Genomic DNA, 115343 nt, shown 5'->3' on the forward strand with positions numbered 1-115343 from the left:
TGATACAGGAATAAGAGCAAAAACATGGAACTTAACAATACTCGGAAACTCATTTTTTGAAGTGAATAGAGAGTATTCAACAAGACTTGATTATCCACCCTTTTATGAACATCTTAAAGTAGTAGTAATTAGTGAAGCTGCTGCAAGAGAAGGTATGTATACTGCTATTGATTTTATTATGAGAGATCCTGAAATGAGACGAAGAACAAAGATTTTCATTACTCCAGGGAAAGCCTCTAAAGTTTTAGAAGTAACACCTAAAATAGAAGATTATGCAAGTCTTTATTTAAAAGCATTACCTAACAATGCAATAAGAACCTCTAGAATGCTTCATAAGACAGACCTTGGGCAAGTAATGACAAATTTACATAGTGGTAATGACTTTGTACTGCCTAGAATTGTGCCAAGTAAAACGGAGATAAGGGATGCTGGCAGCGCTATATTTAAAAAGGATAAGATGGTAGGGTGGCTTGATGAAATAAAAACGAATTATCTAAAATGGATATCAGGTTATGCATTAGGAAGTACATTAACAATAGAATCACCAGATGATCCTAAAGGTATAGTTACTCTAGAACAAAGAAGTTTAAAAACTGAGACTAAACCAGTAGTTGAGGGAGAGGAGATAACTTTTAATATTAATACTAAGGTAGTTTTTAATATTGCAGAAATTAATCATGATCATGGTAAAAGAGCCTTTGATGAAGATTTTATAAAGGAAGTAGAAAAATTAGCTGAAAAAAAGGCAGAGAAACAAATGAGGGAAACTATTGAGTATGTTCAAAAAGAGTATGGTACTGATACATTTTTCTTTTATGAGGTTATGCAAAGATATGCACCTGACACTTGGGATAAAGTAAAAGATGATTGGGACAATGTATTCCCTAAGGTAAAAACAAATATAAAGGTAAGTGTTAAAATTGAACAGGTTGGATTAATAAAATAAATTTCACCTGACCAATTTTGTGTAAGTCTCCCATACGCTCTATGAAAGCTATCATCAGTAAGAACTTGCTTCAGTATAAGATTGAAAATTATTTTTATAGCTGATATAATCGGTGAAAGTAAAGAGAAAATTAAGATTATATTGGAGATAATTATATGAATAGAGAATTTATGAAAATTGCTCTTGAAGAAGCAAGGCTTGCGGAAAAGCTCAATGAAGTACCAGTAGGAGCAGTTATAGTAAAGAATGATAAGGTTATAGCAAAGGCACACAATCTTCGGGAAATACTAAAAGATCCAACAGCTCACGCAGAAGTACTTGCAATAAAAAGAGCCTCAGAAGTTTTAAATAATTGGAGACTTAATGAATGCGAAATGTATGTTACACTTGAACCTTGCCCTATGTGTGCAGGAGCAATTATTCAGTCAAGAATAAGAAGATTGTATATAGGAACCTTTGATCCAGTTTCGGGGTGCTGTGGCTCTGTCTTAAATATGACTGAAAATGAAGCCTTAAATACTATGATTGATGTAAAGTGGGCTTATGATGAGGAATGTAGTAATATACTACAAGAATTTTTTAGAAAGAGAAGAAAATAACTCATATGATTTTTAAAGTCATATGAGTTATTTTCTTAGGCCTTTAAGGGCTATCACTATAAGTAGGGTAGCAACTGAAGTTAAAGCGATTGTGCCTCCAGGAGCACTATTTATATAGTAGGATGAAATAAGTCCAATCATTATGTCTATGAACCCAAAAAATATAGAGTAAATGAGAGTCAGTTTAAAACTCTTATTTAGTTGAAGGGCTGTAGCAACAGGCACTGCCAGCATTGAGGATAAAACAAGAACTCCTATTATTCTTATAGAAATAGATACTGTTGCACTAACTAAAAGGGCAAAAATATAATTTATAATCTTTACTTTAATTCCTGCAATTGTTGCACCTTCTTCATCAAAGGTTACATAGACTAATTTATCATATAAACATATAAGTGTTATAACAGATACTACACTTAAAATTAAAACTGTTAATAGTTCTTGAGTAGATACAGTTAAAATGCTCCCAAATAAGTAGGAGTTAATATTTGCTTTAGCATTACCTGAGCTTATAACTGTTATAGCTATACCTACACTTAAAGTGAGTACTATTACAAGAATTAATTCTGAAAATTTCTTATAGTAAGACCTTAAAAGTTCTATAAAAAAACTACAAATAGATGTAAATACAAATGAACTTATTATAGGATTTAAATTAAACATAATTCCTATAGCAACACCAGCAAGAGAGCTGTGAGCTAAAGTATCACCCATCATAGAGTGTCTTTTTAGTACTAGGAATACACCAATAAAGGGACATAGTATAGAAATAAGGACAGATATCATTAAGGCATTTTGCATAAAGCTATACTGTAACATTAGAAATAACCTCCTGATATCTTTGTTTATATTCGCCTATAGACTGTAATAGACCATTTCCAGAGTTAAGTTCTAGTATATAGTTAGAATTTATTAAAGCTGCTTTTAGGTTATGTTCAATAGATATTATGGTAATCCTCATATCTAAATTAAGTTTTTTTATGATTGAGTATATTTCTTTTTGACTTTGGACATCAATTCCAGTAGAAGGTTCATCTAGGACGATAAGCTCAGGATTCCCCATAAGAGCTCGAGCTATAAATACCTTTTGCTGTTGGCCTCCAGATAGATTTCCAATAAGAGAATTTTTATAGTTTTCCATTCCTACTTTTTCTAAACTTTTTTGTATACAGCTAGTATTTTTAATTTTAATTGCTTTTCTATGAGAGTTAAGTACTTCAGATACAGTTATAGGAAATTGTGAATTAAAACTATCTATCTTTTGTGGCACATATCCAATTTTATTAGTATTAATTGTTATATCGCCACTAGAAGGTTTTAGTATTTTAAGAATAAGTCTTATAAGTGTACTTTTACCACTTCCGTTTTCTCCGAGTATTGATATATAATCCCCTTTATTAATAATTAAGTTTAGATTACTAAGTACATATAGGGGAAGTTTATTATAAGAGAAATAGAGATTGTTAATTTGAATCATAAATTGCCTCCGTAAAATTGTTAAATAATCAAGAATATGTAAAACATATTGACAAGTGTAAAATATATGTTTATTATATACCTAAATGCAAATAGTTTGCAAGTAAAAAAGGAGAGATTATATGTATAAAAAGATTATTGCCCTAATTACAACCTTTCTAATCATAATTTCTGTGTCCGCTTGTGGAAACAAGAAGTTAAATGAAGTAGGAGCAAATACGAATGATGTAAGTAATTCCACAAATGATAAAATAGATGTAGTAGTAACATTTAATCCTTTAAGAGAATTTGCCGAAGCAGTAGGTAAAGATAAGGTAAATGTAAAGACTTTAATAAATGAAGCAATAGAACCTCACGATTTTGAACCAAAGCCTAGAGATTTAGAAAATATAAGCAAAGGTAAAGTGTTTGTTTATAATGGAGTAGAAATGGAGCCTTGGATAGATAAGGTTATAGAAACTATAAGTAATAAAAGTTTAATATTAGTAGATTCCTCAAAGGGAACTAATCTTATTAAGACAGAGAACGATGAAGAAGAGGAAGAAAATGAAGAAGACCATGAGCATGGAGAATATGATCCACACATATGGCTAAGCCTAAAAGAGGCAAAGGTTCAAGCAAATAACATAAAGGAAGCTTTGATTAAAGTAGACCCAGCAGGTAAAGATTATTATGATAAAAACTATAATGAATTTACTCAAAAGCTTGATAGTCTTTACAATGAGTATAATGAAAAAATAAGTAAATTAACTAATAGAAAATTTGTTACAGGACATGCGGCTTTTTCATATCTTTGTAGAGATTTTAATCTAGAACAAAACAGTGTTGAAGATGTATTTGCAGAAGGAGAGCCAAGTGCAAAGAGGCTTAAAGAATTAGTTGAATACGGAAAGAAAAATAATATTAAAACTATATTCTCAGAGGAAAATGCAAGTCCAAGAGTGTCAGAAACTTTGGCAAAGGAAATAGGAGCAAAAATAGAGAAAATATACTCTTTAGAAAGCAAACAAGATAATAAAAACTATATAGAGAGTATGAGAGAAAATCTAGAAAAGATATATATTAGTTTAAAATAGAACATATTTAAAGTTAAAGGCAGGTTAGGTATATCTAATCTGCCTTTAACTATTAAATTTATATGCTGTGCATTAAATCTGATGCAGATAAATATATATTAGTAATTATGTTTATAGTATTCATTTATTGAAAAGGGGGGAGAAGTTCTTTGGTAAAAAGTAATAAACCAAATGCTAATTTATTATTCATATTAAAAATAATATTATTAAATTTAATTTTTTTTATTCTAATCAGTACTGTTATTACATATAGAAATAGTTCTGTAAGCAGAAATGCAGTAGTTGAAAATTTTGCAACTATATTTTTAAGTATAATTCTTGAAGCATTACCATTTATAATAATTGGATCAATAATATCCTCATTAATACAGGTATTTATATCAGAAGAAACAATAGCTAAAATAGTTCCTAAAAATAAAATAATAGGTTTATTTATAGCATCAATAATGGGAATAGTATTTCCAGTTTGCGAATGTGCAATTGTACCTATAGTGAGAAGGCTTATAAAAAAGGGAGTTCCTTTAAATATTGCTATAACATTTATGCTTGCAGTACCTATAGTAAATCCTATAGTATTAGCCTCTACTTATTATGCATTTTATAGTATGCCTATTATGGTAGTTTTAAGAGGAGTGATGGGTTTAATTGGTGCATTAGTTATAGGGTATCTTATAGGGTGGCTAGAAGAAGGGCGCAATCCATTAAAAGAGTCAAATAAGGTAGCAAGCTTACATGTAGGCTGCAGTTGTGGACATGATCATAGTGGTCATCATCATGAACATAATCATAATCACAAGTCTAAAATCAAGGAAATAATTGAGCATACAAGCTCAGAACTATATGACATAGGTAAATTTTTAATACTTGGAGCTTTTATAGCTACAGTGTTTCAAGTATTTGTTTCAAGAAGTTATATATTACAACTAGGAACTAACAAAGTATATTCAGTATTTGCCATGATGATATTTGCATATATTATATCCTTATGTTCAGAGGCAGATGCTTTTATAGCAAGAACTTTTTTGAATCAGTTTACTACAGGATCTATAGCAGCCTTTTTAGTATTAGGACCTATGATAGATATAAAGAACACATTAATGTTAGCTTCAGGTTTTAAAAAGAGATTCATATTACAGCTTACACTTCTAATTTTTGCTGTATCTTTCCTTATGAGTGAGATTGTAAACATAATAGGTTTATAGAAGGGAGAAGACGTATTGTTAAAAAAGTTTAATATAAATGAGGCTTTATGGTTTATTATACTCCTAGGTTTTGCAAGTTACTTTTTCTATCTATTTATGTCAGGAAATATTGAAATTTTTATTCATCCAAGAATGAAAAAGTATGCTATTTTTGCTTTTTTAGTATTTTGTATTTTAGCCTATTTTCAAATAAATAAGCTTTTTAGTTATAATGAAAATAATCAAACTATTAGAAAAGGTTATCTTATATTTTTAATTCCAATTTTACTAGGATTTATAGTTAATCCTAAAGGATTAGATCCAAGTATAGCTAATAAAAAAGGCTTAAAGTTAGTAGGTCCAAGTGGTGAAAATATAAGTATATTTAAAAACAATGAGAGTGATGATAATAAGTCTAGTGAAGATGATGTAATTGAAGTTAATGAGAAAAATTATTTAAATGTAATACAAGATATGGAGAACAATATAGATAAATATAAGGGAAAGAAGATTGTAATTAGTGGATTTATTTTTAAGGAAGATAGTTTTAATGAGGATGAGTTTGTTGTAGCTAGAATGTTAGTATCCTGTTGTGCTGCAGATTCTGAATTCATAGGTTTAATGTGTAAGTGGGACGGCTCAAAGGAATTAGAAGATAACAAGTGGGTTAAAATCCAAGGTACAATTGATGTTACAAACTATAAAGATAAGGAAAATGATAGAATAATACCTGCTATACGAGTTAACAGTATAGAAAAGATAGATAAACCTAAAAATGAATATATTTATCCATAAGTGAAGTGTATGGATAAAAAAATGGAAGAGCTAATCCTCTTCCGTTTTTTTACTACAATTATTACAATAGCCATATAATTCAAGTTTATGATCGGTTACTGTAAAACCGCTGTTATTAACTTTAGAGGCAAATTCTTTTAGTGGACAGAAATCTATAGTCTCTGTCTTTCCACAGTTTTTGCATATAACATGATGATGATGATGGTCACTACAAGTAAATTCATAACTTGAAGAAGAGCCATTTATACTTGTTTTATGAACAATATCAATAGCTTCTAAAACTTCCATATTTCTATATACTGTAGATAAGTTAGTTTTCTCATATTTATTTTTAGATCTTAAATATATCTCTTCTACGGAAAGAAATTTACCGCTATTTTCAACAAGAACTTCTAGTATAGATTTTCTTTGCTTTGTAAGTTTATATCCTTTTTCCTTAAGTGCATATTCTATTTTATCCATATTAGTCATATATAACACTCCTAGTACGATTTAATCATATTTTACAATACTAATTCAAGGTATTCAATGATTAATAAATAATTATCTATAACATTTAATCATAGGATGTGTTAAAAGATACAATAATATATGATAAAACTTATCTAGTCTATTTATTATAATTTTAAAGCTAAAGAATATAATAATGTAAAAAAAGAGTATAATAATTAATAAAATGATTATCGCAATAAGGAAATAGGTAATAAATACATAAAAAATAAATAAAAAAGTTATTGATTTAATAAAAAGGTTTATGTATAATAAGAATAAATAAAATTAGTATTGTTAAAAACGATGAGAGGGAGAGTACTTATAAATGGATTTCTAGAGAGCTGAGGACGGTGGAATCTTAGCATGAAGTTTATAAAGGAAGAACACCCTTGAGGATCTAATCGAAATTTTTAAAGAAAGTAGATTTAGACGGAAGTTCACCGTTAAAGGAACTAGGTATCAATTAGATATATTTATTTAATTCGTACTTATTTAAGTGAGCAGAAATGCTAACAAGGGTGGCACCGCGAATATAATCGTCCCTATACAACTTAAGTTGTATAGGGATTTTTGTTTTTTAAATTATGACTAAGAATAATGGAGGAATTAATATGGAAAGAGTATTTATAAAAGATTTGATAAGTGAAAAACAAGATAGAGTATTAGTTAAGGGATGGATTCATAAAATCCACAGTTTAGGATCAATTAGTTTTGTGCAACTTAGAGATAGAACGGGAATAGCTCAAATTATAGTAGATAAAGAGAAGATAAATGATCTTAGAGCAGAGGCATCTGTAGAAGTTATTGGAGAAAAAGTTCTCAATGAAAAAGCACCACAAGGAATAGAAATTCAAGCAGAAGAAATTAGAATAGTAGGTAAAGCTAGTTATGACATTCTGCCTTTTGAAATCAATAAAAGAGATATTAATGCAGCTCTAGAAGTGCAGTTAGATAATAGAGTAATGAGTCTTAGAAAACCTAAAGTTAGAGCAGTATTTAAAATACAAGAGGAGATAGAAGAAGCTTTTAGAAAGTATTTAAGAGATAGAGGCTTTTCACAAATACACACACCTAAAATTATAGATTCTGGTACAGAAGGTGGAAGTGAAATGTTTACTGTAGACTACTACGGAAACAGAGCTTTTCTTGCACAAAGTCCACAGTTTTATAAACAAATGATGGTAGGAGCTGGATTTGAAAGAGTATATGAAGTGGGGCATGCATATAGAGCAGAACCGCACAATACTTGGAGACATCTAAGTGAATATGTTAGTCTAGATGTAGAAATGGGCTTTATTAAAGATGAAAATGATATTATGGATTTAGAAGAGGGGTTTTTACAGTATTTATTTAAACATCTTGCAGAAACTTGTAAAAGAGAGTTAGATATGTATGGAATAGATTTAAGTGGTATGCCAAGTATACCTAGAATAGCTTTAAGTGAAGCACAAGATATTATATTAGATAAGTATGATAAAAGATCTCCTGTAGGAAACTTAGATGCAGAAGGAGAAAAGTTATTCTCTAAATATGTAAAAGAAGTGTATAATAGTGACTTTGTATTCTTAACCAAGTATCCTATTTCAAAAAGACCAATGTATACAATGCCTTGTGAAGAAAATGTAGGGGCTACAAGAAGCTTTGATTTAATCTATAAAGGTGTTGAAATTACAACTGGAGGACAAAGAATACACGAATACGATATGTTAATAGAAAATATAAAGAAATTCGGATTAAATCCTGAGGACTTTAAGTTCTACACTGATTTCTTCAAGTACGGAATGCCACCACATGGAGGCTTTGCTATAGGGCTTGAAAGACTTACAATGAAGATATTAGATTTACAGAACATAAGAGAGGCAACACTTTTACCAAGAGATTTAAAAAGAATGACACCATAAAAGGAGTGATAAGAAATGAAGGTTAGTGTTAATGATGTTCAGTATATTGCGAAGCTTGCAAAGCTAAAATTTAGCGATGATGAACTTGAGAAGATGACTAAGGAATTTGAAAATATATTAAATCATTTTGAGGCAATAGATAATGTAAATTTAGATGATATAAACTTAAATGAATTTGATAAGGTAAATACGGAATTTAGAAAAGATGAGGTTGTAGTTTTTGAGGATAAGAAAAAATTATTTAGCAATGTAAAGTCCATGAGAGGAACAAGTATAGAGGTACCAAAGGTTATAGAATAAAGGATGGTGAAATTTATGAACATAGAAAAATTAACGGCTTTTGAAATAAAAGAAGGTATTCAAAGTGGAGAATTTTCTTGTGAAGAAGTAGTTAGAAAATTATACGTAAAAATAGATGAAGTAGATAAAGATGTTAATGCTTACTTAACTTTATGTGAAGAAGATGCTTTAATTCAAGCAAGAAAAATTGATAGTAAAGTAAAAAATGGAGAGAAATTAGGTAAACTAGCTGGAATACCTATTGCGATAAAAGATAATATCTGTACTGATGGAATTAGAACAACTTGTGCATCAAAAATGTTAGAGGATTTTATTCCTCCTTATGATGCTACTGTAATTAAAAAGCTTAAAGAAGAGGATGCAATAATTATAGGAAAAACTAATATGGATGAATTTGCGATGGGTTCTTCTACAGAAAACTCAGCTTTTAAAATTACAAAGAATCCTTTTGATTTAGATAGAGTTCCAGGTGGTTCTTCAGGAGGATCCGCCGCAGCAGTAGGTGCAGGGATTGCTCCTTTATCTCTTGGATCTGATACAGGTGGTTCTATTAGACAGCCAGCAGCCTTTTGTGGTGTTGTAGGATTAAAACCAACCTATGGATTAATATCAAGATATGGACTTATAGCTTTTGGTTCTTCTTTAGATCAGATAGGTCCAATGGCGAGAAGTGTAAAAGATTGTGCTCTTTGTCTAGATGTAATTAAGGGAGAAGACCCTATGGACAATACTAGTCTTAAGCAAGATGAGGATTTAAGTTATTTAGAAGGAATAGATGATGGAATAAAGGGCATGAGAATTGGTGTTCCAACAGAATTTCTAGGTGAAGGTCTTAATCCAGAAATAAAGAAATCAATATTAGACAGTGTTGAAAAGTTTAAAGCTTTAGGTGCAATAGTTGAGGATATATCTTTCCCTATTTCTGAATACGGACTTTCTGCCTACTATATTATTTCCTCAGCTGAAGCAAGTTCAAATTTAGCAAGATATGATGGTATAAGATATGGATATAGAACTAAGGAATATGATGATGTATATGAGATCATGGAGAAAAGCAGAAGTGAAGCCTTTGGTGAAGAAGTTAAGAGAAGAATAATGCTTGGAACTTACGCATTATCTTCAGGTTATTATGATGCGTATTATAAGAGAGCATTAAAATTAAAAAAGAAGATAAGTAAGGATTTTAAAAAGGTTTTTGAAAAATATGACCTAATTTTAACACCAGTATCTCCAGTTCTTCCTTTTAAGGTAGGAGAGAAGAAAGCAGATCCATTAGAGATGTATCTTGCAGACATATATACTGTAAATGTTAATCTATCAGGACTACCTGCTATTTCAGTACCATGTGGGCAAAGTCAAGAAGGATTACCTATAGGACTTCAGCTTATAGGAGATTATTTTAGTGAAAAGAAAATGTTAAGAGCTGCACAAGCTTTTTCAGGAGGTGCTAGTTTATGAGTTTCGAAACTATAATTGGACTTGAAATACATGCCGAATTAAAAACAAAAACAAAGATATTTTGCAACTGTTCTACAAAGTTTGGGTCAGAGCCTAATGAGAACACTTGTCCTGTATGTTTAGGAATGCCTGGAACTCTTCCAGTAATGAATGAAGAGGTTATAAGGCTTGCATCAAAAGCAGGTACTGCTGTAAATTGTACAATAAATAAGTTAAACAAGATGGATAGAAAAAATTACTTTTATCCCGATTTACCTAAAGCGTATCAAATATCACAATTTGATCTACCTATATGTAGTGGTGGATATATAGATATTAATAGTAACGGGGAAGTTAAAAGAATAAATTTAAATAGAATACATGTAGAAGAAGATGCAGGTAAACTAGTTCACGTAGAATATGAGCCATACACATTGATAGATTATAATAGAGTTGGAGTACCTCTTGTTGAAATAGTTACTGAGCCAGATTTAAGATCTGTTGATGATGCAGTAAATTTCTTAAAAACACTTAAAGAAATTTTAGAGTATGCTGATATATCTGATTGCCGTATGGAACAAGGTTCTCTAAGATGTGATGCTAATATTTCACTTAGAGAAGTAGGAAGTAACAAATTAAATACTAGAGTAGAAATTAAAAATTTAAACTCTTTTAAAGAGCTTCAAAAGGCATTAGAAAAAGAAGAAAAAAGACAAAGGGAACTATATACATTTGGACAGGAGTATAAGATAGTTCAAGAAACAAGAAGATGGGATAGTGCTAAAGGAAAGACTGTACCAATGAGAAGTAAGGAAGAAGCACATGATTATAGATACTTCCCAGAAGCAGACGTTATACCTATTGTTATAAAGGATGAAATTATTGAAGAAGTTATAAAAGATATTCCAGAGCTTCCAAAAGCCAAAAGACAAAGATTTACAGAAACATATAAGCTAGGAGAAAAGGAAGTAGAAATTTTAGTTGGAGATAAGAGTCTTTCTATGTATTATGAAGAGTTAATTCTAAAGGGATCAGATGTAAAGGTAGCTTGCAACTGGGTGCTTTCAGAAATACTAAGAGTAATAAATGAAAATAAAATTACTGTTGATGAGTTTTCTATAAAACCTGATAGAATGCATGGACTTTTAAAATTTGTTGAGAGTGGAAAGATAAACAACACTGCAGCAAAAGAAGTTTTTGAAGAAATGTTAAATAGCGATAAGATGCCAGAGGATTTAATTAAAGAAAAGGGACTGATGCAAACAAGTTCTGTAGACGATATTAAGCCTATTGTTGAAGAGATCTTAAAACAAAATTCTAAAGCAGTTGAAGAATATAAAAACGGTAAGACACAAGCTAAAGGATTTTTAGTGGGTATGGTAGTAAAAGCAACTCAGAAGAAAGCGAATCCTAAGGTTATAAATGAAATTTTAGAAGAAATGCTAAATAGTTAGAGTTATAATAATTAAAAGAGGTGCCTATCTTGAATAATATTATATATAATACTATGTCTAAAATGATAAGTTACTTTGAAGGGGACGTGAGAAGAATAAATCACGCCCTCAAAGTACATAATCTTGCTAAAAGTATAGGAGAACTTGAAAACATATCAAAAGATAAACTTTTTATACTAGAATTAGCAGCTATACTTCATGATATAGGAATAAAGGAAAGTGAGAGGAAATATAATTCTCATGCAGGTAATTATCAAGAGATTGAAGGGCCTCCAGTGGGCCGTAAATTATTAGAAGAATTCAACTTAGACCACACACTTTTGGATAGAATATGTTTTCTTATAGGAAGTCATCACACATATAGTTCTATAGATGATATAGATTTTCAAATACTTATAGAAGCAGATTTTCTAGTGAATATATTTGAGGATGGAATAAAAAGAGAAAAACTACAGAGAATAAGAGAGGCATATTTTAAAACTAAGAGTGGAACTAGATATTTAGAAAGCATGTATATGAAATCGTAACAAAGTTACTAAATTTTAAAAATATATGTTTTTGCTAAAACTAAATTATTGTTCATATAATAGAATATAGTATATTAATAACTAATAAATACTAGTTACAAATATTTATATTTGCCTTGAAATAAATATGAATAGATAGTATAATAGTTTTTACTTGGTGATGCCAAGTTAAATATTTAAATTTATGGAGAGATGTTCGAGTGGTTTAAGGAGCACGCCTGGAACGCGTGTGTAGGGGCAACTCTACCGAGGGTTCGAATCCCTCTTTCTCCGCCATAGTCGTGCTAGACGGGAAGTTAGCGGTGTCCTGCACCTGCAATCCGCTATAGCAGGGTTGAACTCCTCGTCGAGGCTTTGAAGTGGGAGGTCTGGCTTATACAAGTGGCGTTGATAACTGGGCCCCACGCAACGGAAACTTATGAACCCCGTCAGATCCGGAAGGAAGCAGCGGTAAGTAAGACCTTTCGTGTGCCGTGGGCAAACCTGGTTTGAGTTAACTGTATAAGTAACGCTCTTACTTCACTGTCGACACGAGGTGCACGACTTTACATATGATTATAAGACGCATAATGTTGCGTCTTTTTTTATTTAATTTATTAAAATTTATCCGATGACTATCTGCCGTAATACTCACATCGCACTCTGCGAAAGCGATTCACACCAAATCGCAGATTTTGGATATTTGCTTAAGTGGGATATAACGGCAGCTACGTCCCTGGATAACGATTTCTAAGATTCAGGTTGAGTGAAAAACTCCACCTGAAGTCAAGAACTCTGTTTATTTAAATATGGTATGATATAATAGTAGTAATACATAGAAAAAAGAGTAAGAGGTGTTTCAATTGGCATATACCGCTTTATATAGAGAATGGAGACCTAAAACCTTTGATGAAGTAGTTGGTCAATCACATGTAACTACTACTTTAAAGAATCAAATAAAAAATAATAGAATAGCCCATGCTTATCTCTTGTGTGGTACAAGAGGAACGGGAAAAACCTCTACTGCAAAGATATTTGCTAAAGCAGTAAATTGCCTGGATTCTAAAGATGGAGAGCCTTGCAATGAATGTGAGATGTGCAAAAAGATAACTAATGGTCTTGCTATAGATGTTTCAGAAATTGATGCTGCATCTCATAATAAGGTTGATGATATAAGAGATCTTATAGAGGAGGTTAAGTACCCCCCAAGAGAAGGAAAGCATAAGGTTTATATAATGGATGAAGCTCATATGTTAACACAAGGAGCTGTAAACGCATTTCTAAAAACCTTAGAGGAGCCACCAGAAAAGGTAATCTTTATACTGGCTACAACTGACCCTCAAAAGCTACCTATAACTATTTTATCAAGATGTCAAAGATTTGATTTTAAAAGGATAAAAAGTGATGATGTGTTTGAAAGGCTTGTTAAGATAACTAATGAGCAAGAAAGTTCTGCAGATAATAAGAGCCTGCAGCTTATTGCAAGAATGTCTGATGGGGCAATGAGAGATGCTTTAAGTATATTAGATCAAGCAATATCTATGGGAAACGGCACGGTTGATTACGAACAAGTAATTAATATGCTGGGACTTGTAACTAACGAAAACTTACTAAAATTAGCAGATAATATAATAGATAAGAATGTAGAAACTTCAATGAGAATTATTGATGATATAGTATATGGTGGAAAAGACATCAATCTTTTTATAAAGGATATGATACATCATATGAGAAACCTTATGATGGTTAAGATTAGTCAAAAACCAGAAGAAGTACTAGACATGTCAGAAGAAAATATAGAGCTAATAAAAAAACAATCGGCAAAAATAAGAATTGAAGAGATAATGAGATGTATTAGGATATTTCAAGAAAGCGAAGAGCAAGCTAAGTGGAGCAGTCAAAGCAGAATATACTTGGAGCTAGCTGTAATAAAAATGTGCAAAGTAGAGTATGATACATCTAAAGAAGTACTGCTAGCTAGAATAAATAAATTAGAAAATATGATTAAAGAAGGAAATATACAAGTAAAACTAAATAATGTAGAAAGTACAAATAATAAACCGGATGTTAAAACTGCAAAGGCTCCTATATTAAAGAGCAAAGTAAGTAAGGAATATGAACCTGTTGCAGAAATGAATACGGATTCTAAACTTACAGTAGAAGATATTAAAAAGTCTTGGAAGGATATTCTAGAGGTTTTTAAGGCTAGAAGGCTTATGGTTATATATGCATCCTTAATAACAGGTAGGATTGAATCCTGTATTAATGGCATTATAGAGATAAAATATGAGCAACAATATGCTTTTAATATTAGTAGACTTCAAAAAGATGATAATAGAAAAATAATCGAGGATGTTTTCTCAGAGGCACTAAAAGAGAGAGTAAGAATAAAATATACTGTAGATAAAAATGAAGAAAATGAAAAAACTCCAGAACAAATTTTAAAAGAAACTTTTGGAGAAGATTTAGTAGAAATAATTGATGAATAAGAATGTAAATGGTAAAATATTAAAATGATGAAGTAAAGTTTATAAAGTTAATAGTATAATTTAGGAGGTAATATTATGGCAAAAGGTGGATTCCCAGGAATGGGCGGAATGAATATAAACAATTTAATGAAACAGGCTCAAAAAATGCAACAAGACATGGAAAAGGCACAAGCTGAACTTGAAAATAAACACTTTACAGCAGCATCAGGTGGAGGAGCAGTTAAGGTTACAGTTAATGGTAAAAAGCAATTTTTAAATATAGAAATAAATCCTGATGTAGTAGATCCAGATGACGTTGAAATGTTACAAGACTTAGTATTACTTGCATGCAATCAAGCATTGCAAGCTGTAGAAGAAGTTACATCAGATCAAATGAAAAAGCTTACAGGTGGACTTAATATGCCTGGAATGTTCTAGGTGACAGTATGAGTAATTTGGATTTTTATCCTGTAGCAATAGAGAAGTTAATAGAAGAGTTTGCAAAACTACCAGGAGTAGGATATAAAACGGCACAAAGACTTACGCTTCATGTATTGAATCTTCCGGGTGAAGAGGTAAATGAATTTGCTCAAGCCTTAGTAAAGGCTAGAGGGACTATAAAATACTGTTCAGTTTGTGGAAACTACACAGAGAAGGATCCTTGTGCAATATGCTCTAATCCTAATAGAGATGATAGTATTATATGTGTAATAGAACAGCCGAAAGATATTATGTCTATAGAAAAAATAAGAGAATTCAATGGGGTATACCATGTACTGCATGGAGTAATTTCTCCTATGATGGGTAAAGGACCAGAAGACATAAAACTAAAAGAACTTATTAGAAGAGTTAATGATAATGTAAAAGAAATCATTGTAGCTACTAATCCAAATGTTGAGGGAGAAGCTACAGCAATGTATATATCAAAGATTGTAAAACCACTAGGAGTGAAGGTTACAAGAATTGCTCATGGGATTCCAGTAGGTGGAGATCTAGAATATGCAGATGAAGTAACTCTATCGAAGGCTTTAGAAGGAAGAGTAGAACTTTAGATATATTATAAATGAAATTTAGAGTAAGGATATCGTAAGATATAGCCTTACTCTTTTTTTATTTATATTTTGCATATAGTTATGGAATATATGGAAAGAATATAAAAAAAGACATTATTAAAGGAGCTAAATATGCCAAGGTTAAAATCCGGTAAACCATCTTCAAGAAGAGAAATAGCCTATCTTAGTTTATCAGGGACAACGCAACTACATATAAGAAATCCATTTGTGATTGCTGCTTGGTCATTAACTTTTCCAGGCATGGGACATCTTTTACTATCAAAGTATTCAAGAGGGTTTTTCTTATTTATATGGGAAGTAGTTATAAATTATAAAGCAAAAATTAATTTATTGATATTCTATTCTTTTATAGGTGATTTTGAAAAGGCAAAGGCAGTTACAGATATACGGTGGATGTCTCTTTATATACCTACATATATTTTTGCAATATGGGATAGTTATAGGACAACGGTTGATTTAAATAATATATATAAATTAGCAGCAAGAGAGGATGCAGAAATAAAACCCTTTAAAATAGGGGCGCTGGAGATAAATTATTTAGATAAAAGAAAACCTTGGGTTTCACTATATGGTCATTATTAATTCCAGGTTCAGGGCAATTATATATTCATAGACTTATTACAGCAGGTTTTGTTATTATGTGGTGGATTGCAATATGTTACTATTCTAAACTGTTGCCAGTATTTCATTATAGCTTTCTAGGAGACTTTGAGAAGGCGAAAGCAGTAGTAGATATGCAGTGGTTTTTAAATATACATTCTGTATATTTCTTTTCTATGTATGATGCTTATGCAAATACAGTAGAAAATAACAAATTATATGAATGGGAACAATCAAAGTTTTTTAAAAGAGAATATCAAAATTCGAATTTTGTAATGCCATTTAAAAGGAATATAAGAGGTGACAGGATGTATATTGTTTCTACCTTTGAACATTCAATATATTTAGAACTAGCTATTACAGCAATTGAGATGAAAGGAATCAAAAAAGAGAATATTATGGCTGTTCCTATGGATAAAAGAGGAGAGGATAGAATGTTATTTGACTCCATTCATAGTTCTGATGGCTTAAGTTTATTTGATTTACCTGCTATTCTTGCAGTCATTTTAGGAATATTTGGGAGTGTATACGGGATGATTTGGAAGTGGGGGCCTTTAATATGGGGGTTGATAGCTATATTAATAGGTGCTACATTAGGGTTTATTATTAAAATGATTATAACAAAAAAGCATAATAGTAATAGGCAGAGTAATAAGAGAGGAGCAGAAGTTGTTCTTATAATAGAGTGCACTGAAGGTCAGGTGGATATGGTAAAAGATATGCTTTGGGCGAACCAGGCGCTTGGAGTGAGAAAACTAGATATACACAATACTTAATTGTATTTTATTAAATTGATGTTGAAATGGAGGTATGATCTTGAGCAAAGAATATATAATTAGTATTGTTGAGATTATTTTAATAATATTTGTACTATATAAATATGTTCCAAGGGACAAAATTCGTGAAGCACATGTAGCTTATTTGTTTAAACAAGCAATAACATGGTCAGTAGGATTAATAGTTGCAGAATATAGACTCATTGAATATCCTTTTAGACTTTTTCCCTATGCTAATAAAGCAAGTTTTTTGTTTGAGTTCTTTTTCTATCCATCTATTTGTGTTATATTTATAGCTAATTATCCTGAGAAAAAAAGTTTATTTTCTCAGTTTATGTATTACTTTTATTATTGTACTATCTTAACTATTATTGAAGTGATTCAAGAAAGATATACAGATGTTTTAGAATATAGACATTGGACTTGGTATGTAACCTGGATTACATTTTTTATTACATTCTATATGTCAAAGAAGTATAATGAGTGGTTTTTTAAAAATATTACAATGAACAATAAGTAATATTATTAGACTGTTAAAAATAGATACAGGATATGAACTATAAGAAGAATAGTTTTAATATAACTCTAGCTTTATGCTTAATGAAAATAAGGCTAGAGTTTTAGCGCTTATAGAAAAATGTTCATTATAGATATGGAATAGTAATATTTATAGTAGTTATATTAATAAAATATATTAATAAGTAGGATTACGGAGGGTTAGTATGGAATATATGATATATTTTTTAGGTGGGATTATTTTATTATTTGTATTAGTAAAGCTCTTGGCTTGGCCTATAAAAATTTTATGGAAATTAGTTGTTAATGCGGTATTGGGAGCTGCTATTTTATTAATTGTAAATATAGTTGGAGGATATTTTGGGATTAACATAGGGATAAACCCTTGGACAGCACTTATAGCAGGATTCTTTGGATTGCCAGGTGCAGTATTTCTAATTATATTTAAATTGTTTCTATAGTATTTTCAGACATAGGAGTTAAAAATATATAGTAATAGTGTTAATACATATTTAGATATATTCTCATAGTTAATAATGGGTTCTAATATATTAAAATTTGTTAAATATAATAAATTAGGTGTAGTTTAAGTTATTTATATAATATATAATTTAAAACAGAAAGGTACGAAGGAGGGAGATTATATGACTAAATTTCTAAATAGAGTACTAGTAGTAGCTTTAATAGTTTCCCTAGTATTAAATGGAGTTATTATTCTTAAATTCAATAATGTAAGTGAAGATGTTGGTAGAAATTATGAGAAGTTAAATTATCTAGAAAGAAGTGTAAACAATATGTCTAGTGATTTGACAAAGCTTGCATCTAAACAAGATTGGATTAGTAGCAAAGAATATAAGATATTAGAAATAGATAAAGATTATAAGAATGTAAAAATACTTATATATGGAAATTTAAAAGAATTAGAGAATAATGCAAAGCTATACCTTTTATATGGAAAGGTGAAAAAAGATGAAAAAGAAGATATAGAATGGATTAAAACGCCTTTAAGTATTTCTTACGGATTAAAGTTTACTAAAACCTTACTTCTACCCTATAAAGAAGACTATAAATTTAAACTTTTAGCTGAAGGACCAAGTAAGCTAAGAAGTGAGGATTTGTTACATGCTTTTTTTAAAGAGGAATTAGAGAGCAGAATATACACTCATGTATTTGCTAATGAAAATTCAAAGGATAATACAACACTAGATATCAGTATAGATAATAATTTTAAAGGACAAGACAAACTTAAGATTAAAAATATTAAAGTAAATGCATATAATGATAAGGGGTCATATAGTACTACTGAAGTTTATAAAGAAGGTAAGGTTGTTGTAAGTGATAATGTAATAGATATTCCAATAGAAGTTAATGAAGATAAAGAAATTCATGAAGAAGATACTAATATACAAAGGTTAAATTATAATGTAAAAGTAAAGAAGGATTCTAAAGAGAAAGCTAAATTAAGATTTGAGGTAGTAATAGAGGACTATATGGAAGAGCAGTTTAAAGAGGAATATCAGGAGTAATATAAAAAAGTGAATGGCTTCGTAGAGAGTTTTTACTCTTTATGAAGCCATTTGTCTTTAAAAAGTAATACTTTAACTACAGTTACTATTAATACTTTGCCGGGTGTATCAATATGAGAATTAGATAGGAAATAAGAGATAAATAGAATAAATGGAGTCATATTTGGTTTAATGGTGGATTATAGGTTTTTTATGCATAGCATTTATGATAAGATATTCCTTGCCGATTCGAGAGAACGAAGAGAAATGATTGATAACAGATAATTTTTAATCTCTAGAAGTATTTTAACATAGATACAATGATTAGAGATTAGAGATTAGATAATAGATGTTAAAAAGTTCTTAAAAAAAGATAATATCAACTAAAAAAAAGTGTTGACAAAACAATTTAAAGTTGATATAATGAATAAGCTGTCGAGAGATGGTGAAAAAAACTTGGTCTTTGAAAATTAAACAGAAATTAAGGTAAATAAAATGCCAGTCAATAACTTTAAGTAATGAGTAACAGATTAAACTTTTAAATTGAGAGTTTGATCCTGGCTCAGGACGAACGCTGGCGGCGTGCCTAACACATGCAAGTCGAGCGATGAAGTTCCTTCGGGAACGGATTAGCGGCGGACGGGTGAGTAACACGTGGGTAACCTGCCTCAAAGAGGGGGATAGCCTCCCGAAAGGGAGATTAATACCGCATAACATTATCTTCTCGCATGAGAAGATAATCAAAGGAGCAATCCGCTTTGAGATGGACCCGCGGCGCATTAGCTAGTTGGTGAGGTAACGGCTCACCAAGGCGACGATGCGTAGCCGACCTGAGAGGGTGATCGGCCACATTGGAACTGAGACACGGTCCAGACTCCTACGGGAGGCAGCAGTGGGGAATATTGCGCAATGGGGGAAACCCTGACGCAGCAACGCCGCGTGAGTGATGAAGGTCTTCGGATTGTAAAGCTCTGTCTTTGGGGACGATAATGACGGTACCCAAGGAGGAAGCCACGGCTAACTACGTGCCAGCAGCCGCGGTAATACGTAGGTGGCAAGCGTTGTCCGGATTTACTGGGCGTAAAGAGTATGTAGGCGGATATTTAAGTCAGATGTGAAATTCCCGGGCTTAACCTGGGCGCTGCATTTGAAACTGGGTATCTAGAGTGCGGGAGAGGAAAGTGGAATTCCTAGTGTAGCGGTGAAATGCGTAGAGATTAGGAAGAACACCAGTGGCGAAGGCGACTTTCTGGACCGTAACTGACGCTGAGATACGAAAGCGTGGGGAGCAAACAGGATTAGATACCCTGGTAGTCCACGCCGTAAACGATGAATACTAGGTGTCGGGGGGTACCACCCTCGGTGCCGCAGCAAACGCAATAAGTATTCCGCCTGGGGAGTACGGTCGCAAGATTAAAACTCAAAGGAATTGACGGGGACCCGCACAAGCAGCGGAGCATGTGGTTTAATTCGAAGCAACGCGAAGAACCTTACCTAGACTTGACATCTCCTGAATTACTCGTAACAGAGGAAGCCCTTCGGGGCAGGAAGACAGGTGGTGCATGGTTGTCGTCAGCTCGTGTCGTGAGATGTTGGGTTAAGTCCCGCAACGAGCGCAACCCTTATCGTTAGTTGCTACCATTAAGTTGAGCACTCTAGCGAGACTGCCTGGGTTAACCAGGAGGAAGGTGGGGATGACGTCAAATCATCATGCCCCTTATGTCTAGGGCTACACACGTGCTACAATGGCCGGTACAACGAGAAGCAAACCCGTGAGGGGGAGCCAAACTAAAAAACCGGTCCCAGTTCGGATTGTAGGCTGAAACTCGCCTACATGAAGTTGGAGTTGCTAGTAATCGCGAATCAGAATGTCGCGGTGAATACGTTCCCGGGTCTTGTACACACCGCCCGTCACACCATGAGAGCCGGTAACACCCGAAGCCTGTGAGGTAACCGCAAGGAGCCAGCAGTCGAAGGTGGGATTGGTGATTGGGGTGAAGTCGTAACAAGGTAGCCGTAGGAGAACCTGCGGCTGGATCACCTCCTTTCTAGGGAGAAATGAAAGCTCACAGCTTTCATAGACTGGAAATAATTTATCCTTAATTCTGTTTAATTTTGAAAGACTAATGTCTTTCATTAATTGTTCTTTGAAAATTGCACAGTGAATATTAAGAAATCTACTATAACTAAGTAATTAGTTTTAGTAATAAATCTCACTCAGTATATCTGAGGAGTGAAGTCTTGTATAACATTTATGTTTACAAGCGTCTAACGATCAAGTTAGAAAGGGCGCACGGTGAATGCCCTGGCACTAGGAGCCGAAGAAGGACGCGATAAGCTGCGATAAGCTACGAGTAGGCGCACACAGCCTGTGATTCGTAGATTTCCGAATGGGGAAACCCACATGATAAACATCATGTACTATATACTGAATTCATAGGTATATAGAGGTACACTCTGGGAACTGAAACATCTAAGTACCAGAAGGAAGAGAAAGAAAAATCGATTCCCTCAGTAGCGGCGAGCGAAAGGGGAAGAGCCCAAACCAGAAACTTTGTTTCTGGGGTTGCGGATAGATCATAACGCTTCAATCTTTTTAGTCGAAGAGAACTGGAAAGTTCTGTCGTAGAAGGTAATAACCCTGTAGGCAAAAAGAAGAGAGAAGTAGATCTACTCCAGAGTACCACGAGACACGTGAAACCTTGTGGGAAGCTGGGAGGACCATCTCCCAAGGCTAAATACTACCTAGTGACCGATAGTGAAGCAGTACCGTGAGGGAAAGGTGAAAAGAACCCCGGAAGGGGAGTGAAATAGAACCTGAAACCGTGTGCCTACAATCGGTCGGAGCACGTTAATGTGTGACGGCGTACTTTTTGTAGAACGGGCCAGCGAGTTACGATATGTAGCAAGGTTAAGCACCTACGGTGCGGAGCCGAAGGGAAACCGAGTCTGAACAGGGCAACTAGTTGCATATCGTAGACCCGAAACCGGGTGATCTATCCATGGCCAGGATGAAGCGGAAGTAAAATTCCGTGGAGGTCCGAACCACGTTGGTGTTGAAAAACCATGGGATGAGCTGTGGATAGCGGAGAAATTCCAATCGAACTCGGAGATAGCTGGTTCTCCTCGAAATAGCTTTAGGGCTAGCGTCGGGTAATTAAGTAGTGGAGGTAGAGCACTGAATGGGCTAGGGGCTGACAACAGTTACTGAACCCTATCAAACTCCGAATGCCACATACTGGTACCCCGGCAGTCAGACTACGAATGATAAGATCCGTGGTCAAAAGGGAAACAGCCCAGACCATCAGCTAAGGTCCCAAAGTGTAAGTTAAGTGGGAAAGGATGTGGGATTTCTAAGACAACTAGGATGTTGGCTTAGAAGCAGCCACTCATTTAAAGAGTGCGTAATAGCTCACTAGTCGAGAGATCCCGCGCCGAAGATGTAACGGGGCTAAAACTTACCACCGAAGCTATGGATGTGTACTACGTACACGTGGTAGAGGAGCTTTCTGCACAGGTAGAAGCCATATCGTAAGGAGTGGTGGACAGTGCAGAAGTGAGAATGCTGGCATAAGTAGCGAGAAACAGGTGAGAATCCTGTTGGCCGAATATCTAAGGTTTCCTGGGGAAGGCTCGTCCTCCCAGGGTTAGTCGGGACCTAAGCCGAGGCCGAAAGGCGTAGGTGATGGACAACTGGTTGATATTCCAGTACCACCAAAATGCGTTTGACAAATGGGATGACGCAGGAGGATAGGATGTGCGCACTATTGGATGTGCGTCTAAGCACTTAGGATGTTGAGTAGGCAAATCCGCTCAATTTAAGTCTGAGGTGTGATGGGGAGCCCTATGGGCGAAGTATCTGATTCCACGCTGCCAAGAAAAGTCTCTATGGAGCAAATTGGTGCCCGTACCGCAAACCGACACAGGTAGATGAGGAGAGAATCCTAAGGCCGTCGGAAGAATTGCTGCTAAGGAACTCGGCAAATTAACCCCGTAACTTCGGGAGAAGGGGTGCCTCCGAGAGGAGGCCGCAGTGAACAGGCCCAAGCAACTGTTTATCAAAAACACAGGTCTCTGCTAAAGCGTAAGCTGATGTATAGGGGCTGACGCCTGCCCGGTGCTGGAAGGTTAAGGGGAATGCTTAGCGCAAGCGAAGGTATGAACTTAAGCCCCAGTAAACGGCGGCCGTAACTATAACGGTCCTAAGGTAGCGAAATTCCTTGTCGGGTAAGTTCCGACCCGCACGAATGGCGTAATGATTTGGGCACTGTCTCGGCAGCAAATCCGGTGAAATTGAAGTGCAAGTGAAGATGCTTGCTACCCGCGGTTGGACGGAAAGACCCCGTAGAGCTTTACTGTAGCTTAGCATTGCATTTCGGTATTGTCTGTACAGGATAGGTGGGAGACTAAGAAGCGAGAGCGTCAGCTTTCGTGGAGTCGTCCTTGGGATACCACCCTGACAGTACTGGAATTCTAACTGGCGGCCATGAATCTGGTCACAGGACATTGCTAGGTGGGCAGTTTGACTGGGGCGGTCGCCTCCTAAAAGGTAACGGAGGCGCTCAAAGGTTCCCTCAGCGCGGTCGGAAATCGCGCGTAGAGTGTAAAGGCAGAAGGGAGCCTGACTGCGACACATACAGGTGGAGCAGGGACGAAAGTCGGACTTAGTGATCCGGTGGTTCTGTATGGAAGGGCCATCGCTCAACGGATAAAAGCTACCTCGGGGATAACAGGCTGATCTCCCCCAAGAGTCCACATCGACGGGGAGGTTTGGCACCTCGATGTCGGCTCGTCGCATCCTGGGGCTGTAGTCGGTCCCAAGGGTTGGGCTGTTCGCCCATTAAAGCGGCACGCGAGCTGGGTTCAGAACGTCGTGAGACAGTTCGGTCCCTATCCGCCGTGGGCGTAGGAAATTTGAGAGGAGCTGTCCTTAGTACGAGAGGACCGGGATGGACTGACCTCTGGTGCACCAGTTGTTTCGCCAGAAGCACAGCTGGGTAGCTATGTCGGGAAGGGATAAACGCTGAAAGCATCTAAGCGTGAAGCCCACCTCAAGATTAGATTTCCCATAGCGTAAGCTAGTAAGATCCCTGGAAGACTACCAGGTTGATAGGTTAGGGGTGTAAGTGCAGTAATGTACTCAGCTGACTAATACTAATAGATCGAGGACTTGATCTAAATATTAAATTCACTGTGCAATTTTGAGAGAACAAAATTCTTTCAATGACACTCATTCAATTAATTTGGATGTTAGGTCATCTGGTGATTATGGCGTGAAGGATACACCCGTACCCATCCCGAACACGATGGTTAAGCTTCACAGCGCCGATGGTACTGCACTGGAGACGGTGTGGAAGAGTAGGACATCGCCAGGTCATGTGGCTCCTTGGTCAAGCGGTCAAGACACCACCCTTTCACGGTGGTAACAGGGGTTCGATTCCCCTAGGAGTCACCATTAACAACTTAAAATGTGCAGGTGTGGCGGAATTGGCAGACGCACTAGACTTAGGATCTAGCGCCTTTGGCGTGGGGGTTCGACTCCCTTCACCTGCACCAATTTTAAAAATTTTATAATAATATGCGGGTATGGTTCAATGGTAGAACGTCAGCCTTCCAAGCTGAACACAAGGGTTCGATTCCCTTTACCCGCTCCATTTTTGCGTCTTTAGCTCAGCTGGATAGAGCAACGCCCTTCTAAGGCGTGGGCCAGGAGTTCGAATCTCTTAAGACGCACCATGATATTGGGATGTCGCCAAGCGGTAAGGCATAGCACTTTGACTGCTACATGCGTAGGTTCAAATCCTGCCATCCCAGCCATGTTTTGCATTAAGAGTTCTTTTATTAAGAGAACTCTTTTGTGCAATTTAAAATGAGTATACAAATATGGCTCCTTGGTCAAGTGGTTAAGACATCGCCCTCTCAAGGCGGGGTCAGGGGTTCAATTCCCCTAGGAGCTGCCAAAACGTTTCAATATTTTATTGAAGCGTTTTTTTATTTAATAAAATATTGATTAAATTATTAAATATTAATCAACAGTTGTGGATTAATATTTAATATTTAATTTAGAGATAATTTATAAAAATATTAATGTTATGCACAAGTAAAGACAAAACTGTGTATATATCTGTGGATAATGTTGATAACAATTGTGATTATGTTGAATAAGTGGAGGAAATTAATGATATATAATAGCATTATAACAAAAGGTGAGTTTATTAGAAGGCCTAATAGATTTATAGCCCATGTAAATGTGGATAATATAGAAAATATAGTGCATGTACCTAATACAGGTAGGTGTAAAGAAATATTAGTGCCGGGAACTACTGTAATATTAAGGGAAGGAAATAATCCTAATAGAAAAACTAAATATGATTTAATAGCAGGATATAAAAATAATAATCTTATTAATATAGATTCACAAGTCCCTAATGCAGTTGTACAAGAAGCTCTAAAAAATAAAAAGATAGATATTTTAGAAGATTATTCTACAATACTAAGAGAAAAAACTTTCGGGGATAGTAGATTTGATTTCAAGCTTTTAAAAAAAAATGGTGAAGAATATTATCTTGAGGTTAAAGGAGTAACATTTGAAGAAAATGGGCACTGTATGTTTCCAGATGCACCTACAGATAGAGGGAAAAAGCATCTTTTGGAATTAATAAAAGTCAAGGAATCAGGAAAAGGTGCAGGTGTATTATTTTTAGTACAATTTAAAGGAGCAAAAAAGTTTTCACCATATGATGATATGGATAAAAATTTTGGAAATGCCCTAAGATTAGCTAGTAAAAATGGTGTAGATATTTTAGCTTATGACTGTAATGTAGGTGAAAATTATATAGAATTGGATAAAAATATAAAAGTATTTCTATAATGAAAATTTCATTAATAATTGGGTAAAATAATAATTATGTACCAATAAAGATGTTTGGGATATAATTAATAATATAGGGTTATTTTAGGAGGAAGAAATATGAAATATAAATTTTGTCCTAAATGTGGTAAAAAGTTAATTATGAGAAGTTGCTGGGATGAGGGTGAAGTTCCTTACTGTCCAGAAGATGATATTATGTACTTTAACTTACCTAAGCCATGTGTTGTAGTTGCCGTAATTAAGGATAATCAAATACTATTAATGAAACAAAGTTATATATTTAAAAATTCTAAGGTTTTGGTATCAGGGTATGTTACTAATGGCGAAATGGTAGAAGATACAGTTATAAGAGAAGTTAAAGAGGAAACAGGAATAACAATAAATAATGTAAAATACCTAGGAAGTGATATAGTTCCAGGAGCAGATTTATTAATGCTAACATTTATGGCCGATTATGTAGAAGGACAAATCTGCAAATCAGATGAAGTTGAATGGGTAGATTGGAGCAATATAGAAGATGCTCTTCACGAAATGAAAGAAGATGAAGTAGGCAAAAAGGTAGTTAGAAAAGTTATAGATGAGATAGGGTGTTCTAGACCAACGGCATATAAATAATTGTATCATTAAATGTTAAACTAAAAGTTAAGTAAGAGAAGTCACCTTGAGTCTATTAAGGCTAAGGTGGCTTTTATATAGAATATTAACATTATATGGAGGAATAATTATGATAGATATTAAGGATAATTGTAGTAAATGTATAGAGTTTATAGATAAGGAATGTGATGGAAAAGCTGAGGACTGTATATGTAAACACTGTCCTAGAAACTTAGGACAATGTATTGTTACAAAGTACTGTAGAGAGACTGAATCTATTATATATTAGTAAAATTTACAATATTAGTAAACGTACATAGTTATGAATATGAGGAATAGTGTAATCATTCAATGATTACACTATTTTTATTTTTCAAAATAAAACAATAATGAATTATGTTAGAAAAATTGAGAAAACTATATTAGAAAAATATTATAAGGTCGGTGTATTATATGATTTCTAATGAACTTAAGATGGTTGTTGCACAAAATTGTACTGAATATGAGTCTAAATATTTGATAAGTTTACTTAGTATGAGCAATTTCTCAGGAAGTTGTGATAGTTGCCAGAATTACATGAAAGGAAAATGTACCAAGGAATTATTTGATGATATCATGGGAATAATAAAAAGGAACTAAATTAGTATTAAGGAGGAAATAATATATGACAAGAAAAGACCTAACGAGTTTAAGTCGTGCTAACGATACAATAAACGGAACAGCTTTAGAAAACTCAACTATAAAAGATACTATAAATAAATGTCCTAGTCCAAGTAATGAGATGAATATGGCAGTAGCAATGAATTGCCCTGGGTATGAGCCATTAGTTAGTGGTACATTTACTAATTCTTGTACAGTTAGTTGTAACAGTTGTCACAATTTCCAAAACAATAAATGTGTAGTAAATTTATATGATAAGGTATTAGCTGGGATAGATGATAGTAAATAAAAAAACTAATTAATACTTTTTAATTAAATAGTATTAATGAAGATCATAATTATAGCGTATAAGAACAAAGATATATTTTATTATCTTTGTTCTTATATTTTTGGTATTATATTATAATTATTGAATATATATATAGTAATACAGTTATTAATTTTATGTAGGTCTATTTTATGTTGCTTTAAAACAGAGTTTAAAGGAAAAAGTTATTTTCTTATAAACATAATCTTAGAGATGCGGTTTTGGAAATATGGTTATGGAAAAGTTAGTAATTGTATAAGTCTTATATAAGTCTCCTACGAAAAAAGAATATAGGGAAAAGGTAGAGCTTATTAACTAGATTTATAACTCCTTTAATTCTGTTTTATATATTATAAAAGTTTTTTTAGTTTTAAGTTACCATGTAACAATAGTAACAAGTTTTAGGCTGTGAGATTATTCTCGCAGCTTTTATATTTTATAAATAAGTATTAATAATAATTTTTTATTACAATTATGTATCTTCATTATTTTGGTATAATAATATAGATGTTAATTTTAATTAATTGAATAAAATAATGAGGAGATTAATATATGAATCATTTCTTAACTAGGACTGAAAGAATAATAGGTACAGAAAATGTTGAAAAGATAAAAAGTAGCAAAGTAGTAATATTGGGAGTTGGAGGAGTAGGAGGATTTGCTACTGAGGCCATTGCACGTAGTGGAGTAGGAACTATAGTATTAGTAGATAAGGATGTAGTTGATATTACTAATTTAAATAGACAGATAATAGCTACTAATAAGACAATAGGAAGAGAAAAAGTTGAAGTTATGAAGGAAAGAATATTAGACATAAACCCTAGCTGCCAGGTTAAAACCCATAGAGTATTTATAAATGAAGATAATATAAATGACATTATAGAAAAAGATACAGATTATGTAATAGATGCTATAGATACAATATCTTCTAAAATATCAGTAGCGGTTTGGTGCGTGGAAAACGACATAAAGCTTATAAGTAGTATGGGAACAGGAAATAAGTTAGATCCTACAAAGCTAAAGGTTTCAGATGTATTTAAGACAAATATTTGTCCATTAGCAAAGGTTATGCGACATGAGCTTAGAAAAAGGAATGTGAAAAAGTTAAAAGTTGTGTATTCAGAAGAACAACCAATGAAGCCAATGATAAGTCCAGAAGAAGCTACTATGAGAAAGATAGCTCCAGGAAGTGTAGCCTTCGTACCATCGGTAGCTGGCCTAATAATTGGGGGAGAAGTAATTAGAGATATAATAAAGAGTTAATTAAAATAATTAGTATAAGACAATAGTAAGGTATAGTTAATTATTCTTTAAATATGGAAGTGATAACAAGGTGAGTAAAAGAAGTAGGACTATGTTGATAATATATATTTTCTTTGTAATGTTTTTATCAGCAATGTGTGATAATGTAAAAGGACCTTTTGTACCAATTATAAAACAAGAATTTTTAATAAATAATAGAGGAATAGCCACTACTCTAATAATAAGTTCCTTAGGGTATATGATATTTACATTTATAGGTGGAATACTTTGTGAAAAGATAGGTCAAAAGAAGGTTTTTATACTTGGGTTTATTCTAGTAACGGTTGCATCAACAGGATTATATTTTTCAAATAATTTTGCTATGTATTTAATAGAATTATTTCTATTAAACATGGGACAGTCGTTTATAGGTATAGCCACTAATACAATAATACCCCTACTAGCTATTGGGTTTGAAGCTATACTAATGAATCTTACTCACTTCTCCTATGGGGTAGGAGCAACATTTACCCAAAGGTTTGCAGGAATGCTACTTTATAATGGTGTGACATGGAGAGAAATATATCTTATAATAGCTATCATATCGTTTCTTATGTTAGTAGGGTTTGTATTTGTTAGAGTTCCTAAATCTCATTTATTTAAAGAAGATAGAAAAATAAATTATAAGGAGATATTTACAAATAAACTTATATATCTATATATGATGGCACTAGGATTTTATGTAGCTGCAGAACTGAATACAGGTAATTGGCTAATAAATTATTTGAATAGTAGCTATAAATATAACGAGAATAAAAGTTCTATATATGCAGCATCATTCTTTGGAATGTTTACTACTGGAAGATTGTTTGGTGGTTTTATAGTAGAAAAGGTAGGATATTTAAAGAGTGTTTTATTTTCTGTAATTACAGCATGTATTCTCCATACATTAGGTTTAATATTAGGAGAAAGCGGTGTTGTAATAATCTCAATTTCGGGATTATTTTTTGCAATTGCCTTTCCAACCATAGTACTTACTATAAGTAAAGTATTTAGAAGTAATACTTCATATATAACAGGTATAATAATAACATCAGCTTCATTTATATCTCTGTTAATAAATGTTATAATTGGCATATTAAATGATTCCATTGGAGTATATAAAGCATACTATACAATTTCAATAAGCTTAGGATTAAGTGCTATATGTATTTACATTATATACATAAATACAAAGCATACAAGTAAGAAGACAGGAGATTAATATATGATCAATGAAGAAAAAGAAAGTATAAAAATATTATCAATAAAAGAAAAAGAGTACATAATTCAAGATGCGGTGGGAATCACTTTAGGAAGAATTTTTATATTAGAATTAAATCATGAAAGTAAATACTGTTGTTTTAGAATAAAGTTCTACAAGAATGATAAGGTACATGAGGCAATACTTAAAAAAGCATTAGAATTAATAATAAGATCCTTATTTAGAAATCAGAAGCTCTATAAGTTAAACATTATAACAGATGAGGATATAATAGCAGGTCCTTTTATAGAATTAGGATTTGTTTTAGAAGGAATGCTTTGGGGAAGTCTTGTATCTAATAACGTAAGAAAAAATGAGTTCATATTTGGTATAGATGAAGATGTATTAAAAAATCGCAATAGTATTAATGTTTTAAGATTAGAAGGAGAAAACATAGAGCTAAAGATATCAACTCCAGATGATGCAGAAGCATTTCTTGAATATTATATAAAGAATAAAGAATATTTAGAGCCTTTTGAGCCTATACGTGATAAAGCCTTCTTTACTATGAATGGGCAAGTGCATGATTTAACAGAAAATTATAAGCAATTTCTTAACGGAACGGGTGTAGGATTCGGAATATATAAAGATAAAAAATTAATAGGAAAGATACGATTAAGCAACATAGTAAGAGGAGTGCTTCAAAATGCTTTTGTAGGATATTCTATAGAAGAAGAGGAGCAAGGCAAAGGGTATATGAGAGAGGCATTAAATCTTGTTTTAGATTATGCTTTTGAAGATCTGGAACTACACAGAATAGAAGCTAGCACTTTAGTAGATAATGAAAGATCTCAGCGAGTATTAAGTGGATGTGGATTTAAAGAGATTGGAATTAGTGAAAAATATCTATTTATAAACGGTAAGTGGAAAGATCATAAACTCTTTTATAGAGTAAATGACTAATAGCAGTAGTATATACTGCTATTTTTTATGTATACTTGTCCAGGAGTGTCAATATATGATAAAAACAGGATTTAAGAGATATTTCGACTAAATGTGATATAATTTGATTTAATATTGTATAACAGTATAATATAATATATTTTATTTTGATAAGATATTCCTTGTCGCTTCGAGAGAGTAGAAAAAACAACAGCTAATCATCAGTAAATAGTTGCTAAACAGTAACTTAATAAAATTGTGATTAGAGAGGAAAAAGCTCTTAAGAAAGATGATATCAACTTAAAAAAAGTTGTTGACAAAACAACCTAAAGTTGATACAATGAATAAGCTGTCGAGAGATGGCGAAGAAAACTTGGTCTTTGAAAATTAAACAGAATTAAGGTAAACAAAATGCCAGTCAATAACTTTAAGTAATGAGTAACAGATTAAACTTTTAAATTGAGAGTTTGATCCTGGCTCAGGACGAACGCTGGCGGCGTGCCTAACACATGCAAGTCGAGCGATGAAGTTCCTTCGGGAACGGATTAGCGGCGGACGGGTGAGTAACACGTGGGTAACCTGCCTCAAAGAGGGGGATAGCCTCCCGAAAGGGAGATTAATACCGCATAACATTATCTTCTCGCATGAGAAGATAATCAAAGGAGCAATCCGCTTTGAGATGGACCCGCGGCGCATTAGCTAGTTGGTGAGGTAACGGCTCACCAAGGCGACGATGCGTAGCCGACCTGAGAGGGTGATCGGCCACATTGGAACTGAGACACGGTCCAGACTCCTACGGGAGGCAGCAGTGGGGAATATTGCGCAATGGGGGAAACCCTGACGCAGCAACGCCGCGTGAGTGATGAAGGTCTTCGGATTGTAAAGCTCTGTCTTTGGGGACGATAATGACGGTACCCAAGGAGGAAGCCACGGCTAACTACGTGCCAGCAGCCGCGGTAATACGTAGGTGGCAAGCGTTGTCCGGATTTACTGGGCGTAAAGAGTATGTAGGCGGATATTTAAGTCAGATGTGAAATTCCCGGGCTTAACCTGGGCGCTGCATTTGAAACTGGGTATCTAGAGTGCGGGAGAGGAAAGTGGAATTCCTAGTGTAGCGGTGAAATGCGTAGAGATTAGGAAGAACACCAGTGGCGAAGGCGACTTTCTGGACCGTAACTGACGCTGAGATACGAAAGCGTGGGGAGCAAACAGGATTAGATACCCTGGTAGTCCACGCCGTAAACGATGAATACTAGGTGTCGGGGGGTACCACCCTCGGTGCCGCAGCAAACGCAATAAGTATTCCGCCTGGGGAGTACGGTCGCAAGATTAAAACTCAAAGGAATTGACGGGGACCCGCACAAGCAGCGGAGCATGTGGTTTAATTCGAAGCAACGCGAAGAACCTTACCTAGACTTGACATCTCCTGAATTACTCGTAACAGAGGAAGCCCTTCGGGGCAGGAAGACAGGTGGTGCATGGTTGTCGTCAGCTCGTGTCGTGAGATGTTGGGTTAAGTCCCGCAACGAGCGCAACCCTTATCGTTAGTTGCTACCATTAAGTTGAGCACTCTAGCGAGACTGCCTGGGTTAACCAGGAGGAAGGTGGGGATGACGTCAAATCATCATGCCCCTTATGTCTAGGGCTACACACGTGCTACAATGGCCGGTACAACGAGAAGCAAACCCGTGAGGGGGAGCCAAACTAAAAAACCGGTCCCAGTTCGGATTGTAGGCTGAAACTCGCCTACATGAAGTTGGAGTTGCTAGTAATCGCGAATCAGAATGTCGCGGTGAATACGTTCCCGGGTCTTGTACACACCGCCCGTCACACCATGAGAGCCGGTAACACCCGAAGCCTGTGAGGTAACCGCAAGGAGCCAGCAGTCGAAGGTGGGATTGGTGATTGGGGTGAAGTCGTAACAAGGTAGCCGTAGGAGAACCTGCGGCTGGATCACCTCCTTTCTAGGGAGAAATGAAAGCTCACAGCTTTCATAGACTGGAAATAATTTATCCTTAATTCTGTTTAATTTTGAAAGACTAATGTCTTTCTAGGAAGCTAAACACTACGTGTTTGGCAAAGCGACCATCACAAATCGAAGATTTGGATGTCTGCTTTTGTTCTTTGAAAATTGCACAGTGAATATTAAGAAATCTACTATAACTAAGTAATTAGTTTTAGTAATATTGAAACTCACTCAGCCAAGCTGAGGAGTACTGACTTGTTACGAAAATCGAAGATTTTGACAAGTCATGTATCTAACGATCAAGTTAGAAAGGGCGCACGGTGAATGCCCTGGCACTAGGAGCCGAAGAAGGACGCGATAAGCTGCGATAAGCTACGAGTAGGCGCACACAGCCTGTGATTCGTAGATTTCCGAATGGGGAAACCCACATGATAAACATCATGTACTATATACTGAATTCATAGGTATATAGAGGTACACTCTGGGAACTGAAACATCTAAGTACCAGAAGGAAGAGAAAGAAAAATCGATTCCCTCAGTAGCGGCGAGCGAAAGGGGAAGAGCCCAAACCAGAAACTTTGTTTCTGGGGTTGCGGATAGATCATAACGCTTCAATCTTTTTAGTCGAAGAGAACTGGAAAGTTCTGTCGTAGAAGGTAATAACCCTGTAGGCAAAAAGAAGAGAGAAGTAGATCTACTCCAGAGTACCACGAGACACGTGAAACCTTGTGGGAAGCTGGGAGGACCATCTCCCAAGGCTAAATACTACCTAGTGACCGATAGTGAAGCAGTACCGTGAGGGAAAGGTGAAAAGAACCCCGGAAGGGGAGTGAAATAGAACCTGAAACCGTGTGCCTACAATCGGTCGGAGCACGTTAATGTGTGACGGCGTACTTTTTGTAGAACGGGCCAGCGAGTTACGATATGTAGCAAGGTTAAGCACCTACGGTGCGGAGCCGAAGGGAAACCGAGTCTGAACAGGGCAACTAGTTGCATATCGTAGACCCGAAACCGGGTGATCTATCCATGGCCAGGATGAAGCGGAAGTAAAATTCCGTGGAGGTCCGAACCACGTTGGTGTTGAAAAACCATGGGATGAGCTGTGGATAGCGGAGAAATTCCAATCGAACTCGGAGATAGCTGGTTCTCCTCGAAATAGCTTTAGGGCTAGCGTCGGGTAATTAAGTAGTGGAGGTAGAGCACTGAATGGGCTAGGGGCTGACAACAGTTACTGAACCCTATCAAACTCCGAATGCCACATACTGGTACCCCGGCAGTCAGACTACGAATGATAAGATCCGTGGTCAAAAGGGAAACAGCCCAGACCATCAGCTAAGGTCCCAAAGTGTAAGTTAAGTGGGAAAGGATGTGGGATTTCTAAGACAACTAGGATGTTGGCTTAGAAGCAGCCACTCATTTAAAGAGTGCGTAATAGCTCACTAGTCGAGAGATCCCGCGCCGAAGATGTAACGGGGCTAAAACTTACCACCGAAGCTATGGATGTGTACTACGTACACGTGGTAGAGGAGCTTTCTGCACAGGTAGAAGCCATATCGTAAGGAGTGGTGGACAGTGCAGAAGTGAGAATGCTGGCATAAGTAGCGAGAAACAGGTGAGAATCCTGTTGGCCGAATATCTAAGGTTTCCTGGGGAAGGCTCGTCCTCCCAGGGTTAGTCGGGACCTAAGCCGAGGCCGAAAGGCGTAGGTGATGGACAACTGGTTGATATTCCAGTACCACCAAAATGCGTTTGACAAATGGGATGACGCAGGAGGATAGGATGTGCGCACTATTGGATGTGCGTCTAAGCACTTAGGATGTTGAGTAGGCAAATCCGCTCAATTTAAGTCTGAGGTGTGATGGGGAGCCCTATGGGCGAAGTATCTGATTCCACGCTGCCAAGAAAAGTCTCTATGGAGCAAATTGGTGCCCGTACCGCAAACCGACACAGGTAGATGAGGAGAGAATCCTAAGGCCGTCGGAAGAATTGCTGCTAAGGAACTCGGCAAATTAACCCCGTAACTTCGGGAGAAGGGGTGCCTCCGAGAGGAGGCCGCAGTGAACAGGCCCAAGCAACTGTTTATCAAAAACACAGGTCTCTGCTAAAGCGTAAGCTGATGTATAGGGGCTGACGCCTGCCCGGTGCTGGAAGGTTAAGGGGAATGCTTAGCGCAAGCGAAGGTATGAACTTAAGCCCCAGTAAACGGCGGCCGTAACTATAACGGTCCTAAGGTAGCGAAATTCCTTGTCGGGTAAGTTCCGACCCGCACGAATGGCGTAATGATTTGGGCACTGTCTCGGCAGCAAATCCGGTGAAATTGAAGTGCAAGTGAAGATGCTTGCTACCCGCGGTTGGACGGAAAGACCCCGTAGAGCTTTACTGTAGCTTAGCATTGCATTTCGGTATTGTCTGTACAGGATAGGTGGGAGACTAAGAAGCGAGAGCGTCAGCTTTCGTGGAGTCGTCCTTGGGATACCACCCTGACAGTACTGGAATTCTAACTGGCGGCCATGAATCTGGTCACAGGACATTGCTAGGTGGGCAGTTTGACTGGGGCGGTCGCCTCCTAAAAGGTAACGGAGGCGCTCAAAGGTTCCCTCAGCGCGGTCGGAAATCGCGCGTAGAGTGTAAAGGCAGAAGGGAGCCTGACTGCGACACATACAGGTGGAGCAGGGACGAAAGTCGGACTTAGTGATCCGGTGGTTCTGTATGGAAGGGCCATCGCTCAACGGATAAAAGCTACCTCGGGGATAACAGGCTGATCTCCCCCAAGAGTCCACATCGACGGGGAGGTTTGGCACCTCGATGTCGGCTCGTCGCATCCTGGGGCTGTAGTCGGTCCCAAGGGTTGGGCTGTTCGCCCATTAAAGCGGCACGCGAGCTGGGTTCAGAACGTCGTGAGACAGTTCGGTCCCTATCCGCCGTGGGCGTAGGAAATTTGAGAGGAGCTGTCCTTAGTACGAGAGGACCGGGATGGACTGACCTCTGGTGCACCAGTTGTTTCGCCAGAAGCACAGCTGGGTAGCTATGTCGGGAAGGGATAAACGCTGAAAGCATCTAAGCGTGAAGCCCACCTCAAGATTAGATTTCCCATAGCGTAAGCTAGTAAGATCCCTGGAAGACTACCAGGTTGATAGGTTAGGGGTGTAAGTGCAGTAATGTACTCAGCTGACTAATACTAATAGATCGAGGACTTGATCTAAATATTAAATTCACTGTGCAATTTTGAGAGAACAAAATTCTTTCAATGACACTCATTCAATTAATTTGGATGTTAGGTCATCTGGTGATTATGGCGTGAAGGATACACCCGTACCCATCCCGAACACGATGGTTAAGCTTCACAGCGCCGATGGTACTGCACTGGAGACGGTGTGGAAGAGTAGGACATCGCCAGGTTACATGATCCACTAGCTCAGTCGGTAGAGCACTTGACTTTTAATCAAGTTGTCCGGAGTTCGATTCTCCGGTGGATCACCAAAACGCACTTCATATGAAGTGCGTTTTTGATTTTTTGATTAAATATGAATATAAGTTAATAAGAAGTACATATTTTATTAAACATTTCATGGTTGAGTAAGCATTAGAAGTCTATTAGAATAGAATATGAGACATTATATTGGGAGGGATCATAGATGAATGAAGCGCAAGCAGTTTTTCAAGATACTATTGAAACAGTACATTTTTTAGGAAATAAAGTAAATGAAAATACTTTAAAATACATAGGAATAGCAGTAGCGATATTTTTAATATTTTTATTTCTTAGAAATATATTCACAAAATGTATTTTATCCTTCTTATTGAAGCTTTCGGGAAAAGGTAAAACGGAAATAGGTACAAAAATTATAGAAGCTTTTCAAGGTCCTATAAGAGCTATTTTTATTGTTTTTGGTATTTACTTTGCAATAATATTTCTAGGAAAAGCCTTTACATATAATCTTTTAAGAGAGCCTTTTTTAAATCATATGTTTAAGTCTTTAAATATTATATTTATTTCATGGGGGCTTTATAATTTAACGGGAGAACAATCCCTATTGTATGAGGAACTATCTGAGAAGTTTAATTTTAAGTTGGATAAGATTATTTTCCCTTTTCTATCTAGAATACTTAGAATTGTTATTATTGGATTAACAATATGTGTTGTACTAGGGGAGTGGGGATATAATGTAAATGGATTTGTAGCTGGACTTGGAATTGGAGGATTAGCTTTTGCTCTTGCAGCACAAGAAACATTAGCTAATATTTTTGGTGGATTAGTGATTATATTAGATAAACCATTTTCTATAGGAGACTATATAAAGACTCCTAATGTTGAAGGTATAGTTGAAGATATAAATTTTAGGAGCACTAGAATTAGAGCTTTAGATAAAGGATTAGTTACAGAACCTAATTCTATTATAGCAAAATCAACTATTACAAATTGGACAAAGAGAGATATCAGAAGAATCAACTTTACAATAGGATTAACCTATGGGACGACAAAAGAGGAAATACAGAAATGTATTAATAAAATTAAAGATATGTTAGTAGAAAATGAAAACATAATAGAAGAAGGAATAATAGTAAGTTTCAGCAACTTTGGAGCAAGTAGCTTAGATATACTTATAAATTGTTTTGCAAATACGGCTGACTTTGCTAGTTTTATGAACATAAGAGAAGATATAAACTTTAAAATTATAGACATACTTGATCAAGAAGGAGTATCTATAGCCTTCCCAAGTACTAGCCTATATTTTGAAACTCCATTAATAAGAAAATAATATTTATAGATACATTACAAAAAGCATGCAGAGATTATACAGCATGCTTTTTCTATTAAAAAATTAATATTTATGATAGAATTATCCTAATGTATACTACGTTAGGGGGATAATTATGAATAAACTTAAGATAGCTCTAGGTATTCTTTGCATTTCTATGTTAATTCCAGCATGTAGTAAGAATGATATACAGAAACGAAATATAAAATTAGTTGGAACACCTAAAACTGTGGAAACTTCAGATAAAGAAAAAACAAATCCTAATAACAAGGATAATTCCACGAAAGAAATAAAGTCTACTAGCTTAGAGAATAAAGATCAAAAGCCTAAGGAATTAAAAGATAATAAAAATAATGTAGTTGAGGCAAGTAAAAAGGTAGAAAATAAAAGTACAAGCACAGTAACTCCTAAAAAAGAACTACCTAAAATAAATTATAAGATTAAAAGTAAAATAATAGTTATTGACCCAGGACACGCAAATAAAGCTGACACAGATAAGGAACCAGTATCCCCTAATTCATATATTCTTAAATATAAACAAACAGGTGGAGCACAAGGGGTATCTACAAAAACACCGGAATATAAAATAAATATGGATGTTGCTTTAAAGTTAAAAAGCGAATTAGAAGCTAAAGGATTCGTTGTGATAATGACTAAAATAGATAATAGTAAGACTATGAGCAATATAGAAAGAGCTAAGCTTGGAAATAAGGCTAATGCAGCTCTTGTAATAAGAATACATGCAGATTCTGCTGATAATAAATCTGCAAAAGGAGCATCTATGCTAGTTCCTGCAAATAATGAATATACAAAAGGCTTTTATAACGAAAGTAAATCTTTTGGACAAGTAATACTAAATACAGTGATAAATAACGTTGGAATGAAGAATAGAGGCGTAATTGAGAGGAACGATATGACAGGATTTAACTGGTCTACTGTGCCTGTTGTTTTAATTGAGATGGGGTTCTTATCTAATTCGGAGGAAGATAGGAATTTAAGTAATGCTACTTATCAAGAGAAAATAGCTAAATCTATTTCAGAGGGTGTAATGCTATTAAGTAATATGTAGTATTAATAGCAAGATCACAATAGAGATAATATCTTTAAATAAAAAAGAAGCCGCGCGTAATTCAGGGGGGAGTTAGCACCGCAGCTTCTTTTTTATTTAGTTTCATTTTAATTATGCCCGGCAAAAAAGAAAATATACATATTTAGTAAATAATTATTGAAGTTTTTTGGAATAATTTTATAGTACACATATATGATAAAAGAATTAATGTATAATAACTAATGTGGAATATAACTAAATAGGAGGAGAAGATGGAGAATAAGGATTTATTAAAAAGCTTGTGCTTAGCGCATGCTCCAAGTGGAAGAGAGCATATGATTTATTCATTGATAAAAGAGATTTTTAGTCCTTTTGGAGAAGTTAATATAGATCACATGAATAATATAATTGTTCATAAGAAGGGAAAAGGGAATAATAGTATAATGCTAATGGCTCATGCAGATGAGATATTTTTAATAGTGACAGACATTTATGAAGATGGATTTATTAAGTTTAGGGCGGTAGGAGTGGATCCAAAAGCATTAGTATCTCAAGAAGTTATTATACATGGTAAGCAAAGCATATTAGGGATTATAGGAATAAAAACCTTGTATTTACAAGATGATAATGAGAGAAGCAATACTGTAAATACAGAAAATTTGCTTATTGATACTGGATACAGTAAAGAATCTCTAGAGAATATAGTTAAAGTAGGGGATTTTATAACATTAAAAGGAGAGTTTGTAGAACTGTTAAACAATAATGTTTCTTGTAAGACTATAGATAATAGAGCGGGGATTGCAGCTATGTATCAATGTGCCAAAGAGCTAGAGAATATCGAACATGATTTAGATGTGTATTTTATATGCTCTTGTCAGGAGGAAGTCGGCCATAGAGGTGCAAAAATGATTAGTTATAATTTAAATGCTAATATAGGAATTGCAATAGATACAACTTTTGATAGTGGGCCAATTGGAGATACTGAAAGAGAAAATATATTAGGAAATGGTCCTATTGTATGTATTGGGCCTAATCTACATCCAAAACTAAATAAAAAGCTTATGAATTTAGCTAGAGAATATAAGATTCCCTATGGGGCAGAAGTAGAACCAGGAAATACGGGTACAGATGCGTGGGATATACAAACTACACGATCAGGAATACCAAGTCTATTAATATCTATTCCAATTAAATATATGCATACAAGAGTTGAACTTGTTAATATGGATGATATTAAAAATACGGGGAGACTAATAGCAAGCCTTATAAAAAATTTAAAGGATGAGGAGTTGGATGAAACTTTATGCTTCTAGAAGAACTATGTAATGCTTCCGCTCCAGTTGGTTATGAAGGGGAAGTTAGAGAAATAATTAAGAATGAAGTAAAAAATTATGTTGATGAACTTACAATAGATAGAATGGGAAATATAGTAGTTCACAAAAAAGGAAAGGGAAAAAAAGTAGTATTAGATGCCCATATGGATGAAGTAGGATTTATTATTACAGGTTATAATGAAGATGGAACACTAAAGTTTAAAATACTTGGCAATATAGATAATAAAACTATACCTTGTAAAGTTGTAAGTATAGGTGAAAAGAATATTTCCGGGGTAATAGGCTTAAAGCCAATTCATCTTCAAAGTAATCAGGATGATGATAATTCAAGTAAATTATGTATAGATATTGGAGCAAAATCTAAAGAAGAGGCTAAAGAAACTGTAGCATTAGGAGAATGTGCAGTTTTCACAACAAAATTTGAAGTTTTCGGAGAAAACTTCTTTAAAGGAAAAGCTTTTGACGATAGGCTTGGATGTGCTATTTTAATAGATCTGCTAAAGAATAATTATGATTGTGATTTATATGGAGTTTTTTCTGTTCAGGAGGAAGTGTCTGCAAGAGGAGCTTATATAGCAGCTTATGATATTAACCCAGATATAGCAATAATATTAGAAGGAACTGTATGTGGAGATATGCCAAATAATTCGGAAGCTAGAAAAGCTACAGAGATTCAAAAAGGACCTGCAGTTTCTGTAATGGATACAATGAGTATATTTGATCATACAGTAATAGAAGAGATTAAGAAAGTTGCTATAAAACAAAATATACCTTATCAGATAAGAAACTCAGCAGTAGGTTATAATGATGGCGGTGCTTATATGATGACTGGAAAGGGTACAAAAGTTGTAACTATCTCAGTACCATGCAGGTATATTCATTCTCCAATATCAATATGTAGTCAGGAAGATTATAAGAATGTAATTAGACTAACAAGAGAATACTTAAAAACTCTATAACTTTATTTGTTATATTTAAATTTTTAAATAAGTTTAATGAGAGGGTTAGTTAAACATGGTTATGAAAGGATGATAAATCTAATGAATAAATTATTAGAAAAGCTGTTTAATGCTTTTGGGGCAAGTAGCAGAGAAGATGAAATACGTGGCATTATAAAAAGTGAAATAGAAGCCATTAAAGATAGTACTAAAGCTAATATTAATATTGAAAAAGATAATATAGGAAATCTAATTGTAAAAATTGGTGAGGGTATAGAGAAGCTCATGGTATGTACTCATATGGATAAGCTAGGCATTATGGCAACTTTAATAGAAAATAGCGGATTTATAAGATTTTCTCCTATCGGCAATATAAAACCAGAAAAGATGGTAGGGATGCTTATTAAGTTTCAAAATAACGTTGTTGGAAGGATAGACTCAGTTAAAAGTAATCCTTTAGTAGAAGATTTGTTTATAGATATAGGAGTTAATAGTAAAGAAGATGCTAAAAAGCAAATTAAAGAAGGAGATATAGCTGAGCTTATAGGGAGTAAGTTTGAGATGAATGGAAGAATTATTGCACCTAATTTGCACAGTAATCTCTCCTCTTATATATTACTTCAGATTATAAGAGAAATTAGTAGTTTGAATAATTTAAGTAAAGAAATTTACTTTGTATTTTCTGCTCAATCTTATATGGGGTTTTTGGGATCAAGAGTAGCTGCTTTTGAGATAAAACCGAATGTAGCAATAGTTTTAGATGCATTAGAAGCTAAAGACTACACTGGTGGAAAAGGTGACATAAAGTTAGATGGTGGGCCTATTATAAATATATTTGATAAGAGCCTAGTTATACACCATGAAGTTAAAGAACTTATAGAAAGTTCAGCTGAAAATCTTAATATAAAAGTTCAATATTATATAGGATCTGGAAAAAATGAAGGAGGATTAATACATAAAGAAGTTGGTGGTATTAAAACTGGCATGATTGGGATTCCATGTAGATATATAGATACTCCAGAGGAAATGATGTCATTAAAGGATGTTGAGGATACAAGAAACTTAATAATTGAATTTATTAAGAATATTAATAGTGAAGAATTATATTCTGAGCTTTAGCACCAATGAAAGTATAATATGAAAAAAGCTTTGAAAACTAAAGGGTTTTCAAAGCTTCTTTTAGTTTTAGCCAGTCTTCTTCATAGGTACCCTTAAAAGAGCCATCTCGATTATAAGTTAAAGAAGATGGATGATACATGGGGAATATATGCCGTTTTAGTTCTTCATTAAAAAATAGTTTACCGTGGCATTCACCAATAGTGGAGAAGTTAGTCAATCGCTTCAAAGGAACATTTCCTAAGGTTATTATAATTTTTGGATTTACAAGAGATATCTCATCATCTAAAACTTCTTTAAATAACTTAACTTCAGAGGTCTTTGGAGGTCTATTACTTATTGTTGTTCTACCAGTTTTACCTATTTTCTTTTTTATAGGTCGGAAAAAACAAGTATTAGTAATTCGTATCATGCTTCTGTTTAACCCTATGGAATTTAAATAAGTCTCAAAGGTTTCTCCAGCCATACCTACAAAAGGTTTTCCTGTTTCAACTTCTGTTTTACCTGGAGCTTCACCTACAAATAAAATATTACAAGGTATAGGGCCATCCCCGGTAATCCACCCACCAATTTCATCAGAACTATAATTTTCTACTATTTCTTTTATTCTTAAGCGTAAACTTTCTAAATTATTTATATTAAAAACCCCCTTAGTAACACTATTAAGTATATTATATACTTTTTTATGAAAAGTTACTTATGCACTATAGAAATGTTATATGATAAAGTTTCTATAGTGTATCCATACACTAGTATAAAAGTTTTATCTGGTGCTATAATTCTAAGATGATAAATAAATTAAGAGCGGGGGTAAAAAGATGAAAATTCCTTATGTTATGACTCCTGGACCAACTGAGGTTAGGGAAAATGTTAGATTGGCAAGGGCTATGGAGACTACTAATCCAGATTTAGATTTTCAATTTTATGACTTTTATAAAGAAACCTGTGAAAATATAGGTAAGGTAATGGGTACTAAAAATGAAGTAAGAATTTTATGTGGAGAAGGTATATTAGGGCTAGAAGCAGCTTGTGCATCGCTTACTGAGCAAGGGGATAGAGTTCTTATAATAGATAATGGTATATTTGGAGAAGGTTTTGGCGATTTTGTAAAAATGTATGGGGGAGAAGCTGTATATTTTAAAGGAGATAGGCAAAATGAAATAGATATAAAAGATCTTCAAGACTTTTTAGAGAAGGATAGCAATTTTAAATATGCTACAATAGTACATTGTGATACCCCTTCCGGTGTATTAAATAATATAGAAAAGATATGCCCTCTCCTAAAGAGTAAAGGAATACTTACTGTAGTTGATACAGTTGCTGCTATGGTAGGGGAAGAGTTAGAAGTAGATGAGTGGAAAATTGATATTGCCTTAGGTGGTTCTCAAAAAGCTATATCAGCGCCACCAGGATTAACTTTATTAAGTATTAGCAAAGATGCTTTTAAGGCAATGAAAAATAGAAGGACTCCTATTGCAGGATTTTATTGCAATCTATTAATATGGGAGGATTATTATGAGAAGAAATGGTTTCCTTATACAATGCCAATTAGTGATATAGTAGGTTTAAGTAGAGCCATTGACAATATATTAGAAGAGGGCATAAAAAATGTAATTGAAAGACATAAAAGAGTAGCAAATGCTACAAGAGATTCTGTAGAAGAGGGAGGACTTAGTCTTTATATAAAAAGAGGATGTGCAAATACTGTAACTGTATTTGAAGTTCCAGAGAGTGTAAGGAGTGAAGAATTATTAGTATATTTAAAAAAGAAGTATAATCTACTTATATCAGGCTCCTTTGGATATCTTCAAGGAAAAGTTATTAGAATCGGACATATGGGGGAAAATGCTAGAGAAGAAAAGATAGTATATGTACTTAAGGCGCTTCAAGATTCACTAGAAGCGTTAGGGTTTAGCGTCAAGGTAGATATGACCCATGTATTTTTAAATAAAGTAAATAATTAAAGGAAGCCTCGGAGTAGTTTACTATTTTGAGGCTTTAAACTTATATACATTAATGATAATTAATTTAAAAAATTTCAAAATACATATATTTATCTAGTTTTACAAAGTATGATAATGAGGTAGAATAATAAGTGGGGAATAGTGTATATAAATTTCCTATTATAGTTTATTGTGAGGAGGAATGTCTATGGAGAAGGATATATTATACAATATACTAATCGTTGATGATAATAAAAATAATCTTATATCACTAAGAACATTGATAAAAGAATATATAGATGCAAATGTAATAGAAGCAATCTGTGGAGAGAACGCTTTAAAAGAGTTACTTAAACAACCTGTAGATTTAATAATATTAGATGTTCAGATGGAAGGTATGAATGGATTTGAACTAGCTACACTGATAAAGAGAAGAAAGAAAACTGAAAATATTCCTATTGTATTTTTGACAGCAATGTATACAAATGAAGAGTTTAAAAAGAGGGGTTTCCAGGTAGGAGCAGTAGATTATCTTACCAAACCTATTGATGAGTATCAGCTTATTAATAGAATTAATGTTTATTTAAATATGATACAAAAGGAAAGAACAATGAATATAGTTCTTGAGCAAAAGGTAAATGAACAAGTTAAAGAACTGAGGAAGGCAAAAGAAATAGCAGAGGAACTAAATGAAGCTAAAAGTACATTAATAGCTAATATTTCTCATGAACTTAGAACTCCACTTAATATTTTGCTTAGTACAACTCAGTTAATTAATATGTACTTAAAAGAGGATTCAGTTGTAGATGTACAAAAAATACAAAGTAAAATTAATATGCAGACTCAAAACTGCTACCGATTATTAAGACTTGTAAATAACTTAATTGATATTACAAAAATAGATGTAGGTTATTTTGAACTTAAATTAACCTGCTGTAATGTTATTGAAATAATTGAGGATATTATAATGTCTGTAGTTGAGTACATAGAAGATAAGGGAATAAATTTAATTTTTGATACAGATATAGAAGAACAAATAATGGAGTGTGATCTTGATGCAATTGAGAGAATAATGCTAAATTTATTTTCGAATGCTATAAAATATACTCCAAAAGGAGGAACTATATTTGTAACTGTAAATGGTTTAGGAGACTTTGTACAAATATCAGTAAAAGACACGGGAATAGGAATTCCTAAAGATAAAGTAGATTTAATTTTTGAGAGATTCAAACAAGTGGACAACCTTCTTACAAGACAATGTGAGGGAAGTGGTATTGGATTAAGTCTTGTAAGGTCATTAGTAGAGATGCATAATGGAGAAATTTCTGTTAATAGTGATTATGAGAAAGGTAGCGAATTTATTGTGAGGTTACCAACGAATCTAAAAAGTGAAGGAGATCAGATAGTAGGTCATAACTCTTTTATTGATGGAGATAGTATAATGCAGAGAATACATGTTGAGTTTTCAGATATATATTTTTAAAATTTAGATATAAATAAAAATCTGTGTTAACAAAAGATAAATAAAATGATGAGGTGATGAATTTGATTAGAAACTTAAGCATAAAAACACGGTTAATGAGCATTCTTGCATTTAGTTTAGTTATACTTATAAGTTTTGGCATTTTAGCTATTGTTGAAATGCAGAAGTTAGGTAATGTAACACAGGGTATATATGACAATTCAATGCAAGTATCTAATGCTGCCCAGGAAGTAAAACTAGATATTAATAAGATGCATAGAGAGGCTAGAGATTTAATAATTGCAAATGATGAAGCTAAAATTCAAACTTATGCTAATAATATATATGATTTTAAAGATAGCGCTTCTCATAAGTTAGAAATAATTAAAACAAAGACTAAGCTTGAGGAAGTAACAAAGCTAGAAGATGAAATAAGAAGTATTATGGATAAGTGGGATGAAGATAGACGACGCGTAATTGATTTGGCTTTAGAAGGAAATATCAATGAAGCTACAAAAATATCTCAAACTAAAGGGTTAGGATATGTCAATTCTATTGAAGAAAAGCTAGATAATATATATGAGTTAGAGGGAATGTCAGCAGAAGATATGACACTTCATGCTAGGAATATAGTAAAGTCACAAAGAATTGTACTTATTAGCTCATTGATAGTTCTCTCTTGTATAATAACTATATTATCAATATTAATTTCTAAGAGTATTTTAGATCCTATAAGTATATTAAAGAGAGCAATGAAGAGCAGTGTTAATGTTGGTGAACTTGTAGACGTTAAAATTCAGGGGAATAATGAGATTGTAGATATGGCAAGCCACTATAATTCTTTAATTAAGACTCTTAAGAATCAATTTTGGGTAAAGGATGGCCAGCATAGGCTAGGTCAAGATCTCTCCGGAAACTATGATATAAATGAAATTACTCAAAGGTCTATTAGTTTTTTATCAAGATTTTTAGAAGCAGGAAGTGGAGTGTTTTATCTATATGATGAAGAAAATAAAGATCTGAATTTAAATTCCTCTTTTGCTTTTACAGAGAGGGCTACTTTATCGAGTTGCTATGTATTAGGAGAAGGAATTATAGGACAAGTCGCCTTAGAGAAAAAAGCAATTCTGTTAAAAAACATAACAAAAAAAGACGCGTTAGTGACTACGGGTATAATTAGTGAAAGTCCTTTAAATATATATGCATTTCCGTTAGTTCATGAAAAGGTTCTATACGGAGTGATAGAGTTGTCTTCCTTTGAACCATTTACTGAATTAAAACAAGAGTTTTTAAAAGAATGTAGTGATATTATATCAATAAATTTATGTTCATCTATACAAAATGAAAAAATTAAGCGTCTTCTAATTGAGTCTGAAAAATCAGAGCAAAAAGCTCATCTTGCTGCTGCGGAGCTTCAAAAGGCTAATACTACTCTAGAAGATCAACAGAGATTACTACAGATGCAAACAGAAGAACTTCAACAGACAAATGAAGAACTTGAGGAACAGCAAGCAATGCTTCAACAACAGAGTGCAGAACTTCAAGAATCTAATAGTATATTAGAGGAACAACAACAGCAGTTAGAAGAACAATCAAATATATTAAATATCCAAAATCAACAACTAAAAACTTCAAGACAAGAGTTAATTCAGAGATCGAAACAATTAGAATTAAGTAATCAGTATAAGTCAGAATTCCTTGCAAATATGTCACATGAATTAAGAACACCATTGAATTCTATTATATTATTATCAAAGCTCCTAATAAATAATGAAAAAGAAAAGCTAGATGAAGGTCATGCTGAAAAGATAGGTATAATTTATAAGTCAGGAAATGAATTATTAAGGCTTATAAATGATATCCTTGATCTTTCAAAGATTGAATCAGGAAGGATGAACTTAGATGCTACTATATTTCATTCGAAGGATTTAATAAAAGATATAAAGCGTATCTTTAAGGAGTTTGCAGAAGAAAAAAATATTGAATTAATTAAAGAAGATAGAGTTAATACAGAATTATATGGAGATAAAGAAAAGATTTCTCAAATCTTAAGAAATTTACTTTCAAATTCATTAAAGTTTACGGAGAGAGGTTCTGTAGCTTTAAAAATTGAGAAGGATAGATACAACAGTGGGATAGTATTATCTGTAAAGGATACAGGTATTGGAATAAAAAAAGAGCAGTTAGAAATGATTTTTGAAGAGTTTCAACAGGGGGATGGATCTATATCTAGAAGATATGGAGGTACTGGTCTTGGACTATCTATATCTAAGAAGCTAATTGAACTTATGGGCGGAGATATTAAGGTAGAAAGTACAGTAGGAATCGGAAGTGAATTTACGGTATTTATTCCTAACATTATTAGAAAAACAGAAGAAGATGCGAATAGGTTAGTTGCATGCGCTACTAACGATGATTTAGAAGAGATAGCAGTAGATAAAGATAGCTCGTTCTTAGAGCAAGTTGAAGAAGGTAAAAATAATGATAATTGCTTGATCCATAGAACTAATACTGAGTATGCCCTTAGTTTAAGAGGAAAACAAATACTTATTGTAGATGATGACCCAAGAAATATCTTTGTGTTAGCAACACTACTTGAAGACTTTGGAGCAGAAGTAATTGAAGCTGAAAATGGACAAGTTGCTATTGAAAAATTAAAAAGCAGTAGTGTAGACTTGATTCTAATGGATATCATGATGCCTATTATGGATGGATATGATACTATTAAGTGCGTACGAAATGATGAAAAGACAAAGGAACTTCCTATAATAGCCTTAACAGCTAAAAACCTAAAGGATGATAGAGCAAAGTGTATTGAAGCAGGTGCTGATGACTACATATCAAAACCTGTAGATTATGATATTTTTTTAAGATTAGTAAAAGCATGGATAAGCAAAAAAGGATAGATATAGTATGAGGAGTATAAATGGGGATTAGCATTTATTCTATAAAAGACAAAGTTAAACATATTAAGGTAAGTGGAGAATTATATGAAAAGGAAGAAATAACACAATTGATAGAAATACTTAACGCTATTGAAGATGGAGAACTCCAAATAACTTTTGTAGATGCTTCAATTTTACCAGTTCAAGTTATTCAGAAACTAATAATTATTCAGAAACTTAGAAAATGTAATGTTTATGTTGTTAAGCCATATTTATATTCTTATATGTACAAGCTGGGTATACAGTGCCGTCTTATAAATAAAAAGGCTGATAGGCAACAAAATGATTTAATAAAAATCAGGTTTAGTACCTTAGAATTAGATAAGCTAGAAATAGCTGATTTTCTGAAGAAAATAAATAGTAAATATGGATATGATTATACTGACTATCAGATTGATAGCATTACACGAAGAATAAAAATATCTATGTTAAGAGAAAATGAAATTAATTTCTATAAGTTTCAAGAGAAGGTATTAGAAGACTACAGAATTTTTGAACAGTTATTTCTTGACTTTTCTATTAACACTACTAAGTTTTTTAGAGACCCTGAAGTTTTTGCAGCATTAAAGGATAAAGTATTTCCACATTTGAGTATATACCCACATATTAGAATATGGTGTGTTGGGTGTTCAACAGGAGAGGAACCCTATTCTTTAGCGATTTTATTAAAAGAGGCAGGATTATTAGATAAAACTCAAATTTATGCTACAGATATTAATCCTTATGTTATAGAAGAAGCAAAAAATGGATTATATTCTATTAGGAATATTGAAGAAGGAATTAGGAATTATAGGAGAGCGTCAGGGACAGCTATGCTAACTAACTATTTTAAATTAGAGGAGCAATATGTAAAAGTTAATGAGGATTTAAAGAAAAATATTCTCTTTTTTCAACATAGTCTTTTAAGTAATGCTGTTATTAGTGAAGTTCAATTAATACTATGCAGAAATGTATTAATGTACTTTAATCCTAGTTTACAAAAAAACGTAATTAAGGATTTATATAAATCTTTAGATAAGTGCGGATTTTTAGTGCTAGAAAAAAGTGGTGCTATGATTCAGAATAATGGATATGAATATTTTAATAAATATGATGACTTAAATAAGATTTATAGAAGGAAAGAGTAATTAAAGAGGAGATGTATATATGAAAAGATATACAGATTTTGAAAGTATAATAGAAGATATATTGGGAGGGATTAAACCTGGGACAATTAATTGTATAGATTTTATGAAGCCAAGATTAATTGAATATATACCAGGAAAAAGTTTAACTATGGCTTTCCCAGTTTTAGAGGAATTTCTGAATCCGATTAGAAGTATGCAGGGAGGATTTATAACTGCTACTTTTGATAATACATTTGGTTCCATTTGTCATTATGAAACTAAAGGACAGCCAATGGCAACTATCGATATAAGCACTACATATCAAAGACCAATATTCATGGGAGACGAGCTTATAATTACTGTTTGGATAAAGTCCATGGGTAAAACTGTTATTCATATGGTGGGAGAAGGTCGAAACAAAGAAGGCAAGTTAGTCGCTACAGCAACTACTAATTTTATACTTTTAAACAATAAAAATAGATAGGACTGTGGTTATGTAGGTTTGTTAAAAGTAGAATTAAAAATAAAGAGCGTAAAACTATTTATAGAAAATATAGATAGTTTTGCGCTTTATTTATTTTGAATATACAAGAACAAATGCTTGGAATGAAGGTGTGATAATAGCTCTTTTCTCTGGTATAAGTGTAGCACTTTTCGTAGTAACATTAGTATTTGCATTTCATTCATTTAGAAATGAGATTTATGAAGATAGAGGGTATTTGACATTTACAATACCTATAAGCGGAAGGGAAATTGTTATTTCAAAGCTGATAACAACGATAATTTGGTTTGCTATAGCAAGTATTATTTCATTTATCTTTATTAATATTTTTATTAAGGTGTTATTTGACCAAAATATGATGAAGGCAATTGATGCGTATATTAATACAAAGGCGGTTGCCCTTATGTCAGTTTTGTTTAGCTTAGTAAACTTAATAATGTTGCTTTTAATGATATACTTTTCTATAACTATTACAAGGGTAGCGTTTAAAAGAAAGAAGCTTAGTAAGGCTTTAGGGTTTGTAATATTTATAGTACTAAATATTATAATATTTTATATCCAGCATGAAATAAGCTCTATTTTTCCTCAAACTATAAGCTTTCATTTTGATTTCCTTAAGAATAGTGCTCAGCTTAACGGAGAATATATGAATATTGATGAACAAGCGATGATATCTATAAGGAATTCAAGCTTAGATGTGAATATAGCAGCTGTAGTATATAGTATAGCAGTATATATAGGATTATTTCTTGGAACTGGGTATTTAATAGATAATAGTATAGATATATAGAAATGTTTTGATTAGGAAATTTATATTTAGTATTTGTAAAAGTGATTGTACTTTAAAAAGTATAATCACTTTTTTGCAATAAAAATAATGAAAGTATATATAAACATAAAGATTAATATTATAGTTGTAGAATACAGACTTTTAATTTTAAATAAAAGGCGGGGAGGGGAAAAGTTGATGAGATTGTTTACCAATAAAAATAAAGAAATAAGATCGGGATTTAAGATAGCTTTAGTTACTATTTTGTATACAATACTTAGTGTTACATTAGGGAGTTTTCTCTTAAGTATAATATACAGTATTGCAAACATACGTAATCCTATAGAGAGTAAAAAGATAGAAGAATATCTCTATAGTACAGAAGTAGGAGTTTTCTTATTACAATTGTTTGGTTTTATAGTTATGCTAATGAGTATGTTTATTGTATTAAGAATTATAGAAAACAAAAGATTTAAGAACATTGGATTTAACTCTATTAAAGAGAATGCAAAAGGATTATTAATGGGACTTATCTTAGGGTCAGGATCAATGACTGTAATTTTTATGGTTTTATTAATTTCAAGAAATATAACATTAAAAGAGTCATTAATGAATCCTAACTTTACAAGTAATGCTTTATGGGGAATAGCATTATATATTATTGTTGCATTAAATGAAGAGATTTTATGTAGAGGATATATACAAACGACTTTGAATCAAATGGGAAAACCATGGTTATCTGCAATTATAACTTCTGTTACATTTTCAGCTTTACACTTAGGTAATCCTAATGTAAAAACTATTGGTTTATTAAATATATTTCTAGTAGGATTATTATTTTCTTATATGTATATTAAAACTAAAAGTCTCTGGATGCCTATAGGGTATCATTTCACATGGAATTACTTCCAAGGGAATGTATTTGGTTTTCCTGTAAGTGGGACGACTCAATCTAAAGGAGTATATAATATTGAGATAGTAAGAGAAAATATATTAACCGGTGGTAGTTTTGGACCAGAAGCAGGTATACTTGCTACTATAGTTATAATGATAGGTGCAATCATAGTGTGGAAAGTGGCGAGCTATAAGAAAATTGCATAGCGATTTTCTTATAGCTCGTATACATTGCCAGGAGTATCAATATAAGGAAAACATACATTATAAAAGAAAATGAAAGTATATATGATTTAATTTGAGTTTAACAAAAGATTGAGCAAAATACAAACAAGTTATTCTGATAAGATATTCCTTGTCGCTTGGAGAGAGCAAAGAAAAAACAAACACTAATAATAAGTGACTAGTTCTTAAACAGAAGTTTATAAAGTAGTTGATTAAGTATTAGAGTTTAGTAGTTTAAGAGTTCTCAAAACAAGATGACATCAACTAAAAAAAGTTGTTGACAAAACACTTTGAAGTTGATACAATGAATAAGCTGTCGAGAGATGGCGAAGAAAACTTGGTCTTTGAAAATTAAACAGAAATTAAGGTAAATAAAATGCCAGTCAAAAACTTTAAGTAATGAGTAACAGATTAAACTTTTAAATTGAGAGTTTGATCCTGGCTCAGGACGAACGCTGGCGGCGTGCCTAACACATGCAAGTCGAGCGATGAAGTTCCTTCGGGAACGGATTAGCGGCGGACGGGTGAGTAACACGTGGGTAACCTGCCTCAAAGAGGGGGATAGCCTCCCGAAAGGGAGATTAATACCGCATAACATTATTTTTTCGCATGAGAAGATAATCAAAGGAGCAATCCGCTTTGAGATGGACCCGCGGCGCATTAGCTAGTTGGTGAGGTAACGGCTCACCAAGGCGACGATGCGTAGCCGACCTGAGAGGGTGATCGGCCACATTGGAACTGAGACACGGTCCAGACTCCTACGGGAGGCAGCAGTGGGGAATATTGCGCAATGGGGGAAACCCTGACGCAGCAACGCCGCGTGAGTGATGAAGGTCTTCGGATTGTAAAGCTCTGTCTTTGGGGACGATAATGACGGTACCCAAGGAGGAAGCCACGGCTAACTACGTGCCAGCAGCCGCGGTAATACGTAGGTGGCAAGCGTTGTCCGGATTTACTGGGCGTAAAGAGTATGTAGGCGGATATTTAAGTCAGATGTGAAATTCCCGGGCTTAACCTGGGCGCTGCATTTGAAACTGGGTATCTAGAGTGCGGGAGAGGAAAGTGGAATTCCTAGTGTAGCGGTGAAATGCGTAGAGATTAGGAAGAACACCAGTGGCGAAGGCGACTTTCTGGACCGTAACTGACGCTGAGATACGAAAGCGTGGGGAGCAAACAGGATTAGATACCCTGGTAGTCCACGCCGTAAACGATGAATACTAGGTGTCGGGGGGTACCACCCTCGGTGCCGCAGCAAACGCAATAAGTATTCCGCCTGGGGAGTACGGTCGCAAGATTAAAACTCAAAGGAATTGACGGGGACCCGCACAAGCAGCGGAGCATGTGGTTTAATTCGAAGCAACGCGAAGAACCTTACCTAGACTTGACATCTCCTGAATTACTCGTAACAGAGGAAGCCCTTCGGGGCAGGAAGACAGGTGGTGCATGGTTGTCGTCAGCTCGTGTCGTGAGATGTTGGGTTAAGTCCCGCAACGAGCGCAACCCTTATCGTTAGTTGCTACCATTAAGTTGAGCACTCTAGCGAGACTGCCTGGGTTAACCAGGAGGAAGGTGGGGATGACGTCAAATCATCATGCCCCTTATGTCTAGGGCTACACACGTGCTACAATGGCCGGTACAACGAGAAGCAAACCCGCGAGGGGGAGCCAAACTAAAAAACCGGTCCCAGTTCGGATTGTAGGCTGAAACTCGCCTACATGAAGTTGGAGTTGCTAGTAATCGCGAATCAGAATGTCGCGGTGAATACGTTCCCGGGTCTTGTACACACCGCCCGTCACACCATGAGAGCCGGTAACACCCGAAGCCTGTGAGGTAACCGCAAGGAGCCAGCAGTCGAAGGTGGGATTGGTGATTGGGGTGAAGTCGTAACAAGGTAGCCGTAGGAGAACCTGCGGCTGGATCACCTCCTTTCTAGGGAGAAATGAAAGCTCACAGCTTTCATAGACTGGAAATAATTTATCCTTAATTCTGTTTAATTTTGAAAGACTAATGTCTTTCATTAATTGTTCTTTGAAAATTGCACAGTGAATATTAAGAAATCTACTATAACTAAGTAATTAGTTTTAGTAATAAATCTCACTCAGTATATCTGAGGAGTGAAGTCTTGTATAACATTTATGTTTACAAGCGTCTAACGATCAAGTTAGAAAGGGCGCACGGTGAATGCCCTGGCACTAGGAGCCGAAGAAGGACGCGATAAGCTGCGATAAGCTACGAGTAGGCGCACACAGCCTGTGATTCGTAGATTTCCGAATGGGGAAACCCACATGATAAACATCATGTACTATATACTGAATTCATAGGTATATAGAGGTACACTCTGGGAACTGAAACATCTAAGTACCAGAAGGAAGAGAAAGAAAAATCGATTCCCTCAGTAGCGGCGAGCGAAAGGGGAAGAGCCCAAACCAGAAACTTTGTTTCTGGGGTTGCGGATAGATCATAACGCTTCAATCTTTTTAGTCGAAGAGAACTGGAAAGTTCTGTCGTAGAAGGTAATAACCCTGTAGGCAAAAAGAAGAGAGAAGTAGATCTACTCCAGAGTACCACGAGACACGTGAAACCTTGTGGGAAGCTGGGAGGACCATCTCCCAAGGCTAAATACTACCTAGTGACCGATAGTGAAGCAGTACCGTGAGGGAAAGGTGAAAAGAACCCCGGAAGGGGAGTGAAATAGAACCTGAAACCGTGTGCCTACAATCGGTCGGAGCACGTTAATGTGTGACGGCGTACTTTTTGTAGAACGGGCCAGCGAGTTACGATATGTAGCAAGGTTAAGCACCTACGGTGCGGAGCCGAAGGGAAACCGAGTCTGAACAGGGCAACTAGTTGCATATCGTAGACCCGAAACCGGGTGATCTATCCATGGCCAGGATGAAGCGGAAGTAAAATTCCGTGGAGGTCCGAACCACGTTGGTGTTGAAAAACCATGGGATGAGCTGTGGATAGCGGAGAAATTCCAATCGAACTCGGAGATAGCTGGTTCTCCTCGAAATAGCTTTAGGGCTAGCGTCGGGTAATTAAGTAGTGGAGGTAGAGCACTGAATGGGCTAGGGGCTGACAACAGTTACTGAACCCTATCAAACTCCGAATGCCACATACTGGTACCCCGGCAGTCAGACTACGAATGATAAGATCCGTGGTCAAAAGGGAAACAGCCCAGACCATCAGCTAAGGTCCCAAAGTGTAAGTTAAGTGGGAAAGGATGTGGGATTTCTAAGACAACTAGGATGTTGGCTTAGAAGCAGCCACTCATTTAAAGAGTGCGTAATAGCTCACTAGTCGAGAGATCCCGCGCCGAAGATGTAACGGGGCTAAAACTTACCACCGAAGCTATGGATGTGTACTACGTACACGTGGTAGAGGAGCTTTCTGCACAGGTAGAAGCCATATCGTAAGGAGTGGTGGACAGTGCAGAAGTGAGAATGCTGGCATAAGTAGCGAGAAACAGGTGAGAATCCTGTTGGCCGAATATCTAAGGTTTCCTGGGGAAGGCTCGTCCTCCCAGGGTTAGTCGGGACCTAAGCCGAGGCCGAAAGGCGTAGGTGATGGACAACTGGTTGATATTCCAGTACCACCAAAATGCGTTTGACAAATGGGATGACGCAGGAGGATAGGATGTGCGCACTATTGGATGTGCGTCTAAGCACTTAGGATGTTGAGTAGGCAAATCCGCTCAATTTAAGTCTGAGGTGTGATGGGGAGCCCTATGGGCGAAGTATCTGATTCCACGCTGCCAAGAAAAGTCTCTATGGAGCAAATTGGTGCCCGTACCGCAAACCGACACAGGTAGATGAGGAGAGAATCCTAAGGCCGTCGGAAGAATTGCTGCTAAGGAACTCGGCAAATTAACCCCGTAACTTCGGGAGAAGGGGTGCCTCCGAGAGGAGGCCGCAGTGAACAGGCCCAAGCAACTGTTTATCAAAAACACAGGTCTCTGCTAAAGCGTAAGCTGATGTATAGGGGCTGACGCCTGCCCGGTGCTGGAAGGTTAAGGGGAATGCTTAGCGCAAGCGAAGGTATGAACTTAAGCCCCAGTAAACGGCGGCCGTAACTATAACGGTCCTAAGGTAGCGAAATTCCTTGTCGGGTAAGTTCCGACCCGCACGAATGGCGTAATGATTTGGGCACTGTCTCGGCAGCAAATCCGGTGAAATTGAAGTGCAAGTGAAGATGCTTGCTACCCGCGGTTGGACGGAAAGACCCCGTAGAGCTTTACTGTAGCTTAGCATTGCATTTCGGTATTGTCTGTACAGGATAGGTGGGAGACTAAGAAGCGAGAGCGTCAGCTTTCGTGGAGTCGTCCTTGGGATACCACCCTGACAGTACTGGAATTCTAACTGGCGGCCATGAATCTGGTCACAGGACATTGCTAGGTGGGCAGTTTGACTGGGGCGGTCGCCTCCTAAAAGGTAACGGAGGCGCTCAAAGGTTCCCTCAGCGCGGTCGGAAATCGCGCGTAGAGTGTAAAGGCAGAAGGGAGCCTGACTGCGACACATACAGGTGGAGCAGGGACGAAAGTCGGACTTAGTGATCCGGTGGTTCTGTATGGAAGGGCCATCGCTCAACGGATAAAAGCTACCTCGGGGATAACAGGCTGATCTCCCCCAAGAGTCCACATCGACGGGGAGGTTTGGCACCTCGATGTCGGCTCGTCGCATCCTGGGGCTGTAGTCGGTCCCAAGGGTTGGGCTGTTCGCCCATTAAAGCGGCACGCGAGCTGGGTTCAGAACGTCGTGAGACAGTTCGGTCCCTATCCGCCGTGGGCGTAGGAAATTTGAGAGGAGCTGTCCTTAGTACGAGAGGACCGGGATGGACTGACCTCTGGTGCACCAGTTGTTTCGCCAGAAGCACAGCTGGGTAGCTATGTCGGGAAGGGATAAACGCTGAAAGCATCTAAGCGTGAAGCCCACCTCAAGATTAGATTTCCCATAGCGTAAGCTAGTAAGATCCCTGGAAGACTACCAGGTTGATAGGTTAGGGGTGTAAGTGCAGTAATGTACTCAGCTGACTAATACTAATAGATCGAGGACTTGATCTAAATATTAAATTCACTGTGCAATTTTGAGAGAACAAAATTCTTTCAATGACACTCATTCAATTAATTTGGATGTTAGGTCATCTGGTGATTATGGCGTGAAGGATACACCCGTACCCATCCCGAACACGATGGTTAAGCTTCACAGCGCCGATGGTACTGCACTGGAGACGGTGTGGAAGAGTAGGACATCGCCAGGTTTAATATGGCTCGATAGCTCAGTCGGTAGAGCAGAGGACTGAAAATCCTCGTGTCCCTGGTTCGATTCCTGGTCGAGCCACCAGGAAAACTCTAATTGCGTACGCAATTAGAGTTTTTTTATTTGCTTAAATTACTTATCATTAATATGATAGTAATATTAATAGTGTTATCTAGCTTAGATTAAATACAGATTATAAGTGTTAATACAAAGAAATTAATTATTTCATATATATTAAAATTTAAATATAAAAAATGTGTTGACAAGTTATAATATGGCTGATATAATAGCTATTGTGCTTAGAGATAAGTAGAAAACTTCTCAGTACAACTGATGAGTACTAAAATTCTTAAGGACAAGGAAACTCGCTCAACTGATATTGAGGAGTAACCGACCATCACAAAATCGAAGATTTTGGATGTCAGGTCATCTGGTGATTATGGCGTGAAGGATACACCCGTACCCATCCCGAACACGATGGTTAAGCTTCACAGCGCCGATGGTACTGCACTGGAGACGGTGTGGAAGAGTAGGACATCGCCAGGTTATATGATCCACTAGCTCAGTCGGTAGAGCACTTGACTTTTAATCAAGTTGTCCGGAGTTCGATTCTCCGGTGGATCACCAAAACGCACTTCATATGAAGTGCGTTTTTTATTTTACTACTAAATAATTATTTCATTAATATAGTGTTTTAAAAAGTATTACGTATACAAACCTTTGTATGTTATTATAGATTGGTAAGCTTTAGGCTTTCAAATATCTTTAAAGGAGTTTATGTATGAATAACAAAATATTAGCTAAAGTTAATGGAAGAGAAATAACAGAACATGAAGTTGAAGCTTCAATTGGGAAGTTTCCTAGAGACAAACAAGCATATTTGTCTACAGAACAAGGTAAAAGACATTTAGTTGAGCAATTAGTTTCATTTGAGTTGTTTTATAACTATGGAAAGGATAATGGCCTAGATAAATCAGAAGAATTTATGGAAAGGTTAGAAATGTTAAGAAGAGAAGCACTTACTCAAATGGCTATAGATAAAGTGATTTCTGAAGTGAGTGTGACAGATAAAGAAGCAGAAGAGTATTATAAAGCTAATAAGGATATGTTTAATGCTGGAGGTAAAGTATCAGCAAGTCATATTCTTGTAGATTCAGAAGAAGTAGCTAATGAAGTAGCTGAAAAGATAAAAGGTGGATTATCATTTAAAGATGCAGCAGCAGAATATTCGACTTGCCCATCAAGTGCTGAAGGCGGGAACCTAGGACAATTTGGTAGAGGACAAATGGTTCCAGAATTTGAAGATGCAGCATTTTCTTTAGAAATAGGTGCATTAAGTGAACCAGTAAAAACTCAATTTGGATACCACTTAATAGTAGTAAATGATAAAGTAGAGACAGAAGTGCCTTCTTTTGATAAAGTAAAGGATATGCTGAAAGCTCAACTATTACAAGAAAAACAAAATAATAAATATATGTCTTTTGCAGAAGAATTAAAAAGTAAGTATTCAGTAGAAATAAAATAATGATATAGATTATATAAAAAAGGAGAATATGATAGATTATATTCTCCTTTTTTATATAATCTATCATATTCTCCTTAAGAAATAAGTTACTATAATCATATACTTTACCAGGAGTGTCTTGTACCGTAAAATTGAATAAAGTATGTGATAAGTAAAGTATAAATGATATAACATTGTATAATAGGCTTTTCATAAGAACATAATATATTTTATTTTGATAAGATATTCCTTGTCGCTTCGAGAGAGCGAAGAAAAAACAATTTCAACTAAGAAAAGGTTGTTGACAAAACAACTTAAAGTTGATACAATAACTAAGCTGTCGAAAGGCAGTAAAGAAAACTTGGTCTTTGAAAATTAAACAGAAATTAAGGTGAATAAAATGCCAGTCAAAAACTTTAAGTAATGAGTAACAGATTAAACTTTTAAATTGAGAGTTTGATCCTGGCTCAGGACGAACGCTGGCGGCGTGCCTAACACATGCAAGTCGAGCGATGAAGTTCCTTCGGGAACGGATTAGCGGCGGACGGGTGAGTAACACGTGGGTAACCTGCCTCAAAGAGGGGGATAGCCTCCCGAAAGGGAGATTAATACCGCATAACATTATTTTTTCGCATGAGAAGATAATCAAAGGAGCAATCCGCTTTGAGATGGACCCGCGGCGCATTAGCTAGTTGGTGAGGTAACGGCTCACCAAGGCGACGATGCGTAGCCGACCTGAGAGGGTGATCGGCCACATTGGAACTGAGACACGGTCCAGACTCCTACGGGAGGCAGCAGTGGGGAATATTGCGCAATGGGGGAAACCCTGACGCAGCAACGCCGCGTGAGTGATGAAGGTCTTCGGATTGTAAAGCTCTGTCTTTGGGGACGATAATGACGGTACCCAAGGAGGAAGCCACGGCTAACTACGTGCCAGCAGCCGCGGTAATACGTAGGTGGCAAGCGTTGTCCGGATTTACTGGGCGTAAAGAGTATGTAGGCGGATATTTAAGTCAGATGTGAAATTCCCGGGCTTAACCTGGGCGCTGCATTTGAAACTGGGTATCTAGAGTGCGGGAGAGGAAAGTGGAATTCCTAGTGTAGCGGTGAAATGCGTAGAGATTAGGAAGAACACCAGTGGCGAAGGCGACTTTCTGGACCGTAACTGACGCTGAGATACGAAAGCGTGGGGAGCAAACAGGATTAGATACCCTGGTAGTCCACGCCGTAAACGATGAATACTAGGTGTCGGGGGGTACCACCCTCGGTGCCGCAGCAAACGCAATAAGTATTCCGCCTGGGGAGTACGGTCGCAAGATTAAAACTCAAAGGAATTGACGGGGACCCGCACAAGCAGCGGAGCATGTGGTTTAATTCGAAGCAACGCGAAGAACCTTACCTAGACTTGACATCTCCTGAATTACTCGTAACAGAGGAAGCCCTTCGGGGCAGGAAGACAGGTGGTGCATGGTTGTCGTCAGCTCGTGTCGTGAGATGTTGGGTTAAGTCCCGCAACGAGCGCAACCCTTATCGTTAGTTGCTACCATTAAGTTGAGCACTCTAGCGAGACTGCCTGGGTTAACCAGGAGGAAGGTGGGGATGACGTCAAATCATCATGCCCCTTATGTCTAGGGCTACACACGTGCTACAATGGCCGGTACAACGAGAAGCAAACCCGCGAGGGGGAGCCAAACTAAAAAACCGGTCCCAGTTCGGATTGTAGGCTGAAACTCGCCTACATGAAGTTGGAGTTGCTAGTAATCGCGAATCAGAATGTCGCGGTGAATACGTTCCCGGGTCTTGTACACACCGCCCGTCACACCATGAGAGCCGGTAACACCCGAAGCCTGTGAGGTAACCGCAAGGAGCCAGCAGTCGAAGGTGGGATTGGTGATTGGGGTGAAGTCGTAACAAGGTAGCCGTAGGAGAACCTGCGGCTGGATCACCTCCTTTCTAGGGAGAAATGAAAGCTCACAGCTTTCATAGACTGGAAATAATTTATCCTTAATTCTGTTTAATTTTGAAAGACTAATGTCTTTCATTAATTGTTCTTTGAAAATTGCACAGTGAATATTAAGAAATCTACTATAACTAAGTAATTAGTTTTAGTAATAAATCTCACTCAGTATATCTGAGGAGTGAAGTCTTGTATAACATTTATGTTTACAAGCGTCTAACGATCAAGTTAGAAAGGGCGCACGGTGAATGCCCTGGCACTAGGAGCCGAAGAAGGACGCGATAAGCTGCGATAAGCTACGAGTAGGCGCACACAGCCTGTGATTCGTAGATTTCCGAATGGGGAAACCCACATGATAAACATCATGTACTATATACTGAATTCATAGGTATATAGAGGTACACTCTGGGAACTGAAACATCTAAGTACCAGAAGGAAGAGAAAGAAAAATCGATTCCCTCAGTAGCGGCGAGCGAAAGGGGAAGAGCCCAAACCAGAAACTTTGTTTCTGGGGTTGCGGATAGATCATAACGCTTCAATCTTTTTAGTCGAAGAGAACTGGAAAGTTCTGTCGTAGAAGGTAATAACCCTGTAGGCAAAAAGAAGAGAGAAGTAGATCTACTCCAGAGTACCACGAGACACGTGAAACCTTGTGGGAAGCTGGGAGGACCATCTCCCAAGGCTAAATACTACCTAGTGACCGATAGTGAAGCAGTACCGTGAGGGAAAGGTGAAAAGAACCCCGGAAGGGGAGTGAAATAGAACCTGAAACCGTGTGCCTACAATCGGTCGGAGCACGTTAATGTGTGACGGCGTACTTTTTGTAGAACGGGCCAGCGAGTTACGATATGTAGCAAGGTTAAGCACCTACGGTGCGGAGCCGAAGGGAAACCGAGTCTGAACAGGGCAACTAGTTGCATATCGTAGACCCGAAACCGGGTGATCTATCCATGGCCAGGATGAAGCGGAAGTAAAATTCCGTGGAGGTCCGAACCACGTTGGTGTTGAAAAACCATGGGATGAGCTGTGGATAGCGGAGAAATTCCAATCGAACTCGGAGATAGCTGGTTCTCCTCGAAATAGCTTTAGGGCTAGCGTCGGGTAATTAAGTAGTGGAGGTAGAGCACTGAATGGGCTAGGGGCTGACAACAGTTACTGAACCCTATCAAACTCCGAATGCCACATACTGGTACCCCGGCAGTCAGACTACGAATGATAAGATCCGTGGTCAAAAGGGAAACAGCCCAGACCATCAGCTAAGGTCCCAAAGTGTAAGTTAAGTGGGAAAGGATGTGGGATTTCTAAGACAACTAGGATGTTGGCTTAGAAGCAGCCACTCATTTAAAGAGTGCGTAATAGCTCACTAGTCGAGAGATCCCGCGCCGAAGATGTAACGGGGCTAAAACTTACCACCGAAGCTATGGATGTGTACTACGTACACGTGGTAGAGGAGCTTTCTGCACAGGTAGAAGCCATATCGTAAGGAGTGGTGGACAGTGCAGAAGTGAGAATGCTGGCATAAGTAGCGAGAAACAGGTGAGAATCCTGTTGGCCGAATATCTAAGGTTTCCTGGGGAAGGCTCGTCCTCCCAGGGTTAGTCGGGACCTAAGCCGAGGCCGAAAGGCGTAGGTGATGGACAACTGGTTGATATTCCAGTACCACCAAAATGCGTTTGACAAATGGGATGACGCAGGAGGATAGGATGTGCGCACTATTGGATGTGCGTCTAAGCACTTAGGATGTTGAGTAGGCAAATCCGCTCAATTTAAGTCTGAGGTGTGATGGGGAGCCCTATGGGCGAAGTATCTGATTCCACGCTGCCAAGAAAAGTCTCTATGGAGCAAATTGGTGCCCGTACCGCAAACCGACACAGGTAGATGAGGAGAGAATCCTAAGGCCGTCGGAAGAATTGCTGCTAAGGAACTCGGCAAATTAACCCCGTAACTTCGGGAGAAGGGGTGCCTCCGAGAGGAGGCCGCAGTGAACAGGCCCAAGCAACTGTTTATCAAAAACACAGGTCTCTGCTAAAGCGTAAGCTGATGTATAGGGGCTGACGCCTGCCCGGTGCTGGAAGGTTAAGGGGAATGCTTAGCGCAAGCGAAGGTATGAACTTAAGCCCCAGTAAACGGCGGCCGTAACTATAACGGTCCTAAGGTAGCGAAATTCCTTGTCGGGTAAGTTCCGACCCGCACGAATGGCGTAATGATTTGGGCACTGTCTCGGCAGCAAATCCGGTGAAATTGAAGTGCAAGTGAAGATGCTTGCTACCCGCGGTTGGACGGAAAGACCCCGTAGAGCTTTACTGTAGCTTAGCATTGCATTTCGGTATTGTCTGTACAGGATAGGTGGGAGACTAAGAAGCGAGAGCGTCAGCTTTCGTGGAGTCGTCCTTGGGATACCACCCTGACAGTACTGGAATTCTAACTGGCGGCCATGAATCTGGTCACAGGACATTGCTAGGTGGGCAGTTTGACTGGGGCGGTCGCCTCCTAAAAGGTAACGGAGGCGCTCAAAGGTTCCCTCAGCGCGGTCGGAAATCGCGCGTAGAGTGTAAAGGCAGAAGGGAGCCTGACTGCGACACATACAGGTGGAGCAGGGACGAAAGTCGGACTTAGTGATCCGGTGGTTCTGTATGGAAGGGCCATCGCTCAACGGATAAAAGCTACCTCGGGGATAACAGGCTGATCTCCCCCAAGAGTCCACATCGACGGGGAGGTTTGGCACCTCGATGTCGGCTCGTCGCATCCTGGGGCTGTAGTCGGTCCCAAGGGTTGGGCTGTTCGCCCATTAAAGCGGCACGCGAGCTGGGTTCAGAACGTCGTGAGACAGTTCGGTCCCTATCCGCCGTGGGCGTAGGAAATTTGAGAGGAGCTGTCCTTAGTACGAGAGGACCGGGATGGACTGACCTCTGGTGCACCAGTTGTTTCGCCAGAAGCACAGCTGGGTAGCTATGTCGGGAAGGGATAAACGCTGAAAGCATCTAAGCGTGAAGCCCACCTCAAGATTAGATTTCCCATAGCGTAAGCTAGTAAGATCCCTGGAAGACTACCAGGTTGATAGGTTAGGGGTGTAAGTGCAGTAATGTACTCAGCTGACTAATACTAATAGATCGAGGACTTGATCTAAATATTAAATTCACTGTGCAATTTTGAGAGAACAAAATTCTTTCAATGACACTCATTCAATTAATTTGGATGTTAGGTCATCTGGTGATTATGGCGTGAAGGATACACCCGTACCCATCCCGAACACGATGGTTAAGCTTCACAGCGCCGATGGTACTGCACTGGAGACGGTGTGGAAGAGTAGGACATCGCCAGGTAAGGTTAAAACACTAAGCATTTGCTTAGTGTTTTTATATTTTTTGAGTTCCTATATTAATAGTAGATATAATATGTTTTGGTGTATAATCATATTATAAGAATTTACTTAGGAGATGGTATAGAATGGAGAATATTAATCAACTTAAATTAATAATTAAAGATAGTTCAAATATTGTATTTTTTGGAGGAGCAGGCGTATCAACAGAGAGTAATATACCAGACTTTAGGTCAACTAATGGGATATATAAAACTAAAAATAACTACTCTCATTCTCCAGAGATTATGTTAAGTCATAGTTTTTTTATAAGACATACAGAAGATTTCTTTGACTTTTATAAAGCAAAAATGATATATAAAGAAGCTAAGCCTAATGATGCTCATATAGCCCTTGCAAAGCTTGAAAACATGGGTAAATTAAAAGCTGTTATAACACAAAATATTGATGGACTTCACCAAATGGCAGGGTCTAAAAATGTATTAGAACTGCATGGTTCAGTACTTAGAAACTATTGCATGAAATGTAATAAAGGTTTTAATTTAGAGTATGTTATGGATAGTAAAGAACTTATACCTCATTGTAGTGAATGTGATGGAGTTATAAAACCAGATGTTGTATTATATGAAGAAGCTCTAGATATGAATATTATGGAGAATGCTATTAGACATATTAGGGAAGCGGATACTTTAATTGTAGGTGGAACATCCCTTATAGTTTATCCCGCAGCAGGGTTAATAGAGTACTTTAATGGAAAAAACTTAGTTCTCATAAATAAGGAAGCTACGTCTTTTGATAATAAAGCAGATTTAGTTATTAATGATAGTATAGGAAAAGTACTTAAATCCATAATTTAATTAGCAAAAATGTAGAGGCTATATAAATCTCATCTACTTAAGAGATTTATATAGCCTTTACTTATTAAGTATTATCCTTTTGAGTAGTATCATTTTTAGCATTATAATCATTCTTTAAATCATCAGTTGAAGTAGTTGTTGACATAATATTTCTGCCATGATTTAACTTATTGTATTTTTTACAAATATACAATATTACTAAAACAATTAGTGTAAAAGCAACCAAAAATGGTAATATAATTGATATAAATATTAAAGAAGCCTGAAAGAATATACCTAGTTGCTTTATAGAATTAGTAAACGCATAAGCCATTCTCTTTAATAATCCATTAGAGTTTTCAGGAGCGATTTTTGTAACTTCTTTAACTTCTTGAATTTGTAACGTTATAGTTGAAAAGGTTACTAAGTTATCCCACTTTTTTAAGCTGCCTGTGAGAGAATCTAGTTGATATCTTATTTCAGTTAAATGTTTTTCAAGCTCAATGATATCTGAAAGTTTATCTGTTTTCTTTAATATATCTAGTATTCTTTCCTCTTGAATAAGTAAAGATTTTACTCTTGCTTCTGTATCAAAATATTGCTCAGTTATATCGTCTCCTTTTGATTCTTGATATGTTATTGTTCCATATATCTTAATGCTTGTAAAAAATTTAGAGTGTTCATTTTGAGGCACTCTTACTGTAAAAGTACCATGGCGTTTTGAAGGAGCATTATTAATATCAATTCCTTTTCCTTGAATAGACGAAGATTGGACATAACCACCTATAGAATTAACATAATTCTGAACACTAGTTATTGTTTCGTCAAACTTTACAGTTTCTAAATTTATTTGACCTGTTTGAATAATTTTATGTCCCGTTTGAACATTAGAATTAGTAGATGGAGGAGCTAAAGATTCTGATTCTTTTAAGAAGACAGAGTCTTTATTCTTTTGATAAGATGGTTCTGATGTAGGAACGCTTTCTGTAGAACCTACCATATCAGAGGTAGAGTTTTTAGATGATCCGCAGCCTACTAATGTTAAAAGTACTAAAAATGTAGCTAATACTAAACTTAGATACTTAAAATAATCTTTATTAGTTTTTGATTTAATCATTAAATTGCATCCTTAAAATACTATTAAGTAATTTAATCTGACTAACTTGCAGTTTTAAAAATGACTTCAAAACTATATACGAAGCTTGTAGTAGGTTAGTTAGTATAACAGTATTTTAATTAAATAATGTAATGGAAATATGATAAGAAATTATAAAAGTTTAAAATATAAGTGTATATAAGCTAGGATAAATTGACCACTTACTTTTTACTAAAAAATATTGTATAATTAGATGATTATAATTATCAAGTGAAGGAAATACTGCACTTTCAAACGGAGTAGATAATTTTTAGGAGGAATAAAAAAATGGAAAAGAATAAAGGAAGAGAAGGCTTTTCGTCGGCACTAGCAGCTTTCTTTGCTACCTTAGGATCGGCTGTTGGTTTGGGAAATATTTGGAAGTTTCCTTATGTAGTAGGCCAAAATGGAGGAGCCGCATTTTTATTAGTTTACTTTTTAAGTATAATTTTTATTGGACTTCCAATTATGGTTAGTGAATTCTATACAGGAAGAAAAACAGGTAAAAATGTTATTGGTGCTATTGAAGAACTAACACCAAAGAAGCAATGGAAGATTATAGGTATTTTTTCGATTTTAAGCGCTTATTTTATATTGTTTTTTTATAGTTCAGTTGGTGGATGGGTTTATTCATATGTGTTTAAAGTTATAAGAGGAGATTTTAATAACGTAACAGCAGAATCAGCAGGAGAGAAATTTGGAAATACAATTTTAGGGGTTACATCTCCTATTATGTGGCAGATTATAATGATAGTTGTTGTTTCTACTATTTTAATATTAGGAGTTAAAAATGGAATAGAAAAAATAACAAAAACACTTATGCCTGTGCTATTTTTATTAATTATAATATGTAATATTAGAGCTTTAACTCTTCCAGGTGCAAGGGAAAGTCTTAAATTCTTATTTAAGGTAGACTTTTCTGCACTAAGAGCTGAAGGAGTACTTATGGCCATGGGTCTAGCTTTCTTTAAGTTATCTCTAGGTATGGGATGTATGATCACTTATGGAAGTTATTTTACTAGAAAGGATAACATGATGGGAACAGCAGCTAAAGTTGCCATATCAGATACTGTAGTGTCACTTTTAGCTGGAATTGCAGTATTCTCAGCAGTATTTTCATTTGGAATTGAGCCTACAAGTGGGCCAGGTCTTTTATTCGTAACTATTCCTCTTGTATTTAGTAAGATTCGATTTGGTAGTGCATTGCTGTTAGCTTTCTTTGTATTAGCTTCTATAGCTGCTACAACAGCTATGACATCTATGTATGAAGTTGTAATTGCATATTTTTCAGAGCAAAGAGGGATGTCAAGAAAGAAGGCAGTAATTATAAATTCAGTAGTTATAGTTATGATAGGAGCACTTGCTGCTCTCTCAGCTGACTCAGCAGGAGTTCTTGGGGGAATAACTATATTTGGAAAGACTTTCTTTGATTTGTTTGACTATATTTCTTCATATATACTTTTACCTTTAGGTGGACTTCTGATAGCTATATTTGTTGGATATAAGTTACCTAAAGAAGACATAAAAAGAGAGCTTTCTAATGAAGGAAAACTCAATTTAAGTAAGTTGATTGATTTCTATTATTTTATATTAAAATATGTTACTCCAGGACTGGTATTTATAGTATTCTTATCATCAATTGGAGTACTGGATAGGTTAATAGAAATTTTAAGAGGAATCATATAAAGAACACATATAAGGTACATGTAGTATAGAGCTGTGAAATATAAAAATAGCTTTATACTACATGTATCTTATTTTTATTAATAGCTATTTTACTACGGGATCTAATATAGTGATTTCTCCTATATTACAATCAATATATGCTTCTACTCCTATAGGAAGAGTAAGTTTAGGATAATCGTGTCCAGACATAAAGTTAGATAGCGTAGGTTTATTTAGGGAGAGTATTCTATCTAACATTATCTCATTTATAGTTAGGCTTCTTTCATAGTTTGGAAGAGAACAATCTGTAAACTGCCCTATTATAAAACCCCTACATTTTTGAAGCTTACCAGCCAGATGAAGATGAGTTAAAAGTCTATCTATAGCATAAGGCTGTTCACCGATATCTTCTATAAACAAAATGTTGTCTTTTGTATCTATTTCATAGGGAGTGCCTATAGTTGATGCAATTAAAGATAAATTGCCACCTACAATTTTCCCTTTAGCCTTACCACGTATATTACATATAATATTTGTATTTAAGGGATTTAATAATCTGTAAGGCATATAACCATTCATTAAAGTGCTTAAAAAGCTACTTAATGTATCTGTATCTGTAAAGTCAGAATTTCCCATGGGTCCATGGAAGGTTATAAGTCCACAATATGATGAAAGTGTGTTTAAAAATACAGTTATATCACTATATCCTATAAAAATTTTAGGGTTATCTTGTATAACATTGAAATCTAAATAAGGAAGTAATCGCATAGAGCCATAGCCACCGCGCATGCATAGAATCATATCTACTTCATTATCCTTAAACATATCCATTAAATCCTGTGCTCTATCCTCATCTTGACCTGCTAGATAACCCCATTTATCATATAAGTGTTTACCTTCTTTTACTTTAAAACCTTGAGATCTTAAAAAACAAATGCTTTTTTTTATCTTATCTGGATCCTCTGGACTAGCTGGAGATATAAGTCCTATTGTATCTCCATATTTCAACCTCTTACCTATCATAATACCACACCCAAAAATTACTATACTATATATAATATAGCATTGATATATGGTATCTGATACTTTAAATTATAACTAGGCTCAAAAAATTATTATAATTAGATAGAATTAAATAATCTAAAACGAGTGTAAAATGACTATTAGTTTTTTATACAATGCAAAACCAAGATAGAGTGAAAAATAGTATAAGTATGGCACGTGAAACCATTTACATTCAACTAAAACGCTTTATATTGGACTAAAACTGTCGAAAAAGGGTTTGTACTATTTTAAAAAAAGCGAGTATAATTGCTATGTAATTTCAATTAATGGACTGGAGGCAATTTAGCTATGTATAAGGAAATAGTAGAAAGAAAGAGAATAGCTAGTATATTTATAATATTATGTTCTTTAGTTCTTTATATAGTTATATCCGATGTAATTCGAAACTTAAGAGTTAGTAATTATACAGTTGGAGGGTATTTAACTATTTTATTAACTCTTGTTGTAGTAGTATTTACAATAAGTCAAATAGGAAAGTGTAAAGTGAGATATAAATATTCTATAATAGCTGATGAGCTTACTATTTATAGAATTAAGGGTTCAAAAGAAGAGGCAGTTGAAAGTATAAAAATTAGAGATATTGAAAAGGTAAAAAAATCAGGATTGAATATTAGTTTATTAATTGCTAAGAAGTATGGATGTATATGTTTTGGCAATGGATTATATATATGTAAGTATAAAAATGGACACGGAACAAGCAAGTTTTACTTTGAACCAAGTTGTAAGCTAGTAGATAAATTAGATGTTCTAAGAGGTAGAAAAGCTTGTTAAAAACACTAGGTATTTAATTTACCTAGTGTTTTTTTATTTTTTATTGAGTTCTAATCTTGCATCGGAAAGTAGTTCGGATTTTTGTATAAAATCTAACCCAGTAAAAGCAAGTACCTTAACAGCATCTAAGATTTTCTCACGAGCAAAAGAAGAAATAGTTGCAGCTCCGAAATCCTGTGATGCATATTTTATAGTATCATCATCTGTAATTTTTATAAGAAATCTAAGACAAGGAACTATTTTACTTACATTTCCTAAACTTAAACCGTATGGTAGAGAGACATCTTCTTCTATGTTAATGATTCCTACTTCTTTTAGGTTATGAGAAAAAACCCTTGATAAGGTTTTATTACATTTAAAGCTATCATAAGGAACTCCTGATAATGTTACTTCAGCATTAATACTTATTAACTCGTTTAGACTAGTAGTAAGTAAGCAAAGCTTTTTGCGAATATACTCTCCTTCATTTAAGCTTGGAGATTTAATGGAGAAAGAAACTTCTGCACAATTAGTTTCAATTCGTGGATCACAATCACCATTTATAGATACTCTATCTATGTGGCAATCCTTAGAATATCTATTAATAATAGTATTTATAGAATTTAATGTATATAAGCATGCATCAAAAGCCGAACATTTAAATAGCTCATTACAATCAACAGGTTCTGAACAAGAGTATTTGATTTTAAGTGGTAATATAGCAGGAGAATTACAACAATTAGCAGTAATTACACTAGGTTGAGCCATTAATATAATATCTAGGTCATCAAATGCACCTTGTTTCATCATAGTGACCTTAGAGCCACCTGAGAACTCACCAGGACAACCTATTACTACTACCGATCCACCATTTTTTTCTATAACCTTTGATAGACCAAGAGCTGCTCCAATTGACATTGAAGATACTAAATTACTACCAAGGATATGACCCTGTTTACAGGAACAATCATATTCACAGATGTATGCGATTTTTGGATGGCCTTCTCCAAATTGTGCTCTAAAAGCAGTAGGAATATCTAAGAAGTTTTCTTCTATATTAAATTTGTTATTTCTAAGAATATTGATTAAGTATTCAGAAGCTTTATATTCACAAAAGCTTTCCTCAGGATAATCATATAAATATTTAGATAATTTATAGAGGTCCTCTTCAATAGAAACTAAGTATTTAATTATTTCCTGTTTCATATATAATCTTCTCCTTAACTGAAGTATTAGTTATTAGTATGCCCTTATATAAACAAAAAATATATTTTATATATAAATTTAAAAATAATTAGTTTTGTTGAAAAAATCTATTAAAAGAATTATAATTATCAATGTAGCTTATGGTAAAAAATGTATATAAAGAAGGAAGAGGGATGGGGTATGGCAAAAAAGATAGTAAGATTAGGAGCAATAATTTTAATAATGGGGTTATTATTAATTACTGTCTGCAAAGTTCAAATCGTATATGCAAATGATTTGATACTGAAAGTGGACAAGATAGTAAAGGAATATGATTCGATTTATGAAGGAGACCCCCAAATCTTAGATATACTAATTAAAGGACGAGAAAAAGTTCAATATAGGGTTTGGCTAAATAATAAAAATACTGGTGAATGGAAAGATATAACTAATGGATTCACTTCAGTAGTTGATAGTAATAGGGTTTATAGTATAACTACTCCAAAACTTACTGAAGGGGACTATAATGTATCAGTGTGGGTCAAAAGGGCTGGTAAGATACCTCAAGACAAGAGAGGTTTTGATACTTATTCAACTATAGATTTTAGTTGTCTTAAAAATGAAGGACAAGCATCTAATATAAGTATTGGCGAATTAAAAAACAACTACGCAATAGGAGAAATGCTACAAATTAAAAAAGACGAAAACAAGCAATATTTATATAAGTATAAAGTAATTAATGCTATAAATAATAAGGAGTTAGTATCTTATAAAAATTATATAGATAGCGTGTCTTGGAAGGCAGCTAGCCAAGGTCTATATTTAATGCAAATAGATATAAAATATATAGAAAAAGTTGAAGTACCTAAGCAAACTCAGGAAGATACTGAAATAAATAAGATAAACACGGATTCAGAAGAAAAAGATGAGACTTTAAATGTTGAAGATAATCCAGATGATAAGGATGATGATATAACTAGTGATAGTAATTATGAATTAAATGAAGATAATAATAATAGTGTCATTGATGAGCCGAAGAAAGAAATTGAATATAAAGAAATTGAAAAAAAAGTAACGATAACTAAGTTAATAATGGTTGGAGATCCCTTTAAGTATGTAGGACCAGCTCTCCCATCTAACCCTTCTATAAATTCTCTAGTAGTTGGAAACGTAGGTGAGGGACAAATTATATACATTAAGACACAACCAAGCTCTAACTCAAAAAATGTTGGATATATATATGGAAGCTTGCAAGGAGTTAAGATATTAAAGCAAGTTGACAAGTTCTATTATATAGAGGCAAGAGATTATGATTCTTTAAAGATAGTAAAAGGATATGTGTATAAGTGGCAACTAAAAACAGTAAAACCAAGTGGAGCTTATTCCTTAGTAGTAGATTTAAGTGATCAAAGAGTATATGTATTTAAAGATAAGAAGCTTTTTAAAACTATAATTTGTTCCACAGGACAGGATTGGACGCCAACTCCTACAGGAACTTATTTAGTAGGTTATAGAGGAACTCACTTTTATACTGGATATAAAAATTCAGTTATTTGCTATAACTGGGTAAGATTTAATAATGACTTTTTATTTCATAGTGTATTATTTAATACAAAGGGAGAAATAATTCAGTCTGAAGCAAAGAAGCTTGGAAGTAAAGCTTCACATGGATGTATAAGACTACCTCTAAAGGATGCTAAATGGATATATAATAATATTCCAAGAGGAAGTTTAGTTGTAGTACAAAATTAATTTGATAAGTAAAAAAACGCCAAATGGCGTTTTTTATTTATTAAATTAATGATTGCTGTTATCTAGGAATAACTCTGTTGAATATTTCTTCTATTTCAGCTCCGAACTGAGATAAAGGTCTTCCACCACGTATTCCATTCCCTACATTAGTTATTCTTCTAAAGATGTCTGGGTCAGCACTTACAGCTACCCTTGTAATATTAGGGTCAGCATTTTTAACGGCTCTTTCTACATTAGATCTCATTGTAGTAGTATCATTTCCAGTAGTTCTAGCAGGCATATCTATCCCAACTAAAGCCCTATTGTTATTTACAAGTACCTTAGCGCCTGTAACACCTGCAACAGAATTTACAGCACTTTCTATTCTTTCTGCTCTTTGGAAAGAATTATTATCATCATAGTCATCTCTTACTGTACTGTTTTGGAATCCTTCATTTCGGCCTGTTATGTTCTGATTATTTTCAATAGCTGTATTTAGTCTATCGTTTGTATTAAAGCCTGTATTAGGATTGTTAGGATTTAAACGTGCGTTAGTATTGTTTTGTGTTGTAGTTCCATCTGGATTTAGCCCCATAAGATCAGTGCCTCTGACATCATTTTGGGTAATGTTACTGCGATATTGAGTTCTTCCGTCAAGACCAGGTTGGCCTGCATCAGCAGCTTCATTTCTAGTAGTAGTTCCCGTATTGTTGTTTGTGGAAGTACCAGGTGCGGGTGGATTTACATTTCGTCTATCACATCCCACAATTGCTAATGATAAAGCTAAAACTGTAGTCATAGTTAGTATAGTTTTTTTAAGTTTAAAATTCATATTTATCACCTCGATTACTATTATGTGTAGTTTAATTATTATCTATTATAAATTTGTTTGTGTAAGTTTATCCTTATGAGGAAATATTCATGAAATATTTTAAAAATATTTTTGTGGACAAAATAAATAAGTGTATATGTTTGAATAAAATATACTATAAGAGGCGAAAATTCAAATATCTCTTATTAAATCTTTTAAGGAGGTAAAAATGCAAAAACGAAAATGTATTATATGTGGAAAGCCTCTAAACAATGGTATAATGATAAATGGAAGAGGGATATGCAAAAACTGTGAAGATAGAATAGCACATTCTGAAAGTGGTACAGATTTTTATGAATATTATAAGAGTTGCATTAGAAAGAGAATAGTTCATTACATGATAAGAGGAGTGGAGTACAATTGTCAAAATTACCCCTTGTAGAAGGAGTATTAAAATATATAAAGGAAAATAACTTGAGATTCTCTATGCCGGGGCATAAAGGTGGAAAAGGGTTTAAAACTACTGATATGGGCAGAGATATGTATAATAATTTTATAGATGCAGATATAACGGAAGTAGAAGGTGTAGATAACCTTCATAATCCTAATGGTATAATAAAGGAATCTCAGAAATATCTAGCAGACTTTTATGGAAGTAAGAAATCTTATTTTTTAATAAATGGTAGCACTAGTGGGAACTTAGTTATGGTTTTTTCTTCATTTAATGAAGGCGATAAAGTCATTGTGGAAAGAAATTGCCATAAGTCTATATTTAACGCCATTATATTAAGAAAATTGAAGCCCATATATATAAAAAATAAAATACATTACAAGTATAATGCTCCTCTTTCAATAGATGAGGAGTATTTTTTCAATATATTAAATGAGAATAAAGATGCTAAAGGTATTATCCTAACTTATCCTAATTACTATGGGATATGTCCAGATTTAAAGTTTATAATAGATGAATCTAAAAAAAGAAATATGAGGGTATTAATAGATTCGGCCCATGGAGCACATTTTGGACTATGTAAAGAGTTGCCAGAAAGTGCTGTAAAACTTGGAGCTGATATGGTGGTTATGAGTTCTCATAAAACATTGCCAAGCCTTACTCAGACTGCTTATTTGCATGTTTGCGGTAATGTAGATATAGATAAGGTAAATTTTTATTTAGGCATGTTCTTAAGTACTAGCCCATCTTATATTTTAATGTGCTCTATGGATTATGCTAGATTTTATTTAGAAGAACAGGGTGAAAAAGATTATATAAAACTTATAGATATTTGCAAGAGATATAGAATTAAAATAAACAATATCAAAGGTTTCAATATAATAGGAAAAGAAGATTTAGAGGATAGTAGTCTTGATATAGATGTAACTAAGTATATAATTAATTTAGAGAGAGGATATAGTGCATCAAAACTTTTAGATTATTTAAGAAAAAATCATATTCAATCAGAGATGAATGATAGTCAAAATGTGGTGCTTATATTTTCACCTTTTAATAATGAAGAGGAATTTAAAAAGCTTTATGAAGCACTTAAGAAGTGCCCATTAGACAATTTAAAAAATGAATATTATGATATATTAAATTATGATATTCCAGAATCTAAGTTAATACCTCATGAAGTTATAAATAAAAACACAAAATACATAAGTCTTGAGGATTCACAGGGAAAGGTGTGTTCTAAAGCTATTGTACCTTATCCACCAGGAATACCCTTAGTTACATTAGGAGAAGTAATAAGTAAAGACATAATTAAGGCTACTCAATACTATTTACAAAATGGTACTGATGTTATGGGAGTAAATAAGATGGATAAAAACTATATGGTACAAGTCGTAGATGAATAAGTATATTAATTAAAATTTTAAAATTAAATTAGGGGAGTATTTTACTATGAGAAAAGGAACATTTATTACATTTGAGGGACCTGATGGTTCAGGAAAATCTACCACAATAGAGAAGGTTAAAGAATATCTGAGTGAAAATAACATTGATTATATATCTACAAGAGAACCAGGGGGTATAGATATATCAGAGCAAGTAAGAGAGATTATATTAAATAGGAATAATACTTCTATGGATAGTAGAACAGAGACTCTATTATATGCTGCATCAAGAAGACAACATCTTATAGAACGAGTAATACCAGCTTTAGAGGAAAATAAGGTTGTCATTTGCGATAGATTTATAGATTCCTCCTTAGCTTACCAAGGATACGCAAGGGGCATAGGAGTAGATGAAGTAATGAGAATAAATGAATTTGCTATTGATAAGTATATGCCTAATTTTACATTTTATCTTGATATAGAACCAATTCTTGGAATAGAAAGAATATCTAGAAGTGATAATAGAGAAGTAAATAGGTTAGATTTAGAAAAGATAGATTTTCATAATAAAGTAAGAGAGGGATATCTAATGCTTTTAGAGAAATATCCTAATAGAATAGTAAAAATTGATGCTAGTCAAGATATTGAAAGTGTATTCTTAGATGTAAAAAAACATTTAATGATTATTTTAGGAATTAAGTAGGAAAATAAACATATAAAACTTAAAAACTCTGTTCTTTAATTATTAATAAATATGTTAAAATATAATTATATAAGGAATAAAATAAATTTGACACAAACAATAACTGTGAAGGGGGAAGATTAATGAAACTTATAATAGCTGTTGTTCAGGATGATTATGCTGATGATCTTGTTGATGTAATTACCGACGCAGGTTATGGAGTGACGAAACTGGCTACAACTGGAGGATTTTTAAAATCTGGAAACACTACTTTAATGATAGGAGTAAAAAAAGAGGAAGTTGACAATGTAACTTCAATCATAAAGGATATATGTAAAAGAAGAAATCAAATTGTTACAACACCTTCAACAGTAACAGGGTCAACAGGAATTTATGTTCCGTATACACTAGAAGTAGAAGTAGGTGGGGCTACCATATTTGTAGTAGATGTAGATGAGTTTATAAAGATATAAGCAGGTTTCATACATGATTTTATATAGAAAGTTATAGATAAGAATCTGGAGGTAGGAATGAGCTTTGATAGTATAATAGGTCATGAAATAATTATAGATCAAATGAATATTATGATAGATTCAGGAAGATTTTCACATGCTCATCTCATAGTTGGAGAAGATGGCCTTGGAAAAAGTATTATAGCTAAAGCTATTTCATTAAAGCTTCTGGGAAAAACAGAAGATAGAAGCTATGTTGATATCTTAGAGTGGAGAGTAGGAAAGAATAAACAATCTATCGGAGTAGATGAGATAAGAGATATAATAAAAGAGGTAAATAAGAAACCTTATGAAGGCGATAAAAAAGTAGTAATAATTTATGAGGCACATAAAATGACCACAGAAGCGCAGAATGCCTTCTTAAAAACAATAGAAGAGCCACCAAAAGGGGTTACTATTATTCTTCTTAGTGAAGGATTGAATTCTATATTAGAGACTATAAAGTCTAGATGTCAGGTGTATAAACTTAATAGATTAAATGTTAAAGATATAATGAAGTATATGAGACGAGAGTATCCAAATTTAGAAGAACAAGAATTAAAACAAGTTATAGCTTTTATTGAAGGCGTGCCAGGGAGAAGTAAAATTTATTTAGAAGATGATACCTTTAAAAATGTAAGGAATATAACCATAAATATACTACTTGAACTATGCAATAAAGATAGATATATGATTAAGAAATATGAGGAGTTTTTTGATAAAAATAAAGATTTTTGGAGAGAAATTTTAAGTTGTTTTATTTCTTATATAAGGGACATTGTTATTTATAAAGAAATCGGAAAAAGTGAGCTAGTTATAAATAATGATAAAATAGAAGAGATAAAAAAGCTTTCAAATATATATTCACTAAGAGAGCTAGATAAAATGGTTAACGAGATAAATAAGACTAAAGAAAGTTTAGATAGAAGAGCAAATGCTGAATTAGCTCTTGATATAATGTTGTTAAATATGCAGGAGGTTTAATATGATAACAGTTGTAGGAATTCGATTTAAAAAATCGGGTAAGATATACTATTTTAGTCCAAATGAGTTAGAAGTAAAAAGTGGAGATAGTTTAATAGTTGAAACTGTAAGAGGTATAGAGTTTGGTGAATGTGTAATAGGACCTAAAGAAATAAAAGAAAGTGAAGTTGTAACTCCACTTAGAAATGTTATAAGAAAAGCTACAGCGGAAGATATACAAAAACATACGGAAAATAGAGTAAAACAGCAAGAAGCTTTTAATGTATGTACCGAGAAAATATTAAAGCATGATCTTCCGATGAAACTTATAGATGTAGAATATACCTTCGATAATAATAAAGTTATCTTTTATTTTACTGCAGATGGTAGAGTAGACTTTAGAGAGCTTGTAAAAGATCTTGCAGCTATATTTAGAACAAGGATTGAGTTAAGGCAAATTGGAGTTAGAGATGAGGCGAAAATGATAGGGGGACTTGGAACTTGTGGAAGACCTATGTGTTGTTCCTCATTTTTAGGAGATTTTGTTCCAGTATCTATCAAAATGGCAAAAGAACAGAATTTATCCTTAAATCCTACTAAAATATCTGGTATCTGTGGAAGACTTATGTGTTGTTTAAATTATGAGCAATCAACTTATGAAGATATTAAAAAGGAACTTCCTAGAATTGATTCTATTGTTGAGACACCTTTTGGAAAAGGTATAGTTATAAATAATTCAGTAGTAAAGGAAAGTGTTAAAGTCAGAATTACTGTACATGAAGGTGAAGATATAATAAAAGAAGTTGGAATTAAAGATACAAAATTAATTTCAGGAGACTATGAATATATTGGGGATAAAATAAGTGAAGATGATATAAAGCTAGAAGTTACTGATTTAGATGATAAATCAATTAGTGATCTTTTAAAGAATGACTAGGGAGGATACAATATGAAAGCTGTAATAAAGGTTTCAAATATACGTTCTCAAAATGACGTAGTCAACATTAGAATGGCACTTGGTAATGCAGAAGGGGTTATTGCATGCCAGATTAAGAGAGAAGAGGGGGAAGTGGAAGTAGTATACGATAGCTATTTTATTAATGAAGACAATATATATGATATATTGGAGGACATTGGATATACAATTATATAAAAATTCACTTTCAAATCTGATAAAAACATGTTAAAATAATAAAAGCATGTACATAAAGTTTAAAACATGCATTGAAACTTGAGGGAGGTGTTTTTTCATGGCATTTGTAATTAAGGATTCATGTGTAAGCTGTGGAGCTTGTGCTTCTGAATGTCCAGTTGGATCAATCAGTCAAGGAGATACTCAATTTGTAATTGATGCAAACACTTGTATCGATTGTGGAAACTGTGCTAACGTATGTCCAGTTGGATCTATATTTCCAGAAGAATAAGTCTAAATAAAAAAAGTCGTCGAAAAGACGACTTTTTTTATTGGATAAAGTATTTACGAATTTAAACTATAATTATATATGAAACTTAGAAGTTGGACTAAAAAAGTTATTATATATTAATATATAAAAAACTACATACTAATGATGATAGACTTTAGCTTTAAGATAATAAATTTAATTTAAAGTGGTGATAAAGATGACTGAACATTTATTAAAAGTGGGAGAAACTTTAGATGATTTGCAGATAAAAGGTATCCATGTAATACAAAAAGAGGTAGGCTTCAGATTTGGAGTAGATGCTGTATTGCTTGCTAACTTTGCAGAAGTAAAAAAAGGAAATAAGGTTATAGACTTATGTAGTGGTACAGGAATAATTCCATTTATAATATCAGGAAAAACTGAGGCCAGTAGTATAATAGGTATTGAAATTCAGGATGAAATGGTTGAAATGGCAAATAGATCTGTTGCTTTTAATAAGTTAGAAGAAAAGGTGAGATTTATAAATGGAGATTTAAATAATATAGAGCTTTTAAAGAGTCTACATAAAGCAGATGTAGTTACAGTGAATCCGCCGTATAAGTTATATAATTCTGGAATTATAAATCCAAGTGACAAATTAGCTATAGCTAGACATGAGATATGTTGTACATTAGAAGATGTAATTATAGCTTGTAGAATTTTGTTAAAGGATAGTAAAAGAATGTATATGGTACATAGGCCTGATAGATTAGCTGACATTATAACTCTTATGAGAAAACACAAAATAGAGCCTAAAAGAATACAAATGGTTCATCCAAATGCAAAAAAAGCAGCTAATATTGTTTTAGTGGAAGGGCAGAGAGATGGAGGATCATTCTTAAAATGGGAACCGCCTATTTATGTTTATGATGATCAGGGTAATTATTCAGATCAGATCAATAGAATTTATGGGAGGGATTAAAGTGGCTGGTAAGTTATACGTAGTACCAACACCTATAGGTAACTTAAAAGATATAACGTTAAGGGCATTAGAGATTTTACAAGAGGTAGATTTAATAGCAGCAGAGGATACAAGACAAAGTTTAAAGTTATTGAATCATTTTAATATAAAAAAATCTCTTGTAAGTTACCATAAGTTTAATGAAAATAGTAAAAGTGAGGATATTATTACTAAATTGCAAGAGGGGAAAAATATAGCTTTAGTTTCTGATGCAGGTACTCCGGGTATATCAGATCCAGGAAGTGTAATCATAAAAAGATGTATAGATGAAAATATAGAATTTGAAGTTCTGACAGGGGCTACTGCAGTAACCACTGCTCTTGTGTACTCAGGATTTGATACTACTAAATTTTTGTTTAGAGGTTTTTTCCCAAGAGAAAATAAAGATAAGAATGTTATTATGGAGGAGCTAAGAAATAGACAAGAAACATTAATTTTCTACGAATCACCACATAGGCTATTAAAGACATTAGAGTTTTTGTATGATAGTTTAGGAGAGCGAAGGATAGCTATATGTAGAGAACTTACAAAGCTACATGAAGAGATAATTAGATTGAAATTAAATGAAGCCGTAGAATATTATAATAATAATCAACCAAGAGGAGAATATGTACTTGTAATTGAAGGTAAGAGCCAAGAGGAAATAAAGATAGAGGAAGAGTCTGAGTGGAAAGAGCTTTCAATAGAAGACCATATTAGAAAATATATAGATGAAGGAATAGATAAGAAAGATGCTATAAAAAAAGTTGCTAAAGATAGAGGAATCTCGAAATCAGATATATATAAATATTCTATAAATTTATAGCATTTTATTACAAAATCGCTTTTAGTTACTGATAATAGAACTTTAAGCGATTTTTTTCATTGTTAATAGTCTTTATTTAATGTTATAATATATTGTAGCCTAGAAAAAAATTTACATTACAGTACAAAGGGGATGAGAATATTGCATAAGAAGGTAGTCTCAGTGGTTACCACGGCAATTTTATTAGTTGCTATGAGTACGACTGTTATTGCAGATCCATTATCGGACAGGCTTAGAGAACAGCAAAATCAGCTTAATGAAAGTAGCAATCAGTATAGAAGTGCACAAAGAAGAGTAGATGAAATAGAAAGACAGATAGAGCATTTTGATATTCAAATAGAGAGCTTGATGGGTCAAATAGAAGATAATAAAGCACAAATAAAATTAATTCAAAATGACATAGAGATATTTGAAAAAGATATTATAAAAGCTGAAGAAGATATTAAAGAAGAACAAGAGCTATATAACGAAAGAATGAGAGCTATGTACATGAATGGCTCAGTTGGATATCTAGATGTAATTCTTGGAGCAGAGAACTTAAGTGATTTATTTGAAAAGGTTGAAGCTGTTAAGAAGATAACCGAATTAGATAAACAAATAGTTAAAGAATTAAAAGAAAAGCAAGAAGCATTAAGACAAAAACAAGAAGAACTTAAAAAAACACAGGACAAGCTCGTATCACTAAATAAATCTCAAGAAGAAAAAGTAAAAAAATTAGAAGATGATAAGAAATCTCAAGACAGTCTTATAGCAGAAGCTAGGGCTAGTGCAGCAGTTTATGAGGAAGCATTAAAAGAAGACAAAGCTAAAATAAAAGAAACAAAGAAACTTATCGAGCAAATGAAAAAGAATATATCAAAAAATACAACAAAAAATACAACAAAACCATCAAGAGGGACAGGTTCTATATCTTCAGATGAAGTAGTTGTTTATGCGTCTAAGTTCTTAGGAACACCTTATGCTTGGGGAGCTAATGGAACGGAGTACTTCGATTGTTCTGGATTTACGAAGTATGTCTATGCACATTTTGGCGTAAAACTTCCAAGAGTTTCTAGAGATCAAGCTCAAACAGGAACATATGTATCACGAGGGAATTTAGAAGCTGGCGATTTAGTTTTCTTTGGATCACCAACACATCATGTAGGCATATATGTAGGTAATGATTCGTATATACATGCGCCAAGAACAGGTGATGTAGTAAAAATAAGTTCTTTATCAAGTAGATCAGATTTTACACACGGAAGAAGCGTTAAATAATAAAAATCATACATAATAGACATCGATAAATTCGATGTCTTATTTGTTTAAAGAAAATGCAAATATTTTTGTGTAAATTAATAGAACCCTCATGAAGTTACTTCATGAGGGTTCTATTATATTTTAACTATTTATTATCTTGTTTTAATGATTCAAGGCAAGTTTTACAAATGTTTTTACCTTTGTAATTTATAACATTTCTAGCATCGCCACAGAAAATACAAGCTGGTTCATATTTTTTAAGAATGATTTGTTCCCCATCCACGTAAATTTCTAAAGCATCTTTTTCAGCTATATCTAAAGTTCTTCTTAATTCTATTGGAATAACAATTCTTCCTAATTCGTCTACTCTTCTTACTACTCCTGTTGATTTCATTAATTTGTCCTCCTTAAATTTTCTTATATTAATCAAGTTAGATGACTTTACATTCTTCGACAACATTATACTTAAATAGTACCAAAAGTGACAAAAGAAGTCAATGCATAAAATGATTTTTCTAATAACAAGTTACAAATTTCTTATTAAATTCCATCTATAGTTAATATACTACCAAATTATTCAAAAGTCAATAGTAAATTTTTGTAATATAAAATCATTCAATATCTTGATAAAGTCAATAAAATCAAGGATTTAAGTATAAAATATATAATAAAATTATAAAAAGTTTAAGTGTAAAATATGGGAAAAAAAGTATCGATAAATCACGAATAAAATAGTAATTAAATGGATAAGAAAAAAATGAATGTCGAAAAAAACGATGTATTCTAGCAAAAATTCAACAAAAACTATAGGTAAAACGACAATTGTTCAATAAAATGTATTATATTCCATATAAATGTATTATATCTATAAATAGATATAATACATTTATAGATAGATTCAAAAATATAAAATTTATTTATATAGAATGAGAAGTAGTTTTTATTATTATGATATAATTTAGAATAAAATTTAAAGTAGGTGAACATTTGGATATCATTATAGAGATTATAAAGGAAGTTTTAAAAGATACTAGGGGATCCATATACATAGTTGGAGGATATATTAGAGATAAATTAATGGAAACTAATGAAGTCTCGAAAGATTTAGATATGGTTTATGAAGGAAATATCCAGGTCTTTGTAGAAGAACTAGAGAAAAGAGAATATAGAGTTTTTTGTTTGAAAGAAAATATGGGAATATACAGGGGAGTTATTAATGGATGTATAGTAGATATAATAAGAATGAAGGGAAATAATATAGAGGAAGATTTAAGGGAGAGAGACTTCACTATAAATGCAATAGCATTAAGATTAATAGATAAGAAGATAATAGATCCCTTTAACGGAAGAGACTTTATAAAGACTAAGATAATTCATGAAGTGAATGAGAATAGTATAAAAGATGATAAAATTAGAATTTTAAGAGCCTTTAGATTTTCTTTAAAATATGGAATGAATTTTAGTGATGAATGTAAAAAACATATAAAAGAAAATAGTGCTTATATAAAAGACTATCCAAAAGAAAGAATTTTTAATGAATTTATAAAGTTAATTGAAGAGGATAATGAAGGAATAGTTTTTCAATTGTTAGAAGAATATGATGTACTTCAAGAGTTAATTCCTTATATAAGTGATTTGAAGAAAATAGGAAAGTGCAAATATCATATTGAGGATGCCTTTACTCATATGAATTTAGCTTATAAGACCTATAAACAGCTTTTAAAAGAAATGTTTAGTATGTTAGATATAGATATAAAAATTCTTAATGAAAATATAGGAAGCACATCTATTAAAAGTTATATAGCTTTTGCAGCATTTTGTCATGATATAGGAAAGAGTAGTTGTTATAAGAATATAAATGGAAAGATAAGCTTTATTGGGCATGATATTGTTGGAGCTAAAATTATAAGTAGAGTATGTGAAGAATTGGGATTTCCTAAAAAAGCTGGGGAATTTATCGCAACTCTTGTTGAAGCCTATATGTATCCTCTAGGTATTTATAAGAGTAAAGTTAAAAATTATAAAAAAAGCTTTTATAAATTTTTTTCAAAATATAATAAGTATATACCATATATCTTATTAATATCCTATTGTGATATTAGTGCCACTAAAAAATTATATGATCCTGATAATGAGGAGCAGGTGATTAAGGATTATATTAATAAACTTTTAAGAGAATATAAAAGGTACAAAACAATCAAAGAAAACAGATTACTAAATGGAATAGAAATAATGGCATTGACAGGAGCAGAAGGTAAAAGAGTGAAAGAATTATTAGAAGAAATAGATAGAAATGTATATTACGGTAAAATCACTAATAAAGAAGATGCCATTAGATTTTTAAAAAAATAAATGTTGTATATTTTTGGTATAAATGTATACTAAATCATATAACTTTAAAATATAAGAAAGGGGCAAATTATATGAAAATATTTATTGATACTGCAAATGTAGATGAAATAAAAAGGGTAAGTAAGTGGGGAATTCTTGACGGAGTAACGACTAATCCTTCTTTAATAGCAAAAGAAGGAAGAGATATTAAAGAGGTTGTAGAGGAAATATGTTCTATAGTCGATGGACCTATAAGTGCTGAGGTTATAAGTTTAGAATGTAAAGAAATGATAGAGGAAGCTAAACAACTATCAAAGATACATAAAAATATAGTAATAAAAATACCTATGTGTGAAGAAGGTATAAAAGCTGTAAGTGTATTATCAAAAGAAGGCATAAGAACTAATGTAACTTTGATTTTCTCACCTCAACAAGCATTGATTGCTGCAAAAGCAGGGGCAAGTTATGTGAGTCCTTTTGCAGGGAGACTTGATGATATAGGGACAGATGGTATTCAAGTAATAAGCGATATAGCTGAAATTTTTGAAATATATAATATAGAGACAGAAATAATAGCAGCTAGTATAAGGCATCCAATACATGTGCTAGATGTAGCGAAAAGTGGAGCGCATATAGCAACTATACCTTATAAAGTACTAGTACAAATGTTAAAGCATCCTCTTACAGAGAAGGGAATAGAGATATTTTTAGAGGATTATAATAAGAATAAGTAATATCCATAAGAGATAGAGTAGATGAAATAAAATCTACTCTATTTTTATTGTATTTAATTAAGAAAATGTTAAAATAAAATTGAAATCTTTTCTAAAAGGTAGTAATGAAAAATTATCATAAATAGTAAAAACAATATAATCTATAAAACAACAGAATTATACAAAAAATGAAATAAGAATTGCAAAAAAACTCGATTTGTTCCACATTGTTTTAACAACTTATCCACATGGACATGTGTACAGTGTGGATAAAAAAATAATATTTAAGTGACTTATCTAGATAAAATCTAGGATTTAAGCAAATGTACAAGTTATGCACAGAAACTGTGTATAACTTGTACATAAGTGTGGATAATTCTAAAAGATATCCACGTTTATATAGTTTTGCAATTTGTATTTCAAGAAAAATTAACATATTTAAAAATCTTAACTAGAATTACAAGAATCGACGTTAGTAATATGAAAATTATCTCTACAGATGTACAAAGAGAACATATTAGCATTAAAACTTGTAATAAGGTTATCGATACCTTATAATATTATTATCTAATAAATATTTAATTTAAATAATCTATATAAAATTGTAAATAAATTACAAGATGTAGTAGCTTTAGTAAAAGCGGTTATATAGAAATATTGTGGAGGTAATGCTAATGAAAGAAAGTAAGTCTATTTTAAAGAATATAAATGATATAGCTAAAGAAATATCAGAGAGTACATTAGTAGCTTATGAAGATTTACCTGAATATGACCTATTTTTATCTCAAGTTATAGATTACTTAAATAATAGATTTGAGGAAGAAAAGTATACTAGCAATATAATACAAAATTACATAAAAAATGGAGTTATTTCAAAGCCGGAAGATGGAAAAAAGAGAGGGTATACTAAATTACAATTAGCACAATTAGTACTTTTAAGTTATATGAGACCTGTACTAACCACTGATGAAATCAGGAAGGTGTTTGCGCTAGCGTTTAATGAAATCAATGATAGAAGTGATGATATTATTTCCTGGGAAAAAGCCTATAAAATATTTGATAAAATACAGGTAGAAAGTTTTGATAGTTTCTTAAATATAGAATTTTTTAATGAGGAAAAACTTAATCATTTTATAGAAGGTAGTAATTTAAAGGATGAAGATAGAGATAGGATTCTTGTATTCCTCGTTGTAATGAGCTTGATAGCACAAGCTAGTACTATTAAGAAACTAGCTAAAAAGATTATTGATAAATATGGAGATGTATAACTAAAGTATATAATTAAAGCCTTTATGCATATTTAATGCATGAAAGGTGGTGATATTTATGGATGCTTTAGTTGAATTAATAGGTAATGTAGGATTTCCTATAGCTATATCTATTTACTTATTAGTAAGAATAGAAGGAAAATTAGAAAGTCTTGCATATAGTATTAATACCTTAGCTAATGTATTAAATAATATACCAAATAAGTAAGAAGAATAGGCTATTAGCGAATATATAATGATTAGTTAATAATCTACTAATAAAATAATAATAATTTATAACTAGGTACTCTCATTATTATACATAATTCTAGGGTTTATCTGGTTTTTTCTTTTTTTGATATGATTATTGACAAGAATATAGATAAGGCTTACCATTAAATTGGGTGTTTGATGAGTGTTATATTACTTGATATTATAATATATTAAGGAATTATAGGGGGTTATTTTATGATTAATTTGAAAGGTAGAAGTTTATTAACCTTAATGGATTTTACTAAAGAAGAAATAATGTACTTATTAGATTTGGCAGAAAAGTTAAAAAAGGATAAAAAAGAGGGTATAGAGTGTCAAAAATGTGTAAGAAAAAACATAGCATTGCTATTTGAAAAAGATTCTACAAGAACCAGATGTTCTTTTGAAGTAGCGGCCTATGATCAAGGGATACATCTTACATACATAGGTTCAACAGGAAGTCAAATGGGGAAAAAAGAATCTATAAAGGACACTGCAAGGGTTTTAGGAAGAATGTATGATGGGATTCAGTATAGAGGGCATGGTCAGAACATAGTAGAAACTTTAGCAAAATACTCTGGAGTACCGGTATGGAACGGACTTACAGATGAGGATCATCCAACTCAAGTTTTAGCCGATTTTCTGACTATAAAAGAACACTTTAATAAGCCGCTTGATAAAATTTCTTTAGCTTACTTAGGAGATGGAAGAAATAATGTAGCTAATGCGCTTATGATAGGAGCTGCAAAGGTTGGAATTGATTTTAGAATTGTATCTCCTGAAAAGTTGTTTCCAAGTACAGATTTAGTGAATAAGTGCAATGAAGTTGCAACAGAATCAGGTGCAAAGATAACTATTACTTCTAATGTAGAAGAAGGAGTTAAAGATGCTGATATAATATATACAGATGTGTGGGTATCTATGGGGGAACCAAAAGAAGTTTGGAAAGAACGAATAGAGATGTTAAGTCCTTATAGAGTAGATATGGCTTTGATAAAAAAGACTCATAATCAAGATGTAAAGTTTATGCATTGTCTTCCAGCCTTTCATGATTTGGAGACTACTGTAGGCAGAGACATATATGAACAATTTGGATTAGAGGGAATTGAAGTTAGTGATGAGGTTTTTGAGAGCGACTACTCTATTGTTTTTGATGAGGCTGAGAATAGAATGCATACAATAAAAGCTATTATGGTAGCCATGTTGTAAAATGATATAAAAACTATTAAAGACCTAAGATTATTTAGGTCTTTTTTTATTTATAAAATAAAGATTATAAAATTGAATAAAATTATAAGTGAAGATTGCGAAAAAAATAGAAATATATATAAGTATAGTATTATGAGAATATAAGTCATATAATGTATAAATATACAGACTGCATATATAAATAGGGAGGAAATACAGTGAAGAATAACAGAAGAAGCTTATATAAACAAATAGTAACTTTAATAATTGTAGCAGTCTTAGTACCACTAGGAGTTGTTTGAGGAGTAAGTTATTATACCATAAGTAAAGATATTAAAAACAATTTTCAGGCAATAAGTAATGGACATTTAGTTCAGATAGTAGCAAATGGTTTAAAAGTAGTCTAAAATCATTTTTAGATTCCCATAAGGATGTTTCGGCTGTATATATGGGACTTACAAATGGAGCATTTATTTTAATGCCAGAACAAGAATTGCCTAAAGGCTTTGATGCTAGACAGCGAGGCTGGTATAAAAAGTATCTGGAAAATAAAGGAATTATAATAGTTACGGATCCATATAAAGATGCATTAGATAATAAAAAGTATGATGTAACTTTTGCAAAAACAGTAGAAGATAGCTCAGGGAATATAGTAGGAGTAATATGTATAGATATAGCTTTAGATAAGCTTAGTAAGAAGGTTTCGGATATAACTATTGGACAAGAAGGGTATGCATTAATTATTGATTCAACAGGGAGCATTATAGCCCATAAAGATTCAGAAAGAGTAGGAATGACTTTTAAAGAAGATAAGGTTATAGAGGAAGTATTAAATAATAAAAATAAAGTATTTGAACAAGATATTGACAATGAGATATTTATAGTATTAAAGCGAGTAGATGAGAATACAGGATACACTATATTAGGGCTTGTACCTAAAAAGGAACTTACAAGTAAAGTTAATGGTGTAGTACTGATTAATATAATATCAGCCATAGCATTATTAACTATAGCTGTAATCATAGCAAGTAAATTTACTAAAGTTAAAATAATAAATCCTATTAAAATGACTGTAGATGCATTAGAAGAAATGAGCAATGGAAATTTCACTATTAGAGTAGAAAAAACTAAATCCATGACAACAGAATCAGAAGATATAGTTGATGCAATAAATAATACAGTAATGAAAGTAGCTAATATACTTAGAAGCGTTGATGATGCTTCCAATCATTTAAAAGAAAGTTCAGAATCATTATTATCAATAACAGAGGAATCTAGTGCTATCGGAGATGAAGTTGCAACATCAGTACAACAGATAGCGGATGGAGCTATTCATCAATCAGAAATGTTAAGTGATAGTTCTAACATAGCTGAAGGATTAGGAGAAAAGGTAGAAGTATCTATACAAAACTCTAAATATATGATGAGTGCAGCAAAGGAAGCAAAACAATCAAGTAATGAAGGTGCTATGTTGGTGAGTAATTTAACTGAAGCATTTGATAATATGTATACCGCTAACCTTGATGTTGTAGAAAAAGTTCAACAGTTAGAAGTAAAATCTAATGAAATAGGTGCAATTACAGATGTTATGAAAGGTATTACAGAGCAAACTAATCTTCTTGCACTTAATGTATCAATTGAAGTTGTAAGAGCAGGTGAGGCAGGCAGAGGATTTGCTATAGTTGCAGAAGAGGTAAGAAAGCTAGCTAAACAGTCTTCGGATTCTGCATTGAAGATAGAAAAAGTTATATTAGAAGTTAAATCTAGTGTTAGTGGAGTATTTGAAAAATTAAAACTATCAAAAGAACTAAGTGATAAGACTGCTATAAATGTACATGCTACAAATACCAGTTTTAAACTCATAGAAGAGACTATTGAAAAGTTAGAATCAAATATTGAAACAGTTACTAATTCCTTAGAGGGAATTAGAGAAGATAAAGATGAGGTTATAACTAATATTTCAGAAGTTTCAACAGTAGCACAGGAGTCAGCGGCAACTTCAGAGGAAGTAAGTGTATCTTCAGAAGAACAAGCATCAGGACTACAAGAAATAGTAACTTCAGCAGAAAAATTAACTACACTTTTAGAAGAGTCAAAAGATATAATTTGTAAGTTTAAAATTTAGAATAATAAGACCTCTGAGTTAAACTTAGAGGTCTTATTATTTGTTGAGATATTTAACAGACTATAATTAAAATGGACACTTTAATTTTTAATAATGATGTTAAAATTATCTATAATAAAACTAGTTAATATGTGACAAAATAAGGCTGACTAATTATATTGATCTTATTACTTTAAGTAGGTGAATTTATGGAATGCAAAAATTTAATAAATTTAGTAGGTAAATTTAATGAACACAACATAATAGCAGCTTTAACTCTTAACCCAAAGAATATAGTCTTTCTATATGAGAATTGTAGTGAACAAATAAAAGCTTTAGAGAATATAAGTAGTTATCTAGAAAATAAGCTTCCTAACATGACTATAAGCAGAATTATAGTAGATAAAGATAATTATAAAAACATACATGAAACAATTGCAAAGTTTGATAGTAAAGATACATTACTAAACATATCAGGTGGAAGTAAAACACTAAGTATAATTTCATATGAGTTAGCTAAGAAGTTTCAAATAAAATCAATATTTGTTGATATAGACTATGAAAAAATTGTTATAGTTAATGATGATAGAATAGAAGAGTCAGGTATCGAATTTAAAAATTTAGTGGTTAAAGATTTTATTGAAAGTACAGGGGGAGAAATTATATATGATTCCACCTGTCTAGGTAATAGTAAACAAATACAAGAATATGTAAATTATATTATTCAAAATCTTGATATATGGGATGATTTAAAGAGAATTTTAAAAGATCCAAGTATAGTTATTCATGATAAGGCTGTATTAGATACAGTTATAATTAAATTAGATGGTATAGATGAATATCACATAAAAAGATTTAAGGGATTTTTTCATAAATTAAAGGAACTTGACTTAATTCATGTTTTATACATAAACTCATATGAATTAAGTATAAAGTTTAAAAAGATAGAAGCAAAAACTATTTTATTTAAAACAGGAACATGGTTAGAAGTGTTAATATACAAACTTATTAAACAAATAAAAGAAGTAAAAGATGTAAAAAGTGGAATAGTATTTTTGTGGGATGAAGATATAAGATATGTAAAAAATGAAGTAGATGTAGTAGCATCAGCAAATTCACAATTAGTTTATGTATCTTGTAAAGATACAGAGAAGTATGATGAGAATACACTAAATGAGCTTCAGGTATATGCAGGAAAATTAGGTGGAGGAGAGGTTAAGAAGATACTTGTAGCAACTAAAGAGCCTGAAAAAAGGAGTCTAAGATTAAGAGCTGACGAAATGGGAATATATTTATTGGTATTTAATGGAGATGTAAAAGAACTACTGGAAAAACTCAGTAGAGTAATAGTTGGATAGGTAAGAATAAAAAAGAGAAAAGGACTCAGTCCTTTTCTCTTTTTTGGGAATATTTTATTGGGTATTTATGAAGTTATTATAATTATTAACGGGAGTTTTAGAAAATATACATTTAGATAACACAAATTTTTATATGTAGTTACTAAATAGAATGTATAATAGAAAGATGCATAAAGAAACGTAAAAGTTGAAATCATAAGGGAGAAATATATGAAACATACTAGGAATAAAAAATGGTTAGAAGATATAAATAAGCTAGCTTATGAACTTCCTAAAAAACATAAAAGCTTATTTTTTTATAAAAGTGAGAAAGAATTTTATAATGACATAGAAGATTTAAAGAAATATGTTAAATATTATGATGATTATGAAATGCAGATAAGATTAGCTATGCTTGTGGCATCCTTTATGGATGCCCATACTTCATTAAAACCTATAGTTAAATGGATACTACCCTTTGAGCTTTATTGTTTTTCGAGTGGTATATATGTTACAGCGGCCTTAAAAGAATACAAAAAGGCTGAACATTGCAAAATTATAAGTATCAATAATGTTGATATAGATGAAATTATAGAAAAGTTAAAATTAATGATATCACATGAGAACGAATGGCATCTTAAGTCTCAACTTCCAAAGTATTTACAAGCAATGGATTTGCTATATGGACTAGAGGTTATAGATGAAGTTGATTATGTAGATATTGATTTTCAAGATATAGAAGGTAACGTAAAGCGATTAACAGTAAAGACGTTTTCTATTAGAGACGTAAATGAAAGCTTTAAATTAAATAATAGCAATTTATCCGAGAATGACGAGTTACCGATTTACAGAAAAAACGCTGATAGATATTATTGGTTTGAATATATTAAGAGTTTTAAAATATTATATTTCAAATATAACGCTTGCAGGAATATGGAAAATGAGACAGTTCCTCAATTTACAGATGAATTAATAAGTTTTATTAAAACAAATACTATAGAAAAGCTTGTAATTGATATAAGAAATAATTTTGGTGGGAACTCAACTCTTTTAGATCCATTTATTAATAGTATATCAGAGCTAAAAAACCTTAATCATAAAGGTAAACTATTTGTAATAATAGGACAAGAAACTTTCTCTTCAGCTGTATTAAATGCTATTTCACTAAAAGAAAAGACGAATGCAATATTTTTAGGGGAACCTACAGGAGGAAAGCCAAATTGCTATGGAGAGGTAGAGAGATTTAAATTAGATAATTGTGGAATTGAGATATCCTTTTCTACTGAATACTATAAGACAATTGAGGATGATGAACTTTTAGCTTTTATGCCTGACGTCCATATTGATATAAGTATAGAAGACTATATAGAAAAAAAAGATCCCTGCCTAGAATATCTATTGACTTCATCAATTAAGTAATATATTATTTTAATTAAGCAGTTACTTAATTAAAATCTTGTGAGGGAACTATGGAAGAGATAGTACAGATTTTTAAAGCACTAGGAGATGAAACGAGATTAAAAATATTGATTATAGTTTCCAAAAGAAGAATTTGTGCTAAAGGAATAGCGAAACATTTAGGCATTTCAGAGGCAGCAGTATCTCAGCATTTAAGAGTTCTTAAAGAGGCTGCAGTTATTGTTGGTGAAAAATCAGGATATTATGTTCACTATAACCTGCAAAAGCCACTTCTATCTGAAGTAACAGAGATTATTAAAGCAATAAGTGAAGATGAAGCACTGGACAATTGTAAGCTAGGAGTACATATTCCTAGTGATTGTAATGTACTATGCAAAGCAAATAAGAATAGATGTTGTCAAAAAAAATAAGTTTGAAAGGAGAAAAATTATGAGGATTTGTATTCCAATTGAAGAAAACAAAGGACTAGATAGTATTGTTTTTAATCATTTTGGTTCTGCACCATTTTTCTTAATCTGTGAGTTAGAAGGAGAAGAAGTAAAGGTTATTAAAAATGAGGATTTACATCATGCTCATGGCATGTGTCAACCGCTTAAAGCACTTGGAGGAGAGGTGGTTGATGCAATTTTAGTAGGTGGAATTGGTGCTGGAGCACTAATGAAGTTAAATAACCAAGGAGTAAAAGTATATAAAGTTTCCAATGATACAGTACTAAATAATATAGAATTACTAAAGAGTAGTCAACTGCATGAGTTCTCTGTAAATAATACTTGCGCTGGTCATGATTGTAGTCACTAATATAATTAAAGCCTTTCCTTAACTTTATAGTATGGAAAGGCTTTATTTTTAATACTTTTAGATAATATTTTATATGTTTTTGTATATACAGCACTTGTATCTTTTACAAGTCTGTCTTGTATATCAATAAGCAAAGAATAAGTATCACGTTCTAAATTAAGTGAAAATTTTAAGAACTCTTTAACATTTTTTATGAATAAAAAAGTAATAAATAAACCTTTTAATATAATTTTTTTAGGGAATTATATTAAAAGGTTTATTTATTTTACGAAAAGGGGAATAATTCATGGAACAGTTTTATAGAAAAGGGATAGAAGAAGTTATAAAAAGTTTAGGAGTTAACCTCACTCAAGGATTAAATGATGATGAAGTAAAAGAAAATAGGGATAAGTATGGCTTTAATGAACTAGAAGAAGGAAAAAAGAAGAGTGCAGTTCAAGTTTTTTTTGAACAGTTTAAAGATTTTTTAGTAATAATATTAATTGCAGCAGCAATTATATCAGCTTTTCTTGGAAAGCTTGAGAGTACGTTAGTTATATTGATTGTTATTTGTATCAATGCTATTTTGGGAACTGTACAGCATATTAAGGCAGAACAATCCTTGAGTAGTTTAAAAGCATTGTCCTCTCCCACAGCTAAAGTTCTGAGGAATGGAAAAAGAATAGAGATACCTTCAAAAGAAATAATAGTTGGAGATATTTTATATTTAGATGCAGGAGATTATATAAGTGCAGATGGAAGAATTATTGAAACTTATAGTCTTCAGGTAAATGAAAGTTCTCTTACTGGAGAATCAGAAAGTGTACTAAAAGTAATAGATCCAATAGAAGGAGATCATGTAGCCATTGGAGATAGAAAGAATATGGTCTTCTCAGGAAGTTTTGTTACCTATGGAAGAGGAGTAGTTGTTGTTACTGGAATTGGGATGAACACAGAAATAGGAAAAATAGCTAATCTTCTTGAAACCGCCCAAGAAAAGAAAACGCCATTACAAGTGAGTTTAGATAATTTTGGAAGAAAACTTGCGATTGGAATATTAATAATATGTGCAATTGTATTTGCTCTAAATATATTTAGAGGATATGACCTATTAGAATCTTTAATGTTTGCAGTATCTTTAGCTGTAGCAGCTATACCAGAAGCATTAAGTTCTATTGTCACTATTGTATTAGCTTTAGGAACACAGAAAATGGCAAAGGAAAATGCTATTGTAAGAAAACTTCATGCTGTTGAAAGCTTAGGAAGTATTTCTGTTATATGTTCAGATAAAACGGGAACCTTAACTCAAAATAAGATGACTGTGCAAAGACTTTTTGTAGATGATGCAGTTATAGGAAGTAAAGAAGTAGATTTAAATAGGTATCTAGAAAAAAAGTTAGTACTTATGTCATTACTTTGTAATGATGCTGTAACTTCAAAAGAGAAGGATATAGGAGATCCTACGGAGATTGCACTTATTAATTTAGGAGATATATATAAATTAGATGAGTTAGAAATAAGAAAAAAATATCCTAGATTAGGTGAGATTCCCTTTGATTCAGATAGAAAGCTTATGAGCACTTTAAATAAGCTTGATGGTAAAGATACAATGCTTACAAAGGGTGCCCTAGATGTAATGCTTAAAAGAGTTATTAATATTGAAAAAGCAGATGGTGTTAGACTTATAACAGAGAGCGATAAAGAAAAAATAGAAGATATGAATAGGGAGTTTTCAGAGAGTGGTCTTAGGGTTTTAGCTTTTGGGTATAAAGAGATACAAGATGGAGAAGAGATTAATTTAAAAGATGAGGAGGGCTTAACCTTTGTAGGATTAATTTCTATGATGGATCCTCCGAGAGATGAGTCAAAAGGAGCAGTAGAAAGTTGTATAAGTGCAGGTATTAAGCCTGTTATGATAACAGGTGATCATAAGATAACAGCTTCTGCTATAGCAAAACAGATAGGAATTCTTGAAAATGAATCAGAAGCCATGGAAGGATATGAACTTGAATCTCTAAGTGATGATAAACTTAGAGAAGTAGTAGAAAAAATTTCAGTATATGCTAGAGTATCCCCAGAACATAAAATAAGAATAGTAAGAGCATGGCAGGATAAAGGAAATATAGTTGCTATGACAGGTGACGGAGTGAATGATGCACCTGCTCTTAAACAAGCAGATATAGGAATAGCTATGGGGATTACAGGAACAGAAGTAGCTAAAGATGCAGCAGCTATGATATTAACAGATGATAACTTTTCCACTATAGTAAAATCTGTTTCTAATGGTAGAAGTGTATATGCTAATATTAAGAATTCAATAAAATTTTTATTGTCTGGAAATACAGCTGGAATTTTAGCTGTAGTATATACAACTATTGCTGCGCTACCTATACCATTTTTACCCGTACATCTGTTATTTATAAACTTAGTTACAGATAGTCTTCCGGCTATTGCTATAGGACTTGAACCCCATAATGAAAATATAATGAAGGAAAAACCAAGGGCAATAAATGCTCCAATACTAAGTAAAGAATTTGGAATTGAGATATTGATAGAGGGTATTATTATATCCATAAGCACTATGATAGCATTCCATATAGGGCTAAAAGATGCTAATAATACTTTTATACCAAGTACTATGGCTTTTTCTACATTATGTCTTGCTAGATTAATACATGGGTTTAATTCAAGGTCTAGAGAATCCATATTTAAAATAGGAGTTTTCTCTAATAAATTTGTCTGGTACGCTTTAATAATTGGTGCTGCATTAATTACTTTAGTGCTTACAGTAAGTTCATTTATGAGAGTTTTCGAAGTTGTACCACTAACAAGTACTCAATATGGATGGATAGTTGGTTTATCCATACTTCCTCTTGTGTTAATACAATTATATAAATTAATATTTGTTAGATAAGTACTTAATATTAACATGGTTATATGAAATAATTTAGGCTGTTGAAATGATTATCAACAGCCTTTAAAATAAATTTCAAAGTTTTTAACAAGATATCTACTTAATTAAATAAAGGGTTTAACTATATAACTACCTAGTCTAATAAAATCAATTTTAGTTTTATCACCAAAAGCCCATTTATTAACTCTTTTAATCAAGGCATTATCTAGATTTCTTACGCAGAAGTCAAGATTAGAATCACTAAGCTTATCTGTAAATTTTCTTAAAGCAAGGGAATAGTCATAGTTTCTATATAAAGATTTAGTTAGCATTTCATAAGAATTTAATCCACAAATATCCTGTGCTGCATATATTCCTGTTAATATAGATGTAAATTGACCAAATCCAAAGGCAGGGGTTAAAGAACCAAAGCAGTTTCCAACAAAGTAGGTGTTGTTTACTTTAGGACGAAGGCTTCGTCCCATCATATACCTAGTAACTTCAAAACTATCAGTCACTTTAAAATCTTGATTTAAATCCTTAGATAATTGATTTAAGAATTGATTCCACATTGAATTTATATCTTTTTCTATATTTTCTTTATAGTCAGGATATCCAATAACTACACTAGCTTCCTCACTAGAAAATGGCAATAACCAGGCATATCCTTTTGGTGAAAAGTCATGATTAACCCAAACATCTGCTCTATTTGGTGTAAAGTTTCCTTCGATAGTACATCCTTTTAAAGTTACAGTAAAATCGCACCTATAATTTCCTAAATGAGATGCGTAAGCGCCATCTTCTGTGGCAAGTATTATATGTGTAAAATCTTTTTTTAGGTCTTCATAAGTACATTCAGAGTTGAAAACTATATTAGAGCGTACTTGACTGGCTAACTGAGCTACAAAAGAGTCTTTATGGCGTCCGCGAATATTAAAGGCTCCCATATTTGCTATAATGCTTCCAGAGTGATTTATAGAATGAAATACAGTTTCTTTTATTGGGTTTAATGGCTCTAATAATATACCGTAGTTACTTCTTAGATAGGTCAGACAATGATTTATAGGTCTATTTATAATATTCTATACTGATTCTCCATTAACAAATCTATCATCTACTGTACTTCTACGCTCAAATATGGTTGGAGTTACGCCATGTTTTTCTAAAATTATTGCAGAACTAAGGCCAGCTAAGCCTGCTCCTATAATAATAACCTTCATAATTATCTCTCCTATATAATGATATGAATTATAAGTTATAGTAGGTAGTATTCCATAATATAATATTATTAGCCTAATTAAACTTTAGGAATTATATAGGTATATTTCTAAGTAATTTATGGGAATAATCTAAAATAGTGAACAAAATATATATGTTAAAAAAATATGAGGTGATTTATATGACAGTTAAAAATGCTATGACAGCTGATTTTCTACGTTCAGCTTATGGTGGAGAAAGCATGGCACATATGAGATATTTAGTGTGGGGAGAGGCAGCTGAAAAGTCAGGATATCCTAATATAGGAAGATTGTTTATAGCTGTTGCACATGCGGAATGGGTTCATGCTAAAAATCATTTTACAGTGCTTAAAGAACAGGTTGGAGATCATACAGTTCCAGCAGGGGCAGTATTTGGAAATACTGATATAGTAGAAAATTTACAAGGTGCTATAAATGGAGAACTTCATGAAATTGACCAAATGTATCCTGTATATCTTGAAACAGCAAGATTTCAATCAGAAAAAGATGCGGAAAGATCTTTTCATTATGCAGTAGAAGCTGAAAAGAAACATGCGGAGCTTTTTCAAAAAGCTCAAATACTTGCTAAAGAAGGAAAGGATATGGAAGAGAGTACCTTTTATGTTTGTCCAGTTTGTGGCTATACAGTAGAAGAAGAATTACCAGAGAAATGTCCTATCTGTGGGGTTAAAGGAGATTTATTTCAAAAGTTTTAATATAGCACATATTGATAAAGCATCTTAAATTTATAAGATGCTTTATTTTTATTTGAAATTAAGAAATTCAATAATATATGAAAAGTATACAGAAAAGTAATATTAATCAGTTACTATTATTATGTTCCTTCTTGGATGATGCAGGACCTTGATGGCTAGATTTTGGTCTTTTGCAATAAGGGGGATTTTTTGAATCTTTATGATATTCAATACACTCACTACATTTACCGTATCTTATACAGCTTGTCTTTTTACAATTACAAAAATCACTTCCATTTTCCAACATATATGTACACCCCCAAAAATAAAATTTAGTTATACAGCAATATATTATACATTATAAAGTGCCTACTAGATATAGGAATAAAATACCTGAAAGTTAAGATTTAAAGGGAAGACCTATAACTTATATTATATTAGAAAGAATATTAGAAAGAATATTAAGATATGATAGCAATAGTAAAAAAATACCAAAAAAGTATTTACTATTTTTACCAGTTAAATTATAATAGAACAAGATGGAATAAACTTACAATATATTATATTCCAACACAGTAGAACATACTTTAAGGGAGGAACTTTAAATGACTAAAACTAATAATATTGTTGATACTTTTTCTGTGCAAGTAATTGATGATGGATATGCTGACACTAAATCCAGAGCAGAGGATAGTGAAATGTTTATAACTCCGTCCTATGTTACGGCATGGAGACCTTCTTATAATAAGGATAATGATTTAAAGGAAGCTCAAGGAAATCCATTAAGTAGGATAGAAGTAGAAGTAAACGGATCTAGATTTTTGGTGGGAGAAAGTGCAGTAAAGCAAGATAGAAATATGCAATGGAATGGAGCTTCTGATAAACATAATGATACTTCTTTTGATATATTGTTAAAAACTCATTTAAGTCTTATGTCAAAGAAGCCAATTAGTCGAGTTAAGCTTGTTATGGGATTACCAGTAAAGTCAAGCTTAGATAAAGAAAGAGTAGAAAAGATGAAGGCTAAAGTAATAAGACAACATAACCTAGGAATAAGATTAGCTGGGCAAAGAGACTTTGAAAATAGAATTATAAAGGTTGAAGATTTAATAATTAAAGCACAACCACATGGTACTTTATGTGATTTAATATTAGATGCTAGTGGCAATATAACAAATAAGGATATGGCAAGAAAAGTAAATGCAATTTCTGATATAGGTGGGAAGACTCATAACCTTTATTTAGTAGATGCATTAGAGCCTCTTGCAGATTTCTGCGAAACTAAGAATAGTGGCATGTATATAGCATATATGTGGATTAAAGATTATATAGAACAGGAATTACATTTAAATGTATCCGATGGACAAATTCAATATATAGTTGCAAGTGGTCAAATTAAAGGATATGATTTAACTCCTGTAATTCAAAAAGCTTATAGAAGTTTAGCTAGAAAGATAATATTAGAAATACATACAGTTTGGGAAAATGCATTTCCGTTTATTGATAATATTATATTTACAGGTGGTGGTGCTACAATTCTTAAACCATATCTTGAAGAAGAGTTTAAGAATGCAATGTATTTAAATAGAACTCAAAATCCATCAGGGTTATTTAAACAAGGAATTAGAAAGTGGAAGAGAAAGGCAGTTTAAGAGGGGGAGATATAAATGCAGATTTCTCTATATATAGGAGCGCGAAAGAAAAAAGATAAGATAGTAAATGAGGAGCTAGTTAAGTTCATAGAAGGGGACCGTAGTGATAGAATAAAGGATTTAATATTAAAAGGTCTTATATTTGAAAATAAAAAAGGTATAGATGAAAAACTTCTTGATATGAGATACTTGTACGATTCTAATAATCTTACAGCGGCAACTATAGATGATACTCTAGTGGTACAAGCCGTACCAAAGATTAAGGTATCAGAATTAAAAGATATAGAGGTAGAAACACCAGATTTTAGTCATCTGAAGGTCTCTAAAACTATAATTGTAGATGATGATTTAGAAGACAGAATATAGAAGAAAATAATAAAATTTATAATAATAAAAAATAGTTGCCAAATTGGTAGCTATTTTTTTATGGGTGCATATCTACTAAATGAAAGGAGTTGGTAATAATGATAAATTCAACAAACATTAAAAGTGCATTAGTAATTAAATACCTTGGAGGACAGGATGAAAATGGCAAGGATATATTTAGAACCCAAAGATTTTCCAATGTAAAACCTGCAGCTTTAGATGAGGATGTGTTTGGAGTTGCTACTGCTTTAGGTACACTTTTAGAGATCTCAAGTGTAGAAGTTCTAAGAGAAAATGATAATTTAATAGTTAATGAATAATTAAATCAGAGGGGGAATTAGATTATGAGTAAGACATTAGTCATGAATTTTTTAACGGATCAAGGAAGGAAAGTATCTATAAGATTTAAAGAGGTTAAAGAAGATATAGATGAACTTTCAGTTGTTACAGTTATGGATACTATTATAGAAAAAAATGTTTTTGCAACTACTTCTGGTAATATAAAGATAAAGGATTCAGCACAGATAGTTGATACAACTGTTGAAGAGCTAAGTATATAAGAAAAATGAGAGGTATGGATATAATTCCATACCTCTCATTTTTTATTAAAGTTATAAGATGATTTAACGAAGGTATGAATAGCGAACTAGTTATTATTGGTGTGAGATAAGTATTTGTATTTATACCTGAGAGTGATAAAGGGAGAGATGAATAAGTGATGAAGAGGGTTTTAATTGTAGATGATGCAGATTTTATAAGAATATCTCTTAAAGCAATGTTAGAAAAATATCATTTTGAAATAGTAGGAGAAGCTTCAAATAGGTTAGAGGCTATAAAACAATATAATATATTGAAACCAGATATAGTAACTATGGATATAACTATGCCTGAAATGGATGGGGTAGAAGCTTTGAAAATTATTAAAAGTATAGATGCCAATGCGAAAATTATTATGTTATCTGCCATGGGACAAAAGAGTATTGTACTAAAAGCTATTAAAGAAGGTGCAGTAGGATTTATAATAAAGCCATTTAATGAGGTTCATGTAATTGAAACGTTGAGCAAAATATAATAATCATATAAACAAGAACATAAATCTGATTAAAGTATATAATTAAATTATATTAGTATATGGCTTTGGTATAGATATAAACCAAAGTCTTTTTTATTTAATCAATGTATTTTTATAGAATATATAAATTAACATGGATATTAATCTTAGGCAGAATAATTATAAGAAATGTAATAAGGAACTAGTTTTAAGAATAAGAGTAAAAATATAGCATATTTGATTGACATAAATGGGATAATTAGTTACTATTTAGTTAGATAATGTATTAATTTTATATTCTATATTATATCAATAATCTAATCCTTGTGAAAAATTAAATTTACATAGTTAGCAATAGATAATATGAAAATGATTACATCAGTGAATTTTTAATTCTAATACAAATATCCTAGTATAGGTAATAGCTTATGGTTAATATGAAATTAACTAAATAATAAGTTTTAATATACTAGGATATTTTGTTATCTTATAGATTTAGTAAAGAAGTTGAGGTGAGAATATTGAAGTTTAAAATACTAAGATTATTTATTTTTACTTTAATAATAGTATCAATTAGCTATAAAATTTCATGGGCATCAGATATGAAAAATATATTAGTAATTCATTCTTACAATGAGGGTTTTTTGTGGACAAATTCTATTTCAAAAGGTATTGATGATGTATTTGATTTAAGCAATAAAGATATAAATGTAGTATATGACTATATGGATTTAAAAGAAGTGAAAAGTGAAGATTATTTTCGTAAATTTCATGATATCCAAAAAATAAAATATACGGATAGAAAGTTTGATGTAATTATTGTCTCAGATAATGGTGCTATGGATTATATTATGAAGTATAGCGAAAATCTATTTATAGACACTCCTATAGTATTTTGCGGAGTAAATGAAGCTAGTTTTGTAAACTACCAAGATAATATTAGATATAAGTTTGTTACTGAAGGGAAAGATATAAAGGCAATGATAGAGAATATACAAACTATAATGCCTAATGTAAATACAATAAATGTATTTGGAAATACTACACCTGCAGGTAATGATGATTTAAATGATTTAAAGAAGTTTCAGGAAAGTTATAAATCTAATATAAAATTTAATTTTTATGAAGGATATACTATAGATGGAGTAAAAGCTAAAATAGATAGTGCAGATAATAGTACAGCATTTTTATTTAGTACAGATCCTTTTGTAGATAATAGCGGAAAATATAGATACATTAATAATGTAAAAGAAAGTATATTTAAAGATAGTGAAGTTCCCATGTTCTCATTTTGGGATTTTGATATAGGATATGGTACTATAGGAGGAAAAGTTACTAGTGGATATTATCAAGGAGAAAGTGCCGGGAAGATAGCTTTAGAAATATTAAACAATACTTCTTTGAATGATATAGATACAAGAACAGAAGGGTTAAATAAATATATATACGATTATAATCAATTAAAAAAGTTTAATATTAGTCTTAGTAGTATTCCAAAGGAAAGTACTATTTTGGATAAACCATTCTCTTTTTATGAAAAGTATAAAAATTTAGTTATAGGTACTGCCATAGTGTTTTTTCTTCTGTTAGTTATAATTATATTATTAGGTTTAATGATAAACCAAAAAAGGAAAAATGAAGAGGAATTAAATAGGAATTATGAAGAACTATCATCAGTGTATGAAGAATTATCAGCTACAGAAGAAGAACTTAGAGCTCAGTATGACGAGTTGCAACGGAATGAAGAAATATTAAGAAATAGCGAAGAACGTTATAGGCTAGCTGTAGAAGGAGCAAACGATACCATCTGGGAATGGGATATTAAAAAAGATAATTTAGTTATATCTGAAAAATGGATAGAATTATCTGGATCTAATAAGACTATCAATATTAAAGAAATATATAATAATTTTATTTTCGAAGAAGATAAGATTTTTGTAAAGAATGCCTTTGAGGACACTATTAGTAATGGCAAAATTCTTATGAGAGAATTTAGAATTATAACAGTAGATGGCTCTATTAAGTGGGTCTTAGCAAGAGGTAATGTACTTAGAGATTTAGAAGGGGATCCAGTTAAAATAGCAGGTTCTATTACAGATATTTCAGAGATTAAGAAAAAGGAAACTCAAATAAAGCAAATGGCATATTATGATTCTCTCACCGGACTGCCAAATAGAAATCTTTTTATATGGAAAGTAAAGGAAAACTTAAAAAATTATAATTCTTATATATATAATGCAGCTGTAATTTTTTTAGATATTGATGATTTTAAAAGAATTAATGATACACTTGGACATGATAAGGGCGATTATTTATTACAGCGTATTGCAGATAAACTAAAAGAATGCTTACCAAAAGAAGCATTAGCAGCAAGATTTGGTGGAGATGAATTCTTAATTGAAATACCTGAAATTAAAAAAATAGGTGATATAAAAGATATATGTGATAATATATTAAATATATTTAAAGAGCCATTTATGATTGATGGGATTATTAATTATATCACTACAAGTATTGGTATATCTATATATCCTGTAGATGGTAATAGTTATGAAACTCTTTTAAAGAATGCGGACACAGCAATGTATAGTGCTAAAGAGAAAGGAAAAAATCAGTATTGCTTTTTCAATTATGATATGGAAAGAGATTTGTTAAGAAAAATAGTCTTAGAAAATAATCTAAGAAATGCTATAAAAAATAATGAGTTTAAATTATATTATCAACCACAAATAGATTTATTTAATGGAACCATTGAAGGGATGGAAGCTCTTATACGATGGGAAAATAGTGAGCTTGGAATTGTCTCTCCAAATGAATTTATAAAAATTGCAGAAAAGACAGGGTTAATAATTCCTATTGGAAAGTGGGTTATTGAAACAGCATGTAGACAAAATAAGATATGGATAGATAAAGGATTTAAATATAATTTTATAGGTGTTAATGTCTCATGTATTCAATTTATGCAAAATGAGTTTATCGAAAATATTATAAAGATTTTAAATGATGTAGATTTACCAAGTAACTTTTTAGATATAGAGATAACTGAAAGTTTGCTTATAGATTCCACAGAAACTAATATAAATAAGTTAGCGGAGCTAAGAGACTTAGGGATTAGTTTATCTTTGGATGATTTTGGTACAGGGTATTCTTCGCTAAATTATTTAAGACAACTACCTATAAATACATTGAAGATAGATAAATCATTTATAGATGAAGTTTGTTATAAAGATGAACAAAGACATATTATTGAGGTTATAATAAATTTAGCCCATAGATTAGGTTGTAGAGTGGTTGCTGAAGGTATTGAGGATAAGGAGCAATTTGAGATACTTAAAACTATGAGATGCGACCTAGGCCAAGGGTATTATCTTAGCAAACCAATATCAGCAGAAGAAATGGAGAAACTACTTAAAGAAAATTTAAAAGATTTATAAATTTTTCTTAGTAGATGATAATAGTATATAACAATATAGAAGATTTATATAAAAACTCAGATTTCTAGTCTGAGTTTTTATTTTGTCGCAAATATTATCTGTAATCATATAATAGATTAGGCATCTTTAACAAAAGGAGATGAAGTTATGAACGGAGGCACTTTGAAAGATAAGTATCTAATATTCTCTATAGGAACTGAGGAGTATGGCATAGAGATAAAACATGTTTTAGAAATAATAGGAATGAATACTATAAGAAATATACCAGGTTTGCCATCTTTCATAAAAGGAGTTGTAAATTTAAGAGGGAATACAATTCATGTAATTGATGTAAGAGATCGATTTAAAAAAGAAAAAGAACAATGCAATTGTAGAACATGTGTTATTTTAATAAGTGTAAAGGGCGAATCAATAGGATTTATTGTTGATAAAGTTATGAAAGTTATTGATATAGATGAGGAGCAAATAGTTATTCCTCCAGAATTTAAATCTATATATAAAAATAGATACATTAAAGGAATGTACAAGGATAGAAATACTTCTAAAATGATATTAGACTGTGAAAGATTTATAAACTATGAAGGTAAAACTGTTGATAAAGCTTTTAAAGAATAAATAGTAAAAGGGGTGTTAACAGAACACTCCTTTTACTATTTATATCTTATTAATTAGGCATATACTTTGACTTGATATACCTTTACCTTCACCAGTAAAACCAAGTCCTTCCTCTGTAGTAGCTTTAATGTTTATACAATCTTCATCAACCTGAAGTACATCAGCGATATTTTTTATCATCTGAGGAATATAAGGTGCCATTTTAGGTTTTTGAGCTATTATAGTAGCATCAATATTTAATAATAAGTAACCTTTATTATCTAAAAGCTTTTTTACTTCTTTTAAAAGGGATAAACTAGATATTCCTCTATATCTAGAATTTGTATCAGGAAAATGTCTTCCAATGTCTCCAAGAGCAGCGGCCCCAAGTAGACTATCCATTATAGCGTGAAGAAGAACGTCAGCATCAGAATGGCCGAGAAGACCAAGTTCATAGGGAATTTCAACACCCCCTATAATAAGCAATCTGTTTTCTATGAGTTTATGTACATCGTAACCCATCCCGACTCTCATAATGAAACCTCCTAAATAAATATTTAATTTATATTATAGTTCAATATATAAAAAAAAGCACCAGGTGCTTTTATAACCAGTGCTTATGACGAGATAAGTCATTATTAAAAGATTTATCTTTCTTAAATATGCTAAGTAACTTTTTAAACTGCTCAAATATTTTTGTAGTAAAGGATTTCTTTTTAGGTATAGGGAAGGGATCTTTAGTATTAAAAGCATCATTAGAATTTGATGATTTAGAGGCTGCCTTGAAATCTACATATATAACTTTTTTATTCATGAAATTGCCTCCTATTCATAATTATATAAAATAATTGTAACATAAAAGTGAAGAAAATACAGAAAATTTAGACGACTTATTATAGTATATTAAAGTTTTTGGAGTTTGTGACTTAAACTAAGGATTAAATGTTTTTAATTTTTGATAAAAATGTTTAAGTTATGCACAAGTTATACACATAACTGTGGATAATGTGTATAACATAGATAAAATAGTGTTGAATTTTCAGTTAATTTTTATGAAATATATTGGAATATAGCACTATAAATTATAAATTAACATAAAATGAACAAGTTAGTCACAGGGTACTTGTGGACAATGTGCATAAGTGGATTAATTAAGTGATAATAAAAATCAAAAAAAAATTGATTTTACATAAAATGTATTACATAATTATAACTGGAAATCATGAGGAGAGAGTATTAAAATGTATTAACATGGAATTAACACTAAACTAACAAGTTATACACATAGGAATTGTGGATAATGTGTATAACCAATTAAAGATATATGTAATATGTAATAGAATATATTAGAATATGTTGCCAATATAGGTATATATATGATAAATATAAATTAAGTGATGTTAGGTATGAATAGTATTAACTAAAGACAAGAGGTGGAATAAATGCTTTATGTAAAAGATGTTTTTAAAGAATATGATAGATTGGAACAAAGTTTATGCAAGATTTTAATGAATATATTTATAACAGGTATATTGTTTTTTTGGGGAATTAAAATTGCATTATCTAATTATCTTTTGTTTCATATCAGTATTGAAATGTTTTGTACTCTTATATCTTTCGGTATACTGGTTATAACATTAAATGCTTCTTCAAATTCCAAAAATGCTTCCTATATTTTTTTAGGAATAGGTTATGGGTTTGTGGGATTTATTGATATTATACATGCTTTATCTTATAAGGGAATGGGAATCTTCGAAGGCGTTATAACATCTAACATTACAATCCAACTTTGGATTGTGGGAATGTATATGGAGGCTGCCACAATACTGATATCCTTTATATTAGCGTACAAGCCTTCTAAAAGCATCAATTTAATGAAGGTATTTTGGAGCTTTTTTATAGTTACAGCAATAATTATACTGACAATATTTAAGTCGAATGTATTCCCAAGATGCTTTATTGAAGGAGTAGGGTTAACAAGTTTTAAAATAATCAGCGAGAATATTATAGTAATTCTCCTTATTTGTAGCATTGTGTTGTTATTTAAGATAAGGAAACGTTTAGATTCTAGTATCATTGTATTCATGGCGCTATCAATTATTTTCACAGTCATTTCTGAATTATGCTTTATGGCTTATAATGATATATATGGCATAGTTAATATATTAGGACACAATTTTAAGGCAATATCTTTTTATTATATATATAAGTCCATAATTGAAGTAGGATTAAAGAATCCATATAAAACCTTATTTGATCAGTTCAACGATGTAAATGAAAAGCTTAAAATAGAGTTTAATCAAAGAATGAGTTGGGAAGAAAAAATTCTAGAAAACAGTGAGTGCTATGACCTTCTTATAGAAAGTTCTAAGGATGCTATTTTTATTCATGTAAATGGAAAAATAATATTTGCAAATGATGCACTTATAAAGCTTATTGGAGCATCTAGCCTTAAACAAGTAATAGATAGGGAAGTAATTATGTTATGGCCAAAAAATATAAGAGAGAACATTAGGAAGCATATAAGGGACCGATGTAGTGGGAAATTTCCAAAGGCTGTATATGAGACAGAGATATTAAAGTGTACAGGAGAAGTCATAGATACCGAAGTGAGGGCAACTAGCTTTAACTATAAGGGAAATGATGCAGTTCTTGTTATATTTAGAGACATAACTTCACAAAAACAAGTGGAAAAATTAAAGATTGACATATATGAAAAGGATAAGAAGCTGAGAGAAACAGAAGAATTTAACAAACTTATAACAGAGTTTTTCTCAAATATATCTCACGAATTAAAAACACCACTAAATGTAATACTTGGAGCAGTACAAGTAATGAAGCTTAACTATAGAGATGAGGATCATCATTATAATAAGCAGAATAATTATTTAAACATAATAAAACAAAATTGCTATAGACTACTTAGATTAGTTAATAATATTATAGATTTATCTAAAATAGACTCAGGATTTCTTAACCTTAATTTAAGTAATCATAATATTATAAATGTAACAGAAGAGATTACCCTATCAGTAGCAGAGTACATAGAAAGTAAAGGAGTAGCCATTATCTTTGATACAAATGTAGAAGAAAAAGTAATGGCAATAGATCCAGATAAGATTGAAAGAATTATGCTAAACCTTCTTTCAAATGCTATAAAGTTTACAAACACTGGAGATGAGATTAGAGTGAATATAGTAGATAAAAATGATAGAATATTCATATCAGTAGAGGATACAGGAGTAGGTATTCCAGAAGACAAATTACAGATGATTTTTGAAGGATTTGGACAAGTTGAAAAGACTATAAAAAGAAATAAAGAAGGCAGTGGAATAGGATTATCTTTAGTTGAGTCTTTGGTAGATTTGCATGGAGGTAACATAAGTGTTAGGAGTAGACTAGGAGAAGGAAGTGAGTTTGTTATAGAACTTCCTATAAAGCTAGTAATTGATGAAGAGAAGAGTAACAATCATAATATGCTATATGAAAGTAAAGTAGAGAGAATAAATATTGAGTTTTCAGATATATATTCTTAAAAAATTATAAAATACCTATTGCATTATTATTTAGAGTTTATTATAATAATACAAAAGCAAAAGCTATGAAAGGTGATAGTAAATAAACTTTCATTTTCAGAGAGTAGATGGATGGTGAAAATCTACATTGAAATTTATTGAATCCGACCTGAAGCTGCATAGGAGTAACAACCTATGCCGGAGTTATCCGTTAAAGTAGAGAGGCTGCAAAAGCAGTAAACTAAGGTGGTACCACGTTGATTATTAAGTCTTCGTCCTTGAATTATTCAAGGAGAGGGCTTTTTTTGTTACTGAAAAAAGGGGGCAATTTATTATGGAAGAAAAATTACTAATGACACCAGGTCCTACTAACGTTCCACAAAGAGTTCTTAATAAAATGGCTGAGGCTGTAATACACCATAGAACTGTGGAATACGGTAAGCTTTTTGGAGAAATGAATGAAAGAATTAAGATGGTCTTTCAAACTAAAAACCATGTATTGACTTTTCCAGCTGCAGGCACTGGAGGACTTGAGTCGGCTATAGTTAATATGTTCTCAGCTGGAGATAAGGTATTGATAGTATCTATAGGTGTATTTGGAGACAGATTTATAAAGATAGCAAAGATATACGGCTTAGAGGTAGATGAAATAAATGTTCCTTGGGGCAGAGGAGTAACAATAGAAGAGATAAAGGAAAATCTTCGAGAGGATCATAAGGCATTAATAGTAACGCATAATGAGACTTCTACAGCAACTACAAACCCTATAAAAGAAATAGGGGAGTTTATGAAGAATAAAAAACAACTTTTCATAGTTGATGGAGTAAGCTCTATAGGTGGATTAGAAGTTAAGATGGATGAATGGAATATAGATGTTTTAATTACTGCATCTCAAAAGGCACTTATGACTCCGCCAGGGCTTGCATTTGTTGGGGTTAGTGATAAGGCATGGGATGCAGCTAGAAAATCTACTCTTCCAAAGTTTTATTGGAATTATTTAAATGCTAGAGAATATCTAGATAAGCCAGTTCCAGAAAATCCATATACACCAGCAGTATCTTTAATTGCTGCAGCAAATGAAGCTCTAAAAATGATTGAAGAAGAAGGACTTTATAATGTATATAAAAGACATGAAATTTTAGCTGAAAAGATAAGACAAGAAACTGAGAAAATGGGACTAAAGATATATACAGATAAGAAATATAAATCAGATGTTGTTACAGGATTTGTATTTGAAGAGGAAGGAATAGCTTCAAAGATTAAGAAAAAAATGGAGAATGACTTCGGTATAGTAATAGCTGGAGGACAAGGAAAACTAAAAGGAAAAATGATAAGAATAGGTCACATGGGGTATGTGACCGATGAAATGGTTGATAGAACACTAAATGCTTTAAGACAATGTTTATAATATAAAAGGGGGTTTTTAATATGAATAAGGGTAAAGTTTTAATAGTTGAAAGAATCGATGATGCGGGGGTAGCACTTTTACAAAAAGAGCTAGAGGTAGATTTAAGAATAGGTATAAAAAGAGAAGAACTCTTAGAAATAATTCATGATTATGAAGGTTTAATAATAAGAAGTGACAATAAAGTAGATAAAGAGCTTATGGAAAAGGCTACTAAGCTTAAAGTTGTAGGTAGGGCAGGAAATGGAGTTGACAATATAGATGTTGAGGAAGCGACAAGAAGAGGTATTATAGTTGCGAATACTCCAGATAGTAACTCAATTTCAGCTTGTGAACTTGCAATTACGCATATATTAGCAGGAGCAAAAAAATTTACTTTTGCTGATAGTTATCTAAAATCAGGAAATTGGGACAGAGATCTTTTTATGGGAAATGAAGTTTATAACAAAACTCTTGGAATAATTGGACTTGGTAGAATCGGAGCTCTTGTTGCTACAAGAATGAAAGCTTTTGGACTAAAGCTAGTAGCTTATGACCCATATATATCTGATGAAAGATTTAAAAGATATGATGCAGAGAAGATGGAGACTTTAGAAGATTTACTAAAAGAAGCAGATATAATTACAATTCATACACCAAGAACAAAAGAGACTATAGGAATCATAGGAGAAAGAGAAATTTCTCTAATGAAGGATGGAGTAAGAATTGTAAATGCTGCTAGAGGAAAGCTAATGGAAGAAACTGCATTATATGAGGGACTTAAGAGTGGAAAAATAGCAAGTGTAGGATTAGACGTTCATGATGATGAACCAAGATATTCTGCTTCATTATATGAATTTAATAATGTAACTGTATCACCACACATAGGGGCAACTACAGTAGAAGCCCAAGAAAATGTTGGAGTTACTATAGCTCAACAGGTTATAAATGGAATTAAGGGAGGAATTGTACCTAACGCTGTTAATCTTCCAGGAATAAATAGAGATGAGCTTAAAGAAATTAAGCCATATATTGAGCTTATGGAGAATCTAGGAAAGGTATATTATCAATTAAATAGCGAACCTGTAAAACATGTAGACATAGTATACTGGGGAGATTTAATGAAATATGACACAGAAATGCTAGAACTTGCTTTCTTAAAAGGATTATTCCAGCCTATTAGTAATGAAAGAGTAAATTATATTAACTCTAAGATTTTAGCAGAAAGAGGCGGTATAGGAATAAGAATAGAAAAAATGAATGAAGAGTATGATAATTACTCTAACTTAATTACAATAAAGATTACAAATAATAACGGTAATGAATTTACTATTGCGGGAACAGTTTCTAATAAGCAAGAGGGAAAATTTGTTGAGATCCAAGGCTATGAAATAGATGTAAAGCCAAGTCAGTATATGTTATTTGTTCAAAATAAAGATGTACCAGGAGTTATAGGTCAGGTAGGTACCCTTATCGGAAAAGAAGATATAAACGTTGCTACAATGCAAGTTGGAAGAAAAACAAAGGGAGAGCTTGCCTTAATGGTACTTAATGTGGATAGCGAAGTATCAAAAGAATCTCTTGAAAAATTTAAGCAACTTGACAATGTTATAGAGGTAAAAACAACTATATTATAAATACAATGATAATTTTATAAAGACCTGTTTTCATTAAGTAAATTATTTAATGAAAACAGGTCTTTATTTATTTAAGAAATGATTTTTGGCAAGAAAATTGCTTGTATATAATTGTAAAAAGCAAAGGAGGTTGGTTCACTCTTACAGAACAGAGTTCACAATGAAAAATTATCATTTATGAGACAAATATATAGTTAGCAAAATAAGAAAGAATAGATTTCTACTGGGTTCAAGATTAGAAAGAGGTATTATCAGTTTTGAGACAATGATTAAAAAATGAGAAGATGGGACTTGCATTTTAAAACTTAATATTTAGGAGGTCGTTATATGGATTTAAATTTTACAGAGGAACAATTAATACTACAAGAGCTTGCAAGAGAATTTGCAACAAAGGAAGTTGGACCTATTGCAGCTGAAATTGATGAAACAGGAAGATTCCCAAGAGAAACATTTAATAAGATGGCTGAAATAGGATTTACGGGAATTGGAACACCTACAGAATATGGGGGTTCTGATGGGGATGATATCGATAAGGTTATCATCGTTTCTGAGATTGCTAAAAAGTGTGCGGCTACAGCGGCTATTCTATCAGTACACACAATTTTTGCTCAAGTAATTCAGAAATTTGGTTCAGATGATCAGAAACAAAGGTATTTGCCACAGGTGACAGAGGGTGGATGTCTTGGTGCTTTTGCTTTAACAGAACCTAATGCAGGTTCTGATGCAGGAGCCGCTAGAACAAGGGCTATTCTAGATGGAGATGAATATGTTCTAAATGGAACTAAATGTTTTATTTCAGGCGGAGGACAGGCGCAGTACTTACTAATTTTTGCATTAACAGATCCATCAAAAGGACTTAAAGGTTTATCTTGTATTATTCTAGAAAAGGGAACTCCAGGATTTACAGTAGGTAAAATTGAAAGTAAAATGGGTATTCATGCTTCAGAAACAGTAGAGCTTATATTTAATGACTGTCGTGTTCCAAAAGAAAATCTTGTAGGTGAAGAAGGTAAAGGGTTTATGATAGCTATGGCTGCTCTTGACGGAGCTAGAATTGGTATTGCAGCCCAAGCACTTGGAATTGCTGAGGGTGCTTTAGAAGAAAGTGTTAAGTATATGAAGAAAAGAGTTCAGTTTGGAAAACCCCTTACAGCATTGCAAGGACTTACATGGTATATATCTGATATGGCAACTAAAATTGAGGCTGCTAGATGGTTAATTTATTATGCGGCACACTTGAGAGTAACTGGAAAACCTCATACCAAAGAAGCAGCTATGGCTAAAATTAATGCAGCAGAGACAGCAAGATTTGTGACGAATCTCGCATTGCAAATTCATGGAGGATATGGTTATATGAAGGATTTTCCACTAGAGAGAATGTATAGGGATGCTAAGGTTACTGAGATTTATGAGGGTACCTCTGAAATTCATAAATTAGTAATTTCAAGATCAATATTGGGTTAGTTTAAAGAAGTTAATAAAAAAAACTTTAATTTTAATATAATACGATAATAGGGGGTAGTAAGTATGAGTGCTATGATTGATGATACTAGCTTAAATATGAGTGGATATAGTATAGATGAAATGTATATAGGACAAAAGGCTAGCATAAGTAAGACTATTACTGAATCAGATGTTAATACCTATGCAGGACTAATTGCAGATTTTAATCCTGTGCATATAAATGCTGAGTATGCAAAAACAACAAGATTTGGAGAGAGAATTGCTCATGGAATGTTAACAGCGTCCTTTTTTTCAACAATAGTAGGAATGTGTATTCCAGGAGCTGATGCGATTTATCTAGGACAAAATCTAAAATTTATAGCTCCTGTTAAAATAGGGGATACAATTACGGCTACTGGGGAAGTAACTAAGATAATTAAAGAAAAAAGAATTGCATACTTAAGAACAACTATTATTAATCAAAGAGGAGAAGTAGTTATTGATGGAGAAGGGACTGTAATGGCTACAAAGTAAATATATTTCAGTAATTTACTTGAAACATATAATAAACCAACAATAAATTGAATAGATATTAATAGATGAGTAAATAAATAGGCAGACTAAGGAGCAGTCTGCCTATTTACATATAAATTCATAAATGTGTAGAGGTGTAATAGTTATGAATGATGATTTAAGAAGGTACAAATACATATTTGATGAAATACTTACAATGACTGATGATGGATTTATTGTTATTGATAAAAATGGAATTGTTACAGATATAAATGACCAGTATTGTGATTTTTTAGGGACAAGCAAAGAAAAAGCTATAGGAAGAAGTATAAGAGAAATAATATCAAATACAAAGATGATTGATATAGTAAAAAATGTTTATAGAGAAGAAGGGACTATACATAAGTTTGTAGATGGTGAGACTAAAGAAAGTGATAATAGTTTTTTGTTAGTTAGTAGATCCTGTGTTCTAGATGAAAAAAAGGAAGTGATAGCAGGGGTAGCACAAGTAAAGTTTAGATTGAAAACACTTGATTCTGCTGAAAAGCTAATGAGAGAATACTCAGAACTTCAGTTTTATAAAGAAGAATACAACAAGTTGTGCTTAAATCAATACTCCTTTGATGGAATAGTGGGTAAGAGCAAGGGATTTTTAGATATTAAAAAGGCAGCTATGAAAGCATCTAAGAATTCTTTTTCTGTTTTGATAACAGGAGAAACAGGAACTGGTAAGGAGGTTTTTGCTCGAGCCATTCATAATAATAGTTATAGAAGTAAGAAACCTATGGTCAGCATTAACTGCGGAGCAATTCCGGGAGACCTCTTAGAGTCAGAATTATTTGGGTACGAATCAGGTTCTTTTACAGGTGCAAAAAAGTCTGGGAAAGACGGAAAGTTTATACAAGCTGATGGTGGAACTATTTTTTTAGATGAGATTGGTGATATGCCAATGAATATGCAAGTTAAGCTCTTAAGAGTATTGCAAGAAAAAGAAGTTGAAAAAATAGGTGGAACTGTTCCAATTCCTGTAGATATTAGAGTAATAGCAGCCACAAGACGAAATCTTATGCAGATGATAGAAGATGGAGAATTTAGAGAAGATTTATACTATAGACTTAATGTTATTAATATTGAAATGGTTCCATTAAGGGAAAGAAAAGAGGATATACTTATATTCGCAAATTATTTTCTAAATAAAGTTAATATCGAATATAAGACTTCTGTTACATTAAGCAATGAAGTTCAGCTATGTTTTCAGAATTATTCATGGCCAGGTAACGTGAGAGAATTAGATAATATAATTAAGAGTTCTTATGCATCATGTGATGAATTTATGATACAGTTAACGGATTTGCCAGCTAAAATGGTTTCAAGTCACAAGGCAAACTGTACTTCATATTCTAACAAAAAAATGCTAAAGTATATGGTAGAAAGCTATGAGTCCTCTATAATAAGAGAAGTTATAGAAAAATGCAATTGGAATTGTCAGATAGCTGCTAATGAACTTGGAATTCATAGAAGTCTTTTATATAAGAAAATGGATAAGTTTGGGATGAAGATTAAAAAAACAATTTAAGAGTACATATTATTTTATATAAATTAGGAATATCTTACAATATAGGGGATACTCCTAATTTTTTTTCTACATATATTAAATTAATAAGAATTAATATATAATACATTTATATTAGGAGTGAAGTTTAAGAATATTTTAGGGGGCGATTTTATGAAAATAGGGTATGCAGCATCAGCTGGTGAAAAGGAAATATTTGATACTATAAATTATGCATATAAAAATGATTTAAGTGCGGTAGAACTTAATGTAAATATGCCTATATTCTTTCCAGAAAAATTTAGTAAAGAAGAGAGAGAAAAAATAAAGGAATGTAGTAGGGAAAAAAGAGTAGAGCTTACTCTGCATGCTCCAGAGGATATTTCACTTCTTCAATTACAAAAGGAAGTA

The 115343-nt window shown here is 33.1% G+C and carries 95 protein-coding genes, 10 tRNA genes, 13 rRNA genes, 1 other RNA gene and 2 other annotated features (2 of these 121 running past the window's edge); of the genes, 104 read left to right on the top strand and 15 right to left on the bottom strand.

Going from position 1 to position 115343, the window contains the following annotated elements:
• Together ACX0KU_RS05320 and ACX0KU_RS05325 are read left to right on the top strand one after the other, a co-directional pair.
• Nucleotides 1-946, top strand: partial view of a Ger(x)C family spore germination protein gene (locus tag ACX0KU_RS05320; RefSeq protein WP_472991843.1) — the 3' portion only. 269 nt of this gene lie to the left of the window's left edge; only the last 946 of its 1215 coding nucleotides appear in the window; its start codon lies beyond the left edge, outside the window; the stop codon is at nt 944-946.
• 155 nt (nt 947-1101) lie between these two features.
• The gene (locus ACX0KU_RS05325; protein ID WP_472991844.1) at nt 1102-1545 is read left to right on the top strand and encodes a nucleoside deaminase; all 444 of its coding nucleotides are present in this window, start codon (nt 1102-1104) and stop codon (nt 1543-1545) included.
• Nucleotides 1546-1572: 27 nt separating this feature from the next.
• Here the strand turns inward: ACX0KU_RS05325 and ACX0KU_RS05330 are convergent, their stop codons facing one another.
• Together ACX0KU_RS05330 and ACX0KU_RS05335 are read right to left on the bottom strand one after the other, a co-directional pair.
• Nucleotides 1573-2364 (bottom strand): metal ABC transporter permease, encoded by a 792-nt coding sequence (locus ACX0KU_RS05330; RefSeq protein WP_472991845.1) that lies wholly within the window; start codon nt 2362-2364, stop codon nt 1573-1575.
• A complete protein-coding gene (locus ACX0KU_RS05335) occupies nt 2351-3022 on the bottom strand; it encodes a metal ABC transporter ATP-binding protein (protein WP_472991846.1) in 672 nt (223 codons plus the stop codon). The genes ACX0KU_RS05330 and ACX0KU_RS05335 overlap by 14 nt, the downstream gene beginning before the upstream one ends.
• 121 nt (nt 3023-3143) lie before the next feature.
• Between ACX0KU_RS05335 and ACX0KU_RS05340 the strand changes: the two genes are divergently transcribed.
• The 3 genes from ACX0KU_RS05340 (at nt 3144) to ACX0KU_RS05350 (ending at nt 6073) form a co-directional block, all read left to right on the top strand.
• Complete coding sequence (locus tag ACX0KU_RS05340) at nt 3144-4097, top strand: metal ABC transporter substrate-binding protein (RefSeq protein WP_472991847.1); 954 nt, start codon at nt 3144-3146, stop codon at nt 4095-4097.
• A gap of 149 nt (nt 4098-4246) precedes the next feature.
• A complete protein-coding gene (locus tag ACX0KU_RS05345; RefSeq protein ID WP_472991848.1) occupies nt 4247-5299 on the top strand; it encodes a permease in 1053 nt (350 codons plus the stop codon).
• Between the two features lie 15 nt (nt 5300-5314).
• Entirely contained in the window at nt 5315-6073 is a 759-nt protein-coding gene (locus ACX0KU_RS05350) for a TIGR03943 family putative permease subunit (protein ID WP_472991849.1), read from the top strand.
• A 30-nt stretch (nt 6074-6103) separates the two neighbouring features.
• On the opposite strand, the gene ACX0KU_RS05355 is transcribed toward ACX0KU_RS05350, so the two are convergent.
• Nucleotides 6104-6544 carry a Fur family transcriptional regulator gene (locus tag ACX0KU_RS05355; RefSeq protein ID WP_472991850.1) on the bottom strand — a complete coding sequence of 147 codons (441 nt, stop codon included), beginning with the start codon at nt 6542-6544 and terminating at the stop codon, nt 6104-6106.
• Nucleotides 6545-6859: 315 nt separating this feature from the next.
• Nucleotides 6860-7112: a binding site (T-box leader), on the top strand.
• A gap of 64 nt (nt 7113-7176) precedes the next feature.
• Here ACX0KU_RS05355 and aspS point away from each other — a divergent pair.
• The 41 genes from aspS (at nt 7177) to ACX0KU_RS05560 (ending at nt 42125) form a co-directional block, all read left to right on the top strand.
• Nucleotides 7177-8466: an aspartate--tRNA(Asn) ligase gene (aspS, locus tag ACX0KU_RS05360; RefSeq protein ID WP_472991851.1), complete on the top strand. Its 1290-nt coding sequence runs from the start codon at nt 7177-7179 to the stop codon at nt 8464-8466.
• 15 nt (nt 8467-8481) lie between these two features.
• Nucleotides 8482-8766 (top strand): Asp-tRNA(Asn)/Glu-tRNA(Gln) amidotransferase subunit GatC, encoded by a 285-nt coding sequence (gene gatC / locus ACX0KU_RS05365; protein ID WP_472991852.1) that lies wholly within the window; start codon nt 8482-8484, stop codon nt 8764-8766.
• A gap of 15 nt (nt 8767-8781) precedes the next feature.
• Entirely contained in the window at nt 8782-10224 is a 1443-nt protein-coding gene (gene gatA / locus ACX0KU_RS05370) for an Asp-tRNA(Asn)/Glu-tRNA(Gln) amidotransferase subunit GatA (protein WP_472991853.1), read from the top strand.
• Entirely contained in the window at nt 10221-11657 is a 1437-nt protein-coding gene (gatB, locus tag ACX0KU_RS05375) for an Asp-tRNA(Asn)/Glu-tRNA(Gln) amidotransferase subunit GatB (protein ID WP_472991854.1), read from the top strand. Before gatA ends, gatB begins: the two co-directional genes overlap by 4 nt.
• A gap of 29 nt (nt 11658-11686) precedes the next feature.
• Nucleotides 11687-12184 (top strand): HD domain-containing protein, encoded by a 498-nt coding sequence (locus tag ACX0KU_RS05380; RefSeq protein WP_472991855.1) that lies wholly within the window; start codon nt 11687-11689, stop codon nt 12182-12184.
• A gap of 186 nt (nt 12185-12370) precedes the next feature.
• Nucleotides 12371-12460: transfer RNA gene (locus ACX0KU_RS05385), tRNA-Ser, on the top strand.
• A gap of 3 nt (nt 12461-12463) precedes the next feature.
• An RNA gene (gene ffs, locus ACX0KU_RS05390) (signal recognition particle sRNA large type) lies at nt 12464-12727 on the top strand.
• A gap of 299 nt (nt 12728-13026) precedes the next feature.
• Nucleotides 13027-14652 (top strand): DNA polymerase III subunit gamma/tau, encoded by a 1626-nt coding sequence (gene dnaX / locus ACX0KU_RS05395; protein WP_472991856.1) that lies wholly within the window; start codon nt 13027-13029, stop codon nt 14650-14652.
• A 75-nt stretch (nt 14653-14727) separates the two neighbouring features.
• Entirely contained in the window at nt 14728-15069 is a 342-nt protein-coding gene (locus ACX0KU_RS05400; protein ID WP_472991857.1) for a YbaB/EbfC family nucleoid-associated protein, read from the top strand.
• 17 nt (nt 15070-15086) lie between these two features.
• Complete coding sequence (recR, locus tag ACX0KU_RS05405; RefSeq protein ID WP_472992410.1) at nt 15087-15683, top strand: recombination mediator RecR; 597 nt, start codon at nt 15087-15089, stop codon at nt 15681-15683.
• Between the two features lie 132 nt (nt 15684-15815).
• Complete coding sequence (locus ACX0KU_RS05410; protein ID WP_472991858.1) at nt 15816-16286, top strand: hypothetical protein; 471 nt, start codon at nt 15816-15818, stop codon at nt 16284-16286.
• Nucleotides 16259-17080: a hypothetical protein gene (locus ACX0KU_RS05415; protein ID WP_472991859.1), complete on the top strand. Its 822-nt coding sequence runs from the start codon at nt 16259-16261 to the stop codon at nt 17078-17080. Before ACX0KU_RS05410 ends, ACX0KU_RS05415 begins: the two co-directional genes overlap by 28 nt.
• Nucleotides 17081-17120: 40 nt before the next feature.
• Nucleotides 17121-17600: a CBO0543 family protein gene (locus ACX0KU_RS05420; RefSeq protein WP_472991860.1), complete on the top strand. Its 480-nt coding sequence runs from the start codon at nt 17121-17123 to the stop codon at nt 17598-17600.
• A 202-nt stretch (nt 17601-17802) separates the two neighbouring features.
• A complete protein-coding gene (locus ACX0KU_RS05425; RefSeq protein WP_472991861.1) occupies nt 17803-18057 on the top strand; it encodes a pro-sigmaK processing inhibitor BofA family protein in 255 nt (84 codons plus the stop codon).
• Between the two features lie 183 nt (nt 18058-18240).
• A complete protein-coding gene (locus ACX0KU_RS05430) occupies nt 18241-19122 on the top strand; it encodes a hypothetical protein (RefSeq protein WP_472991862.1) in 882 nt (293 codons plus the stop codon).
• Nucleotides 19123-19640: 518 nt separating this feature from the next.
• Nucleotides 19641-21149, top strand: a 16S ribosomal RNA gene (locus ACX0KU_RS05435).
• A 225-nt stretch (nt 21150-21374) separates the two neighbouring features.
• A 23S ribosomal RNA gene (locus ACX0KU_RS05440) occupies nt 21375-24279 on the top strand.
• 80 nt (nt 24280-24359) lie between these two features.
• Nucleotides 24360-24476: ribosomal RNA gene (gene rrf / locus ACX0KU_RS05445) — 5S ribosomal RNA — on the top strand.
• The 16S, 23S and 5S rRNA genes sit together here with 6 tRNA genes alongside, the layout of an rRNA operon.
• A 5-nt stretch (nt 24477-24481) precedes the next feature.
• A tRNA-Glu gene (locus tag ACX0KU_RS05450) sits at nt 24482-24556 on the top strand.
• 17 nt (nt 24557-24573) lie between these two features.
• Nucleotides 24574-24657, top strand: a tRNA-Leu gene (locus tag ACX0KU_RS05455).
• A 24-nt stretch (nt 24658-24681) separates the two neighbouring features.
• Nucleotides 24682-24755: transfer RNA gene (locus ACX0KU_RS05460), tRNA-Gly, on the top strand.
• A gap of 5 nt (nt 24756-24760) precedes the next feature.
• A tRNA-Arg gene (locus ACX0KU_RS05465) sits at nt 24761-24837 on the top strand.
• A 6-nt stretch (nt 24838-24843) separates the two neighbouring features.
• A tRNA-Gln gene (locus ACX0KU_RS05470) sits at nt 24844-24918 on the top strand.
• Between the two features lie 68 nt (nt 24919-24986).
• Nucleotides 24987-25061, top strand: a tRNA-Glu gene (locus tag ACX0KU_RS05475).
• 218 nt (nt 25062-25279) lie between these two features.
• The gene (sfsA, locus tag ACX0KU_RS05480; protein WP_472991863.1) at nt 25280-25972 is read left to right on the top strand and encodes a DNA/RNA nuclease SfsA; all 693 of its coding nucleotides are present in this window, start codon (nt 25280-25282) and stop codon (nt 25970-25972) included.
• A 99-nt stretch (nt 25973-26071) separates the two neighbouring features.
• Nucleotides 26072-26587 carry an NAD(+) diphosphatase gene (locus ACX0KU_RS05485; RefSeq protein ID WP_472991864.1) on the top strand — a complete coding sequence of 172 codons (516 nt, stop codon included), beginning with the start codon at nt 26072-26074 and terminating at the stop codon, nt 26585-26587.
• Nucleotides 26588-26696: 109 nt separating this feature from the next.
• Nucleotides 26697-26855 (top strand): hypothetical protein, encoded by a 159-nt coding sequence (locus ACX0KU_RS05490; RefSeq protein WP_472991865.1) that lies wholly within the window; start codon nt 26697-26699, stop codon nt 26853-26855.
• Between the two features lie 164 nt (nt 26856-27019).
• The gene (locus tag ACX0KU_RS05495) at nt 27020-27205 is read left to right on the top strand and encodes a hypothetical protein (protein ID WP_472991866.1); all 186 of its coding nucleotides are present in this window, start codon (nt 27020-27022) and stop codon (nt 27203-27205) included.
• A gap of 25 nt (nt 27206-27230) precedes the next feature.
• The gene (locus tag ACX0KU_RS05500; RefSeq protein ID WP_472991867.1) at nt 27231-27515 is read left to right on the top strand and encodes a hypothetical protein; all 285 of its coding nucleotides are present in this window, start codon (nt 27231-27233) and stop codon (nt 27513-27515) included.
• 570 nt (nt 27516-28085) lie between these two features.
• Nucleotides 28086-28796 (top strand): tRNA threonylcarbamoyladenosine dehydratase, encoded by a 711-nt coding sequence (locus tag ACX0KU_RS05505; protein WP_472991868.1) that lies wholly within the window; start codon nt 28086-28088, stop codon nt 28794-28796.
• A gap of 70 nt (nt 28797-28866) precedes the next feature.
• The gene (locus tag ACX0KU_RS05510; RefSeq protein ID WP_472991870.1) at nt 28867-30039 is read left to right on the top strand and encodes an MFS transporter; all 1173 of its coding nucleotides are present in this window, start codon (nt 28867-28869) and stop codon (nt 30037-30039) included.
• A gap of 3 nt (nt 30040-30042) precedes the next feature.
• Nucleotides 30043-30981 (top strand): GNAT family N-acetyltransferase, encoded by a 939-nt coding sequence (locus ACX0KU_RS05515; protein WP_472991871.1) that lies wholly within the window; start codon nt 30043-30045, stop codon nt 30979-30981.
• Nucleotides 30982-31415: 434 nt separating this feature from the next.
• Nucleotides 31416-32924, top strand: a 16S ribosomal RNA gene (locus ACX0KU_RS05520).
• Between the two features lie 299 nt (nt 32925-33223).
• A 23S ribosomal RNA gene (locus ACX0KU_RS05525) occupies nt 33224-36128 on the top strand.
• Nucleotides 36129-36208: 80 nt separating this feature from the next.
• Nucleotides 36209-36325 (top strand): 5S ribosomal RNA (gene rrf / locus ACX0KU_RS05530).
• 5 nt (nt 36326-36330) lie between these two features.
• A tRNA-Lys gene (locus tag ACX0KU_RS05535) sits at nt 36331-36406 on the top strand.
• Between the two features lie 155 nt (nt 36407-36561).
• Nucleotides 36562-37686 carry a mechanosensitive ion channel family protein gene (locus ACX0KU_RS05540; protein ID WP_472991872.1) on the top strand — a complete coding sequence of 375 codons (1125 nt, stop codon included), beginning with the start codon at nt 36562-36564 and terminating at the stop codon, nt 37684-37686.
• 115 nt (nt 37687-37801) lie between these two features.
• The gene (locus tag ACX0KU_RS05545; RefSeq protein ID WP_472991873.1) at nt 37802-38755 is read left to right on the top strand and encodes an N-acetylmuramoyl-L-alanine amidase family protein; all 954 of its coding nucleotides are present in this window, start codon (nt 37802-37804) and stop codon (nt 38753-38755) included.
• A gap of 251 nt (nt 38756-39006) precedes the next feature.
• Nucleotides 39007-40047, top strand: coding sequence for a M20/M25/M40 family metallo-hydrolase (locus tag ACX0KU_RS05550; protein ID WP_472991874.1), 1041 nt, complete (start codon nt 39007-39009; stop codon nt 40045-40047).
• Nucleotides 40038-41027, top strand: coding sequence for a M42 family metallopeptidase (locus tag ACX0KU_RS05555; RefSeq protein WP_472991875.1), 990 nt, complete (start codon nt 40038-40040; stop codon nt 41025-41027). Before ACX0KU_RS05550 ends, ACX0KU_RS05555 begins: the two co-directional genes overlap by 10 nt.
• 81 nt (nt 41028-41108) lie before the next feature.
• Nucleotides 41109-42125, top strand: coding sequence for a zinc-binding metallopeptidase family protein (locus ACX0KU_RS05560; RefSeq protein ID WP_472991876.1), 1017 nt, complete (start codon nt 41109-41111; stop codon nt 42123-42125).
• 37 nt (nt 42126-42162) lie between these two features.
• On the opposite strand, the gene ACX0KU_RS05565 is transcribed toward ACX0KU_RS05560, so the two are convergent.
• Entirely contained in the window at nt 42163-42759 is a 597-nt protein-coding gene (locus ACX0KU_RS05565) for a uracil-DNA glycosylase (RefSeq protein ID WP_472992411.1), read from the bottom strand.
• Between the two features lie 181 nt (nt 42760-42940).
• On the opposite strand from ACX0KU_RS05565, the gene ACX0KU_RS05570 reads away from it, so the two are divergent.
• The 18 genes from ACX0KU_RS05570 (at nt 42941) to ACX0KU_RS05655 (ending at nt 64860) form a co-directional block, all read left to right on the top strand.
• Nucleotides 42941-44086: a pyridoxal-phosphate-dependent aminotransferase family protein gene (locus ACX0KU_RS05570; RefSeq protein ID WP_472991877.1), complete on the top strand. Its 1146-nt coding sequence runs from the start codon at nt 42941-42943 to the stop codon at nt 44084-44086.
• A gap of 187 nt (nt 44087-44273) precedes the next feature.
• Nucleotides 44274-45548 (top strand): hybrid sensor histidine kinase/response regulator, encoded by a 1275-nt coding sequence (locus ACX0KU_RS05575; protein ID WP_472991878.1) that lies wholly within the window; start codon nt 44274-44276, stop codon nt 45546-45548.
• 62 nt (nt 45549-45610) lie between these two features.
• Complete coding sequence (locus tag ACX0KU_RS05580; protein WP_472991879.1) at nt 45611-48433, top strand: ATP-binding protein; 2823 nt, start codon at nt 45611-45613, stop codon at nt 48431-48433.
• Nucleotides 48434-48453: 20 nt separating this feature from the next.
• Entirely contained in the window at nt 48454-49599 is a 1146-nt protein-coding gene (locus ACX0KU_RS05585; protein WP_472991880.1) for a CheR family methyltransferase, read from the top strand.
• A gap of 19 nt (nt 49600-49618) precedes the next feature.
• Nucleotides 49619-50062 (top strand): PaaI family thioesterase, encoded by a 444-nt coding sequence (locus ACX0KU_RS05590; protein WP_472991881.1) that lies wholly within the window; start codon nt 49619-49621, stop codon nt 50060-50062.
• A gap of 130 nt (nt 50063-50192) precedes the next feature.
• Nucleotides 50193-50870, top strand: a complete 678-nt coding sequence (locus tag ACX0KU_RS05595; protein ID WP_472991883.1) for a hypothetical protein — start codon at nt 50193-50195, stop codon at nt 50868-50870.
• Nucleotides 50871-51047: 177 nt separating this feature from the next.
• Nucleotides 51048-51950, top strand: a complete 903-nt coding sequence (locus tag ACX0KU_RS05600; protein WP_472992412.1) for a lysostaphin resistance A-like protein — start codon at nt 51048-51050, stop codon at nt 51948-51950.
• A gap of 438 nt (nt 51951-52388) precedes the next feature.
• Nucleotides 52389-53897: ribosomal RNA gene (locus ACX0KU_RS05605) — 16S ribosomal RNA — on the top strand.
• A 225-nt stretch (nt 53898-54122) separates the two neighbouring features.
• Nucleotides 54123-57027, top strand: a 23S ribosomal RNA gene (locus ACX0KU_RS05610).
• An 80-nt stretch (nt 57028-57107) separates the two neighbouring features.
• Nucleotides 57108-57224: ribosomal RNA gene (gene rrf, locus ACX0KU_RS05615) — 5S ribosomal RNA — on the top strand.
• Nucleotides 57225-57231: 7 nt separating this feature from the next.
• Nucleotides 57232-57307 (top strand) — tRNA-Phe (locus ACX0KU_RS05620).
• A gap of 345 nt (nt 57308-57652) precedes the next feature.
• Nucleotides 57653-57769: ribosomal RNA gene (gene rrf / locus ACX0KU_RS05625) — 5S ribosomal RNA — on the top strand.
• 5 nt (nt 57770-57774) lie between these two features.
• Nucleotides 57775-57850, top strand: a tRNA-Lys gene (locus ACX0KU_RS05630).
• A 154-nt stretch (nt 57851-58004) separates the two neighbouring features.
• Nucleotides 58005-58748, top strand: coding sequence for a peptidylprolyl isomerase (locus tag ACX0KU_RS05635; RefSeq protein WP_472991884.1), 744 nt, complete (start codon nt 58005-58007; stop codon nt 58746-58748).
• Between the two features lie 423 nt (nt 58749-59171).
• Nucleotides 59172-60680: ribosomal RNA gene (locus ACX0KU_RS05640) — 16S ribosomal RNA — on the top strand.
• Nucleotides 60681-60905: 225 nt separating this feature from the next.
• A 23S ribosomal RNA gene (locus ACX0KU_RS05645) occupies nt 60906-63810 on the top strand.
• Nucleotides 63811-63890: 80 nt separating this feature from the next.
• A 5S ribosomal RNA gene (rrf, locus tag ACX0KU_RS05650) occupies nt 63891-64007 on the top strand.
• A gap of 124 nt (nt 64008-64131) precedes the next feature.
• The gene (locus ACX0KU_RS05655; protein WP_472991885.1) at nt 64132-64860 is read left to right on the top strand and encodes an NAD-dependent protein deacylase; all 729 of its coding nucleotides are present in this window, start codon (nt 64132-64134) and stop codon (nt 64858-64860) included.
• A gap of 64 nt (nt 64861-64924) precedes the next feature.
• Here the strand turns inward: ACX0KU_RS05655 and ACX0KU_RS05660 are convergent, their stop codons facing one another.
• The gene (locus tag ACX0KU_RS05660; RefSeq protein ID WP_472991886.1) at nt 64925-65956 is read right to left on the bottom strand and encodes a DUF4349 domain-containing protein; all 1032 of its coding nucleotides are present in this window, start codon (nt 65954-65956) and stop codon (nt 64925-64927) included.
• A 306-nt stretch (nt 65957-66262) separates the two neighbouring features.
• Between ACX0KU_RS05660 and ACX0KU_RS05665 the strand changes: the two genes are divergently transcribed.
• Nucleotides 66263-67660, top strand: coding sequence for a sodium-dependent transporter (locus ACX0KU_RS05665; RefSeq protein ID WP_472991887.1), 1398 nt, complete (start codon nt 66263-66265; stop codon nt 67658-67660).
• A gap of 84 nt (nt 67661-67744) precedes the next feature.
• Here the strand turns inward: ACX0KU_RS05665 and ACX0KU_RS05670 are convergent, their stop codons facing one another.
• The gene (locus tag ACX0KU_RS05670; RefSeq protein ID WP_472991888.1) at nt 67745-68662 is read right to left on the bottom strand and encodes a S66 peptidase family protein; all 918 of its coding nucleotides are present in this window, start codon (nt 68660-68662) and stop codon (nt 67745-67747) included.
• A 330-nt stretch (nt 68663-68992) separates the two neighbouring features.
• Here ACX0KU_RS05670 and ACX0KU_RS05675 point away from each other — a divergent pair, with 330 nt between their 5' ends.
• Nucleotides 68993-69475 carry a hypothetical protein gene (locus tag ACX0KU_RS05675; protein ID WP_472991889.1) on the top strand — a complete coding sequence of 161 codons (483 nt, stop codon included), beginning with the start codon at nt 68993-68995 and terminating at the stop codon, nt 69473-69475.
• Nucleotides 69476-69508: 33 nt separating this feature from the next.
• Here ACX0KU_RS05675 and ACX0KU_RS05680 read toward each other — a convergent pair whose 3' ends face one another.
• A complete protein-coding gene (locus tag ACX0KU_RS05680; protein WP_472991890.1) occupies nt 69509-70660 on the bottom strand; it encodes a zinc-binding metallopeptidase family protein in 1152 nt (383 codons plus the stop codon).
• A 180-nt stretch (nt 70661-70840) separates the two neighbouring features.
• Between ACX0KU_RS05680 and ACX0KU_RS05685 the strand changes: the two genes are divergently transcribed.
• Nucleotides 70841-72391: a L,D-transpeptidase gene (locus tag ACX0KU_RS05685; RefSeq protein WP_472991891.1), complete on the top strand. Its 1551-nt coding sequence runs from the start codon at nt 70841-70843 to the stop codon at nt 72389-72391.
• Nucleotides 72392-72449: 58 nt separating this feature from the next.
• On the opposite strand, the gene ACX0KU_RS05690 is transcribed toward ACX0KU_RS05685, so the two are convergent.
• A complete protein-coding gene (locus ACX0KU_RS05690) occupies nt 72450-73202 on the bottom strand; it encodes a YhcN/YlaJ family sporulation lipoprotein (protein WP_472991892.1) in 753 nt (250 codons plus the stop codon).
• A gap of 208 nt (nt 73203-73410) precedes the next feature.
• Between ACX0KU_RS05690 and ACX0KU_RS05695 the strand changes: the two genes are divergently transcribed.
• The 11 genes from ACX0KU_RS05695 (at nt 73411) to ACX0KU_RS05745 (ending at nt 81615) form a co-directional block, all read left to right on the top strand.
• The gene (locus ACX0KU_RS05695; RefSeq protein WP_472991893.1) at nt 73411-73623 is read left to right on the top strand and encodes a sigma factor G inhibitor Gin; all 213 of its coding nucleotides are present in this window, start codon (nt 73411-73413) and stop codon (nt 73621-73623) included.
• Complete coding sequence (locus ACX0KU_RS05700; protein WP_472991895.1) at nt 73602-75035, top strand: aminotransferase class I/II-fold pyridoxal phosphate-dependent enzyme; 1434 nt, start codon at nt 73602-73604, stop codon at nt 75033-75035. The genes ACX0KU_RS05695 and ACX0KU_RS05700 overlap by 22 nt, the downstream gene beginning before the upstream one ends.
• Before the next feature lie 46 nt (nt 75036-75081).
• Nucleotides 75082-75717, top strand: coding sequence for a dTMP kinase (gene tmk / locus ACX0KU_RS05705; RefSeq protein ID WP_472991896.1), 636 nt, complete (start codon nt 75082-75084; stop codon nt 75715-75717).
• Between the two features lie 122 nt (nt 75718-75839).
• A complete protein-coding gene (locus ACX0KU_RS05710) occupies nt 75840-76169 on the top strand; it encodes a cyclic-di-AMP receptor (protein ID WP_472991897.1) in 330 nt (109 codons plus the stop codon).
• 57 nt (nt 76170-76226) lie between these two features.
• Nucleotides 76227-77171 (top strand): DNA polymerase III subunit delta', encoded by a 945-nt coding sequence (locus tag ACX0KU_RS05715; RefSeq protein ID WP_472991898.1) that lies wholly within the window; start codon nt 76227-76229, stop codon nt 77169-77171.
• A 1-nt stretch (nt 77172) separates the two neighbouring features.
• Nucleotides 77173-78087, top strand: a complete 915-nt coding sequence (locus ACX0KU_RS05720) for a PSP1 domain-containing protein (protein ID WP_472991899.1) — start codon at nt 77173-77175, stop codon at nt 78085-78087.
• Nucleotides 78088-78099: 12 nt separating this feature from the next.
• Nucleotides 78100-78303: a heavy-metal-associated domain-containing protein gene (locus ACX0KU_RS05725; protein WP_472991900.1), complete on the top strand. Its 204-nt coding sequence runs from the start codon at nt 78100-78102 to the stop codon at nt 78301-78303.
• 97 nt (nt 78304-78400) lie between these two features.
• Nucleotides 78401-78574 carry a DUF362 domain-containing protein gene (locus ACX0KU_RS05730; protein ID WP_472991901.1) on the top strand — a complete coding sequence of 58 codons (174 nt, stop codon included), beginning with the start codon at nt 78401-78403 and terminating at the stop codon, nt 78572-78574.
• A gap of 196 nt (nt 78575-78770) precedes the next feature.
• Nucleotides 78771-79514, top strand: coding sequence for a tRNA1(Val) (adenine(37)-N6)-methyltransferase (locus ACX0KU_RS05735; protein WP_472991902.1), 744 nt, complete (start codon nt 78771-78773; stop codon nt 79512-79514).
• Complete coding sequence (rsmI, locus tag ACX0KU_RS05740; RefSeq protein ID WP_472991903.1) at nt 79501-80358, top strand: 16S rRNA (cytidine(1402)-2'-O)-methyltransferase; 858 nt, start codon at nt 79501-79503, stop codon at nt 80356-80358. Before ACX0KU_RS05735 ends, rsmI begins: the two co-directional genes overlap by 14 nt.
• Nucleotides 80359-80490: 132 nt before the next feature.
• Nucleotides 80491-81615: a C40 family peptidase gene (locus tag ACX0KU_RS05745; RefSeq protein WP_472991904.1), complete on the top strand. Its 1125-nt coding sequence runs from the start codon at nt 80491-80493 to the stop codon at nt 81613-81615.
• Nucleotides 81616-81742: 127 nt separating this feature from the next.
• On the opposite strand, the gene ACX0KU_RS05750 is transcribed toward ACX0KU_RS05745, so the two are convergent.
• Complete coding sequence (locus ACX0KU_RS05750) at nt 81743-81991, bottom strand: AbrB/MazE/SpoVT family DNA-binding domain-containing protein (protein WP_472991905.1); 249 nt, start codon at nt 81989-81991, stop codon at nt 81743-81745.
• A 593-nt stretch (nt 81992-82584) separates the two neighbouring features.
• Between ACX0KU_RS05750 and ACX0KU_RS05755 the strand changes: the two genes are divergently transcribed.
• The 10 genes from ACX0KU_RS05755 to ACX0KU_RS05800 all read left to right on the top strand — a co-directional run bounded on the left by ACX0KU_RS05755 (nt 82585) and on the right by ACX0KU_RS05800 (nt 92986).
• Entirely contained in the window at nt 82585-83949 is a 1365-nt protein-coding gene (locus tag ACX0KU_RS05755) for a tRNA nucleotidyltransferase/poly(A) polymerase-related protein (RefSeq protein ID WP_472991906.1), read from the top strand.
• 71 nt (nt 83950-84020) lie between these two features.
• Nucleotides 84021-84662 carry a fructose-6-phosphate aldolase gene (gene fsa / locus ACX0KU_RS05760; protein WP_472991907.1) on the top strand — a complete coding sequence of 214 codons (642 nt, stop codon included), beginning with the start codon at nt 84021-84023 and terminating at the stop codon, nt 84660-84662.
• A gap of 653 nt (nt 84663-85315) precedes the next feature.
• Nucleotides 85316-85909 carry a DUF1836 domain-containing protein gene (locus tag ACX0KU_RS05765; protein WP_472991908.1) on the top strand — a complete coding sequence of 198 codons (594 nt, stop codon included), beginning with the start codon at nt 85316-85318 and terminating at the stop codon, nt 85907-85909.
• A gap of 58 nt (nt 85910-85967) precedes the next feature.
• The gene (locus ACX0KU_RS05770) at nt 85968-86117 is read left to right on the top strand and encodes a YvrJ family protein (protein WP_472991909.1); all 150 of its coding nucleotides are present in this window, start codon (nt 85968-85970) and stop codon (nt 86115-86117) included.
• A 239-nt stretch (nt 86118-86356) separates the two neighbouring features.
• Nucleotides 86357-87349, top strand: coding sequence for an ornithine carbamoyltransferase (gene argF, locus ACX0KU_RS05775; protein ID WP_472991910.1), 993 nt, complete (start codon nt 86357-86359; stop codon nt 87347-87349).
• 427 nt (nt 87350-87776) lie between these two features.
• The gene (locus ACX0KU_RS05780; RefSeq protein ID WP_472991911.1) at nt 87777-89453 is read left to right on the top strand and encodes a methyl-accepting chemotaxis protein; all 1677 of its coding nucleotides are present in this window, start codon (nt 87777-87779) and stop codon (nt 89451-89453) included.
• Nucleotides 89454-89641: 188 nt separating this feature from the next.
• Nucleotides 89642-90790 carry a Card1-like endonuclease domain-containing protein gene (locus ACX0KU_RS05785; RefSeq protein ID WP_472991912.1) on the top strand — a complete coding sequence of 383 codons (1149 nt, stop codon included), beginning with the start codon at nt 89642-89644 and terminating at the stop codon, nt 90788-90790.
• Between the two features lie 210 nt (nt 90791-91000).
• A complete protein-coding gene (locus ACX0KU_RS05790) occupies nt 91001-92188 on the top strand; it encodes a S41 family peptidase (protein WP_472991913.1) in 1188 nt (395 codons plus the stop codon).
• Between the two features lie 50 nt (nt 92189-92238).
• A complete protein-coding gene (locus ACX0KU_RS05795) occupies nt 92239-92598 on the top strand; it encodes an ArsR/SmtB family transcription factor (RefSeq protein ID WP_472991914.1) in 360 nt (119 codons plus the stop codon).
• A gap of 19 nt (nt 92599-92617) precedes the next feature.
• Nucleotides 92618-92986, top strand: coding sequence for a NifB/NifX family molybdenum-iron cluster-binding protein (locus ACX0KU_RS05800; RefSeq protein ID WP_472991915.1), 369 nt, complete (start codon nt 92618-92620; stop codon nt 92984-92986).
• 5 nt (nt 92987-92991) lie between these two features.
• Here ACX0KU_RS05800 and ACX0KU_RS05805 read toward each other — a convergent pair whose 3' ends face one another.
• Nucleotides 92992-93120, bottom strand: a complete 129-nt coding sequence (locus tag ACX0KU_RS05805) for a hypothetical protein (RefSeq protein ID WP_472991916.1) — start codon at nt 93118-93120, stop codon at nt 92992-92994.
• A gap of 152 nt (nt 93121-93272) precedes the next feature.
• Between ACX0KU_RS05805 and ACX0KU_RS05810 the strand changes: the two genes are divergently transcribed.
• Complete coding sequence (locus ACX0KU_RS05810) at nt 93273-95879, top strand: cation-translocating P-type ATPase (protein ID WP_472991917.1); 2607 nt, start codon at nt 93273-93275, stop codon at nt 95877-95879.
• Nucleotides 95880-95983: 104 nt separating this feature from the next.
• On the opposite strand, the gene ACX0KU_RS05815 is transcribed toward ACX0KU_RS05810, so the two are convergent.
• Together ACX0KU_RS05815 and ACX0KU_RS05820 are read right to left on the bottom strand one after the other, a co-directional pair.
• Nucleotides 95984-96805: an NAD(P)/FAD-dependent oxidoreductase gene (locus tag ACX0KU_RS05815; RefSeq protein ID WP_472991918.1), complete on the bottom strand. Its 822-nt coding sequence runs from the start codon at nt 96803-96805 to the stop codon at nt 95984-95986.
• A 135-nt stretch (nt 96806-96940) separates the two neighbouring features.
• A complete protein-coding gene (locus ACX0KU_RS05820) occupies nt 96941-97078 on the bottom strand; it encodes an FAD-dependent oxidoreductase (protein WP_472991919.1) in 138 nt (45 codons plus the stop codon).
• A gap of 179 nt (nt 97079-97257) precedes the next feature.
• On the opposite strand from ACX0KU_RS05820, the gene ACX0KU_RS05825 reads away from it, so the two are divergent.
• Nucleotides 97258-97812: a rubrerythrin family protein gene (locus ACX0KU_RS05825; protein WP_472991920.1), complete on the top strand. Its 555-nt coding sequence runs from the start codon at nt 97258-97260 to the stop codon at nt 97810-97812.
• 106 nt (nt 97813-97918) lie between these two features.
• Here ACX0KU_RS05825 and ACX0KU_RS05830 read toward each other — a convergent pair whose 3' ends face one another.
• Nucleotides 97919-98098: a hypothetical protein gene (locus ACX0KU_RS05830; protein ID WP_472991921.1), complete on the bottom strand. Its 180-nt coding sequence runs from the start codon at nt 98096-98098 to the stop codon at nt 97919-97921.
• A 298-nt stretch (nt 98099-98396) separates the two neighbouring features.
• Here ACX0KU_RS05830 and ACX0KU_RS05835 point away from each other — a divergent pair, with 298 nt between their 5' ends.
• The 7 genes from ACX0KU_RS05835 to ACX0KU_RS05865 all read left to right on the top strand — a co-directional run bounded on the left by ACX0KU_RS05835 (nt 98397) and on the right by ACX0KU_RS05865 (nt 104909).
• On the top strand, nt 98397-99443 hold the full coding sequence (locus ACX0KU_RS05835) for a ParM/StbA family protein (protein ID WP_472991922.1): 1047 nt from the start codon (nt 98397-98399) through the stop codon (nt 99441-99443).
• 15 nt (nt 99444-99458) lie between these two features.
• Nucleotides 99459-99809, top strand: coding sequence for a hypothetical protein (locus ACX0KU_RS05840; RefSeq protein WP_472991923.1), 351 nt, complete (start codon nt 99459-99461; stop codon nt 99807-99809).
• Between the two features lie 98 nt (nt 99810-99907).
• Nucleotides 99908-100129 carry a DUF1659 domain-containing protein gene (locus ACX0KU_RS05845; RefSeq protein WP_472991924.1) on the top strand — a complete coding sequence of 74 codons (222 nt, stop codon included), beginning with the start codon at nt 99908-99910 and terminating at the stop codon, nt 100127-100129.
• Between the two features lie 24 nt (nt 100130-100153).
• On the top strand, nt 100154-100369 hold the full coding sequence (locus ACX0KU_RS05850; protein WP_472991925.1) for a DUF2922 domain-containing protein: 216 nt from the start codon (nt 100154-100156) through the stop codon (nt 100367-100369).
• 158 nt (nt 100370-100527) lie between these two features.
• On the top strand, nt 100528-100881 hold the full coding sequence (locus ACX0KU_RS05855) for a response regulator (protein WP_472991926.1): 354 nt from the start codon (nt 100528-100530) through the stop codon (nt 100879-100881).
• A 500-nt stretch (nt 100882-101381) separates the two neighbouring features.
• Entirely contained in the window at nt 101382-104294 is a 2913-nt protein-coding gene (locus ACX0KU_RS05860) for an EAL domain-containing protein (protein ID WP_472991927.1), read from the top strand.
• Nucleotides 104295-104441: 147 nt separating this feature from the next.
• Complete coding sequence (locus tag ACX0KU_RS05865; RefSeq protein ID WP_472991928.1) at nt 104442-104909, top strand: chemotaxis protein CheW; 468 nt, start codon at nt 104442-104444, stop codon at nt 104907-104909.
• A gap of 39 nt (nt 104910-104948) precedes the next feature.
• Here the strand turns inward: ACX0KU_RS05865 and ispF are convergent, their stop codons facing one another.
• Nucleotides 104949-105422, bottom strand: coding sequence for a 2-C-methyl-D-erythritol 2,4-cyclodiphosphate synthase (gene ispF, locus ACX0KU_RS05870; RefSeq protein ID WP_472991929.1), 474 nt, complete (start codon nt 105420-105422; stop codon nt 104949-104951).
• Between the two features lie 70 nt (nt 105423-105492).
• Nucleotides 105493-105702, bottom strand: a complete 210-nt coding sequence (locus ACX0KU_RS05875; protein ID WP_472991930.1) for a hypothetical protein — start codon at nt 105700-105702, stop codon at nt 105493-105495.
• 628 nt (nt 105703-106330) lie between these two features.
• Here ACX0KU_RS05875 and ACX0KU_RS05880 point away from each other — a divergent pair.
• The 7 genes from ACX0KU_RS05880 to ACX0KU_RS05910 all read left to right on the top strand — a co-directional run.
• On the top strand, nt 106331-108424 hold the full coding sequence (locus ACX0KU_RS05880; RefSeq protein WP_472991931.1) for a sensor histidine kinase: 2094 nt from the start codon (nt 106331-106333) through the stop codon (nt 108422-108424).
• 56 nt (nt 108425-108480) lie between these two features.
• Nucleotides 108481-108686: a binding site (T-box leader), on the top strand.
• Nucleotides 108687-108737: 51 nt separating this feature from the next.
• The gene (locus ACX0KU_RS05885; RefSeq protein WP_472991932.1) at nt 108738-109811 is read left to right on the top strand and encodes a pyridoxal-phosphate-dependent aminotransferase family protein; all 1074 of its coding nucleotides are present in this window, start codon (nt 108738-108740) and stop codon (nt 109809-109811) included.
• A gap of 20 nt (nt 109812-109831) precedes the next feature.
• Nucleotides 109832-111424: a phosphoglycerate dehydrogenase gene (serA, locus tag ACX0KU_RS05890; RefSeq protein ID WP_472991933.1), complete on the top strand. Its 1593-nt coding sequence runs from the start codon at nt 109832-109834 to the stop codon at nt 111422-111424.
• Between the two features lie 327 nt (nt 111425-111751).
• On the top strand, nt 111752-112888 hold the full coding sequence (gene acrC / locus ACX0KU_RS05895) for an acryloyl-CoA reductase (protein ID WP_472991934.1): 1137 nt from the start codon (nt 111752-111754) through the stop codon (nt 112886-112888).
• Nucleotides 112889-112951: 63 nt separating this feature from the next.
• A complete protein-coding gene (locus ACX0KU_RS05900; RefSeq protein WP_472991935.1) occupies nt 112952-113401 on the top strand; it encodes a MaoC family dehydratase in 450 nt (149 codons plus the stop codon).
• 145 nt (nt 113402-113546) lie between these two features.
• Nucleotides 113547-114956, top strand: a complete 1410-nt coding sequence (locus tag ACX0KU_RS05905; protein ID WP_472991936.1) for a sigma-54 interaction domain-containing protein — start codon at nt 113547-113549, stop codon at nt 114954-114956.
• A gap of 150 nt (nt 114957-115106) precedes the next feature.
• Nucleotides 115107-115343, top strand: partial view of a sugar phosphate isomerase/epimerase family protein gene (locus tag ACX0KU_RS05910; protein ID WP_472991937.1) — the 5' portion only. The gene runs 555 nt beyond the window's last position; 237 of the gene's 792 nt are visible here — the first part of the coding sequence; its start codon is at nt 115107-115109; its stop codon lies off the right edge, out of view.

This window comes from Clostridium sp. X (genome assembly GCF_055755365.1).

Excerpts from the sequence above, each read along its gene's own strand:
- ACX0KU_RS05600 (WP_472992412.1), top strand. The coding sequence starts at position 51,048 with ATGAGATTGTTTACCAATAAAAATAAAGAAATAAGATCGGGATTTAAG.
- ACX0KU_RS05500 (WP_472991867.1), top strand. The coding sequence starts at position 27,231 with ATGACAAGAAAAGACCTAACGAGTTTAAGTCGTGCTAACGATACAATA.
- ispF (WP_472991929.1), bottom strand. The coding sequence starts at position 105,422 with ATGAGAGTCGGGATGGGTTACGATGTACATAAACTCATAGAAAACAGA.
- ACX0KU_RS05865 (WP_472991928.1), top strand. The coding sequence starts at position 104,442 with ATGAACGGAGGCACTTTGAAAGATAAGTATCTAATATTCTCTATAGGA.
- ACX0KU_RS05430 (WP_472991862.1), top strand. The coding sequence starts at position 18,241 with ATGACTAAATTTCTAAATAGAGTACTAGTAGTAGCTTTAATAGTTTCC.
- ACX0KU_RS05720 (WP_472991899.1), top strand. The coding sequence starts at position 77,173 with ATGATAACAGTTGTAGGAATTCGATTTAAAAAATCGGGTAAGATATAC.
- ACX0KU_RS05485 (WP_472991864.1), top strand. The coding sequence starts at position 26,072 with ATGAAATATAAATTTTGTCCTAAATGTGGTAAAAAGTTAATTATGAGA.
- ACX0KU_RS05495 (WP_472991866.1), top strand. The coding sequence starts at position 27,020 with ATGATTTCTAATGAACTTAAGATGGTTGTTGCACAAAATTGTACTGAA.
- ACX0KU_RS05790 (WP_472991913.1), top strand. The coding sequence starts at position 91,001 with ATGAAACATACTAGGAATAAAAAATGGTTAGAAGATATAAATAAGCTA.
- ACX0KU_RS05340 (WP_472991847.1), top strand. The coding sequence starts at position 3,144 with ATGTATAAAAAGATTATTGCCCTAATTACAACCTTTCTAATCATAATT.
- ACX0KU_RS05825 (WP_472991920.1), top strand. The coding sequence starts at position 97,258 with ATGACAGTTAAAAATGCTATGACAGCTGATTTTCTACGTTCAGCTTAT.
- ACX0KU_RS05885 (WP_472991932.1), top strand. The coding sequence starts at position 108,738 with ATGGAAGAAAAATTACTAATGACACCAGGTCCTACTAACGTTCCACAA.
- ACX0KU_RS05745 (WP_472991904.1), top strand. The coding sequence starts at position 80,491 with ATGAGAATATTGCATAAGAAGGTAGTCTCAGTGGTTACCACGGCAATT.
- ACX0KU_RS05770 (WP_472991909.1), top strand. The coding sequence starts at position 85,968 with ATGGATGCTTTAGTTGAATTAATAGGTAATGTAGGATTTCCTATAGCT.
- aspS (WP_472991851.1), top strand. The coding sequence starts at position 7,177 with ATGGAAAGAGTATTTATAAAAGATTTGATAAGTGAAAAACAAGATAGA.
- ACX0KU_RS05400 (WP_472991857.1), top strand. The coding sequence starts at position 14,728 with ATGGCAAAAGGTGGATTCCCAGGAATGGGCGGAATGAATATAAACAAT.
- ACX0KU_RS05325 (WP_472991844.1), top strand. The coding sequence starts at position 1,102 with ATGAATAGAGAATTTATGAAAATTGCTCTTGAAGAAGCAAGGCTTGCG.
- ACX0KU_RS05635 (WP_472991884.1), top strand. The coding sequence starts at position 58,005 with ATGAATAACAAAATATTAGCTAAAGTTAATGGAAGAGAAATAACAGAA.
- ACX0KU_RS05850 (WP_472991925.1), top strand. The coding sequence starts at position 100,154 with ATGAGTAAGACATTAGTCATGAATTTTTTAACGGATCAAGGAAGGAAA.
- ACX0KU_RS05655 (WP_472991885.1), top strand. The coding sequence starts at position 64,132 with ATGGAGAATATTAATCAACTTAAATTAATAATTAAAGATAGTTCAAAT.
- ACX0KU_RS05555 (WP_472991875.1), top strand. The coding sequence starts at position 40,038 with ATGCTTCTAGAAGAACTATGTAATGCTTCCGCTCCAGTTGGTTATGAA.
- ACX0KU_RS05780 (WP_472991911.1), top strand. The coding sequence starts at position 87,777 with ATGGGACTTACAAATGGAGCATTTATTTTAATGCCAGAACAAGAATTG.
- ACX0KU_RS05670 (WP_472991888.1), bottom strand. The coding sequence starts at position 68,662 with ATGATAGGTAAGAGGTTGAAATATGGAGATACAATAGGACTTATATCT.
- fsa (WP_472991907.1), top strand. The coding sequence starts at position 84,021 with ATGAAAATATTTATTGATACTGCAAATGTAGATGAAATAAAAAGGGTA.
- ACX0KU_RS05690 (WP_472991892.1), bottom strand. The coding sequence starts at position 73,202 with ATGAATTTTAAACTTAAAAAAACTATACTAACTATGACTACAGTTTTA.
- ACX0KU_RS05675 (WP_472991889.1), top strand. The coding sequence starts at position 68,993 with ATGTATAAGGAAATAGTAGAAAGAAAGAGAATAGCTAGTATATTTATA.
- ACX0KU_RS05905 (WP_472991936.1), top strand. The coding sequence starts at position 113,547 with ATGAATGATGATTTAAGAAGGTACAAATACATATTTGATGAAATACTT.
- rsmI (WP_472991903.1), top strand. The coding sequence starts at position 79,501 with ATGGGAGGGATTAAAGTGGCTGGTAAGTTATACGTAGTACCAACACCT.
- ACX0KU_RS05715 (WP_472991898.1), top strand. The coding sequence starts at position 76,227 with ATGAGCTTTGATAGTATAATAGGTCATGAAATAATTATAGATCAAATG.
- gatB (WP_472991854.1), top strand. The coding sequence starts at position 10,221 with ATGAGTTTCGAAACTATAATTGGACTTGAAATACATGCCGAATTAAAA.
- ACX0KU_RS05880 (WP_472991931.1), top strand. The coding sequence starts at position 106,331 with ATGCTTTATGTAAAAGATGTTTTTAAAGAATATGATAGATTGGAACAA.
- ACX0KU_RS05665 (WP_472991887.1), top strand. The coding sequence starts at position 66,263 with ATGGAAAAGAATAAAGGAAGAGAAGGCTTTTCGTCGGCACTAGCAGCT.
- tmk (WP_472991896.1), top strand. The coding sequence starts at position 75,082 with ATGAGAAAAGGAACATTTATTACATTTGAGGGACCTGATGGTTCAGGA.
- ACX0KU_RS05695 (WP_472991893.1), top strand. The coding sequence starts at position 73,411 with ATGCAAAAACGAAAATGTATTATATGTGGAAAGCCTCTAAACAATGGT.
- ACX0KU_RS05425 (WP_472991861.1), top strand. The coding sequence starts at position 17,803 with ATGGAATATATGATATATTTTTTAGGTGGGATTATTTTATTATTTGTA.
- ACX0KU_RS05515 (WP_472991871.1), top strand. The coding sequence starts at position 30,043 with ATGATCAATGAAGAAAAAGAAAGTATAAAAATATTATCAATAAAAGAA.
- ACX0KU_RS05800 (WP_472991915.1), top strand. The coding sequence starts at position 92,618 with ATGAGGATTTGTATTCCAATTGAAGAAAACAAAGGACTAGATAGTATT.
- ACX0KU_RS05835 (WP_472991922.1), top strand. The coding sequence starts at position 98,397 with ATGACTAAAACTAATAATATTGTTGATACTTTTTCTGTGCAAGTAATT.
- ACX0KU_RS05570 (WP_472991877.1), top strand. The coding sequence starts at position 42,941 with ATGAAAATTCCTTATGTTATGACTCCTGGACCAACTGAGGTTAGGGAA.
- argF (WP_472991910.1), top strand. The coding sequence starts at position 86,357 with ATGATTAATTTGAAAGGTAGAAGTTTATTAACCTTAATGGATTTTACT.
- ACX0KU_RS05785 (WP_472991912.1), top strand. The coding sequence starts at position 89,642 with ATGGAATGCAAAAATTTAATAAATTTAGTAGGTAAATTTAATGAACAC.
- ACX0KU_RS05585 (WP_472991880.1), top strand. The coding sequence starts at position 48,454 with ATGGGGATTAGCATTTATTCTATAAAAGACAAAGTTAAACATATTAAG.
- ACX0KU_RS05710 (WP_472991897.1), top strand. The coding sequence starts at position 75,840 with ATGAAACTTATAATAGCTGTTGTTCAGGATGATTATGCTGATGATCTT.
- gatC (WP_472991852.1), top strand. The coding sequence starts at position 8,482 with ATGAAGGTTAGTGTTAATGATGTTCAGTATATTGCGAAGCTTGCAAAG.
- ACX0KU_RS05685 (WP_472991891.1), top strand. The coding sequence starts at position 70,841 with ATGGCAAAAAAGATAGTAAGATTAGGAGCAATAATTTTAATAATGGGG.
- ACX0KU_RS05335 (WP_472991846.1), bottom strand. The coding sequence starts at position 3,022 with ATGATTCAAATTAACAATCTCTATTTCTCTTATAATAAACTTCCCCTA.
- ACX0KU_RS05730 (WP_472991901.1), top strand. The coding sequence starts at position 78,401 with ATGGCATTTGTAATTAAGGATTCATGTGTAAGCTGTGGAGCTTGTGCT.
- ACX0KU_RS05820 (WP_472991919.1), bottom strand. The coding sequence starts at position 97,078 with ATGAAGGTTATTATTATAGGAGCAGGCTTAGCTGGCCTTAGTTCTGCA.
- ACX0KU_RS05845 (WP_472991924.1), top strand. The coding sequence starts at position 99,908 with ATGATAAATTCAACAAACATTAAAAGTGCATTAGTAATTAAATACCTT.
- ACX0KU_RS05330 (WP_472991845.1), bottom strand. The coding sequence starts at position 2,364 with ATGTTACAGTATAGCTTTATGCAAAATGCCTTAATGATATCTGTCCTT.
- ACX0KU_RS05410 (WP_472991858.1), top strand. The coding sequence starts at position 15,816 with ATGCCAAGGTTAAAATCCGGTAAACCATCTTCAAGAAGAGAAATAGCC.
- ACX0KU_RS05830 (WP_472991921.1), bottom strand. The coding sequence starts at position 98,098 with ATGTTGGAAAATGGAAGTGATTTTTGTAATTGTAAAAAGACAAGCTGT.
- ACX0KU_RS05550 (WP_472991874.1), top strand. The coding sequence starts at position 39,007 with ATGGAGAATAAGGATTTATTAAAAAGCTTGTGCTTAGCGCATGCTCCA.
- ACX0KU_RS05875 (WP_472991930.1), bottom strand. The coding sequence starts at position 105,702 with ATGAATAAAAAAGTTATATATGTAGATTTCAAGGCAGCCTCTAAATCA.
- ACX0KU_RS05900 (WP_472991935.1), top strand. The coding sequence starts at position 112,952 with ATGAGTGCTATGATTGATGATACTAGCTTAAATATGAGTGGATATAGT.
- ACX0KU_RS05735 (WP_472991902.1), top strand. The coding sequence starts at position 78,771 with ATGACTGAACATTTATTAAAAGTGGGAGAAACTTTAGATGATTTGCAG.
- ACX0KU_RS05765 (WP_472991908.1), top strand. The coding sequence starts at position 85,316 with ATGAAAGAAAGTAAGTCTATTTTAAAGAATATAAATGATATAGCTAAA.
- ACX0KU_RS05560 (WP_472991876.1), top strand. The coding sequence starts at position 41,109 with ATGAATAAATTATTAGAAAAGCTGTTTAATGCTTTTGGGGCAAGTAGC.
- ACX0KU_RS05660 (WP_472991886.1), bottom strand. The coding sequence starts at position 65,956 with ATGATTAAATCAAAAACTAATAAAGATTATTTTAAGTATCTAAGTTTA.
- ACX0KU_RS05810 (WP_472991917.1), top strand. The coding sequence starts at position 93,273 with ATGGAACAGTTTTATAGAAAAGGGATAGAAGAAGTTATAAAAAGTTTA.
- ACX0KU_RS05490 (WP_472991865.1), top strand. The coding sequence starts at position 26,697 with ATGATAGATATTAAGGATAATTGTAGTAAATGTATAGAGTTTATAGAT.
- serA (WP_472991933.1), top strand. The coding sequence starts at position 109,832 with ATGAATAAGGGTAAAGTTTTAATAGTTGAAAGAATCGATGATGCGGGG.
- ACX0KU_RS05680 (WP_472991890.1), bottom strand. The coding sequence starts at position 70,660 with ATGAAACAGGAAATAATTAAATACTTAGTTTCTATTGAAGAGGACCTC.
- ACX0KU_RS05355 (WP_472991850.1), bottom strand. The coding sequence starts at position 6,544 with ATGACTAATATGGATAAAATAGAATATGCACTTAAGGAAAAAGGATAT.
- sfsA (WP_472991863.1), top strand. The coding sequence starts at position 25,280 with ATGATATATAATAGCATTATAACAAAAGGTGAGTTTATTAGAAGGCCT.
- ACX0KU_RS05725 (WP_472991900.1), top strand. The coding sequence starts at position 78,100 with ATGAAAGCTGTAATAAAGGTTTCAAATATACGTTCTCAAAATGACGTA.
- ACX0KU_RS05575 (WP_472991878.1), top strand. The coding sequence starts at position 44,274 with ATGGAGAAGGATATATTATACAATATACTAATCGTTGATGATAATAAA.
- ACX0KU_RS05795 (WP_472991914.1), top strand. The coding sequence starts at position 92,239 with ATGGAAGAGATAGTACAGATTTTTAAAGCACTAGGAGATGAAACGAGA.
- gatA (WP_472991853.1), top strand. The coding sequence starts at position 8,782 with ATGAACATAGAAAAATTAACGGCTTTTGAAATAAAAGAAGGTATTCAA.
- ACX0KU_RS05840 (WP_472991923.1), top strand. The coding sequence starts at position 99,459 with ATGCAGATTTCTCTATATATAGGAGCGCGAAAGAAAAAAGATAAGATA.
- ACX0KU_RS05815 (WP_472991918.1), bottom strand. The coding sequence starts at position 96,805 with ATGGGAGCCTTTAATATTCGCGGACGCCATAAAGACTCTTTTGTAGCT.
- ACX0KU_RS05545 (WP_472991873.1), top strand. The coding sequence starts at position 37,802 with ATGAATAAACTTAAGATAGCTCTAGGTATTCTTTGCATTTCTATGTTA.
- ACX0KU_RS05505 (WP_472991868.1), top strand. The coding sequence starts at position 28,086 with ATGAATCATTTCTTAACTAGGACTGAAAGAATAATAGGTACAGAAAAT.
- ACX0KU_RS05540 (WP_472991872.1), top strand. The coding sequence starts at position 36,562 with ATGAATGAAGCGCAAGCAGTTTTTCAAGATACTATTGAAACAGTACAT.
- acrC (WP_472991934.1), top strand. The coding sequence starts at position 111,752 with ATGGATTTAAATTTTACAGAGGAACAATTAATACTACAAGAGCTTGCA.
- ACX0KU_RS05590 (WP_472991881.1), top strand. The coding sequence starts at position 49,619 with ATGAAAAGATATACAGATTTTGAAAGTATAATAGAAGATATATTGGGA.
- ACX0KU_RS05855 (WP_472991926.1), top strand. The coding sequence starts at position 100,528 with ATGAAGAGGGTTTTAATTGTAGATGATGCAGATTTTATAAGAATATCT.
- ACX0KU_RS05750 (WP_472991905.1), bottom strand. The coding sequence starts at position 81,991 with ATGAAATCAACAGGAGTAGTAAGAAGAGTAGACGAATTAGGAAGAATT.